Source organism: Geobacillus sp. C56-T3 (assembly GCF_000092445.1).
Taxonomy (GTDB): domain Bacteria; phylum Bacillota; class Bacilli; order Bacillales; family Anoxybacillaceae; genus Geobacillus; species Geobacillus thermoleovorans.
The window spans coordinates 618873-732677 of the sequence record NC_014206.1; the positions used below are offsets into that span (position 1 = coordinate 618873).

Sequence of the window (113805 nt, forward strand, 5' to 3'; positions counted from 1 at the left end):
GATTGCCGCAAGCGGCGCGGATATTAACGCCATGATGGAAGGAGCGGCCAAAGCGCGCGACGATTTCAGCTCCTCGGAGCTTGAGGAAAACGCCGCTTACCAATACGCCGCCATCCGCAACATTTTGTACAACAAAGGGAAAACGATCGAGCTGCTCGTCAACTACGAACCAGCGCTGCACTATTTCGCCGAATGGTGGAAGCAGCTGTTCGGCGAAAGCGAAGGGAAGGATCAAAAAGGCATTTACCCGGCTTCCGCTGATTTCTCGACCGATTTGCATTCGCTCGGCCAATACATTCAAGAAGGGCGCCGCGATTTGTTTGAAACAGTGTTGAAGCTGGAAGAACCGCGTCATGAGCTGATCATTGAAGCCGAAGAAAACGACCTTGACGGACTGAACTATTTGGCGGGAAAAACGGTTGATTTCGTCAACACAAAAGCGTTCGAAGGGACGCTGCTCGCCCATACGGACGGCGGCGTGCCGAACTTGGTCATCACGTTGCCGAAGCTCGATGAATATACGTTCGGCTACCTCGTCTACTTCTTTGAAAAAGCATGCGCTATGAGCGGCTACTTGCTCGGGGTGAATCCATTTGACCAACCGGGAGTGGAAGCATACAAAAAGAACATGTTCGCCCTCCTCGGCAAACCAGGCTATGAGCAGCTGAAGGAAGAACTGGAGAAACGGTTGAAATAACAACGTGTTCCATCGCCAAGCCGCTGTTTTCTCGGAGGAGATGACTCGCGGCTCGACCCGAGTCGCGCCCGAAACGGCGGACGGAACGACGGAAAAAGCGCCTCTTCCCTTTTGTGGGGGAAGAGGTGTTTTGTTATACATACCGGGTCGTTCGTCCGCACAACGCCCGGGCGAGGGTTTATTGCTCCCTGCCGTTTTTCGCCAAGCGTCTGAAGCTGCCGCGGACAAATAATCCCCGCCAAACGGGAAACGATAAAAGAAAGGAGGGATTGTGCATGATTGAAATGCCATCGCGTTTGGAAGGGAAACAATTTCAACTGTACCATTTGGAAGAGCAATTAAAACCAATGGGATATACAATCGGCGGCGGGTGGGACTACGATCACGGCTATTTCGACTACAAAATCGCCGATGACGCGGGCTACCAGTTTTTGCGCGTGCCGTTTCGGGCGGTCGACGGGCAGCTTGATTCGCACGGAACGACGGTGGAGCTTGGGCGGCCGTTTTTGCTTGCGCATAAATACCAACGGGGCATCGATGATTTCGCCGATGTCGGCAACATCAGCGCCTCATTCAATCAGTTTGCCGAGCCGCAAGACCCGGATGCGACCGTACCCGAGCGATACATTTCCGTCGGAAAGGCGCTTGTCCAAGAGCTGGAGCGCCGCCTGCTCGATTAAGGGGCAAGCACAAACAGGCGGTCGCTTTGTTGAATCGGGCGGTCCGGTGCAACGGAAATCGCTCCGTGATCTCCGTGGATGACGCCAAGCAGCGTCACGTTTTGCTTGAGCAGCTGCTGTTGAACGGCGGCGAATGGCTGGCCGATTTGCTGTTCGTCTGGCTCGAGAAGGCAGAGCGTCTGTCCGTCCAGGCGGTAAAGCGCCGTCTCCCACACGCTGGCGGCGCCCGGCGAGCGAAGGCTGGCAGCCATGGCGAAACTCGCCAGCAAGTTTGTCTGAATCACCTCATCCGCCCCGGCGCGGAAGGCGTTCTGGACGTTTCGGCCCGTTAGGATTTCCACGATGGCGTACACCGACGGGTTGAGGCTTTTGGCGGCAAGCAGCGTGACAATCGTATCTTTATCGGCTTCCGATTCCGCTTTATGCGGATCGGCGGTGATGAGCAAAAAACGCGCTTCTTGAATATTGGCCTTCTCCAGCACCGCATCGTCGCTTGCCGTTCCTTTAATGAAATGAACCGGCGCGTTCGGAAGCGGGTGGGACGGAACGGTGGCGTCGATGAGGACGAAACGCATGGAGGCGTCGTGCCGCGAGAGGCGAAAGAGCACCTCGCGCGCCCGCTCGTTCCAGCCGACGATCACCGCATGGCCGCGCCCTGTATACCGGAGCTGTCCGCTTGTAAAAGCGGTTTCCCGGGCGGCGGCCGCGGCGGAGACGGAAGCGAAATAAGCGGTGAGGATGCCGGTGCCAAGGACGATGAGCCCAATGGCCGCGAGTTTTCCAGCGACCGTTTTCGGGGCGATGTCGCCGTAGCCGATTGTCGCCGACGTCACGATCGCCCACCACACGCCGTCGAACACCGTGCGGAACGTCTCTGGTTCAATGAAGCGCATCAGCGCGCCAAACAGCACGATCAACGCGCTCGCCGAGACAAACAGGCGAAGCACGGGCGGCCAGCGCCAATACGATAACAGCACGTTTCTTGTTTTCATCGTCCACCCCTCTTTTGCTTTTGTCTTTTTTTAGTGTGAGCCGTTTTTGCATAAACATTCCTGTTTTTTCCCATACTAGGAAACGGAACATCACAGAAAGGGGACAGTGGTCATGGATATGAACCGTGTCAAACAAATCGTTTCTTCCCCTGCCGATATTCCGGTGTATTACAACGGCGTGTCGGTCTGGATTGACGGGTATGATGAAGAAAAACAGACGGCGACCGTCCATTTGCGCGACGGGCGGCTTCATGAGCGCCGGGATGTGCCGGTTTCGGAATTGACGGAAGAGCGGGAGTGAAAAGGGGAGGCCGGCTGACAGCGCGGGAGCCTTCTTGCGTTTCCCGAGCGCGCTTGGTTCGAGTAAAGGCGTTTTCCGGCATGAAGCGTCCGGGCGGCCCGCAAGAAAACGGTTGTTGTTCGCCGTCTGTTTCGTGAACAAGACGGCTTTTCAGACGACAATCAGAGGGAGTCGGTGCAAGGACGTAGACATCGGATGAAACGTTGATGGAGCGAAAGACGGGGAAATCCGCCGCTTGCCGAACGACATGTCGGGCAAGCGGCTTCGTTTTGTCAGACAGCGGATTGGCGGCGCGTCCGGGCAACGCGCACTGTCAACAGCAAGGCGCAGGCGAAAAAGAGAATATCATCGATTCCGTAGACGAGATGATACCCTCCAGCGGCAAACAGCGCGCTGCCGATCATTGGTCCGAACGCCATGCCCATATAGCGGAAAAAGTTGTACACGCCGATCGCTGTCGAGCGGTTCGCTTGAAAAACGTTCGTCAGTACGGTCATCTGCACTGGGAGCGAAAGGCCTAAAAACAAGCCGAACAAGGCGATGGCCAAAACAAGCAGCGAAAGCGATCGTTGGGCCGCGATCAAGAAAAAGAAAATGGACAGCACGGTCAAATACGATGCCGCCAAGCAGCACCGTCCTCCGTCCTTTCCGGTCGGTGAGCGGGCCATAGACGATTTGCATCATCGCCAGGAAGAAAGTGAAAATGGAAATCGTCAAGTTGATCAAAAACGAAGAAGTCGCAAACGCCTCCCGCACTTCTGGTAAAATAGGAGTGTAAATCGTTTGCGTAAACGGGCCGAGAAACGCGGCGAGCGACACAAGATAGACGACAAGCTGGCGTTTCATCCCTTTCCCCTTTCTTTGCCAGTCCATATGTTATGATTATACTCCTGCTTTTTTCGTTTTTGGAAACGAAATGCTTATCGAGAAAAGGTGGGGATGAGAATGGAATCATGGTTGATCCGCGATGCGACGATGGAAGATTTGCCGCACATTGTCCGCATTTATAATGAAACGATCCCAAGCCGGATGGTGACGGCGGACTTGGAGCCGGTGTCGGTCGAAAGCCGGCGGGCGTGGTTTGAGGCCCATGACCCGCACAATCGTCCGCTTTGGGTCGTCGAGGACGACGGCGTGGTTTGCGCCTGGCTCAGCTTTCAGTCGTTTTACGGCCGCCCGGCGTACCGCCATACGGCGGAGGTAAGCATTTATATCGCCGAAACGCACCGCGGCCGGGGGCTTGGGGCGAAGCTGCTCGAGCGGGCGGTCGAACGGGCGCCCGAACTTGGGATCAAGACGCTGCTCGGCTTTATTTTTGCGCATAATGAACCAAGTTTGCGGCTTTTCTCCCGCTTCGGATTTGAACGATGGGGATATTTTCCGCGCGTGGCGGAATTGGACGGCGTGGAACGCGATTTGGTCATTGTCGGCAAACGGCTTGTATAGAATGGCGTCCGATGGGGCACGGATAATCATGACAATGTCAAGGAAAGAGGGAGAATGATGAACGTCATGCCGATTCGGCTGTTTACGATCCAAGATGGGGAAGGATTTGTCGCTGACGCGTTTCAATGCCCGGTGACCGGCAATTTGATTTATAAATCGTCCGGCACGCCGTCTGTCATCGCGTACACCGATTTGACCGACGAACAAATCATGCGCCTTGAGAAATACGGATTTCGGCGGCTCGGCGAGTCGCCGGCGCGGATGGAAAGCGGCCCGGACGGCATTGAAGAGCTGCTGCCGAGGCAATGAGGGAGAAAGAAAACACACAAGATGAAAACGTTGAAGAAAAGGCCTGCCCGCTGGGGACAGGCTTTTTCTTTTCCCCAGAAGGCCGGCGAAACCCAACGGATTCGCTCGATCCGTTCGTGAGAAAGCTCAAGGGATGAAACTGCGGCGCTGCAAGGTTTTTTCAATTTGAAAAACATTGTTGCAAAGCCTGATATTCGTTCCATCACCGGCCGTTGATCATGTCAACCGGCGGATGAGCCAATAGAGCGCGGCGGCCGCCGCTAGGCCAAGCAGCGTATAAAGAACCGGACGGCCGGATCGTTCGAGCGGCGTTTTGTTCTCCAAAGCTGGCGGGTGATCGGTCTTGGCCGTCTTTTCCTTCGTCTGCGGCCGCGTTTCCGTCCCTGCCCCCTCCCTCTCTCCAGCGGCACGCTTGCCGTACATGCCCGCTCCGGTTCGTTTCGCCTCCTCGTACGCCTTGCGGACGCGCGCTTCGTATTTGTAATCGCCATAGTCATAAAAGTCTTCGACAAGTCCGGCTTTGGCGAGATCTTCTTGCAGCAGGCGCTTGCCGACCCACACCCAGGCGAGCAGCCGCTGGTATTTGTCAAACAGCGCGTCTCCGTCGGTCTCAAGCAAAATGTTCCCTTGATGCAAGCGGGAACATGTAAACCGGCTTGCTTCTTTCCCATACGGTTCGACTTGGATCGTGCTCTCCGGCGTATCAATGAACAAAAACCTCGTCGTGTATACATGGCCGTTGACGCGAAACTTCGCCGTATCGCCGTCAATGCACTCGACCAATTCAGCCGGGTAGGTGCGGCCAAGGCGCAACGTAGAACGATCTTCTTTCTTCCCCAGCGTATGGCCGTCCAGGTCGATTCGTTCTGGGGTGAGATGCCGCTTGCATCGTTCATTGCCGTTGTATGTTTGAATAAGCTGGACAAGCTCTTGTTTCGTTTTCGCCTGCTTCGCCAGCGCAGTCGGCTCATGGAGCAAATACACGCAGTCGCTGCCGCGGAAGTGCCCGCCCAACTCATCAAGCTCGCCAGGGTGGGCAAAAGCGGAAATCGGGAACATCAACAGGAAACAAAACAAGAATATGACCATTCGTTTCAAAAACGATCCCTCCACTCGAAAAACATTTCTTCCTCTTGAACAAGAACCGGATGTCCGCAATGGATGGGTTTCAGCACACGATCGCACATGTTATGCCGGTTTTTGCCGTTTTTCAGCGAAAAATCAAGCCAATATGGCCGTTATCGCGCTGTTAGGCGATTTGCGTTCGTTCACGATAAAGTTTATCAAAAAAGTGGAACTATGAGGAAACATCTCGTCAATCAAGGATGTTTGAGGGGGGAGAGGATGACATGTCCAACTTGCTTTTCGATGATCAACCGTTGGTCATTTTGCCGCAGCTCGCTTTGGCGATCGGGTTGAACGAAAGCATCGTTGTTCAGCAGCTGCATTATTGGCTCAAGAAAAGCGAAAACGTCCATGACGGCTATAAGTGGGTGTACAACACGTATGCAGACTGGCAGCGACAATTCCCGTTCTGGTCGGAAAGCACGGTCCGCCGGACGATTACCAAGCTCGAGAAAATGGGTATTATCGTTGCGGCGAATTTTAACCGTTCCAAGATCGATAAAACGAAATGGTATCGGATCGACTATGACAAACTGGCCGAAATAACGAAAGAAATGTCAGAAATGTCGGGCGGAGAACATGGGCAGGCGGCCGATGATGGCGTGATGACCGCGAATGGCGTTTCGATCGTTCCAGATGCGTTTTCATTTACTCAAGACGGGGCTTCGTTCGTTCACGATGAGGGGTTGACGACGCACGGCGGGGATTCGATTGTGCAAGATGGCGTCTCGGCCGTTCAAGGCGGCGCTTCCGTGGTTCATGGGGAGGTGTTGGCGTCTGGCACTTCGACCGCTCAAAACAAGGTTTTGGCTATGGAAGAGAGGGGATCGATGAGGCCGAGCAGCGTTTCGATGATTCAACAACATCCGATTTCAGCCGTTTGCGATGGTGTTTCGACCGGCCAAAATGAGCAGACGATGGGCGAAACAGTCCGTCCATTTGCGCAAAATGAACCGTCCAACTGGTCAAACTGGGCGGTCAAGGCGCTCAATTTGACGAGACCAATACCAGAGACAACAACAGAGATGACAGCAGAGATCAAAAAGGAAGACGAAGAAGACGCGCGCGTGCGCACATACAAGGAGATCGTTCGCTTCTGTGAGGAAAACGGGTTTGGCGTGATCGGCGATTATTTGCGGGAAAAGATCAATGCGTGGGTGGACGATGCGTCCGAGGAATTGGTGTTGGAAGCATTGAAAATCGCGGTGGAAAACGGCGCAAAACGGTGGGTGTACGTGGAAACGATTTTGCGCGACTGGACGGAGAAAGGGTACCGCACCGTGGACGAAGTGCGCGCCGCGCGGTTGGCGTTTCGGGAACAGCGGATGAAGCAGCGATCCGCCCCGCCTTCATCCGATGGCGGGAGAACGATGCGGAAACCGATCCGCACCGAAATCGTGCCGGATTGGCTGAACATGGATTACAGCCAGCCGGAAGACGACGACTTTGACGTTGAGCAGGCGCGCCGAGAGCTCGAGGAACGTCTGAAAAAATACAAAACCAACCTGGACGGATGAAGCCGAAGGGCGTAAGAGCCCGAGCAGTCTCATCTCATGACGGGACGTGAACCGAGCGATCTCCCGTGTGCCCCACGCTTTGAGGTTCAGTCAGGTCGTTCACTGGTGCTGGCGCCCCTTCACGTTTAGATGGTGGGAGGCTTCTTTTGGGAATTTGTTCACAGGGAGATGGCTCATCGCCATCTCCCAAAACGAAAATAAAAAACCCTTGCACAGCAAGGGTTTGGCAAATGGAGCATACCGGGCTCGAACCGGTGACCTTCGCGCTGCCAGCACGACGCTCTCCCAACTGAGCTAATGCCCCAAAAAAGGATATGGATGATCTATCCATGTCCCATTATATATATGGATGCGGACAATTGCAATCCTTTTTTGATCACCCGCTTTCAATATCAACGTGCACGACATCGTCAATGGAGCGGATGACGTAGTAAAGTTCGGCGGTCGAGCGCTTTTGGTCAATGACGGCTCTTAGTTTCAGCAAATGTTCATTCTCTTCCACATCTTTAATGCGCATCGTTTTAATATTGATGTCCTGTTGTTTTAAATGGTCGATGACCTTTGTAATGTTTTTGGCGTCCGCCACGGTGATTTGCAGCAGCACCTCTTTTTCGCGCAGCTGCTTCGGTCCGAAAAAATTGATCAAAAACGGAATGAGTTCCACACTGACAATGAGAAGCGCGACGCCGAACGCCGATTCCCAATAGAAGCCTGCGCCGACCGCCACGCCAATCCCTGCCGCCCCCCAAATGATCGCGGCGGTCGTCAGCCCGGTGATGCTGTCGTTGCCGCGGCGCAAAATGACGCCTGCTCCTAAAAAACCGACCCCGGACACAATTTGCGCCGCCAGTCGAAGCGGGTCCATTGTAATATGGTCTTTGAGCGGAAAGACGTACGCCGATTCGATCGAAACGATTGTAAGCAAGCAGCTGGAAATGGAAATGACAAGGCACGTTTTCAACCCGACCGGTTTTCGCTTCAATTCCCGTTCCAGCCCAATGATCAGCCCGAGAATGGCGGAAATCCCTAGTTTGAGGAACGGATCAAACATCATCGCTTCTCACCTCGTTCATGGTATAATGAAAGAAAACGCCTGATGACGCCTGTTTTCGCCCGGCGTGAAAACGGCGGCCAAGAACTGCGCTTGACCGAGACAAGGAGAGGAAAACGAATGAAGCCGCCAAGCACCATAAAGGCTTATGCTGCTCTATTCATCGGCGCGCTTGCCGTGTCAACATCGGCCATTTTCGTCAAATGGTCGCAGGCGCCGTCCGCGGTGATCGCCTTTTATCGACTCTTTTTGGCCGTCGCCATCATGACGCCGTTGTTCCTCCGGCATCGAAGCGAACTCCGAGGCATCTCTCGGCGCGATTGGCTGTTTTCGCTTTGTTCTGGGGTTTTGCTTGCCTTTCATTTTATCCTTTGGTTTGAATCGCTCGACTATACATCCGTCGCTAGTTCGGTCGTGCTTGTGACGCTGCAGCCGCTGTTTGCCTTCGCAGGCGGCGCGTTGTTTTTCCGCGAACGGTTGACCGTTGGCGCGGTCGGGAGCGCGGTGTTGGCCATTATCGGCAGCGTTCTCATCAGCTGGGGAGACTTCCGCGTCAGCGGTGAAGCGCTGTACGGCGATGGATTGGCGCTGCTTTCGTGCGCGTTTGTCACGGCGTATTGGCTGTTCGGCCAAGAGGTGCGCCAACGGTTGTCATTGATGACGTATACCTATATCGTCTATGGCATCAGCGCGGCGGTGTTGTGGCTGTACGCGATGCTGTTTCGCCTTTCGCTGACGGCGTATCAGCTGACGGATTGGCTTTGTTTTCTCGCTCTCGCCGTCATTCCAACGCTGCTCGGCCATTCGGTGATGAACTGGGCGGTCAAATGGGTCAGCGCCTCGACGGTGTCGATGGCGATTTTATTTGAACCGATCGGCGCTTCCGCCTTGGCCTACTGGCTGTTTGGCGAACCGATCCGTCCGTTTCAATGGATCGGCGGTATTTTTATTTTAACAGGAATCGCCCTGTATTTGTGGGAGAAAAGCGAAAAAGGTCCGCTAACGGTGCAAGAACAGAGCGGACCCTAACGTTCCAAAGATAAAGGAAGAGCGGCGGATCGGCAGACGGAATTCATCGAAGCTGCGGGCGAATTGGGACAAATAAGCGAAATCGACTTGCGTGATATCGGGAAGCAGGTAAGCGGATTTCGTCGCCCCCCGCTTTCGTTTTCGATTGAGCGCGGCGATGATGCCGTCTGCCGTCTGGATGCCGATGCCGTGCCCGTAAAACAAGCCATCGCCCAAGTAGATCGTGTTTTCCCCTTGCCATTGCGGCGTCAGCGGATCGAATTCCGGGTTTTTAAAATAGAGGCAATCTCCGGGGAGAAAGTGTTCATCTTTTTTTGTTTGAATGCCAAGATCCCGGTCGGTATGCCAGTCATACAGCAGCAAATCCGCAAACAGCCGGTTGAATGCCGCTGGATCGATTACGTCAAGCACGGCCTTGTAGAACACGATGACGATCGCGGTCGCGCATTCAAACGCGTATCGCTCGCTATGGACAAAAATGTCCTGAATCGCTTCGGAAGCCGTGACATCTGGACGAAGACGGAAGCCGCCGCGCTCGTCCCGCGTCCAGAAATCGCTGTTGCAGCGCGAAAAACGGAAAATGGCAAACCGCGCCCGGCTTTTCGCCAACTCGCCCGCCGCCCGAACAATGCGGTCGCGCAAGGCGATTTCAAATCGAAGCTGGTGTTTGTTTGCATACGTATACAACTTAGGCGAGGAAACAAGGGCATCTAAGATTCGTTGTTCGCTGGCCGGAAGCGAAAACGAACTCGAAACGTCAAAGTTGATTGGCGACAACACGCGAATCAAAGTGAAGAAGCCTCCTTGATGAAAGGATCATAACAACGATATAGATGCAAAACGGAAAAGTTCTCCACGTCCTTGACGAAAAAAGTCGCTTGCCTATTTCGACCGCCCGAGGCAAACCGCCGTCTTCTTCGCCGCACCTTGGCGTGGCGGAAGACGGAACGACTACCTGCTTCACAGACCCAGGCGTGGGGCTGGAAGCGGCGTTGTTCGGTCGCCAGGCAGTCGATCCAGTCGCTCTGCAAAAGCCGTCGATGTGAAAGCGTCCAATCGCATCTATATAGCGATGCCATAGAAAAAATGTATGCACTCGCGCCGGTGTTCATTCCCCTTTTTTAGGAAAAGAACGCTTTCCTGTGGGATGGAGAAGAGGGAACGGGGATGGATCAGCGCGTCCTAAAATTTTTTTAAAAAGGTATTGCTTTTTTCGAGTTAAGGTGGTATATTAGAAAACGTCGCTGATCGAAGAGGTTGTTTGACAGCGATGCGAAGCAAAAAAAGCAGTTGACATCGAAAAAGATGTTATGCTAACATAAAAGAGCTGTTTGAGAGAGACAAAACAGTCGAAAGCTTGTTCCTTGAAAACTGAACGAAACGAAGCGCGACGAAAAGCGGAGGTCCGGTATTTCGCCTAACAGCAGCCCGCGTCCTGCGGGCAACGGCGAAATATCGCCATCCTGGCGATCGCGACGGGCAAATGTTCTTCACCCGCAGGGGTGCTTGCACCCCGAGGGGGAAGGTTATTTGACCCCGAGCGGCGGCGGACCGAAGCTAGACAATTCGAAAAGCGGAGGCCGCTTTGGCCAAAGCAAAAGCCAATCAACTTTCTTTGGAGAGTTTGATCCTGGCTCAGGACGAACGCTGGCGGCGTGCCTAATACATGCAAGTCGAGCGGACCAAATCGGAGCTTGCTCTGGTTTGGTCAGCGGCGGACGGGTGAGTAACACGTGGGCAACCTGCCCGCAAGACCGGGATAACTCCGGGAAACCGGAGCTAATACCGGATAACACCGAAGACCGCATGGTCTTTGGTTGAAAGGCGGCCTTTGGCTGTCACTTGCGGATGGGCCCGCGGCGCATTAGCTAGTTGGTGAGGTAACGGCTCACCAAGGCGACGATGCGTAGCCGGCCTGAGAGGGTGACCGGCCACACTGGGACTGAGACACGGCCCAGACTCCTACGGGAGGCAGCAGTAGGGAATCTTCCGCAATGGGCGAAAGCCTGACGGAGCGACGCCGCGTGAGCGAAGAAGGCCTTCGGGTCGTAAAGCTCTGTTGTGAGGGACGAAGGGGCGCCGTTCGAAGAGGGCGGCGCGGTGACGGTACCTCACGAGGAAGCCCCGGCTAACTACGTGCCAGCAGCCGCGGTAATACGTAGGGGGCGAGCGTTGTCCGGAATTATTGGGCGTAAAGCGCGCGCAGGCGGTTCCTTAAGTCTGATGTGAAAGCCCACGGCTCAACCGTGGAGGGTCATTGGAAACTGGGGGACTTGAGTGCAGGAGAGGAGAGCGGAATTCCACGTGTAGCGGTGAAATGCGTAGAGATGTGGAGGAACACCAGTGGCGAAGGCGGCTCTCTGGCCTGCAACTGACGCTGAGGCGCGAAAGCGTGGGGAGCAAACAGGATTAGATACCCTGGTAGTCCACGCCGTAAACGATGAGTGCTAAGTGTTAGAGGGGTCACACCCTTTAGTGCTGCAGCTAACGCGATAAGCACTCCGCCTGGGGAGTACGGCCGCAAGGCTGAAACTCAAAGGAATTGACGGGGGCCCGCACAAGCGGTGGAGCATGTGGTTTAATTCGAAGCAACGCGAAGAACCTTACCAGGTCTTGACATCCCCTGACAACCCAAGAGATTGGGCGTTCCCCCTTCGGGGGGACAGGGTGACAGGTGGTGCATGGTTGTCGTCAGCTCGTGTCGTGAGATGTTGGGTTAAGTCCCGCAACGAGCGCAACCCTCGCCTCTAGTTGCCAGCATTCAGTTGGGCACTCTAGAGGGACTGCCGGCGACAAGTCGGAGGAAGGTGGGGATGACGTCAAATCATCATGCCCCTTATGACCTGGGCTACACACGTGCTACAATGGGCGGTACAAAGGGCTGCGAACCCGCGAGGGGGAGCGAATCCCAAAAAGCCGCTCTCAGTTCGGATTGCAGGCTGCAACTCGCCTGCATGAAGCCGGAATCGCTAGTAATCGCGGATCAGCATGCCGCGGTGAATACGTTCCCGGGCCTTGTACACACCGCCCGTCACACCACGAGAGCTTGCAACACCCGAAGTCGGTGAGGCAACCCGCAAGGGAGCCAGCCGCCGAAGGTGGGGCAAGTGATTGGGGTGAAGTCGTAACAAGGTAGCCGTACCGGAAGGTGCGGCTGGATCACCTCCTTTCTAAGGATGAAAAGCGGAGGCCGCCCGCTTATCGGCGAGGTGCGCTGGAGGGCCTGCGAGGAGGCTGTCGCCGCCGCAGCAGGACCGAAGCGTCGCGAGCCGATGGCGGCCGGAGCTAGACAATCCGAAAAGCGGAGGCCGTAATGGCCAACCTACCAATCCATCGCGCTTCTGTTTCGTTCAGTTTTGAAGGAATGAGCAATTCCTTCAGTTGCTTTGCGTCTGCGTCTACAAGTGAATTCAGAGAAGCTGGATTCCTCGACGCAAACCAGCGAAGAAGCGAATTCAAAGGAGCTACTTCGTTCCTTGAAAACTAGATAACCGATTAACATAAGGAAGAAGCCGAGAGCGCAATAGGTTAAGCTAGAAAGGGCGCACGGTGGATGCCTTGGCACTAGGAGCCGATGAAGGACGGGGCAAACGCCGAAACGCTTCGGGGAGCTGTAAGCAAGCGTTGATCCGGAGATGTCCGAATGGGGGAACCCACTGTCCGTAATGGGGCAGTATCCATGCCTGAATCCATAGGGCATGGAGGGCACACCCGGGGAACTGAAACATCTTAGTACCCGGAGGAGAAGAAAGCAACCGCGATTCCCTGAGTAGCGGCGAGCGAAACGGGAACAGCCCAAACCAAGAGGCGTGTCCTTTTGGGGTTGTAGGACCGCTCACGATGGGAGTGAGAAAGGGACGGGGTAGACGAACCGGTCTGGAACGGCCGGCCAGAGAAGGTGAGAGCCCTGTAGTCGAAACTTCGTTCCCTCCCGAGCGGATCCTGAGTACGGCGGGACACGAGGAATCCCGTCGGAAGCAGGGAGGACCATCTCCCAAGGCTAAATACTCCCTAGTGACCGATAGTGCACCAGTACCGTGAGGGAAAGGTGAAAAGCACCCCGGGAGGGGAGTGAAAGAGAACCTGAAACCGTGTGCCTACAAGTAGTCAGAGCCCGTTGATGGGTGATGGCGTGCCTTTTGTAGAATGAACCGGCGAGTGACGATGGCGTGCGAGGTTAAGCCGAAGAGGCGGAGCCGCAGCGAAAGCGAGTCTGAACAGGGCGTGTGAGTACGTCGTCGTCGACCCGAAACCAGGTGATCTACCCATGTCCAGGGTGAAGGCCGGGTAACACCGGCTGGAGGCCCGAACCCACGCACGTTGAAAAGTGCGGGGATGAGGTGTGGGTAGGGGTGAAATGCCAATCGAACTTGGAGATAGCTGGTTCTCCCCGAAATAGCTTTAGGGCTAGCCTCGGGTTTAGGAGTCTTGGAGGTAGAGCACTGATTGGGCTAGGGGCCCAAAACGGGTTACCGAACCCAGTCAAACTCCGAATGCCAATGACTTATGCCCGGGAGTCAGACCGCGAGTGATAAGATCCGTGGTCGAGAGGGGAACAGCCCAGACCGCCAGCTAAGGCCCCGAAGTGCACGTTCAGTGGAAAAGGATGTGGAGTTGCCGAGACAACCAGGATGTTGGCTTAGAAGCAGCCACCATTTAAAGAGTGCGTAATAGCTCACTGGTCGAGTGACTCTGCGCCGAAAATGTACCGGGGCTAAACGTGCCGCCGAAGCTGCGGGATGACCGTTGGTCATCGGTAGGGGAGCGTTCTAAGGGCAGAGAAGCCAGACCGGAAGGACTGGTGGAGCGCTTAGAAGTGAGAATGCCGGTATGAGTAGCGAAAACAGAGGTGAGAATCCTCTGCGCCGAAAGCCTAAGGGTTCCTGAGGAAGGTTCGTCCGCTCAGGGTTAGTCGGGACCTAAGCCGAGGCCGAAAGGCGTAGGTGATGGACAACAGGTGGAGATTCCTGTACCACCTTCTTCCCGTTTGAGCGATGGGGGGACGCAGGAGGATAGGGCGAGCAGGCGGCTGGAAGAGCCTGTCCAAGCCGTGAGGCTGATCCGCAGGCAAATCCGCGGATCATAAGGCCAAGCGGTGACGGCGACGGATGGATCCGGAAGTCCCCGATTTCACACTGCCAAGAAAAGCCTCTAGCGAGGGAAGAGGTGCCCGTACCGCAAACCGACACAGGTAGGCGAGGAGAGAATCCTAAGGCGCGCGGGAGAACTCTCGTTAAGGAACTCGGCAAAATGACCCCGTAACTTCGGGAGAAGGGGTGCTCTTTGGGGTGAAGAGCCCTGAAGAGCCGCAGTGAAAAGGCCCAAGCGACTGTTTATCAAAAACACAGGTCTCTGCGAAGCCGAAAGGCGACGTATAGGGGCTGACACCTGCCCGGTGCTGGAAGGTTAAGGGGAGCGCTTAGCGGAAGCGAAGGTGCGAACCGAAGCCCCAGTAAACGGCGGCCGTAACTATAACGGTCCTAAGGTAGCGAAATTCCTTGTCGGGTAAGTTCCGACCCGCACGAAAGGTGTAACGACTTGGGCGCTGTCTCAACGAGAGACCCGGTGAAATTATACTACCTGTGAAGATGCAGGTTACCCGCGACAGGACGGAAAGACCCCGTGGAGCTTTACTGCAGCCTGATATGGAATTTTGGTATCGCTTGTACAGGATAGGTGGGAGCCTGGGAAGCCGGAGCGCCAGCTTCGGTGGAGGCGGCGGTGGGATACCACCCTGGCGGTATTGAAATTCTAACCCGCACCCCTTAACGGGGTGGGAGACAGTGTCAGGTGGGCAGTTTGACTGGGGCGGTCGCCTCCCAAAAGGTAACGGAGGCGCCCAAAGGTTCCCTCAGAATGGTTGGAAATCATTCGGAGAGTGCAAAGGCACAAGGGAGCTTGACTGCGAGACGGACAGGTCGAGCAGGGACGAAAGTCGGGCTTAGTGATCCGGTGGTTCCGCATGGAAGGGCCATCGCTCAACGGATAAAAGCTACCCCGGGGATAACAGGCTGATCTCCCCCAAGAGTCCACATCGACGGGGAGGTTTGGCACCTCGATGTCGGCTCATCGCATCCTGGGGCTGTAGTCGGTCCCAAGGGTTGGGCTGTTCGCCCATTAAAGCGGTACGCGAGCTGGGTTCAGAACGTCGTGAGACAGTTCGGTCCCTATCCGTCGCGGGCGGAGGAAATTTGAGAGGAGCTGTCCTTAGTACGAGAGGACCGGGATGGACGCACCGCTGGTGTACCAGTTGTCCCGCCAGGGGCACCGCTGGGTAGCTATGTGCGGACGGGATAAGCGCTGAAAGCATCTAAGCGTGAAGCCCCCCTCAAGATGAGATTTCCCACCGCGTGAAGCGGGTAAGATCCCTCGAAGATGACGAGGTCGATAGGTCCGAGGTGGAAGCGTGGCGACACGTGGAGCTGACGGATACTAATCGATCGAGGGCTTGACCTAGTGAGAAAAGTGAAAGCGCCGCGATTAGCTCTCGAAGCCAAATGTTCTTCACCCGCTGGGGTGCTTGCACCCCGAGGGGGAAGGTTATTTGGCAGAAGAGAGCTAGGCGCTGGAACTGGACAGCAAGAAAAGTGGAGGCCGCCCGCTTATCGGCGAGGTGCGCTGGAGGGCCTGCGAGCGGGCTTAGCCCGCCGCAGCAGGACCGAAGCGTCGCGAGCCGATGGCGGCCGGAACTAGACAGCGAAAAGCGCAGGCGAGCGGCTTCTTCCGACGGTTATCTAGTTTTGAGGGAATGAAAAAACTCTTGACAGCTCAGCGCGAATCATTATAATAGTAAATGTCTAAAGAGATGTCATTTCGCAGCAGCTCAGTGACGAGCATTTGCATCATCGGATGAACTGCGAGTTGCCTTGACGCGTCCAGCTTCTTTGAATCGGCTGGCAGAGGAAGAGGCAGGACATCTTGTTGGGAGAATTGACCGTCGTTATGATTCCGCAGTAGCTCAGTGGTAGAGCAATCGGCTGTTAACCGATTGGTCGCAGGTTCGAATCCTGCCTGCGGAGCCATCGTGGAGAGCTGTCCGAGTGGTCGAAGGAGCACGATTGGAAATCGTGTAGGCGTGAATAGCGCCTCAAGGGTTCGAATCCCTTGCTCTCCGCCATTATCCATCAGCATGGCCCGTTGGTCAAGTGGTTAAGACACCGCCCTTTCACGGCGGTAACACGGGTTCGAATCCCGTACGGGTCACTTCTTTGTGGAGGATTAGCTCAGCTGGGAGAGCACTTGCCTTACAAGCAAGGGGTCGGCGGTTCGATCCCGTCATCCTCCACCATCTTAATATAAAAGCTGACTTGCTTTCTCATCATCGCGGGGTGGAGCAACGAGCCTTTGCTTCATCGAATCCGCTTCGAGTTGCCTCGACGCATCTGGCATCTTTGAATCAGCTTGTAGAGGAAGAGGCGACGAACAACAACGATAAGAGCATTGTGCAAATTAATTTACTTTCTTATCGTCGCGGGGTGGAGCAGTCCGGTAGCTCGTCGGGCTCATAACCCGAAGGTCGCAGGTTCAAATCCTGCCCCCGCAACCAAAATTGGTCCCGTAGTGTAGTGGTTAACATGCCTGCCTGTCACGCAGGAGATCGCGGGTTCGAGTCCCGTCGGGACCGCCATCTTTCCAAAAATGCATGATGCAACGAATCATGTGATCGGTGAAATACGGCTCGGCAGCTCGGTCGGTAGAGACGAGCATCCGTTTCATCGAATTCGCATCGAGTTGCCTCGACGCATCCAGCATCTTCGAATCCGCTGGCAGAGGAAGAGGCACAATGCAGCACAAGTAAAGTAGCGTAAAACTTAATATGGCTCGGTAGCTCAGTCGGTAGAGACGAGCATCCGCATCGTCGAATCTGCTGCGAGTTGTCCTGACGCACCCAGCATCTTCGAATTGGCTGGTAGAGGAAGGGACACAAAAGTCATCAACGAACAAGGGAAAAATAAGATACGGCTCGGTAGCTCAGTCGGTAGAGCAAAGGACTGAAAATCCTTGTGTCGGCGGTTCGATTCCGTCCCGAGCCACCATATAATTGATAGCAAGCTGACTTAGCTCTATTGGCAGAGACGAGCATCCGCTTCATCGAATCGGTTGCGAGTTGTCCCGACGCACCCAGCTTCTTCGAATTGGCTGGTAGAGGAAGGGACACAACAAATGAACAATGAGCCACGATTTATATCATAATTATGCCGACTTAGCTCAATTGGTAGAGCAACTGAATCGTAATCAGTAGGTTGCGGGTTCAAGTCCTGCAGTCGGCACCATTCCTTGGAGGGGTAGCGAAGTGGCTAAACGCGGCGGACTGTAAATCCGCTCCCTTTGGGTTCGGCGGTTCGAATCCGTCCCCCTCCACCATCTTAACAAAGGGGCATAGTTTAATGGTAGAACAGAGGTCTCCAAAACCTCCGGTGTGGGTTCGATTCCTACTGCCCCTGCCATTCCTATCATGATTATGGCGACTATGGCGAAGTGGTTAACGCACCAGATTGTGGCTCTGGCATGCGTGGGTTCGATTCCCACTAGTCGCCCTTCACTTACAGCGTTGGGGTATAGCCAAGCGGTAAGGCAACGGACTTTGACTCCGTGATGCGTTGGTTCGAATCCAGCTACCCCAGCCACGGATGCGGAAGTAGTTCAGTGGTAGAACACCACCTTGCCAAGGTGGGGGTCGCGGGTTCGAGTCCCGTCTTCCGCTCTCGATCAAGGCGGCATAGCCAAGTGGTAAGGCAGAGGTCTGCAAAACCTTTACCCCCGGTTCGAATCCGGGTGCCGCCTTCATATCTAATGAATAAAAAAGTGTTGACAGTTGAAAGATGATTTGGTAAATTGTTAATTGTCGCGCCGATGTGGCGGAATTGGCAGACGCGCACGACTCAAAATCGTGTGGGGTAGCCCCCCGTGTGGGTTCGACTCCCACCATCGGCATCCTTGGAATTCGATAGCCCACGATCTAAAATCGTGGAACCCTTGATACGACCGCGTTTGCGGTCGTTTTTCATTTTCTGGGAATTCCGAAAAAACGATAGAATCCGAAAAAATTTTGCACGAATTTTGCATTTCTACCATCTAGATCATCCATGATTTCGTCAATCATCATGTTTTTTTAGTACCCATGATGGATTTGACAAACTGGAGCTTTTCATAAAAGAGTGAAACGATTTTTTCGTAAATGCGACTAATGATAACAAAGGAGGAGGAGATTGGGCTGAAAAGATGGCTTGCTTTCATTGCCGCCGTGTGGAGTGTTTGGTTGGCAGGTTGTAGCGGGCAAACTGACCGCTATGCCATTGAAGGGTATGTCGTGAGAAAAGAAGGGGGGAGCATTTTGGTTGTCAGTTCTGATCCGCAAGATTTTCGTTCCACAGGCGGGCTTAAAGAGTTTTATAATGCCATCTTGGTTTCTAGTGCACCAGCGCGGGTGAACATTGGTCAAAAAGTTCAAGTTTGGATAGATGGGGGGATTGCTGAATCGTATCCAGGCCAAGGGAAGGCGGGCAAAGTATTGGTTGTGCCAAGCTCTCCGCGTGATGGCGCCAGCTTATCGGAGGAGGAGGCGATTCGCCAAGCGTTGAAACAAGAAGAGAGTCGGCTCGAGCATATGATTCCTGTGATTCGGGCTGTTCATTATGACAAACAAGCGGACACTTGGATGATTCAAATAAAAGACGCCCATGAACGAACGGAATTCGACGTTCGGATCAAAGATGAATAAAAGCGTTTTGCCGCATGCGAAGCAAAAGCTGTCCCCCTCTTCCCAGCACGGGGGGAGAGGGGGCAGCTTGTCGATGACGCGCCCAAACAATTCGTTGGATTCCGAAAACAAGTAATTACGAAGACAACGCCGAGACAAGCGGACGGTCCGGCAAGTAGAGCTGGGCGTTGTCGCTTTGGCCGGCCGCGATCCAGTCGCGCAAGCATTTGGCGAGCACCATGCTGTAGACGGCTCCGTTGTCTCCATAGGCATAGACGAAATAGCAGTTTGGATATTCGTCATACACGCATGACCGATTTCGCGCGAATGACCGCACCGGTTTTCGTATAAAAAATGGCCTGGTCTGTTTCGAGTTTTTTTCCGTCTTTAGCATGATCGGAATCATTTGGTTTATTCGTTGCGAAGGAGGAGAACCGCGCCCAACGCTTTTTCGGCTTCATGGCTGGAGCGGCAAATCAAAGGAGACGGGGTGTGTGGAGAAGTGGAAAATTTGTGTTTTTTGAAACATGAATCGGAATAAGACGTACATCATGTAGAGAGTTTTGCAGGAAGAATAAGAACGGCAAACGAAAGGGCTGACAAAAAATGTTGATGGATGAGATGTCGCCTGAAGACAAGCATGTTTCAAGCCAGACACATCCGGGAAGACGCTTGGCCTTCCCGGATGTGATGAGTGCCCCTGTGGATATCCTAAACATGGTTCAAACGCTGTCAAGTTGTTGTGTTGATTTGGGGGAATTTCTTTCGGACAGCCCCCGCGGTTCGTGTCTGGAAGGAATGTTTTTTCCATGTTGCGCTGCACAGCTCGCCCCTTGTCCATTTGTTCCCTTGTCGAGTTATTGCGCTTGCCGCAGGCTGGCGATGGATGCCTCATGTTCAATCGAGCGTTTGGAGAGGATGGCCAAAATGTGCTCGTGGCGTTCTTGGTTGACTTCGATCCTTTTGACAATTTGATCGATTTCCATGACCGCTTGTCGAATAGGAACGAGATCGTCTTTGGTCGCCATCTTTGCTTGAATTTCGTTTACATTGGATTGAAGTTCGTTCACTTTGAATTGGAGTTCATTCACTTTGGACCGGAGTTCAGCCAGTTCCTCTTTGGTCGCCATCTTCGCTTGAATTTCGTTTACGTTGGACTGGAGTCCGTTCACAGTGGAGCGAAGTTCAGCGAGTTCGTCTTTCGTGGCCATTTTCGCTTCGATGTCGTCCACTTTGGATCGGAGCTCGGCGAGTTCGTCTTTGGTGGCCATGTTGGCTTCAATGTTGTTTACTCTTGATTCGATGCTGTCTACTCTCGCCTCGATGCTGTTCACTCTCTCTTCGATGCTGCCCGCTCTCGCTTCGATCTTGTTCAGTTGATTTTTCATCTCGTTGACGTCGGATGTCAAGACGCCGACGCTCGAATGGAGTTGATCGAGCCGATCTAAAATTTGGGTAAGCAATGCTTCCATATGGATCATCCTTTCCAAGTGTGGATTGACGGTGATTCAAAACAGCTATTCATGGCTTTTGTTGCTTTCCTAACGCTGTCTGGACCTTGTTGGTGAAGGGTTTGCCAAAGGAGTTGATCATCCGTGGGCATGTGTGCAGCAGATTTGGGGACATCCAGCTTCCATTTTAGCATAAATCGTATGGGGGGAGACAAGGGATTTTTTGAAGAATTATGATGAAAAGGGGCGACAAGTTCTAGAGTGCTGGTGATTTAGCGCAAAATATGGCTGATTCCTGCTATCTTTCAATTCGAAAAACGCGGCCAATCGGCTTTCTTTTCTGATGAAATGCCATCGATTTGCAGGCCGTTCTCGTTTTTCACCATCCTTCTAGAGGGTGGGTGATTTGGTAAAAAAGACTATCGATTCGCATTCTTTCTCAATTAGAGAAACCCTTGCAAAACCGATTTTCTTTTTCTGTAAAAATGCGCCGCTTTGATCAGCGATTTTCATGCCAGGGTGGGGAGCAACGCTTGCTCATGAATGTTTTTTATTATTGTATTGACAAAGATATTCAATATCAACTATCATCTTAATTGATAAGGATTATCATTATTAAATATAGATTGAAGGGGGAATATGTAACGTGTTGCAGAAAAAATGGACCTCTCTTCTTGCCGTGCTGATGGCGCTGTTCGTGTTGCTTGTGCCGTTGGCTCAACCGGCTGCGCCTGTTGAGGCCGCATCCAAGACAAGGGTGTTTAAGACGGAGCTTGGCAAGCTGGTGATCAAAGGTACCCCGAAGCGGATTGTCACGTTAAGCATGGCGGGGACAGATGCCGTTGTCACGTTAGGCTTAAAGCCAGTGGGGTATACGATTTCCAATTCTGGAACGGTGCCTACATACTTGCGCAATAAACTAAAAGGGGTGCCAAGCGTTGGGGCACTTAGCGCCCCGAGTTTGGAGAGAATCGCAGCGCTCAAACCGGATTTGATCATTATCGACCATGAATTTGAGTTCCATAAAGCGATTATCCCTCAGCTGAAAAAGATTGCGCCAGTAGCGGGATTTCGTGCGAACAGCTACAAAGAAGCGATGAATCAGCTTCTTGTATTGGGAGACATCTTAGGGCGGAAGGCGAAGGCAAAATCGTTTGTGAATCAGTTTTATAAAGAATTGAAATCGCAGCAGGCAAAATTAAAAGATAAAAATCTTCGTGTATTGGGCTTTTTCGTAAATAAAGATGGCATTAATGTATGGCAGGACAACTCATTCTCCGGATCGATTTTTACGGCGCTTAAGGCTGATTATGCATTTAAGGAAAAAGGGGATGAATACTCCGACTTTAAAACAGTAAGTTTAGAAAGAATTTTAGAAATCGATCCAGACGTGCTGTTTGCCTATACGGATCCTGGGAAGAATGACCTGAAAAAAGTGAAAGCCAACCCGATTTGGTTCCAATTAAAAGCGGTGAAAAAGAAACGGGTGGTGGAAGTCAATCGCGATCTTTGGTCTCGCAGCCGGGGACCGTTGGCGGCGAAATTGATTGTAAAAGAAGCGGCATCCATATTAAAACGTTATCAGTAATAGGATGATGCCGGCGAGAGGATGTCATTTTTGACATACGGAAAAAAAGCCATATGGATCAGCGTCATTGCAGGATTGGGCATTGTTTTGTTGATGATCGTTTCTTTAGTCTCTGGTCCGTTTTTTGTGCCGATTCCAAAAGTGCTGGATGTCTTTTTGCATGATGATGGATCCAAAGCACGAACGGTTGTCTGGAATCTACGGTTTCCCCGTGCGCTTTTGGCGGTTTTGATTGGGGCGAATCTGGCGGTCGCTGGAGCGATGATGCAATGTTTAACGAAAAATCCAATGGCCGAGCCAAAAATCATGGGAGTGTCGGCCGGCGCTGCTGCGATGGTTGTTCTCATCGAGTATTTTTTCGCCGGCCTTCCCCTTCTTTTCTTTTCTCCCCTTGTCTTTTTGGGGGCGGCGGTTGGGGGAGCCCTCGTATATAGTTTGTCTCTGAAGAGAGGCGCCCTTTCCCCGGTTCGTTTGACCCTTGCCGGAGTGGCGGTCAGCGCATTTTTGCATGCGATCACCGTGGGAATTTTGGTCTTGCTTGGCCAGGATGCGGCCGCCGTATATGCATGGCTGGCCGGTGGGTTAAACGGCTTGACATGGCGCCATGTTTCGCTGATCGCTCCGTGGTCTCTTGCTGGCTTGCTCCTGTCCATCATGATCGCTTCGAAAATGGATCTGTTGGAGCTCGGCGATGATACAGCCAAAGGGCTTGGTGTTCATGTGGGGATTCTCAAAACTGTGATGGCAGTCATGATTATTATTTTGGCTGGAAGTGCGGTGTCCGTATCCGGGGTCATTGGGTTTATCGGCTTGATCATTCCGCACATCGTCCGAAAAATGGTCGGGGTGAATTATACGTATATCGTTCCGGTCAGCGCCTTGTGCGGAGGAATGTTGCTTTTGACGGCTGACTTGCTTGCACGCTTGGTGGCGCAGCCGATTGAACTTCCTGTCGGGGTGTTTACCGCCGCCATTGGTTGCCCATATTTTTTGTATTTGATTAGGAAGCAGGGCGAATGGAATGCGTAAGCGTGATGTGGGACTTGTGGCTGGGTTGGCATTGCTTCTTGTCATCATCGTGCCGCTCGGCGCTTGTTTCGGGGATGTGAAAATCCCTGTTTCGCAAGTATGGGAGGCATTTTTCAACCGAAAGTCTTCCCTGAATGGGGAAATCGTGTGGGAATATCGCTTGCCAAGGATATTGGCCGGGCTGTTTGTCGGCGCCAACCTCGCCGTATCCGGAGCGCTGTTGCAAGCCGTGACGCAAAACCCGCTTGCCGCTCCGAATGTCATTGGCATGACGGCTGGCGCCAGCTTATTTGCTGTGTTGGCGCTGCTGATCATTCCGCATTTTCCTGTCAGCGGCCTGCCGTTCGTCGCCTTTTTCGGGGCTCTCTTCGCCGGCCTTTGCGTGTATGCGTTTGCTTGGAAGAAAGGAATGGATAAGGGCCGGTTTGCCCTATCGGGGATTGCTTTTGATGCCTTGTTTCAGGCCGTCATTACAGGGATTTTGGTTTTTGCGACCAAAGGAATTGATGCCGCGGTCATTTGGTTGGCGGGGAGTTTATGGGGACGGACATGGGAACATGTTTTTCTCATCGCTCCTTGGTCAGTTGTTGGACTCGGACTCGCTTATCTTTGTTATCGCCGCATGAATGTCTTGCAGCTGCACGATGATGTGGCCGCAAGCTTGGGAATGCGTGTTCAGGCGGCGCGTTTCCTGATCTTCCTCATCGCGGTCGGCTTGTGTGGAAGCGCCGTAGCTGTATCGGGTCCGATCGGATTTGTGGGACTGGTCATCCCCCATCTTGCCCGTTTGTTGACAAGGGCCGATTATCAGCGGCTCATTCCGGTCAGCGCCTTATTAGGAGCGATTTTGATGATCAGCGCGGATACGGCAGGAAGAACCATCGCGGCGCCAATCGAAATTCCGGTCGGCATCTTAACGGCATTCATCGGTGCGCCGTATTTTCTCTTTCTGCTTCGACGAGCAAAATTATAATGAAAAGGGGATCGGTATGAGTTGGAAAACATGGATGGTTTCTAGTTTCGCAGTCGTCAGTTTAGCCATAGCGGGAGCGGCGGAGTCTGAAGCATATGCGTCGAAACCGGCCAAGCTTGCCATTGAAAGTGCACAGCCGGTGAATGCTTCAACTGTGAAAGAGTATATCGTAAAAGGAAAAGGGCTCAAGGGAGCGAAGATCAAAATTGTGATCACCGATGGAAAAGCATCTGTCACTCATGACACTGTTGTTCAAAAGAGCGGATCGTTTGAAGCGCCGGTCAACGTATCGACATTACGAGATGGGACTTTGACGGTGTCTGTCACGCAAATCATCAAGGGACAGAAGCATAGCCGCGTACAAAAAAAGATTATCAAGGATACGAAGGCGCCTTCCGTTCCGGTGATCACGAATAAAGGATGGATCAATGCCAAGCAGCAGAACGCTTATGCTGTCCAAGGAACAGCAGAACCCCATAGCGCTGTGCAAGTTTTGTTGAGCGATGGAAAGCAGCGCATCACCAAAACGGTGCGTGCAGACGGCAAAGGGAGATTCCGGGCGGTGATCGATGCAAGAAGATTGGCGGAAGGAGAGATTACGGTCTCCGCGGTTAGTGTGGATTCGGCAGGAAACCAAAGCGGCCAATCGAAGAAAGTGCTTCGGAAAGATGTGAGCATAGAGGCCCCTGAGCTGTTGAATGAAGGATATATCAACGCTTTCAACTATGAAGCTTATCCAGTAACGGGGACAGGAACGCCTGGAGAGAAAGTGGTGGTGGAGGCTGCTGATGGAAAAAAATCCGTCTCAGCGAGCGGGCTTGTGGATGAAGATGGGAATTATGAAGTGGAGATCAATACTTCTTCTCTGAAGGACGGGAAGATCACGATCCGTGTGAAAACGATCGATCAAGCGGGGAATGAAAGCCGGATGGCAAGTGTCGTCCTCATCAAATCGTTGTCTTCTCCGGCCAAGCCGTCTATTGACAATAAAGGATATGTGAACGCCAGTGCAGATGCAACTGCTTATGAGGTGACGGGCAAGGGAGAGCCAGGAGCGGAAGTGGAGGTCACTTTGTCCGATGGAACGAATGAAATCAGCACAGTCGGTACGGTGGAAGAAAACGGGAGATACCGTGTAGAAGCGGATATTTCCCCGTTAAGCGATGGACTGATTACCATTACAGCCGTTCAAACGAGCGTTACAGGCAATGTAAGCCCAGAGGCAACCGCGACGGTTTGGAAGGATACAGCTGTTGCCGCTCCATCATTGAACGCCCTGCCAGCTGTTACGAATCAAAATCAAGCGGCATATACGATCGCAGGAACGGCAGAAAGCAACGCATTGGTGCAAATCATCATTACGGATGGGCAAAAATCTCTCGTGGAATGGACGTCGGCGGACTCGAATGGGAATTTTTCGAAGACGATCGATCTGTCTGCATTCAACAATGGCCAGCTGATGATCATTGTGACACAAGAAGACAAAGCGCAAAACCATAGTGAAGCGACCACAGCGACGGTGACGAAAGGGCAATAAGAAGGAACCTGTCGGCCGAGCCTTTCTTTGAAGCGGGATGCTTCAAAGAGGGTTCGGCCGATTTTTTTATGAGTAGAAATGTTTCATAAGTATATGACATAATCGTTGTAACATGTGGGTCCCTTGGGGAATCGATGATTTGATTAACGATGATCATGCAATTGTTCGGGACCGTACACGACTTTTGGGCCGGGGAACAAAAAGCAAGGGGGATTTCCTATGGGAAACATCCAGCCAAGGCGGTTGGTGACGGCAAGCGGCCAACCGATTGTTATACGGACGGCATGGCCCGAGGATGCCGAGCGGATCGTTGCGTTTGTCAAGGCCGTGACCGCGGAAGCGCTTTACTTGCTTACGACGGAAGCGGAAGTGACGGTCACAGAAGAGCAACAACGCCAATGGCTGCAAAAAATGGCGGACGATCCTGGAAAGTTGGCGCTGTTGGCCGAGCATGACGGAGAGATGATCGGGTTTTTAGATTTTCATAATGGAAATAAGCGGTTTCGGCATGAGCGTGAAAAACGGCTTTCGAGGCCAGGGGATCGGCACGGCGTTGCTTGCAGCGCTCCTTGATTGGGCAAAAGAAAATCCTTTGATTGAAAAAGTTTGCCTCGAAGTCGTCGCTGACAACACGGACGCGATTCGATTGTATCAAAAGTTTGGATTTGTGGAAGAAGGCGTGAAGAAAAAAGCTGCAAAAATCGATGACGGGACGTATTGGGATTTGATTTTGATGGCCCGCTTTGTCAAGTAGGTTCGGCGGATGAGTGCGGGGAGATCGCTCGATGAGCATTTCCTTCCTTTCTATTGCGCCGGTTTGCGCTTCGGTGCGGCGGTCGGCGTGACAAGGAGGGAGAACGTGAGAGACAAGGGAATGAGGTTGTTGCCGCTTGGCGTCAGGCTCATGAAGCCGCAGCGGGAACAATACAAACGGATGGCGGCCTGCGAGAGAAAGGCCGCCATGTTGGTTTTGGTTGAAATGCCCAATCTTTTGTCATTTGGTCCCGATGTGCTGTTGTTTCTGCCGTTGCTTCTCCTAGAAGGCTTGTGATTTAAGGGGAAATGTTGCTCCCCAACAGCGTTTCTCAAATTGAAAAACCTTGCAACACCATAACTTTATCCCTTTCGACTTCTCGCAAATCGAGCGAATCCGTTGTTTTTCACCGGTCTTCTAGGAGGCGCGGCGCTTTTTTGAGTAAAAGAGGTGTTGGGGGCTGCTCGCAGAAAGGAGCGGCCGCTCCTGGCCGCGCGCCGCTACGAACGCTCGCTGAAGGCGATTTGAATGCCGATTAGGGCGAAGATGGCGCCTTTGAGCCAATGGATTCGCTTCGTGATGGCGGTGTTGGCCAAGAGCCAATGGCGCAGTTTTTCCGCGCCGATGCTCACCAAGGTGAAGACGGCGAGCGCTTGAGCGAGAAAGACGGCGCCAAGAAGCAACATCTGTTGCGGCACGCGGCCCGCTGACGGATCAACGAACTGCGGCAGGAGCGCCAAAAAGAAGAGCGACACTTTCGGGTTGAGCACGTTCATGACAATGCCTTTTTTGTACAGCGAGGCGTATGCCATTGGCTTCTGCCGCCCAAAGGCGAGACTGCTGTCTTTTTCGCGGAACGCCTGCCATGCCAAGTACAGCAAATACGCGGCGCCGGCGTACTTGACGATGGCAAACGCCAAGGCGGATTGGTAAATGACAGCCGAGACGCCAAGCGTGGCTGCGCTGATGTGGACAAGCAGGCCGGTGCACAGCCCGAGCGCGGTGGCGATGCCCGCCTGTTTGCCTTGGGACAGGCTTTGGGCGATGACGAACAAAATGTCTGGCCCCGGCGCTAACGTAAGCAAAACGGCGACGCCTAAAAACGAGAAGATCGTTCCGATTCCCATGAGGCATCCCTTCCTTCGGCATGATGACTCTATATGTTCGCCGCGGATCGTATTGATTCCTTTTTGTTTGAAAGGGAAAATGGACAAACGAAAAAGCCGCCCATGCCATTCAAAGCAGAGGCGGCATTTCCTATTCATGGGAAGCTTTTTTCTCCAAAAACGCCCGGCCATAGCGGCCATGGTCATGGAGCATGGCGTGCTCCACCTGGATGGTGGCGTGCTCGATTCCGTATTTTTCCTTCAACATTTCATTCACCGCCAAGATGACGCATAGCGGCTGGATGCGTTCGTTGACAAACACATGAGCCGACAGCGAGTAATGGTCGGTTGAGATGGCCCATAAGTGCATGTCGTGCACGTCTTCGACGCCTTCGATCTTTCGAATATCGGCGCGGATTTGTTCGAGGTCGAACCCATCTGGCACGGCTTCCATTAAGATGAGATACGATTCGCGCATAATTTTCGCCCCGCCTGTGAAAATGATGGCGGCGATCACTAAGCTGATGATCGGGTCGAACACCGTCCAGCCGGTGAAGTAAATGAGCAGCGCGGAAACGATGACGCCGATCGAGCTAATCAAGTCGCCGATGAAATGCCAAAGGGCGCTCTGAACGTTCAAATTGTCTTCCTCTTTCGTGCTCCGGCTTAAGACGATGGTCAACGTCAAGTTGACGACGAGGCCGATCGCTGCGATCCCGAGCATGAGGCGAAAGTTGATCGGTTCAGGATGGAGAAAACGCTGAATGCCTTCCCATAAAATCCACAGCGCAATGACGGCCAACGTCAGCCCGTTCAAAAACGATGTGATGATTTCAAACCGCAAAAAGCCGAACGTAAACCGACGGTTCGGCGGGCGCGTCGCCATGTAGAGGGCGACCATGCTTAAGCCAAGCGCCAATACATCGGATGCCATATGGGCCGAATCGGACAAGAGGGCGAGTGAGTTGGAAATCAGTCCGCCAATGATTTCGACGGCGGTGAAAAACATGGTCAACAAAAGCGTCACCCAGAGCGCTTTTTTCGATTCATTTTGCGTTTTGACGTGCGGGAGATGGTGAAAATCGTACAGTGTTGGAGCCATAATGCACCTCCATTATTTATAATAATTATCAACTTATATATATTATAATATAAAAATCCGCCTGTGTGCAAATGAAATTTCGACAGCCAGAAACAGCGGTTGTTGGAATTTGTCTAAAAATATAGACGAAGCATTCAAGGAATGAAGCCTTCTGTTGGCGAATAGGAATCAATGTTGTGTATGGCCATCATTTTGCTTCGGAAAGGATGCGATCCAGCTTGATTGCGGCGAATCCGACAGATTTAGAAGTGTATTTGTTTCATGAAGGCCGTTTGTATCAAAGTTATGAGCTGTTCGGCGCTCATGTCATCCGCGACGGCGGAGCGGTCGGCACTCGCTTTTGCGTGTGGGCGCCCCATGCGCGGGAAGTCCGTCTTGTCGGCAGTTTCAACGATTGGAATGGGGCGAATTCCCCCCTGACGAAGGTGAACGACGAAGGGGTATGGACGATCGTTGTTCCAGAAAACTTGGAAGGGCATCTCTATAAATATGAGATCATCACACCGGATGGCCGTGTTCTGTTGAAAGCCGACCCGTACGCCTTTTACTCCGAATTGCGCCCTCATACCGCCTCGATTGTCTACGATTTGAAAGGATACGAGTGGAATGATTCATCTTGGCAGCGGAAGAAACGGCGAAAGCGGATTTATGACCAACCGATGGTCATTTATGAACTTCATTTCGGTTCGTGGAAAAAGAAACCGGACGGCCGCTTTTATACGTACCGTGAGATGGCCGACGAACTCATTCCGTACGTGCTGGAGCGCGGATTTACGCACATTGAGCTGCTTCCGCTTGTCGAGCATCCGCTCGATCGTTCATGGGGATATCAAGGGACCGGCTATTATTCGGTGACAAGCCGCTATGGCACGCCGCACGATTTCATGTATTTCGTCGACCGCTGCCATCAAGCGGGGCTTGGCGTCATCATCGACTGGGTGCCGGGGCATTTTTGCAAGGACGCCCACGGGCTGTACATGTTTGACGGCGCACCGACGTATGAATACGCGAATGAAAAAGACCGAGAAAATTACGTCTGGGGGACGGCGAATTTTGACTTGGGCAAGCCGGAAGTGCGCAGTTTTCTGATCTCCAATGCGTTGTTTTGGCTGGAGTATTACCATGTGGACGGGTTTCGCGTCGATGCGGTCGCCAATATGCTTTATTGGCCGAACAACGACCGGCTCTATGAAAATCCGTATGCGGTCGAGTTTTTGCGCCAGTTGAATGAGGCGGTGTTTGCCTATGACCCGAACGTCTTGATGATCGCTGAAGATTCGACCGACTGGCCTCGGGTGACCGCGCCGACGTACGATGGCGGCCTTGGGTTTAACTACAAGTGGAACATGGGCTGGATGAACGACATGCTGAAGTATATGGAAACGCTGCCGCATGAGCGGAAATACGCCCATAACCAAGTCAGTTTTTCCCTCCCTCTAGAAATGTTGATTTATCAAGGCTTTTCGGCCCCTCAGGGGTGTCCAAAAAATATTTTTCGACAAAATCCCTTACATCCTTTTTCAGTTTTGTGGATATCTTACAGACCTAGGGTGCGCTTCGCGGCCACGGCTGGGGATATTTTCCTTCCGTGGGGAGAAGCGTATTCGATGCACCCTTTGGATCTCCGCGTCGCTGATGAGGACGAACCCTCCCATGTCTCCGGGCGTCTTCGCGCCAACATTCCCTCGTTCGGTCTCGTCATCAGGCGGAGGCCGGCCAAGCTCCTTTGGGGACTCAAGGTCGAATGGATAAAATCACGCCAGCTTCTCCGGTGTCATCCTGTTGTCCAACGATTCTTCCGTTCGCAGGGGGAGGCCTTAGGCCGCCCGTTGCACCTGGGACAAGACGTCCTGTTTCATTCGCTCCGCGTCAAAGGCTTGTTTCTTCGTACAAATCGCAAACAGCACATTCAACAGCTTCCGGCATAATGCGACGATGGACTGCTTTCCGGTCAGCGGATTGACGGGGCGGGTCGTGTAATACTCATGCAGCTCGCGAAACGCCTCGTTGTGCCGGATCAGCGGAATCATCGCCCGAAACAGCACCGATCGCAGCCGTTTCCGTCCCCGTTTGGAGATGTGCTTTTGCCCTTTGCGCTGGCCGGAGGAGTTCTCTTTGAGCGTCAGGCCCGCCAACTTCACCAATTGACGCGGGTCCCGATAGTGGGCGAAGCTGCCGATCTCCGCCAGCAGATCGATGATCGTGGCGTCTCCCAACCCGTCGACCGTTTTCAGCCATTGATACTCCATCGTCGTTTGAACCAACGCCTTCAACTCGGCGTCCAACGCGGCGATCTCAGCCTCCAATTGGCGGTATCGGCGGACGAGCGCGGCGATTTCAAACCGGGCCATCGTCGTCCCTTCCGTCACCCCAATCGAGTCCTTCGCGGCGTCGATCAACGCCTGAATTTTGGCCTTCTGCGGGCATTTCAGCCCTTCGCTTTGCCGGTACACCTCGATGAGCTCCTCGGCGGATCGGCTGGCCATATCGGCCGGAAGCGGCGTCCACTCCAGCACCGAAAGCGCCGTTTTCCCCAGGTCGCGAAACACCGTCCAAAACTCCGGAAAATACCGGTCGGTCCAGCGGACGATCGCGTTTTTCACCGCCGTCTGTTCCTTGCGGAGCTTCTCTTTGAGCGTGCTCCCGACGCGCAAATCGGCTTCGATCTCGTGCAGCAGCCGGGGGACGAGGAATCGTCCGTCTTTCGCCAGTCTGGCGATGACCAGGGCGTCTTTGGCGTCATGTTTCGTCGGCAGGTTGTCATCGAGTTCTTTCGACCGGCACACATGCGCCGGGTTGACCATGACCAACGGGATCCCGTGCTCCTCGAGGAAGTAGGCCAGGTTCAACCAGTAGTGCCCGGTCGGCTCCACCGCGACGATCACCTGCGGCTTTCCGAACGCTTGCATCGCCTCCTGAATCGCTTCATACAGCTGGCGAAAGCCCTCTTTCGACTGGAAGATCGGGAACGATTTGCGAAGCACACGCCCCCGGTCATCCACGAAGCAGGCGTAGTGGGTTCGTTTCGCGATATCGATGCCCACGACAAGCGTTTGTTCGGTGACTTGATCAATTTTATAGTTTTGTGTACAATTCATCTGAAGTCCTCCTTGGTATGGTGAGTGATGTGTTTGACACCCCTGCATCATACCAAGAGGGCTTTTTTTGATCAAGTCCCCGGAAAAGCTCCTAACGGGAATGCTCCTTTATGCGTATTCGGAAAATTTCATTTTGCCATTTTCCCATGATGAAGTTGTGCATGGCAAAAAATCGCTGCTCAATAAAATGCCTGGGTCGTACGAAGAGAAGTTCGCCCAGCTGCGCCTATTGTATGGCTACATGATGGCCCACCCTGGGAAAAAGCTGCTGTTTATGGGCAGTGAGTTTGCCCAGTTTGATGAATGGAAGTTTGAGGGAGAGCTCGACTGGGTGCTGTTCGATTTTGAATTGCACCGGAAAATGGACGAATATGTGAAGCAGCTGATCGCCTGCTATAAACGGTATAAGCCGTTTTACGAGCTTGATCATGATCCGAGGGGGTTTGAATGGATTGACGTTCATAATGCCGAGCAAAGCATTTTCTCGTTCGTCCGCCGGGGGAAAAAAGAAGGTGATGTGCTGGTCATTGTTTGTAATTTCACAAATCAGGCGTATGACGATTACAAAGTCGGCGTGCCGCTTTTGGCCCCGTACCGCGAAGTGCTGAACAGCGATGCAGCGGAGTTTGGCGGATCAGGGCATGTCAATTCGAAGCGGCTTTCCGCTTTCCATGAGCCGTTTCATGGAAAACCGTACCATGTGCGCATGACGATTCCGCCGTTTGGCATTTCCATTTTGCGGCCAGTGCAAAAACGAGGGGAGAGAAAGCAGAATGAAGAAGAAGTGCATCGCCATGTTATTGGCCGGCGGGCAAGGAAGCCGGCTTCGCTCGCTGACGAAAAACATCGCGAAACCAGCCGTGCCGTTTGGGGGGAAGTACCGGATCATTGATTTTACGTTGAGCAATTGCACGAACTCGGGCATTGACACAGTCGGGGTGTTGACCCAATATCAGCCGCTTCTTTTGCATTCGTACATCGGCATCGGAAGCGCATGGGATTTAGATCGAAGAAACGGGGGCGTCACCGTCCTTCCCCCTTACTCCGCCTCTTCCGGCGTCAAATGGTACGAGGGCACAGCGAACGCCATTTATCAAAATATGAATTATATTGAACAATACGACCCGGATTACGTTCTCGTGCTGTCTGGCGATCATATTTACAAGATGGATTACCAGCAGATGCTCGACTACCATATCGCCAAACAGGCGGATGCAACGATTTCCGTCATTGAAGTGCCGTGGGAAGAGGCGAGCCGATTCGGCATTATGAACACGAATGAAAACATGGAGATTGTCGAATTTGCCGAAAAGCCGGCCAATCCGAAAAGCAATTTGGCATCGATGGGCATTTACATTTTCAACTGGCCGTTATTGAGGGAGTATTTGCAAATCGACAACGCCGACCCGCATTCGTCGCACGACTTCGGCAAAGATGTGATTCCGCGGCTGCTTCGGGAGAACAAGCGGCTCGTGGCCTATCCGTTCAAAGGCTATTGGAAAGATGTCGGCACCGTCAAAAGCTTGTGGGAAGCCAACATGGATTTGCTCGATGAACACAATGAACTTGACTTGTTTGACCGCTCGTGGCGCATTTATTCGGTCAACCCGAACCAGCCGCCGCAATACATCGCTCCCGAGGCGGAAGTGAGCGATTCTCTCATCAATGAGGGATGCGTCGTGGAAGGAACGGTGGAGCGCTCGGTGCTGTTTCAAGGCGCCCGCATCGGCAAGGGAGCGGTTGTGAAAGAATCCGTCATTATGCCAGGGGCGACAGTTGGTGAAGGAGCGTATGTCGAGCGAGCGATCGTCACTCCGGAGATCGTCATCCCGCCGCATTCGACTGTGAGCCCGGGCGATGCTGATGATGACGTCGTGCTCGTAACGACCGAGTGGATCAAGCAACGGAATAAGGACACCGCAAGGAAGGATGGAGCACAATGAACAACAACATGATGTTGGGCGTCATCGACGCGACCACGTATATGGAGGCAATGGCGCCGCTTGTCGAGCAACGCTCAATCGCAGCGGTGCCGTTTGCCGGGCGGTATCGGCTCATTGATTTCGTGCTTTCAAGCATGGTCAACTCCGGCATTGAAAGCGTCGCGATTTTTCCGAAATACCAATATCGGTCGCTGATGGACCATTTAGGATCAGGGAAGAATTGGGATTTAAACCGAAAGCGGGACGGATTGTTTTTCTTCCCATCGCCGGACTTGTTGTTTTCCGGTGAGCGCCGGGTCGGGGCGTTTGCCCATTTTGAGCAGCATATCGACTATTTTTTGCGGAGCCGGCAAAAATATGCTGTCATCGCGAACAGCTATACGGTGTGCAACATCGATTTTGCCGCCGTCTTAAAGCGCCACATCGAAAATGGCTGCGATGTGACGCGAGTTTGCCATCGCGGCGAGCCGCTGGAGATGTACGTGTTGGAGACGTCTCTTCTGCTTGATTTGATCTCCGTCTACAAAGAACGCGGCTATCGAAGCATCGTCGATGTCGTCTGCGATGACTGCCATTCGCTGTCCATTTGCGACTATGAATACAGCGGGTATGCGGCCGTCATCGATTCGCTCGCCCGCTATTTTCAGGCAAGCATGGAGCTTCTTGACCGCAGCGTTTGGGAGCAGCTTTTTCTTCCATCGCGGCCGATTTATACGAAAGTGAAAGACGAGCCGCCGACGAAATACCGCCGGGAAGGGAATGTGAAGCGCTCGATGATCGCCAACGGCTGCGTCATTGAAGGAACGGTGGAAAACAGCGTCCTGTTTCGTTCCGTGAAAATCGGCAAAGGAGCCGTTGTGAAGAACAGCATCATTATGCAAAAATGCCAAATCGGCGATGGTTGTGTGCTTGATGGCGTCATCGTCGACAAAGACGCGAAAATCGAACCGGGGGTCGTTTTGCAAGGGACGGCGGAGCGGCCGTTTGTCGTTCGCAAAGGAACGGTGCAAGGGGAGGTCGTGAATCGATGAACGTGCTGTTTGCCGTATCAGAATGCGCCCCGTTTGCCAAATCGGGAGGATTGGCCGACGTCGCCGGCGCGCTGCCGAAAGAGCTGCGCCGGCTCGGCGTGGACGTCCGTGTTATGATGCCAAAGTATGAAACGATTGCTCTAAAGTGGAAAGAACGAATGGGCAAAGTGGCGGAGTTCGTCGTGCCAGTCGGGTGGCGCCGCCAGTATTGCGGCGTTGAGAAGCTCGAGCATGACGGGGTCGTCTATTACTTGATCGACAACGAATACTATTTCAAACGGCCGCAGCTGTACGGCCATGATGACGACGGCGAGCGGTTCGCTTATTTTTGCCGGGCGGTGCTGGACGCGCTTCCGGCGATTTCGTTTCAGCCCGACGTCATTCATTGCCATGACTGGCACACCGGCATGATTCCGTTTTTCTTGCGCGAGCAATACCGTCATGATCCGTTTTATGCGGATATCCGCACTATCTTTACGATTCACAACTTGCAGTTTCAAGGGCTGTTTCCGCGCGGGATTTTAGAGGATTTGTTGAATTTGGACGGACGGTATTTCACCGTCGACCATCTCGAGTTTTACGGAAGCGTCAGCTTTATGAAAGGGGCGCTTGTCGCCTCCGATTTGATTACGACGGTCAGCCCGACGTACAAAGAAGAGATTCAAACCGCCTATTACGGCGAGCGGCTTGACGGGCTGTTGCGGGCGCGGCGGGATGATTTGCTTGGCATTGTAAACGGCATTGACGACGAGTTTTACAACCCGGAAACCGATCCGTTTTTGGCGGCGACCTATAGCGTACATACGCGGGAAAGAAAAAAACTCAACAAGCGCGCCCTGCAGCGGCGGTTCGGTCTGCCAGAGCGGGATGATGCGCCCGTTGTCGCGATGGTGACGCGAATGACGGCGCAAAAAGGGCTCGATTTAGTCACGTGCGTCTTTCATGATCTGATGCAGGAAGAGATGCAGCTTGTTGTGCTTGGAACGGGGGATTGGCGGTTTGAACAGTTTTTCTCGCAAATGGCGGCGGCCTATCCGGACAAAGTCGGGGTGTACATCGGCTTTCATGAACCGCTCGCTCATCAAATTTATGCGGGCGCGGACTTGTTTTTAATGCCGTCGTTGTTTGAACCGTGCGGGCTGAGCCAAATGATCGCGCTTCGGTACGGGACGATTCCGATCGTTCGGGAAACGGGCGGGCTGAACGATACGGTGCAATCGTACAATGAATTCACAGGAGAAGGGAACGGGTTCAGCTTTACGAACTTTAACGCCCACGACATGTTGTACACGATCCGCCGGGCGCTGTCGTTTTACCGCCAGCCGTCGATCTGGGAGCGGCTCATGGAGCGGGCGATGCGCGGCGATTACAGCTGGCGCCGGTCGGCGAGGGAGTATCGAAAAGCGTACGAACAGCTGAACAAAAAGGGGGAAGACGCGCTTGTTCGCGGATAAAGAAACGTTTCAACGGGCGTTTGTGACGCGGGTCGAGGCGTTGTGCGGCAAACCGTTTGCGGAGTCGACGGCGCGCGATCATTATCATGTCCTTGGCCATATGGTGCGCGAACATATCAGCCGCCATTGGATCGCGACGAACGAGCGCTGCCGGGCGGAGCGGCGGAAGCAGGTGTACTATTTGTCGATCGAGTTTTTGCTCGGCCGTTTGCTCGGAAGCAACTTGTTAAACCTCGGCGTCCGCCCGATGGTCGAAGAGGGGCTTCGCGAGCTCGGCATCCGCCTCGAAGACGTCGAGGAATGCGAAGCGGACGCCGGGCTTGGCAACGGCGGGCTGGGGCGGCTCGCCGCCTGTTTTCTTGACTCGCTCGCCACATTGAATTTGCCGGGCCACGGCCACGGCATTCGCTATAAACACGGGCTGTTTGACCAAAAAATCGTTGACGGCTATCAAGTCGAGCTGCCGGAGCAATGGCTGCGAAACGGGAACGTTTGGGAAATCCGGAAAGAAGAGCTGGCGGTCGAAGTTCGCTTCTGGGGAAGGGTCGAGGTGTCGGAACAAAACGGCCGCCTTGTGTTCCGCCATGTCGACAGCGAAAACGTGATGGCTGTGCCGTACGATATGCCGGTCATCGGCTTCGGGACGAACACGGTCAACACGCTCCGGCTTTGGAGCGCCGAGCCGGCGAAAACGTTCCCGCTTCATAAAGATGTGATGCAATACAAGCGGGAGACGGAAGCCATTTCGGAGTTTTTGTACCCGGACGATACGCACGATGAAGGCAAACTGCTGCGGTTAAAGCAGCAGTATTTTCTCGCCGCCGCCAGCCTCGGCAGCATCACTCGCGCCCATCGCCGCCAGCACGGGAGCTTGCGCCGCCTCCATGAATATGTCGCCATTCATATCAACGACACGCACCCGGTGCTCGCGATTCCGGAGTTGATGCGCATTTTGCTCGATGAGGAAGGGATGAGCTGGGAAGAGGCTTGGCGCATTACGACCCATACGATCGCGTACACGAATCATACGACGCTGGCGGAAGCGTTGGAGAAATGGCCGATTCGTCTGTTTCAGCCGCTGTTGCCGCGCATTTATATGATCGTCGAGGAAATCAACGAACGGTTTTGCCGCGAGCTGTGGGAACGCTACCCCGGCGATTGGGGGCGGATTGAACAAATGGCCATCGTCGCCCACGGGATGGTGAAAATGGCGCACTTGGCCGTCGTGGCAAGCCATAGCGTCAACGGCGTGGCGAAACTGCATACGGACATATTGAAACAGCGGGAAATGCGCTTGTTTTACGAATGGGCGCCGCACAAGTTCAACAATAAAACGAACGGGGTGACGCACCGGCGCTGGCTGTTGAAAGCCAACCCTGAGCTGTCGGCGTTGATTACGGAAACGATTGGTCCGCGCTGGATCCGCGAGCCGGAAGCATTGATTGAGCTGAAGTCTTATGCTTCCGATCCGGCGTTTCAGCAGGCGTTGGCTGCGGTCAAACAGCAGCGGAAGGCGAGGCTCGCCGCCCGCATTTACGAAAAAACCGGGATTCTTGTTGACGAATCGTCCATTTTTGACGTGCAAGTGAAGCGGCTGCACGCTTATAAACGGCAGTTGTTGAACGTTTTGCACATTATGCATTTATACAATCGGCTGAAAGAAGACCCGTATGTTTCGATCCACCCGCGCACGTTCATTTTCGGAGCGAAAGCGTCGCCAGGCTATTACTACGCCAAGCGGATCATTAAGCTCATCCATTCCGTTGCCGACAAGGTGAACAACGACAACCAGGTAAATGAACAGCTGAAAGTCATTTTTTTGGAAAATTACCGCGTATCGCTCGCGGAAGAAATCATTCCGGCCGCCGATGTGAGCGAACAAATCTCAACAGCCAGCAAAGAAGCGTCCGGGACGGGCAACATGAAGTTTATGATGAACGGCGCTGTTACGCTTGGCACGCTGGATGGAGCGAACGTCGAAATCGCGGAAGCCGTCGGGGAGGAAAACATGTTTTTGTTCGGACTGACGGCCGAGGAAGTGCTCCGCTACTACGAACACGGAGGCTATCGGGCGCATGAGTATTACCATCATGACAAACGGATCAAGCAAGTTGTCGACCAGCTCATCAACGGCTTTTTCCCTGATGTCGGCGACTACTTTGAGCCGATTTACGACTCGCTGTTGGCGCAAAACGACGAATATTTTGTGCTGCGCGACTTTGCCGCCTACGCCGAGGCGCACGAGCGGGTTGAGGATGCTTACCGCGATCCGGCGCGCTGGTGGCGGATGAGCGCCGTCAACATCGCGCATTCCGGCCGTTTCGCCAGCGATCGGACCGTAGCGGAATACGCCGCCGAAATTTGGGGTCTTTTGCCGTCGGGGGAACGTTTCTCAACTTAGGAAAGGACGTTTTTGGGCTGCTTTTTCATTCAATCATCGTCCTTTTAGGGAATTTCGAGGGAGAAGGCATAAAAGCAAAAGGGCGTTCCGTTTGGCCGGAGCGCCCTTTCTCGCTTAGTCGTCGCCGTCGAGCCAGTCGCCGATGCCGCCGAGGATGCTGCCTTCGCCGACCGACCGTTCGCCGGCGCTCGGGGCGGCAGCGAGGACGCGGTCAGCGAGCCGGCTGAACGGAAGCGACTGCACCCACACTGCTCCCGGACCGGTGACGGTGGCCAAAAACAATCCTTCGCCGCCGAAGAAGGCGGTTTTGATGCTGCCGACATATTCAATATCGTAGTTGACGTCTTTCGTCATGGCGACAAGGCAGCCGGTGTCAATGCGAAGCGTTTCCCCGGGCTGCAAGTCGCGGCGGTGGATCGTTCCGCCGGCGTGCAAAAAGGCAAGCCCGTCACCTTCCAACTTTTGCATAATAAACCCTTCGCCGCCGAAAAAGCCAGCGCCGAGCTTGCGCTGAAACTCAATGCCGACGGAGACGCCTTTTGCCGCACACAAAAAGGAGTCTTTTTGGCAGATGAGCTTCCCGCCAAGTTCGCTCAAATCGACCGGGATGATTTTTCCCGGATACGGAGCGGCGAAGGCGACGCGGCGCTTGCCGCTTCCTTGGTTGGTAAACACGGTCATGAACAAGCTTTCGCCGGTGAGCAGCCGCTTCCCCGCGCCGACAAGGCGGCCAAGCAGCCCTTTTCCGGACGAGGAGCCGTCGCCAAATACGGTTTCCATGACGATGCCGTCATCCATCATCATCATCCCGCCCGCTTCCGCGACCACGCTTTCGTATGGGTCGAGCTCGATTTCGACAAACTGCATGTCATCGCCGTACAGCCGGTAATCGATCTCATGTGCGTTCATCATTTCGCCTCCATTCGGATCATATGACGTTCTGCTCTGTACTACGGAAAACGGTGTCGATCCGTTTCACGAAAAAGACCATCTTGCCGATGGCCTTTTTCATGGAGTCGTTTCCCCAAAATGCTGCTGGGACGGTCTTTCATCGTACCGGCGGTAGCTGTCTGTCGATGTATACGGGTCTTTTTCATACGCCGGCAAATCGCCGATGTTCGACATGATGCCTTCGTCATCCAATATGTTTTCCAGCAGCTCATGCTCCCGCGTCGGGTACACACGTACGTGTCTGCCATGCAAATCGACGGCCGCGAAATTTTCCAAGTCTTCGACATAGCCGACGTTCTCTTCCGACTCGGCATACACTTCGCTGTAGGAATCGACGTTTTTGCCAAGGTCGGAAGGGGTGTCGGATGTGCCGTAGCGGGCTACTTCCTGCCATGCATCTTCTGCGTCGTAAGCGACCGATTCCGTGCGGTCATCGAAATCGAATTTGCCAAACGGCGGCATGAGCACGCCCTCTTCAAGCGGGCGCTTTTGCGACACCGTTTGATCCGGGCTGTGCTCGCGGCAGTAGAGTGTTGTCGGCAGCGCCTCGAGCCGTTCGTATGGGATCGGCCGGCCGCATACGCGGCACGTTCCGTATGTGCCGTCGGCGATGGCGCCAAGCGCCCGTTCAATCTCGCGAAGTTCGCGCTCGGCATGCTCCTTTAGGGCGAGATCTTTTTCCCGCTCATACAGCTCTGTCGCCTCATCGGCCGGATGGTTGTCGTAGCTCGCCAGCTCACCGACCGCATCGTGGGCGTGGCTGCGGATCATGCCGAAATGGTCGTTTTGCTTCAGCCGGTCTTCCGTCTCCCGTTTCATGTCGAGCAGTCTTGAGCGGAGGGCGGCAAGCTGTTCGTTCGTCAGCATCAGTCGCAATCCCTTCCTTCGCAGTAGCGTCTATATGGTGTAGTATGGGCGAAAATCAAAAAAAAACACGGTCATGTTAACCGTGTTACAGCCAATGGGCAATGAGCAAGCCAGCGGCGAGCAAAAAGCCGAACTGTGTATTCGTTTGCGCCGTCGCCTTCATGGCCGGCATCATCTCGATCGGCTTGATTTTGCCGATAAATCCGCGCGTCGCGGCGATTGCTTTTGGAATGCTCAATAAAGCGAGCAGCGCCCAAAACGGCACGATCTGAAACGCCGCAAGCGCGGCCGTCCAAAGAAAGGCAACGGCGAACATGGCAGCGAGCAGGCGGATGGCCCAATCGCGGCCAATCAAAATGGCGAGCGTCTTTCGCCCTTTTTCACGGTCGCCGTCCAAGTCGCGAATATTGTTCGCCAGCAAAATGGCGCCGACCAAAATCGCGATCGGAATGGCGGTGAGCACGGCGCCGCCGCTGATATGGCCCGTTTGGATGAAAAATGAAATCAAAATGATGACAAAGCCCATAAAAAACCCAGCCGCCAGTTCGCCAAACGGCGTATAGGCGATCGGAACCGGCCCTCCGGTGTAAAAATAACCGGCCGCCATGCAAATCGTTCCGACAACGGCGAGCCACCAACTGCTTTCGGCGCAAATGTAGATGCCGATGAGCATAGCCAACCCAAGACAGCCAAACGCCAACGCCAGCACCGTTTTCGGCTTGAGGCCGTCTCGGACGATGGCGCCGCCGATGCCGACCGACTCCGGTGAATCGAGGCCGCGTTGATAATCGTAGTATTCGTTGAACATGTTCGTCGCCGCCTGAATCAACAAAGAGGCGATCATCATCGCGGCAAACAGCAGCCAATCGATCGATGTTTCGCCAAGCGCCAGCACCGTGCCGACGCATACGGGCACAAATGCCGCGGTCAGCGTATGCGGGCGCGTCAGCCGCCAAAAGACGCGCCAGTCGCGGCGCGCCGGCGGGCGATGGTCCATATGTGTGAATGATTGCATATTCATTCCCCTTAGATTCTGTGAAAATGTCATTCGTTTATGTCCAAAATAAGTGTAGGCAAACGTTGAAAGCATGTCAACCCTTCCCGATAGATAAATGATTTCCTATTATATTATAATGGGAAGTGGGGATGGAGGGGGAATTTTACGACAGAAAGCGTGAGGAACGTGGCGATTGGATTTCGACATCACCTGCAGCAACAATTGCATAGATTGGCGGTGAATGCAGGGCGGCCGTTTGTCAGCTGGACGGAACCGTGGGAGGGCGTTGATCCGGTTTCTTTTTTTATGCAAGGGCCGTCATGCGGCTTCCGCGAACGGTTTTTTTGGGCGGATCGAACCGGAGGCACGATATTGGTCGGCCTCGGCTCCGTTTATGCGATCGAAACGGAGAAGGCCGACAGCCGGTTTGATGACGTGGAAGCGGGCCGGCGCCGATGGGAGAAGGAAATGGAGCCATACGGCGCGGCCGATGCGCCGCCGTTATTGTTTGGCGGATTTTCGTTTGACCCCTATCGGCCGGGCACCGACATGTGGCGCGGCTTTCCGGCCGGGAAGCTCGTGGCGCCGGCCGCGCTTCTTGCCGTAAGAAACGGCAAAACGACGTTGACCGTCACCGTCCCAACGGACAAAAGAGGACGGGACTGGGAGCGGGTCGGGCGCTTGCTTGAGCGGATCAGCGACCCCATGGCCGCTCCAAAGCGGCTTCCGCGCCTTGTGTCAGACGAAGAAGAAGAGAAAGAACGATGGTTGGCGGCTGTTCGCGAAGCGATCGCCTCGATTCGGGCGGGGGCGTTGGACAAGGTGGTGCTCGCCCGCGCTCGGCGCCTGGCGTTTGCCAAAACGGTGGATGCCGCGGCCGTACTCCAGCGGCTTCGCGAGCAGCAGCCGTTTGCTTACATTTTTGCGTTTGAACAGGACGGCCGCTGTTTTATCGGGGCTTCCCCTGAGCAGCTTGTCCAAAAAGAAGGGAAAATGTGCCGGTCGGTTTGCCTCGCCGGATCGGTGCGCCGCGGGGCCGCTATGGAGGAAGACGAGCGGCTTGGCGCTTGGCTGCGGGCAGATCGAAAAAACAACGAAGAACATCAGTTTGTTGTGCAAATGATCGGCCGCTTGTTTTCTTCCGTCTGCGAGACGGTCGAGATGCCGCCCGCGCCGCAGCTGCTCAAGCTGCCGCACATCCAGCATTTATGCACTCCGGTTGTCGGCCGTGGCTGCCGCGAGCGCTCGGTGCTCCGCTTAGTGGAAATGATGCATCCGACACCCGCGCTCGGCGGAACGCCGCGCGATCGGGCGCTGGAGGTGATCCGCGCCCTTGAGCCGCTTGACCGCGGATGGTATGCAGCGCCGATCGGCTGGGTGGATGGCGAAGGCAATGGGGAATGGGCGGTCGCCATTCGCTCCGCCTTGCTCGTCGGGAAGGAAGCCGTGCTGTTTGCCGGCTGCGGCATTGTCGCCGATTCCGACCCAAACAGCGAATATGAAGAGACAAATGTGAAAATGGCTCCGATGTTATCGGCGTTGGGAGTGATGAACGATGGCTGATGCCTTGTCTGTTTATGTAGCGGCATTGGTGGACGGATTGGCGCAGGCCGGGGTGACGGAGGCGGTGATCAGCCCCGGTTCGCGCTCGACGCCGCTTGCGATGGCGATGGCGGCCCACCCTGGCCTTCGACTATATATGAATATCGATGAGCGGTCGGCCGCGTTTTTCGCCCTCGGCTTGGCGAAAGCGAAGCAGCGTCCGGTCGCGCTCGTATGCACGTCCGGAACGGCGGCGGCCAACTATGGGCCCGCGGTTGTCGAGGCATACTATTCGCGCGTGCCGCTCGTGGTGCTGACGGCCGACCGGCCGCATGAACTGCGCGATGTCGGGGCGCCGCAGGCGATTGATCAGCTGCACTTATACGGACGCTACGCCAAGTGGTTTGTGGACTTGGCGCTGCCGGAAGAGGCGGATGATATGCTGCGATACGCGCGGACGATGGCGGCAAGAGCCGTCCAAACGGCCGCCGGTGCACCGTGCGGGCCTGTGCATGTGAACGCCCCGTTTCGCGAGCCGCTTGTCCCGCATATCGATGAGGCGGTTTGGGAGCGGGTGCGGTCCGTTTCGAGAGCGCCGCAAGTGTGGAACGGCCGCCCAGCGCTGCCGCAAGAGAGCGTATCGGCGCTGTATGAGCAGCTATCGGCGGCGGAACGCGGGTTGATCGTCTGCGGGCCGCTCGATCGCCCTGGGTTTGCCGAGGCGGTCACCGAGTTGGCGCGGGCGCTTGATTTTCCGATTTTGGCCGATCCGCTTTCCCAGTTGCGCGCCGGTACGCATGACAAAACGTACGTGCTGGACAGCTATGACGCCATATTGCGGGAGGAAACCGCCGCTTCCAAGCTTGTTCCGGATGTGGTGCTTCGGTTCGGCGCCATGCCGGTGTCGAAGCCGCTCTTTTTATGGCTCAAGCGCCATCGCGCGATTCGTCAAATTGTTGTCGACGACGGCGGCTGGCGTGATCCGACGTTGTCCGCGGACAGCTTCGTTCAGAGTGATGAACTGATTCTTTGCCGCCAGCTTCTTGAATGGGCGAAACCGAAAGAAAACAAAAGCGCGTGGTCGGCGATATGGCGCGAGATGAACGCGATCGCCCGCGCGGCGCTTGAGCGCCATCTGCCGAAAGAAGAATGGTTTGAAGGGAAAGTGTTCACGGAGCTTGCCGATTTGCTTCCAGCCGGGGCGGCGCTGTTTGTCGGCAACAGCATGCCGATTCGCGATGCGGATACGTTTCTCTTTGCGACGGACAAGCCGCTTCGCGTTTTGGCCAACCGCGGCGCCAACGGCATTGACGGAGTCGTCTCGAGCGCCTTGGGCGCAAGCGTTGCCGCGAACCCGCTTGTGCTGGTGATCGGCGACTTGTCGTTTTACCACGATTTAAATGGCTTGTTGGCGGCGAAGATGCATTCGTTGTCAGCTACCATTGTGTTGTTGAACAACAACGGCGGCGGCATTTTCTCGTTTTTGCCGCAGGCGCGCCATAAAGGGGCGTTTGAAACGCTGTTTGGCACGCCGACGGATTTGTCGTTTGCCCACGCCGTCGAGATGTACGGCGGCCGCCATACGGTGCCGCACAATTGGGCGGAGTTCCGCCGCCATGTATCGGAATCGCTGTCGTCAGGCGGGCTTCATGTCATTGAAGTGCGCACGTCGCGCGCGGAAAATGTCCGAATGCATCGATTGTTGTGGAACGAGGTTGCCCGGGAAATCGCGAAATGTCTCGAATGAAGAGGATTGGCATGACCATGATGGTGAATGGGGTTTGTTACCATGTGGAACAATACGGAGAAGGAGAGCCGCTTCTGTTGCTTCACGGGTTTACGGGCAGCGCGGACACGTGGCGGCCGCTCGCCCCGTTTTGGCCGGACTTTCGTGTGATGGCCGTCGACTTGTTGGGCCATGGGCGGACCGAGGCGCCAAAGGACGCCCGACGGTATCGGATCGAACACGCGGTGGCTGACTTGGCGGCGCTCCTTGACGAATGGGGCGTCGAACAAGTGAACGTGCTCGGCTACTCGATGGGCGGCCGGCTCGCGTTGGCGTTCGCCGTTTGGCATCCGCACCGCGTTCGCCGCTTAGTGCTGGAAAGCAGTTCGCCCGGCTTGAAGATGGAGGAGGAGCGGCGCGCGCGGCGGGAAGCGGATGAGGCGTTGGCGCGAAAGATCGAAACAGAAGGCGTCCGTGCTTTTGTCGATGATTGGGAAAAAATCCCGCTGTTTGCCACTCAGCAGGCGCTTCCGGATTCGGTGCGGGCGGCGATTCGCCGCGAGCGGCTCCGCCATACGGCAACGGGGCTTGCCAACAGTTTGCGCGGGATGGGGACCGGCGTGCAGCCGTCGTTTTGGGAGCGGCTTGGCGAACTTGCCATGCCTGTGCTCCTTGTTTGCGGGGAGCACGATGAGAAGTTTTGCCGCATCGCTGCCCAAATGCACGAGCGGCTGCCCAACAGCGAACTTATCTGTGTAAAAGAAGCTGGACATGCAATTCACGTGGAACAGCCCGGCATTTTTGCTAAAATAGTAAGTGAATTCATGACAAAGGGGGAAGTGTAAATGCCGTTTGAATGGGTGAAGCAGTACGACTATGAGGACATTATTTACGAAACGTACAACGGCATCGCCAAAATTACGATCAACCGTCCGGAAGTACATAACGCGTTTCGGCCGAAAACGGTGAACGAGATGATCGATGCGTTTACGAAAGCGCGCGATGATTCGAATATCGGCGTCATCATTTTGACCGGCGCCGGCGGCAAGGCGTTTTGCTCGGGCGGGGACCAAAAAGTGCGCGGCCATGGCGGCTATGTCGGCGAGGATGAAATTCCGCGCCTCAATGTGCTTGATTTGCAGCGGCTCATCCGCGTCATTCCGAAGCCGGTTATTGCGATGGTGGCCGGCTACGCCATCGGCGGCGGGCATGTGCTTCATGTCGTATGCGATTTGACGATCGCCGCGGACAACGCCATCTTCGGCCAAACCGGGCCGAAAGTGGGAAGCTTTGACGGCGGCTATGGCGCCGGCTATTTGGCCCGCATCGTCGGCCATAAAAAGGCGCGGGAAATTTGGTATTTATGCCGTCAGTACACGGCGCAAGAAGCGCTCGAAATGGGGCTGGTCAACAAAGTCGTGCCGCTTGAGCAGCTTGAAGAAGAAACGGTCAAATGGGCGCAAGAAATTTTGGAAAAAAGCCCGACGGCCATTCGCTTCTTAAAAGCGGCGTTCAACGCCGACTCCGATGGCTTGGCCGGCATCCAGCAGCTCGCCGGCGACGCGACGCTTCTCTTCTACACGACCGAAGAGGCGAAGGAAGGCATGCGGGCGTTCAAAGAAAAACGGAAGCCGGACTTCAGCCAATTCCCACGCTTTCCGTGATGAGGAACGAAGAAGCAGCTTGATGGCGCGTCAAGCTGCTTTTTGTCGCTTTTCCAAAGGAGGAATCCTTGCGCTGGCCGTCGGCGGAGGAGGGGGCAAGAAAGGAGGAACGCTAGATGACAACGATGCCAAACTGGCTGAAGCAGCGGGCGTTTTTAACCCCGGAGCGAATCGCCGTGAGCGACGGGCGGCGGACAAAAACGTTTGCCGAATTGTATGAAGCGGCTGCCGTCTGGGCGCGGCGCCTCGCTCAAGCAGGCGTCAAGGAAGGAGATGTTGTCGCCTTGCTGATGAAAAATCGCATCGAGATGATCGAGATCATCCATGCGTTGTTTTTTCTCGGCGCCCGCGTCCTGCTGCAAAACGTGCGCCTGACGCCCTATGAGCTCGGCTGGCAGCTTGACGACAGCGGCGCGCGGCTTGTCATCGCCGATGAGGAGCTGGCCGGACGCCTTGACGGCGACGGACGCGTTCTGACTGTGGGGGCGGTTGCCGCGCTTCCGGAAGTGGACGTCTCCTTAAAAGAAACGTGCGATTTGGAGGCGGTCGCCACGATCATGTATACGTCCGGGACGACCGGCACTCCGAAAGGCGTCTTGCAAACGTACGGCAACCATTGGTGGAGCGCCGTCGGTTCGGCGCTCAATTTAGGCTTGCATGAGCGCGACTGCTGGCTGGCCGCCGTGCCGCTGTTTCATATCAGCGGCCTGTCGATCGCCATGCGCAGCGTCATTTACGGCATGCCGATGCGGCTGCAAACGTCATTCGATCCAAAGGAAGCGAACGAATGGATCATGCGCGGCGACGTGACAATCATGTCGGTCGTGGCTGCCATGCTTCAGCGGATGGTGGCCGAGCTCGGGGAAGCGCGCTACCCCGATACGTTCCGCTGCATGCTGCTAGGGGGCGGGCCGGCGCCGCGCCCGCTGCTTGAGGCGTGCAAAGAAAAGGGCATCCCGGTGTACCAGACATACGGGATGACGGAAACGGCGTCGCAAATCGCAACACTCGCGCCGGAATACAGTTTGACGAAGCTCGGTTCGGCCGGCAAGCCGCTTTTTCCGGCGGAGCTTTGCATCCTAAAAGACGAAAAGCCGGTTGCGCCGCATGAAGCGGGAGAAATTGTCGTCAAAGGGCCGAATGTGACAAAAGGATACTTGCATCGCCCGGAAGCGACGGCGCAAGCGATCCGCGGCGGCTGGTTTTTTACCGGCGATATCGGCTATGTTGATGAAGACGGATTTTTGTACGTCCTTGACCGCCGTTCTGACTTGATCATTTCCGGCGGCGAAAACGTCTATCCCGCTGAGGTGGAGGCGGTGCTGCTGTCGCATCCCGATGTGGAAGAAGCCGGGGTGACGGGCGTCGAGGATGAAACGTGGGGGCAAGTGCCGTATGCGTTCGTCCGCCTGAAACGCGGAGCGTCGCCAGACGAAGCGGCCCTTCGCGCGTTTTGCCGCGAGCGGCTGGCGAAATATAAAGTGCCGGCCCGCATTTACTTCGTCGACGAACTGCCGCGCAACGCCGCGCAAAAACTGCTGCGCCGCGAACTGAAAAGGCTCATTCCAAAAACGGAACAAACATTTTGATAGAAGTAGCAACATATGTTCGGAAGCAGAAAAGGCAGGACCTCGCCTAGGTCGAGGTTCCTGCCTTTTTGCCGCTGCCATTCCCGCGGCGTTCCGACCGGGAGGCATGGCGTTCGCCGAATCGAAGCCCTTGCTTTTAGACCGTTGCGATCCAGCTTCATCCATCCGCTTTGTCCCCTGTTGGAGGACGGCAGTCAAACGTCATCCCTTGCACGGCCGATTTTCATCGCGCAGATGGAAACATAGGGATGGCCATCCAACGTCGTTTTTTGCTCCACCTGGCGTTTGTTCCGAAATGGACGGCTCTCAAACGTCATCCATCCACCCGAGTTCAGCGGCCCGATGGGCGATGAGCCGTTCAATCTCAGGTGGGAGCTGATCAAACGAACCGAACTCATAATCCCACAAACGGGCGAAGGAGTCGATGCAAGCTGGGTATGTTCCTAAAGCGGCCCGCTTCATTTCCGTTTGCAGCGCTTGAATGAGGCTGGCGCGTTTGTCCATCGTCATCCCCCTCGAACGATGCAAGCGCCGCCCGGTCGGCCGGGCAGCGCCTTGTTGGTCTCGCATTATGCTTCATGGGCCGGAACAAACGTTTTGCAGTCTGTTTCCGTTGAATCAGACGCCATTTTTCCTGCATGGCTGACCACGTAAATGGCTTCAGCGCTGCAGCGATTCCCTTCTGCCCAATAACGGCAGTTGTGCACTTCGCAAAGAACATCTTTCGCCATGGTCATCCCCCTTGTCGTGATGAAATCGCCCGCGTCTATAGTTTGACGCATTTGCAGGCATTTTATCCATCTCTAACCGAGAAGACTCCCGCTTGGGATCAACGGAAGCAGGGGCAATCGACAGCTTCCATCATGGTTGTTCTCCCACGCCGCCCCAAATATATAAAGAAGGATTTCGTGCAGAAATGGCGTTTCCTTCTTTACCATCGTTGAAGCGGGGGCTCATCGCCCAAAAAAAATGATGAAAATATTTCTTGTTATAATTGACATAGAAAATCATTCTCAATTAAAATAAAAAAGAAAGAAGCGAGCAAAGGAGGCTTTCGTGATGGCATCACTGCTTGTTGTCGGAGCCGATCATTTAGGCCATATTACCGATAAATTGGAGCGTTCCGGATTCCGGGAAATCATTCATCTCAATGGACGAAAAGTGAATATGGTGAAACGCGACATTCCGGAGCATGTCGACGCCATATTGGTCATGATCGATTACGTGAACCATAATTTGGCGAAGAAAGTGAAAGAGAAGGCGAAAAGCAAAGACAAGCCTATTTATTTTGCGAAACGGTCATGGAGCTCGATAAACGCCGTGTTGGAGCAGCTGGGAAAACATGCATGAACAAACAGGAGGCGAGCCATGGTGCCTATCCATCACGAGACGTTGGATGTCTGGCCGTATGCGTTGCGCCGGTTTCTTCGCCGCGTCATTCAAGCGTATTGCGACACCGCCCCTTCGCTGCGGTCGCCGCTTTGCTTGCTCCGGTTGATTGATCAGCACCGTTCGCTCCTTCCTTTGTCGATGTTTCCGACGCCGTTGCATTACGGACTTGTGTTGGCCAAGGTGACGGATCATTTGCTGCAGTTTTTCGGTTCGATGGAAGAGGCGGCATGCAAGCCGCTGCTGCTGGCGGACGGCGGATTGGGCGAAGAAGCGGATCGGGAGTTGTACATCGTTTACCGCGACCGGGTTCGTGTGCTGCTGTGGTGTGAGGAAGAGGAAGCCATTCGGCGATGCAAAGAAACGGCGTCGTCCTTATGCCGGGAAGCGATCGGACGTTGTCCGAACGAACTGGAATGCTGCTTTTTATGGACGGGCGGACGCCGCATTGAGTGGATTCCGGCTTAAGGGAAGGAGAAGAGGCATGAAAAGCGTCTTTCTCGGGCGGAATGTGATGGAACGGATTCCGGCTTGAATGAAGGGGATCGCCGGCGTATAATGAAATAGGTTGAAAATGAAAATCGTTATTTTTAAATAAAATGGAGGAGCAAGCCATGAAACGCATGCCTTGGAAAGTCATGGCCACGTCGGCGGCGGCCTCGCTGCTTTTGGCGTCCGGCTGTTCCGCCGTCGGGGAGAAAGAGAACGGCCGTTCATCGGAAGCGCCGCACCTGCACGTGCCGGTGGCGGACGATCATTTTGATACGGCCGGCAATATGTTTGCCTATTCCGAATTTGAGCTGTCCGGAGAGCCGTTGGCGGAAGGGCTCGGGCTTGATTTGGACACCCTTGACGCGAGAAAGCCGGATGAGCCGACGAAATTTGACTATACGGCCGGCATCGAGTCATACGAGTATTCCGAAGAGGCGATGTACGAAGTGACGGAAAAGTCAGGGCTCGGGCTTCATCTCATCAACGGCCCGATCGCCAAGCAACGGGCCGAACAGCGGCATAAGCCAGCCGATGAAGCACTCGCCGACCGTTTTTATGAGCTTGCGGACAGCGTCGGCTATCCGCGCGAGGAAATTTTCCGCAACATGTTCCCGACCTTCATCGAGTACGCCGGCGGCGATCCGCATTATGCGCAAAAGGTTGACACGGACGTGTACGCGGAAAATGACGACGGTACATACGTTCCCGTCTATCAAGTCGATTTCCAATCGCTTCGTTGGGATCGCCGAAAAATGGACAAAGTGCTCACGCCATCGGCTTACGGCGGCGTCTTTTTGAAGCAAGCGCTTTGGGCCGGCGACTTTTTGGGGAATTTTCATCAAAAAGACAGCGATGAAGAGGTGGAGGCGAAAACGCCAAACGACGATCAAAGCGGGAAAGTCGCTCTTGGCGTCAGCTCCGCCGACGGGATGCAAGGGATGATTTTGACGGAACAAATATGGAACAAGCTGGCTTTTATCCGTGACCATTTATTTTATGATGCGAAGCAACAGGCGTTGACGAAGGCAGCCGGCAGCCGCTACAACCCAAGCGGGGGATTCGTCTATTTGCCGCACGCGGTGGAAGTGGCTGAAGGGGGAAGCGAGCTGGCGCCGGATGCGGCGAAGTTGGTCGTCAAAGATCCCCGCAGCTTGCTTGAGGACCAATGGCTCATGCTATGGCCGGCGGCGGAGTTTTTCGGCATGACCGACCAGCGGCCGGAAAACAAAAACCAAAACCCCGCGTTTTTGGCCGTGTTTGACGGAAAACCGTTCCCGAAAGCGGCAAAAGAAAATGTGGATGCCGATCCAGCCAACGACCGCGTGGCCGACGACCCGTATTCCGTCAACCGCGACGTGCTGCTGCAAGTGTTCCGCAACATCGATGCCATGCATTTCAATGAAAAAGCGGGCGCGTTTGTGACAGAACATGACGGGCGAACGCAAGGAAATCGGGTCGATACGTTCCAAGCCGGCTATACAATGGAAGCGCTCCGCATCTTCGAACGGGCGATTGACGGGATGCCGGTCGGCTATGCGAGCGGAGAGAGCGCCAAAGGGCTCGGCACGCCGGAAGGAAAGCGGGCGCTCGAGCTCATCCGCCGGCAAGCGGATTTTATCATGCACAACTTGATGCGAAAAGACGGGCTTGTCGCCAACGGCTATACGATCGGCCAAGGGCCGGATCAAGACGAGCCGACGCTTCTTGCCCAGCTTGGCGCGATCCGCGGGCTGACGGCGGCGTTTTTGGCGACGAAAGACGAAGCGTACCGCGATGCGGCGCGCCTTGTTTATGAGGCGATGGACCGCCATTTTTGGGATCAAAAATGGCACGTGTACCATACGGGAGAAAAAGAGGACAAGTACACCCCGTGGCTCGCCGGCGCGTTGTCGGGGGTGTTCCGCGTGGCGCTGCAAAACTTGAACAACGACCAAGCGGATGAGACGGCGAAACCCCTTGACCGCGAAACGATCATCTCCCGCTACGTCGACTTTTACGACCGGATCGTCGATGGCCCGACGCTTCAGGAAGGGATGCAGGCAAGCGAGTTTTGGGATACGGGAGATGTCTACATCAAAGGGAAAAAATTGGGCAACACCGACCGCGACCGTGTGCCGCAAGTGCAGGCGGCCGGCGGCCCATACGGCGTGGCGCCGGTGTTGCGGACGGTCAAGGTCAACGTTGGGTCCGGCAACAAATAACAGAAAGAAAGCGGCGAATACGATTGAGATTCGCCGCTTTTCTTTGTAAAATTGAGGATGGTTATCATTTTCGTGAAAAAACGGGGGAATATTGAAATGCGAAAATGGTGGTTCGCCGCGGCGATCGCCGCGCTGTTGGCCGGCTGTCAGGACGAAAAGGCAGGGCATGAGCAGCCAAAAGTGGTCAGACACGCCCCGGCGCACGGCGACAACATCGCCGTAAGCAGCGACGGGCGCTATGTCTACACCGCCAACATCGATGTGGATACAGTGACAATCATCAACGCGAAAACCAAAACGAAGGAAGCGGAAATCCCCGTCGGCCGCGAACCGCGCCAGCTGGCGCTCAGCCCGGATGGACGGACGCTGTATGTTTCCTGCATGTACGATGATGAAGTGGACGTCGTGTCGCTTGACAAGCGGAAAGTCGTCGACCGTTGGAAAACGGGGATCGAGCCGTTCGGTATCGTCACCAGTCCGGATGGGGCGGAAGTATATGTCGCCAACTACCGCTCGGGCACGGTCTCGGTGTTTGACGCCGAGAGCGGGAAGCGGACCAAAGACATCCAAGCGGGCGATCGGCCGCGGGCGCTGGCGCTGACAGCGGACGGAAGGAAGCTGTACGTGACGCAATATTTGGCGGCCAAAGTCACCGTGATTGACACAAAGAAACGGCGGGCGGTCAAGGAAATCGCCCTCGCCCCGTCGCCGGACAAAGCCGATCGAAAAAAAAGCCAAGGCATTCCGAACACGCTTGAGCAAATCGTCATCGCCCCGGACGGCAAAAAAGCGTATATTCCGCACTTATTGACCAACATCGATACGCCGATCCAATTTGAGGAAACGGTCTTTCCGGCCATCTCGGTCATTGATGCAACGAAAGACGCTGAGTTGCCGAACGAGCGGAAAGAGCTGTTTGCCGCGATCAATGTCACGGATGTTCATAACGAGACGATCATCGTCTCCAATCCGTACGATGTGGCGTTTTCCCCGGACGGCGGCAAAGCGTACGCGGTCATGTCCGGCAGCGAGGACCTCGTCGTCTTTGACTTGCGCCGCGGCGGCAAGGCGACGCAAATTTTGCGCCGCATCCACGGCAACAATCCGCGCGGGATCGCGATTTCGCCGGATGGGAAGACGCTTTACGTCCACAACGCCATGAGCCATGATTTGGCCGTGATCAAAACCGGAGGAAAAAGCCCATATGCGAAAGCGAAGCAGGAGAGCGGCACGATCCGCCTCATTGCGAAAGATTCGCTCTCCCCGCTCGTGCGTGAAGGAAAAACGATCTTTTACAGCGCCAACAGCGACGAGTTTGCCATCAACATCACAGGGAACAATTGGATGAGCTGCGCTTCGTGCCATAGCGACGGCGACATCAACGGCTTGACGCTCATGACGGCGAAAGGGCCGCGCAACGTGCCGAGCAATATTTTGGCGACGAAAACCGGGCTGTTTATGTGGGATGGGTCGCGCGACGATTTTACTGACTACATTCATACCGTGCAAGGCGAGATGGGCGGCATGACGGCGATCGACCCGTCCAAGCCGCTGCCGCCGAACGTCCAGCATATGTTTGACGCCATTCTCGCCTACTTGAACGACCCGCGTTCGTTCCCCGTGCCGAAAAGCCCGTATCGAAAGGCGGACGGCAGCTTGACGGCGGAAGCGAAGGAAGGGGAGCGCCTGTTTAACGGGAAAGGGAATTGCTTAAGCTGCCATGGGGGCGAGTATTTCACCGACAGCGTCAAGGCGGTCGGGCCGGACGGGAAATTGACGACTGCCAATACCGCCTACTTGCACGACATCGGCACGGCCAATCCGAAGGACCGCGCCTCCAAAGGCGACGCCCGCGCCCGGTTCACAAACCCGCGGACGCCCAAGCAGTGGGATACGCCGACGCTGCGCGGCGTATGGGCGACAGCCCCGTATTTGCATGACGGCAGCGCGAAAACGATCGAGGAAGCAATCCGGCGCCATCGGACGAAAGAAGTGCAAACATTGACGCCGGGAGAAATTGCGGCCATTGCGGCCTATGTCCGCTCGCTGCAATAGTGAGAGTGATGGGTGAGGAAAAGGGTGCTTTTCTTTCTGCAGGGCAGAAGGATAGCACCGTCATAAAGGAAGGTGTCCCACGCGTGTTGGGGACACCCTTTTTCCTTGTTATTTTGGCCGTACATAGCGCTTATCGTGCATAAACAAACGCCAGAAATAGACGAAGCCGGGAAACAAAATGAGAAAGCCCACGATGTAGGAGGCAAACAGCGCCCGGAATGTATCCGGATGGGTAAAGGCCGACTCGATCGTGACATCCGGATACACCATATAGGGCAGATGGGCTTTTCCATAGGCGTAACTAGCCAGAAAATATTGAATGACAATCGCGATGACCGCGAGCCGAGGCCTCCCTCTGACATGAGGGTGCCGAGAAGACGGCAGGGAGAGGGCGATGCCCGCGGCGGCGAACATCGCCACCGAACCGATCAGCCACGGCCAATACTCCATCATCCTGTCATACAGCCATTTGGCTTCGTAGCGCATCGTCAGCATCATGCCCCCCGCCATCAACAACGAGAGGGGCCCCGTGATCCAAGCGTCGCGCCGATACAGGCGGTAGGCTTCCCGGTCTCCTGCTTCAAGAGAGTAATCCGCCAATAAGAGAGAAGACAGAAACAGCGTGCTCGAAATCGCAAAGCCCATGAAGGAATGGGCATGGGGGCTTGTAAAGAAGCGCTCCAAATCGAGAGTCGGGACGCCCTTGCGGATGTCGATGAATTCTCCATGCGTAATGGGCAGCACGCTAATGAGCAAGGCCGGGATGATGATCCCGGTGATGCCGGAAATATAGGTGAGCGCTTTTTCATATTCTTTGGCGACGTGGGCAAACACGAGAAAGGCGCTGCGGATCGCGAGCAAGATCAAAATGATGCTGCCGGGGACAAGAAGCACCGTCCCAAGCAGGAAGGCGGCGCCGGGAAAAAAACTGAACAAGGCGACCACAATCGCGACGATAAAGACATTGGTCACCTCCCAGGTGGGCGATAAATAGCGGTTCGCAATCTTGGTGGCATTCGCTTTTTCGCGATGGATATAGACCATCGACCAAAAACCGGCGCCAAAGTCCATCGTCGCCATGACGGCATAAATGAAAATAAACCCCCATAGCACGGTAATGGCAATCAGCTCATTGGTCATGAATCGTTCTCCTTTCTAGACGGGCAGCGTGCCTTCATTGGGCGGTTTGCGCAGCTCGTCCGCCACCGGATGGCGGCGGAAATAATAGCGAAGCACGAGCACCACGGCGATGCTCAATAGGATGTAAATCGCCACAAACAAAGCAAACAAGACCGCTAAATTTCCTGTTTGCGTGACGGCTTCTTCCGTTTTCATCATCCGGTAAATGACCCATGGCTGCCTTCCGGTGCAGGCAAAAATCCAGCCGCATTCAATGCCGATCACGGCCAGCGGCCCGGCGGCGACAAAACTATATAGGAGCCAGCGCGGAAAGGCAGGCCGCTTCCGCCAGTTCTGCCAGACCAGCGCGGCCGCCGACAGGAACAGGAGAAGCACGCCGATGCCCACCATGGCGTTAAATAGCGTATGGACAAACAGCGGCGGCCACCATTCTTTCGGAAAATCGTTCAGCCCTTTGACGACGGTGTCGAAACGGTTGCCGGCCAAAAAGCTGAGCGCCCACGGAATTTCAATGGCCCACTTTACGGATTGCGTTTTTGCATCGGTAAATCCGCCGATGGCTAACGGGGCATGGGATTGGGTTTCAAACAGCCCTTCGGCCGCCGCTAGTTTTTCCGGCTGGTATTGATGAAGGAGTTGGGCCGATTCATGCCCGTTGATGGCGGTCAACAGCGAGAATACGCCGCCGACTGCCAACGAGAGCTTGAGCGCTTTTTGGTGAAAACGCCGCACTTGCTCGTTTTGGGAGGCGCGCAACAGCTGGTAAGCGGCGATTGATGCCAACACAAAGGCTCCGGTCATATAGGCGGACAGGACGACATGTCCGGCCGTGACGAAAAAGCTTGGATTGAAAAAGGCCGCCCATGGGTCGACATCCACGATTTCGCCGTTTTCGATCCGAAATCCCGCCGGCGTGCCTTCAAAAGCGTGCACGTTGGTAATTAAAATGGCGGAAGCGCTGGCGCCAAGCGCGACAAAAAACACGCTCACAATCCGCATCAACGGAGAGATGCGGTCAGCGGCGTACACATAAATGGACATAAACAACGCTTCAATAAAAAAGGCGTAAATTTCAATTTGAAACGGGAGGGACATCACTTTTCCGATCACTTCCATAAAGCCCGGCCATAGGAGCGACAACTGCACCCCGGCGATGGTGCCTGACGGAATGGCCACTCCAAGCAATACGGCCAACCCTTTCGTCCAGCGTTTCGCCATGACGGCATAATCATAATCTTTTGTCTTTTGGTATAAAAGTTCCGCCAGCAAAATCATGATCGGGATTCCGACTCCAAGTGTGGCGAAAATGATATGAAACGCCATCGTCGTCCCGAATAAGCTGCGGGCAATGATCACGTCATCCATTTCACAACATCCCTTTCTTTTTTCTTATGGTTTTCCATTTTTTCTTTGATTATTCCTTATTTTAGGGAAGGATGGTCTGGAAGGGAAACGAAACCGCCTGCCTCAATCGAAAGAGGCAGGCGGTTGTATTTCAATGAAGGGCTTTTTGCAGCACGCGGAGATTCTCGGCCATAAGGGCAAAGTAATCTTTGTGGGCTTTTCGATCTTCATCGGTCAGCGATTCCAAGTTATGCAGACGGAGCGGCTTGGCGCCGATTTCGTTCTGAATCACTTCCGCCGTTTTGGGATGAACATTTTGTTCGAAAATGACATAGCGGATGTGATGCTGTTTGGCTGTCTGGATGAGCTGAGTCAGCTCTTTTTGCGATGGTTCGTTGCTCGGAGAAAGCCCGGAAACGCTCAGCTGTTTGATTCCGTAGCGGTCTTCCCAATATCCGTAGGCTTGATGGGAAACGAGTATCTCTTTTCTAGGAGCTTTCTCCACTGTTGAACGGAATTGCCCGTCAAGGCGCTCGAGCTTCATCTTTAACGTTTCAAAGTTTTGCATAAACAGGTCTTTTTTTTCAGGTTTCAGTTCAATCAGCAAATCGCGGATGTTCTTGGCGATCGCAATGGATCGGATGGGGTCAAGCCATACGTGAGGATCTTTGTCTCCGTGTTCATGGCCATGTTCTTCCTCATGTCCCTCTCCGTGTTCGTCTTTGTGCCCTTCGCCATGCGCATGCTCCTGTTCATGGTTCGATTCAAGCAATTCGATGCCGTTTGTAGCCACGAGAAATCGGACGTGCTCATTTTGTAATGTTTCCTGCAGTTTTTCGGCGAACGGTTCCATCCCGTGGCCAATGTAAATGAAGGCGTCCGCATCGGCAATCTGCTGCACGGTTTTGGTTGTCGGTTCGAACGTATGGGCTTCAACTCCCGGCGGGTAAACGCTTTTGACGTTCACAGCGTCGCCGCCGATTTTTTTCGTAAAGTCTTCAAGCGGATAGACGGTTGTATAAATCGTTAGCTGATCGTTCGATGTTTGGCCCTCTTTTGTTTCTGGCTTCGATTGACAGCCGTATAGCAAGGCGCTCGTCGCCAAAAGGAAAGACAAAATGATGGACGTTGCTCTCATGTTGAACTCCTTTCTGGAATCAAGATGTCCGCATTTATTATATCGTAATCATTACGATTTGAAAATGGTGGATCACCGTTTAGGCCGAAGGAATCAATGAAGGAAACGGATTGGGCAACAGCGTCCAATCTTCCTTCATCTCCTCATCGGTCAGCAAGCATTGGTCCAGTGAGCGTTCGATGCGATCTGCGTTCATATGGATGCCAATCAACACGAGTTCGGTCAAGCGATCGCCGTAGGTGTCATCCCACTTTTCCTGCCATGCTTCCTCTTCTTGCAACAGCTGTTTTATGTCCTCTTCTGGATAGGAAGCCATCCATCGTCCCGCTGCTTGCATGGAGATGGATGTCCCTGCTTGCGATAGGAGAATGCACCAGTCGTTCCAAGACACGAGCCAAATAAATCCTTTCGCGCGAACCACTTCTGTGGGCCAGTTTTCAAGCCAATTCATCAAACGTTCCGGATGAAACGGCCGCTTTCTTCGATAAACAAAGGAAGAGATGCCGTATTGTTCAGTCTCGGGTGTGTGCTCTTCATTCAGCTCTTTGATCCAGCCGGCTGATTGGCTCGCTTTTTCAAAATCAAATAAGTGGGTGTTTAAAATGGAATCGAGCGGCACTTGGCCGAAAGTTGCCGGGATGATGACGGCTTCTGGATTCAGCTTTTGGAGCACTTTTTGCAGTTTTTGAACTTCCTCCGGCGAAACAAGATCGATTTTATTCACGACAATGACATTGGCGAACTCGATTTGTTCAATGAGCAAATCCGCAATTTCGCGGCTGTCCGTTTCATCGACGGCCTGTTGGCGGTCAAGCAAGGTTTCGCCCGAGGAAAAGTCCGTCCAAAAACGGTTGGCGTCGACAACCGTCACCATGGTGTCCAATCGGCATTTTCGGGATAGATCGATTCCAAGTTCCTCATCCAAATACGTAAACGTTTGCGCAACGGGAATGGGTTCGCTGATTCCGGAAGATTCAATGACAATATAGTCGATTTCCCCGTTTTCGACAAGCTGATCGACCGCTTTGATTAAATCCTCCCGCAAGGTGCAGCAAATACAGCCATTTTGAATTTGGATGAGCTTTTCTTCGGTGCGGAAAAAGCCGTTTTGCCGAACGAGTTCGGCATCAATATTGATTTCACTCATATCGTTGACAATGACGGCGATTTTTTTTCCTTCCCGATTGTGCAAAATATGATGAAGCAAAGTCGTTTTTCCTGATCCTAAGTAACCGCTTAATACAGTGACAGGAATTTTGTTCATCTATAGCCCCTCCATTTTGAAAATAGTAATCATTACGATTTAACACGATCCATCATACAAAAAAATAAAGCCCAAGGCAATAGTTTTTTAGTTATTTTTTCTTTTCAGATGATGGATCAGTTCAGGGACAGGGTCAAGCCCGCCCGGATGGAACGGGTGGCATTTCAAAATGCGCTTGACCGTCAGCCATCCCCCTTTTATGGCGCCAAAGCGCCGGATCGCTTCGATGCCATAGTTCGAGCAGGTCGGATAAAAGCGGCATGTCGGCGGCTTGAGCGGAGAAAGGAAGCGTTGATAAAAACGGATGCACCAAATCAGCCATTGGCCCATGTACAGTTCTCCTTTCTGTGATCATCATGATTACAATAGAACAAACCGTTCTTTTGTTCAAGCAAAACGACTGTCGTTCGCTCGGAATGGGGGCGCTCGCCCAGACCTTGCTTTTTGGGCATAGACGCCAAGCGAGAGGCAAAAAAGATGCGGGACGCCCCTCGTTTTGGTTATGATAAAGAAAGAGGATCAAAATAGCTAGGAGTGATTGACATGCCTTCACCGGTGGAAAGCTTTGAATTGGACCATTGCGCGGTCAAAGCGCCGTACGTTCGGCATTGCGGCGTTCACAAAGTCGGCAGCGACGGCGTCGTCAATAAGTTTGACATCCGTTTTTGCCAACCGAACAAAGAGGCGATGGATCCGGCCGCGATTCATACGCTCGAGCACCTGCTTGCGTATACGCTGCGCCGACATGCGGCCAAATATGATCATTTCGATATTATCGACATCTCGCCGATGGGCTGCCAAACCGGGTTTTATCTTGTCGTGAGCGGCTCGCCAACCGTGGACGAGATCATTGATTTGTTGGAAGAAGCCATGAAGGACGCGCTCGCCGCGACGGAAGTGCCAGCCGCGACCGAGCGGCAATGCGGCCAAGCGAAGCTGCATGATCTAGAGGCGGCCAAACAGCTGATGCGCTTTTGGCTTTCGCAAGAGAAAGAAGAGTTGAAAAAGGTGTTTGGTTGATGAACAAGCCGGCCCCGCGCCGCTACTGAGGCTGCTTCGGGCCCGCTTGTTGTTCGCCGCCGCGTTCATTCGGGAGCGGATCGACCGTATGCTTGTAGGCATACGCTTTGGAAGTCGTGACGACCGCCAGCGCAAGAACGACAGCGGCGATGATGAGGCAAACGATCAAGGTCCAGTACATCATGACGCCCGCCTTTTTTCTTTTTATTATACCATATCTGGCAGAGCTGGCGTTCATATTTCCGGTGAAATCGGGCAAGCTATCCATCGACACGTTTTCCATGTTTCATCTCTATTTCGCGCAGGAGACTCCCACTCAACGACCAAAGGGAGTAAGTGGGAGAGGAATGCGCGTTCCCCCTTTCTTTTGTGTATGATAGAATAAAGACGTGGAGAAAACCGTTCAATAAAGGCACTCCAATAACGGCTGCTCGATGTATGGAGTTGGTTGCAGGAAACGTTGCAACCGTAAAACATCGAGCGTAGGTCTGTCTGTTGTGTGTGGAAGCCAAGTACTGCCAACAGACACACCGAGAGAATCGGTAACGATGCAGGCATGACCTGCGTCGTTGGGTAGTCGTCAACCTGCCCCTGATGCAACCCCAAGTCAAGGAAGGAGGACGAAGTCCGCTCGCACTTCTGGGGAGTTGCAAGCCCCCACTTCAAGCGTTAGCTAAGTGGGGGTAGTTGACCAACAAGCCAGCTGGGTACAAGAACCATGAGGAGGAGTGAGAGGATGACAACTCGACTGATCGATCTTGTCAACAAGCAAATCGCCAACTGGACTGTGTTGTACGTGAAATTGCACAACTATCATTGGTATGTCACCGGGCCGCAGTTTTTCACGCTGCATGAAAAATTCGAAGAGCTGTACAACGAAGCCGCGACCCACATTGACGCACTGGCCGAGCGGCTGTTGGCCTTGGGTGGCAAGCCTGTGGCGACGATGAAAGACTGCCTCAAGCAGGCGTCCGTCAAAGAAGCAGCCGGGACGGAAACGGCGGAGCAAATGGTCGCTTCGATTGTCGGCGACTTTGAAACGATGATCGGCGAATTGAAAGAAGGCATGAAGCTGGCGGATGAAGTGAACGATGAAACGACGGGGGATATGCTGCTTGGCATTCATCGCAGCTTGGAAAAACACGTCTGGATGTTGAAATCGTTCTTAGGACGATAAGAAGAGGAGGCTGTCCTCAGGCCGGGGGACGGCCTTTTGCTTTGTCCTGTCTTTGTCGAAAAAGGGCGATTTTTTAGGGAATGCGCCGCGCCGCGTTCTCCCCTCCGGGCATACGATAGTTACGCGTATCCTATGTTCAAGGAGGGGGGGAGCGTGAACAAGCCGATCCCGATGGTTGCCGTGTCGCTGTTCGGTTCGTTTTTGTCGCTGTTTGTCGGCAGCGTGGACTCATTTGTCGTGATTTTGCTTGCTTTGGTCATTGTCGACTACCTTACCGGCATTGCCGCCAGCGCGGTCGAAGGCAAGCTGTCAAGTCAAGTCGGCTTTCGCGGCATCATCCGCAAACTGTTGATTTTCATTCTGGTGGCGGCGTCGCATCTCGTCGATTTGGCCATTGGATGGAACATGCATGTAATCCGCGATGCGATCATTTTTTTCTATATCGCCAATGAGTTTATCTCGATTGTGGAAAACGCCGGCCGGGCGGGCGTTCCGATCCCGTCCGTGCTGCGCAAGGCGATCGAGCTGTTGAAAGATGAAATAAAATAAGCATATTTTTCCCCGATTGCCCCACACTAAGCAAAAAGAGCAAAAGAAGGAGTGGACGAAGGTGGCAGACGAACGAAAAAAGACGTATTACGTCTCAATGGCGCACGGGGAAATTTCCCAGTTGAAAACGGCATCGCCGTGGGACTTTCAAATTGAGGCGACCGACGAGGAAATCGCACGCCTGCGCGAGTATTTTGACCAAAACTACTCCACCGACTGGCAGGCGTTTTGGCGCACCCATGTGCCGTACATCCAATACCACTATGATCGGGAAAACGATGCGTACGACCGGACGATTGTCGACATTTACAAAATGATTTATGAACTCGGCAACGACGAAGCGAAAGAGCACATCCGCTCGATGGGCATTCTCCCGGACGAAAAAGAACCGTAAACGCCGCGAGTCGAGCGGCGTTTTTCTGTATAATGGGGAGAGGAAAGGGGAGAGTCCGATGCATGAATTTCGCGATTATTACGGACATCGCGTTCGGCTGGCCTTTGCCGATCATCCGTTTTCCCCCTCCCCCGGGCATGTATGGGTCATTTGCCGCTATGGCGGGCGATGGCTGTTGACGGATCATCCGCGCCGCGGCCTTGAGTTCCCCGGCGGCAAGGTGGAAGAAGGGGAAACAGCGGCGGAAGCCGCGGCCCGCGAAGTGATGGAAGAAACGGGGGGAATCGTCGGCCGGCTCGAATACATCGGCCAATATAAAGTGGAGCCGGATATCGTGAAAAACATTTATTTTGCCGACATCGCTGCGCTCGTCGAGCTGGGGTCGTATTTGGAAACGAACGGCCCGGTGCTGCTTGAGGCGCTGCCGGATGACATCCGCACGGATGATCGGTTCAGCTATATCATGAAAGACGATGTCCTTTCGCTTTCGCTTGCCGAGTTGAAACAGCGCGGACTGATCAGCCGAGGGGAAAGAAGCGGAGAGCGGTGATGATTTTAGACGGCTTTTGTTGGTCATCCGGTTCCATGAAGGAAGAAGCCAAGGGGGTATGGGCGGATGCCGGCCCGACGTCAGGAATGAAAAGAGACGCCCGTCGATCGTTTACGAACGTCTCTTAACGGCGGCTGCCCCATTTTTTCTCGACGATGGCAACAAGTTGGTACATAACAGTCGACAACAAAGCGACAATGAGCAGGCTCATCAATACAAGCGTGAAGTTGAACACTTGGAAGCCGTAAATGATTAAATAGCCGAGCCCTTGTTTCGAGACGAGAAACTCGCCGGTGATGACGCCGACCCAAGCGAGGCCGACGTTCACTTTCAACGTCGAAATGATCGCCGGGAACGACGCCGGCAGCACCGCCTCTTTAAAGCATTGGCAGCGGGTGGCGCCGAACGTCCGCAATACTTTCAAATAGTTCGGATCCACCTCTTGGAACGCCGAATAGACGACGATCGTCGTGATAATGATGGAAATGACGACGCCCATGGCGATAATGGACGTAAATCCTGGTCCGAGAGCGACGATCAAAATCGGCCCGAGGGCGACTTTTGGCATGGCGTTGAAGACGACCAAATACGGATCGAGCGTTTTCGCTAAGCGCGGAAACCACCAAAGGACCGCGCCGATGAGCGCTCCGCCGACGGTGCCGATGAGAAACCCGAGCAACGTTTCAAACAATGTCGCCCATGTGTGGACAAACAGCGAATGATCGCTGAGTTTTTCGATAAACAGCCTGATGATGGCCGACGGTGAGCTGAACAAGAGCGGATCGACCCAATGAAAGCGGCTCGCCGCTTCCCAGACGGCGAAAAAGGCGACAAGCAGCGCCGCCTGCCAAAGGCGGATCACCCGCCGTTCTTTGCGCAACGCGGCGAGGTACTCACGGTGCAGCGACTGGATGCGGTCAGGAGCTTGATTCAAGGGCCTCCATCTCCTTCCAAATGGATTGAAAGAGCGCCGGAAACGATGGATGCTGGCGGGCGGCAAGCGGCGGGCGGCCGCGCAGTTCATCCGGGATGACAAACGTCCGCACAAGGCGGCCGGGGCGCGGCGAAAACAAGAAAATGCGATCGCTCATGGCGATGGCTTCTTCGATGTCATGGGTGACGAGCACCGCTGTTTTTTCGTATTGTTTTAACGTCTTCCAAACGAGTTCTTCCAGTTTCAGCTTTGTTTGTTGATCGAGGGCGGAAAACGGCTCATCGAGCAACAACAGTTTCGGATCGGTCGCCAACGTGCGCACAAGCGCCGCACGCTGGCGCATGCCGCCGGACAGCTGGCTCGGGTAATACGACTCGACGCCGGCTAGGCCGATCTCCGCCAGCAGAGCGAGCGCCCGTTCTTTGGTTTGAGCAGTTAGCGTTCTAGTCATTTTTAAGCCGAGAAGGATGTTTTCTTCGATCGTTTTCCATGGGAATAGGTAGTCTTGCTGAAGCATGTAGCCGACCGCACGCCGCGCCGTTTGGGCGTCCGATCCGCCCGGCCAGAGCGGTTCGCCTTCTATGAGCACCGCCCCTTCCGTTGGTTCAATCAGCCCAGCGATGATGGACAAAAGCGTCGTTTTGCCGCAGCCGCTTGGGCCGAGAAAGGAGACAAATTCTCCTTTCTCGACGGACAGCGACACATCATCGAGTGCAGTGACAGCGGTCGTTTTTGTCAAATACGTGTGCGAGAGGCGGTCGATGACAAGAAACATTTCGTTCACCCGCTTTCGTCACTTGTTCATCGCGCTTTTGGCAAACGACGAATCAACAAGCGTGTTCACGTCGATGCGCTTCGGCAGCTCGCCGGCTTCGGCCATAATGGTTTGCAAGTGGTTCCATTCTTCTTCATCCAAAATCGGATCGGTCGCGTAGGTCCCTTGGCTTTTGTACCGGTCGACGACTTTTTCGATCAAAGCCAAATCGGTGTCTTTGAAATACGGCTGAATAGCTTTCGCGATCTCGGCGGCGCTGTGCGATTCGACCCATTGCTGCGCTTTGTAGATCGCGCGCGTAAATTTTTCGATCACGTCTTTGTTTTCGTTCATGTAGCTTCGTTTCGCCATATATGACGTGTACGGCACGCGCCCGGATTCGGTGCCGAATGAAGCGACGATATAGCCTTTCCCTTCTTGTTCGAAAAGGCTTGCCGTCGGCTCAAACAGCTGGACGAAATCGCCCGTCCCGCTCGCAAAGGCGTTGGCGATATTGGCGAAATCAACGTTTTGGATCAGCTTCAAATCTTGATGCGGGTCAATGCCGTGTTTTTTCAGCACAAACTCGCCGACCATTTGCGGCATGCCGCCTTTCCGTTGGCCGAGGAACGTGCTTCCTTTCAACATCTCCCATGTAAAGTGGCCGATTTTTTTGCGCGAGACGAGAAACGTTCCGTCCGTCTGGGTCAGTTGGGCAAAGTTGATGACCGGGTCGTCCGTTCCTTGGCTGTAGACGTAAATCGACGTTTCCGAGCCGACAAGGGCGATGTCCGCGCCGCCCGAAAGAAGCGTCGTCATCGTTTTGTCGCCGCCCCATGTCGTCGTCAGTTCGACATCCAGCCCCTCTTCTTTAAAGAAGCCTTTTGCCAGGGCGACGTACTGCGGCGCGTAAAAAATCGAGTGCGTCACTTCGGCGAGCCGCACTTTTTTGAGCGGCTTTTCGCTTTGGCCCCCGTCATTCGTGCAGGCGGAAAGCGGCAAAAGCAGCAGAAGCGAGCATAACCATACGGCCCATTTTTTCATGTTCGTTAACCCCCTTGGTTCGCATGCGGTAAACCGTGGTTTCACCTTATCGTATGCACGCAGCAAAAATGTGTGAATGCCTAGAAAAAATGGGCGGTCGAACGAGAACGGGCGGCGGTCGGGACGCTCCTCGCGCTCCAGGGCTTTTTCAAGCTGACGCTCGGCCAAGGGGCGGCATGCAAGAGCGGCGAGGCAGTCGGACATCCCCACTTGCCCTAATGAAAGAAGGCGTTGGGGAATGATGACGGTTGGTTCGCATCATCTGTTTTCGCATAGGAAGGAGGCAGGCGTATGGACGGGGACATCATCGATCAATACCGGTTTCCGTCGCCGCATCCGGGAATCGATGTGTTCTTTGTCACCTATATGTCCCAAGGGCTGAAGGTGAAAGGATTTTTAGCGGCGCCGAAACAAAATAAGGTGTATGACGGCTTCTTGTATTTGCGCGGCGGGATTAAAAATGTGGGGCAGGTGCGAGTGCCGCGCCTTGTCCAATTCGCTTCGCAAGGGTTTGTCGTCTTCGCTCCGCTTTACCGCGGCAATGGGGGCGGAGAAGGAAACGAAGATTTCGCCGGCGACGACCGTTATGACGCGCTCGCTGGGTTTCATCTCCTTCGCCGCCATCCGCTCGTCCATCCCGGGCGCGTTCACATGTTCGGCTTCTCCCGCGGCGGGGCGATGGCGCTCCATGCCGCCCTAATGGCCGAGGGGGTCTGTTCGGTGGCGGTCTGGGGCGGGGTGGCGGATCTGGAGCTTACGTATTGGGAGCGGCCTGACTTGCGGCGAATGATGAAGCGCGTCATCGGCGGGACGCCGAACAAATGCCCGGAGCGCTACCGGCATCGAACCCCGCTTTATTATCTCGAGCGGCTCCAAGCCCCGGTGCTCATCATCCACGGCGGGCGCGATGAGAACGTATCGATTGAGCACGCCTATCGGCTTGAGCGGCGGCTGAAACAGCTCGGCAAGCGAGTGACCGCGTGGTACTTTCCCGCGTTCACCCACTATTTCCCGCCGCCAGCCAATCGCGAGACGGTGCAAAGGCTCACGGAATGGATGAAACAACAGCCGACAATGTGATACGATACAACTAGAGGGGCGGCTGCGCGCGCCGCTCGGGTGGCGGCGCGGCCGCCAACGAATCGATGGGGTGCCAAGGAGGTTGGAATCATATGGGCATGCCGATGGAGCTGCAGACGGTCATTGTGACAAAAGGAAAGGAACAGCGCGTTCAAGGAAATGTGTTTGTGTTGGAAAAAGAAGGATACCGCTTGTATCCGCTTGACGTGCCGCTTGAAGTGCGCCGGACGGTGCAAAGCGAAGCGAGCGGCGTCGCGGTCGTGAGAAAGCTCGAATGGGAAGGCAGCCGGACGACGGTGACGTATGAGCTCGTCAGCCTGTATTCGACGAATTGAATACGGCTGTCTACAGGGAGGGCCTGATCAGTACGGAACGGATCCATTTGGCACGGGCGCAAACGGAAAAACGGTTTGCGCTCTTTGTTTTGGTTGTTGCCGTCTATTTTCACTTGTGGCGTCAGGACGACTCAGACAAGCATAAAAAATAGTCTTTGCTTGAGGATTTCCTGTAGAATGGAAAGCGACGTTTCATAATACCTATAGAAAAAGTAGGGGGGAAGAGAAGGAGTTTGGTTGAGGAGAGAGAATATAATACGATGAATTCAATGTCGCAAGGAGGGGAAACGTGGCCAAACAGCGAATCGATCATGACCGGTTGTTCAAAGAGCTGCTGTCGACGTTTTTCGAAGAGTTTTTGCTTCTTTTCTTTCCCGACGTGTACGAGCACATTGACGTTCACCATCTCTCTTTCCTCTCCGAGGAACTGTTCACCGATGTGACGGCCGGAGAGAAGCACCGCGTCGACTTGTTGGTCGAAACAAAGGTAAAAGGGGAAGACGGGCTCGTCATTGTTCATGTCGAGCATCAAAGCTACACCCAGCGGACCTTCCCCGAGCGAATGTTCCTCTACTTCAGCCGCTTGTTTCAAAAATACCGCCGCCGCATTCTTCCGATTGCCATCTTCAGCTATGACGAACAATACGATGAACCTTCCTCATTGGTCATGCAGTTTCCGTTTTTGACCGTTCTCGACTTCCGCTTTCTGACGGTGGAGCTGCGCAAACAGCCGTGGCGGGCGTACATCCGCCATGCCAACCCTGTCGCCGCTGCTTTGCTAAGCAAAATGGGGTATAATGAAGATGAGAAAGTCGAAGTGAAAAAGGAATTTTTGCGCATGCTCGTCCGCCTCGAGCTGGATGAAGCGAAACAGCGGCTGTTGTTCGGTTTTTTCGAGACGTATTTGCGTCTATCCGAAGAGGAGGAAGCGAAACTGCGAAACGAGGTGAGCCAAATGGAAACGAAGGAAGCAAAGCGTGTGATGGAGCTCATCGTCTCATACGAACAGCGGGGGATGGAAAAGGGAATCCAAAAAGGAATCGAACTGGGGATAAAGCAAGGGATGAAGCAAGGGATGAAGCAAGGACGCCAACAAGGGATCGAGGAAGGGAAGCTCGACGTGGTGAAGAGAATGATGGCGAAAGGGTACGATGTCGACACGATCCACGAACTGACCGGGCTGCCGGTTGAGAAGATTGAAAGGGTGAAGGGGTAAGGCGGCTCTTCGCCGTCGAGCCTCACATTGTCGTCGACCTCCAATCGTGCGAAAACCCCGGGGGATCGACGACAATGGTTTTTGGCGGCTCAGACTTACAGCCATCGAGGTTGAAGGTTATTGACAGAATTTTTGAAACGTGGTATTCTGAAAACAGCGCTAGATCGAAATGCTTGATACAACAAGCATTTTTGGGGTTTTTATCGTACCTATGAGGGATTGAAACTGCTGTGATTGTGTTTGGCTATCCCGGTTGTGACAAGTTTTTATCGTACCTATGAGGGATTGAAATTGAAAAAGGCAGGAGCGCAAATTCCCCTTTTGGGTTTGCGCCCTGCCGTATGATTAAACATGGAAACTCTTTATTTGCAATCGTTCCGCTTTCGATGGGTCGGATCTGACCATCGCCAAAGCGATTTCGGGCTTGGGCGCCGAACCTAGTGCGCTGGTCACAGGCGCGCCGCCCATTGGGGTACACACTACCTCGGTGGGACGGGGTGATGACACACCCCTAAACGTGGGCGTTGTCCGAACCAGAAATAGATAAGGACGTGGGCGGCCCAAGAATGGGGCTGACATAAAAGCCCTTTTTGATGAAATTTCACCGAAGTATGTGAAAGAGACCGTCTCTGAAACCCTTGATTTTACCGGGTTTTTCGCGATGGCCTATTTTTCCATGTTACCTCAGATAGAAGCATTACCGCTCTTTTGGGTCAGCCCCGTATCAAAACTCCAGATTTTCCGCTGACGATAACTGATCCAGCCGCTGGTCAAAAAGCAGCAAACAGACAAATAAAACGAAAAGCGAATCCCGTAAACATCGGCTATAAAGCCCATCAATAAGGAGGAAATCCCGAACGTTACGGAACTAATGACTCCCTGCACGGCAAAAACATGAGGCAGAGCGTCCATCCGGGCATTTTTTTGCAAAATCGTCTGAAGGCAAATCACCTTCCATTGTTCGATGATCCCGTACAGGGCGGAATACAGAAGCGCCAGGGCACCGTGCGTCGTTGTGCCAAATAACAGTGTGACAATAGCGATACAAAACGGGCCAAACAATACAAAAAATTGCTGATTTTTTTCAACCGATTGACTAAACGTAACGCTTAACAATCCCCCTATCACCATGCCGCCAAAGAAAACAGAGTTAATATATCCCCACCATTCCTCTCCTACATGTAATTGTTCTTTCACATACATATAAAGGATGGCCGAAATCCAGACGCCATTTCCGATTCCTTCAAAAAATGACATGAAGCTAATCGATTTCGCGTGCACATTTCTCCACGTGTATTCCCATCCCAGACGGATCGAAAGGAGAAAGTTCTTTAGGCCTTTGTCTTGGACCGTATTCTTCTTTGTATGTTCTTGTATAGGCAACAGAAACATGAGAATGCTTGAAACGATATAGAACAATAAAGTGATATTGATTAAAAGGAACGGCGATCCCGCACTGACAATCAAACTCCCGATCGGCCATGCGCTAAATTTGATGAATTGGTCTAACGTGTTTACAAAACTGTTGGCTTTCAAGATTTCCTCCTCGGAAACGATAAACGGAACGAGGGAGTTTTTAATCGGATTCGTGATCCCGTCTAAAAAAGCGATCAATGATACAAAAACATAAACGATCGCAGTGTAATGTTCCGCACCCCAGTGCAAAAACAGCGAGAGAAAAAGCAGCAGAAATGTTTTACACATTTGTCCGTAGGACAATAACGTTTTTAGTTTATAGTTTTCGAAAAATATCGGTGCGACGATTCCGCTAATAAATAACGACAATGTAACGAAAAAAGGGACTAATGCGGCAGCCATGGCTTTCGATGTCAAATGATATAGGTAAGAGACAACGGAGACAATGTAGAACACATCTCCGAAATTCGCGAAAGATTGTCCGATCCAAAGGAAGTGAAATGATTTCTTTTTCATGACCTCAATCCTCTCTTTGATCATCGAAACGATTGGTAATGGAATCGTAAACACGAACCAAAAGCCAGCTCTTCAGTTTTTGATAAAACGCGCTCTTTGTCGCGCCCCCAAGCAAGGGGGCGAAGGAAAGCGGATGGATTTTCAACAATTTCCTAAAGGCGAATGGATATACTGAAGCAATGGAAGCCTCCCCCCTTATTCTTGTGCAGAGTCTATTTTTATTCCCACAACTTCCCTTGTTTGTCGAGGATTTGTTCGGCATCGGAATGAAAAAATCCTCCCGATTTTCGTGGGAAGGAGGCGAAATGGGAGGCCCAAAGCAACGGAAAGAAATAAAAAACAGCCGGACAGGGAATACCCTGTCCGGCCGGGTTCTTGTTACACGAGCGGTCCGCCGAGTTTTTCGATGGACGGATCGATGTGGGCGAATTTTTGGAAGTTGGCGCGGAATTTTTGCGCCAGCTCTTTTGCTTTTTGTTCGTATGCTTGTTTGTCGGCCCATGTGTTTTGCGGCTGCAGGACGTCATCCGGCACGCCGGGGACGTGGGTTGGGATGGCGAGGCCGAAAATCGGGTCTTGCACCGTTTCGACGTTGTCCAGCTCCCCTTCGACGGCGGCTTGCACCATCGCCCGGGTGTAGGCGAGCTTCATGCGGCTGCCGACGCCGTACGGCCCCCCTGTCCAGCCGGTGTTGACCAAAAAGACGCGAACGTTGTGTTCGGCGATTTTTTGCCCGAGCATTTCCGCGTATTCGACGGCCGGGCGCGGCAAGAACGGTGCGCCAAAGCACGTTGAGAACGTTGCTTCCGGTTCGGTGACGCCGCGTTCGGTGCCGGCGAGTTTGCTTGTGTAGCCGCTTAAGAAATGGTACATCGCTTGTTCGCGCGTCAGCTTGCTGATCGGCGGCAGGACGCCGAACGCATCAGCCGTCAAAAACACGATCGTGGACGGATGGCCGGCGACGCTAGGGTCGATGATGTTTTGGATCGCCTGAAGCGGGTAGGCGGCGCGCGTGTTTTCCGTCAGCGTGCCGTCGTCGTAATTCGGCACCCGCGTCGCGTCATCGAGGACGACGTTTTCGAGCACCGCGCCGAAGCCGATGGCGTCAAAAATTTGCGGCTCTTTCTCGCGCGATAGGTTGATGCATTTCGCATAGCAGCCGCCTTCGATGTTGAAAATGCCGCGGCTTGACCAGCCGTGTTCATCATCGCCGATCAAGCGGCGGTTCGGGTCGGTCGAGAGCGTCGTTTTTCCCGTTCCCGACAAGCCGAAAAAGAGGGCGACGTCCCCTTCCTGGCCGACGTTGGCCGAGCAGTGCATCGGCAGGATGCCTTGTTCCGGCAGCAAATAGTTCATCACCGAGAAAATCGATTTTTTCATTTCGCCGGCATACTCGGTGCCGCCGATCAACACGGTGCGCCGTTCAAACGAGATGATGATGAACGCTTCCGAGCGCGTGCCGTCGACTTTCGGGTCGGCTTTAAAGTTCGGCGCGCAAATGACGGTGAATTGCGGCTCATGCGCAGCGAGCTCTTCGGCGTTCGGCCGAATGAACAGCTGATGGACGAACAAGTTGTGCCAGGCGAATTCGTTGACGACTTGAATCGGCAGCCGGTATTTCGGATCGGCGCCGGCAAAGCCTTTAAACACGAACAGTTCATCTTTCTTCATTAAATAGTCGAGCACTTTGTCGTACAGTTTATCAAACGTCTCCGGAGACATCGGCTGGTTGACCGCTCCCCAGTCGATCGTTTGCTTCGTTGACGGTTCTTCGACGATGTATTTGTCTTTCGGCGACCGCCCTGTGTACTTGCCGGTTGTCACCGCGACGGCTCCGGTGTGCGTCAGCCGTCCTTCGTTCCGTTGCAGGACTTTCTCGACGAGCTCGGCGACGGACAGTTGATGATGCACGTACGGTTTTTGCAGCAATACATCAAGCTTATTCGTCATGTTTGCGATCCCCATATTCAAAACCTGCCTTCTTTTTGAAATCACTCTTGAAAATAGTATAACACATTTTTATTAATAGTCCATACTAATTGTGTGGGTTTTTCAAACTTTATTTTGCCCAATGTGTCGATTTCCTTGAGGAAAGAATTTTCGCGGCTGGAAATGATAAAAAATGAATTTTGATAGTTGACTTTGCCGATTCCATTGCGATAAGATAAGTCATTGAACGGATACTCTTATCCCGAGCCGGTGGAGGGACAGGCCCGATGAAGCCCAGCAACCGTCACAACTGTACATGTGTGAAATGGTGCTAACCTGTGGCAAGGCGCAGTCCTTGAACGATAAGAGTGAAAGGAAGCAATACGATTGCCATGACCTTTCCTCAGCCGTTACAGGAAAGGTTTTTTATATTGCGAAGGGAAAAAGGGAAATGAGTTCCGTGTCGCCACATTATGCCAAGAGGAGGAAACAAACCGAATGTCAGCCAAACGCCGCTTGTTTACTTCAGAGTCTGTGACGGAAGGACATCCGGATAAAATTTGCGACCAAATTTCTGACGCCATTTTGGATGCCATTTTGGAAAAAGATCCGAACGCCCGCGTCGCCTGCGAAACGAGCGTCACGACCGGGCTGGTGCTCGTGAGCGGGGAAATCACGACATCAACATACGTGGACATTCCGCGCATCGTCCGCGATACGGTCCGGGAGATCGGCTACACGCGCGCCAAATACGGATTTGACGCCGATACGTGCGCGGTGCTGACGTCGATTGACGAACAATCGCCGGACATTGCGATGGGGGTGGACCGGGCGCTTGAGGCGCGCGAAGGTCAGATGACTGACGAGGAAATTGAAGCGATTGGCGCCGGCGACCAAGGATTGATGTTTGGGTTCGCCTGCAATGAGACGGAAGAATTGATGCCGCTGCCGATTTCGCTTGCGCACCGCTTGGCGCGCCGATTGGCGGAAGTGCGCAAAACGGACGTCTTGCCGTACTTGCGGCCGGACGGGAAAACGCAAGTGACGATCGAATACGATGAAAACGGCAAACCGGTGCGCGTCGATACGATCGTCGTTTCCGCGCAGCACCATCCGGAAATTACGCAAGAGCAAATCCAGCGCGACATTAAAGAACAGGTCATCAAGCCGGTCGTGCCCGCGGAGCTGCTTGATGAGAACACGAAATATTTCATCAACCCGACAGGACGGTTTGTCATCGGCGGTCCGCAAGGGGATGCCGGGTTGACGGGGCGCAAAATCATCGTCGATACGTACGGCGGCTACGCCCGCCACGGCGGTGGCGCGTTCTCGGGCAAAGATCCGACGAAAGTCGACCGCTCGGCGGCGTATGCGGCCCGCTATGTCGCGAAAAACATCGTCGCGGCAGGACTGGCCGACAAATGCGAAGTGCAGCTTGCCTACGCGATCGGCGTCGCCCGCCCAGTTTCGATTTCGATCGATACGTTCGGCACCGGCAAAGTGTCGGAAGACATTTTGATTGAGGTCGTGCGCAACAACTTCGATCTCCGCCCGGCGGGCATCATCAAAATGCTCGACCTTCGCCGCCCGATTTACAAACAGACGGCTGCTTACGGCCATTTTGGGCGTACGGACATCGACCTGCCGTGGGAGCGCACCGACAAAGCCGCCTTGTTGAAAGAACAAGCGCTGGCGTTGGCGGACAAGTGATGAAAGAAAAAGAGCTGCCTGATCACGGCAGCTCTTTTTTGTTGGCGCACGATGTCCGCTGTTGCTGCAGCGCTTTGTAATACTGCCCTTTCTCGACATATTCGCGGCGTATGCGCTCCATTTCGCGGATGTCGTCTTCCGTCAGTTCGCGGACGACTTTCGCCGGCCGGCCGAGGGCGAGCGTGTTGGGCGGAATTTTTTTGCCCGGCGGCACTAAACTGCCGGCGCCGATAAACGCGCCTTCCCCGATTTCCGCGCGGTCCAAAATGATCGAGCCCATGCCGATGAGCGCGTTTTTGCGAACGATGGCGCTGTGCAAAATGACTTGATGGCCGACTGTTACACCGTCTTCAATGATAAGCGGATTGTTTGGACTTTGATGCAAAATTGAGTTATCTTGAATATTGACCCGGTTGCCAATCACCGTTGGCGCTACATCGCCGCGAATGACGGTATTGAACCAAATGCTCGTCTCTTCGCCGATCACGACATCGCCGGTGATCGTCACATAGTCGGCGATAAAGGCGGAGGCGGCAATTTGCGGCGTTTTGCCTTTGTATGGGTAAATCATGGGCGTTCGTTCCTTTCTGCTGCAAAATCGATCGTTCACCATGTATTGTACAACGCTGCGTCCAAATCGCCAACGAAAGCGAGCGCGCCTGATCGGGATTGGTGAAAAACGTTTCGTTTCGCCCGATGAGTGGTTGGGATCGGGAAAGAAGATCCGATTTCACAAAGCTTCTCAACGTGAGAAGAACCGTTGTTGAGCGGCTTTTTCATTCCATCGCCAACCCTTTTATGGTTTGCCCCGGCCGCATTGATGGCAATACTGGAAGACGAGATCGCAGGCTGTTCAGACGCGAAACGATTTTGGTTGCCGATAAGATGGAAATGCTAGGAGACGAGACCATGGTGTTTGCACCTGAGGTGAGCCGATTGAACATTCCGAAAAACCCCATCGCCTTGATGAAAATGGTGTATCGTGACGTGCTTCCGCTTGTCCACCGCGAGCTTGCCTATTGGCGGCGCCAGGCCGAGCGCATTCCCGACCCGGAATTGCGGCGCCAGGCGCTCGCGAGCATCGCTTCGAAAACGTTCCATTGCGAAGGCGGCTCCATTTTGGCGCTCTTGGCCGGAGAAAACATGGAGGATTGCATCCGCTTTATCGTTGCTTACCAGACGATCAGCGATTATTTGGATAATTTGTGCGACCGCAGCACCTCGCTCGATCCGCTCGACTTTCGCGCCTTGCACGATTCGATGCCTGACGCTTTGACGATCGGCGCGGAGCCGTCGAACTATTACCGCCATCGCCGCGAACAGGAAGACGGCGGCTATTTGCCGGCGCTCGTCCGCACGTGCCAAAAGGTGCTCGAGACGGTGCGCCATTATGAGACGATCGCCCCATTTTTGCATGAATTGGCCGGATATTATTGCGACTTGCAAGTGCATAAACATGTCGAAGCGAGCGAGCGGGTGCCGCGGCTGGAGAAATGGTTCGCGCAATACAAAGACGCCTTGCCGCCGATGGAATGGTATGAGTTTTCCGCCTGCTCCGGTTCGACGCTCGGCATTTTCTGCCTCGTCGCCTATGCGTTTGGCGAATCGCTGCCGCCGGAGATGGCGAGACAAGTGCGCGACGGTTATTTTCCGTACATTCAAGGGTTGCACATTTTGCTCGACTATTTGATCGATCAGGAGGAAGACCGGGACGGCGGCGATTTAAACTTTTGCTTTTACTATCCGAATGAAACGGTGATGCTTGAGCGGCTTTGCCATTTCATCGAAGAGGCCGACCGCCATGTCGGCGCCCTTCCGCACGGCGAGTTTCACCGCCTTATTCACCGAGGGCTTCTTGGGTTGTATTTGTCGGATGCCAAGGTGAAAAAGCAGCGCGGGCTGCGCCGGCTGGCGCGCCGGCTCGTCCGCGCCGGCGGGGCGGCGTCGCAGTTTTTCTATTGGAACGGAAAAGCATACCGCTTTTGGCAGGAGCGGCAAAAACGGCTGTCCTTTTCATAAGGGCGGCCGTTTGCTTGTATTGGCAAAAGGGGCGGGATCCAATCGATTCAGGCGCCCTTATCCGCCCGGGTTTCGAGCGCGAGCAAAAACGGCGGGTTGTTTTGCCGATTGATGAATTCGTATTTCAAGACATGGACGCGCCGTTGATCAAGAGAGCGGACGTAATCAAGGAGCGCGTCGCGTTCGCGCTTTCCTTCCGGATGGCCGTGGTAGACGACAAGAACGATGACGCCGCCCGGCTTCATGACGGAAAGCAACTGGCGGACCGCTTCGATCGTCGATTCCGGCTGGGTGACGATTTGCTTATTGCCGCCCGGCAAATAGCCGAGGTTGAACACCGCGCCGGCGATGCGCCCGTGTACATCGGCGGGAAGCGCCTCAAGCAGTTCACTATGGCTTCGCTCGAACAACGTCGCCCGCCCGCATAGCCCATGTTCCGCGAGGCGGGCGGAAGCGGCGGTGATGGCCTCAGGCTGAATGTCAAAGCCGAACACATGGCCTGTCTCCCCGACGCGTTCGGCCAAATACACGGTGTCGTGCCCGTTGCCGACGGTCGCGTCGACGGCGATGTCGCCTTCGTTGACCGCTTGATCAAGCAAAAAGCGGGCAAACGGCAAAATGTTCATCAAAGCCATCGGTTGGCCCCTCCTTGTGATCGTTTCATCGTTTACGTTGCCAGGCGTGTCGCTGCGCCAAAGATGCCGGATGCCATCGTTTTTCCCTAAAAGACTGGTGATTTAGTGAAAAGTCGCGGAAAACGGACTTTCTTCTCAAATGGGGAAGTCCTGTAACATCAACGCTTCTCTTTCAGCCGAAAACAGCGGGTTCGGCGAAATCGGTCGTTTTTCACCAGTCCTCTAAAGCCTCGCCATCCTCTACGCCGGCGTGACAGAAAACCTTGAGCTGACCGACATCGGCCTGATTGAGCTGAACGAAGATCCCCACGTCGGCATTGTAACAAAAACTTCATGGAAAATCGACCGCTGCCAATCATTGGCGTGATACGGCCGGCCTATGCGGCGCATAGTAAACATGAGGGAATATCACGAAACGAGGTGAGCGCATGGCGACAAGACAATCCGTTGAGGAATTTTTGCAACGGTGTGAAGATGTGATCCGCTACGCGAAAGAGCAATATACAGAAGCGCAAAAGCAGGAGCATTACAACATCACCGAATACACCAACGCCCAGCAGATGCTCGAGCAGACGGTCATCGATTTGGCGCACTTGGCGCGAAGCTGCAACGCCCAGCAGCGCGAGCAGCTGCATCGGATGAGGCTCCAACTGGAGCAATTGCAAAACGACATGATTTTGCTTGACCGCTGAAACGAGGAGGAACACGACATGAAGCGACGCTTGAAACAAACGAATCCGGAACAAAAAACACCTAGCGGCCAAAACAATAACGATCTTGAGCTTGGTCAAGACTTTGACCCGGTGAAGCTGGCGAAAAAGCAATACGAGGAAACGGGCGGCCAACCGATCCGCTCCAAGCAGCGGAACGGGTGACGACAAGCCAAAGGGGCGGAAGCCGCTCCGTCTTGTTCTTCTTTTCGCGCAGGAGCCCCGCTTCAAAAGCCATTGTTTCCGTGGGGAGTTAGTTTGGCAAAAAAGTGGCGGACGCATTGGAACGCTCCGCCTTTTTGATTGCATTTTTTCCTGTTTTCCCCTACAATTATTTCGGAACTCAAAATAAAAGCCAGAAAAGGATGATGACCGATGCCCCGCGCTCTTTGGTGGCTGCTTGTCGGCATGGCGCTCAATGTGACAGGGGCGTCGTTTCTATGGCCGCTAAACACGATCTATTTGCACGAACAGCTCGGCCAGCCGCTCGCTGTCGCTGGTGTCGTGCTCATGCTCAACGCTGGGGGAAGCGTCATCGGCAGCTTGGCCGGCGGCTTTTTGTTTGACCGGATCGGCGGTTTTCGCGTTTTGTTGGCCGGGGCGGTGTTGACGATGGCCGCGCTTGCCGGCTTAAGCGTTTGGCACGGTTGGCCGCATTATGCGGTGTTTTTGGCGTTTGTCGGCGTTGGCAGCGGCGTCGTCTTTCCGGCGGCGTCGGCGTACGCTGGGGCGATTTGGCCGGAAGGGGGGCGGCGGGCGTTCAACGCCTTGTATGTCGCGCAAAACATCGGCGTCGCCGTCGGTTCGGCGCTTGGCGGGCTTGTTGCTTCATATTCGTTCTCGCTCGTTTTTTTCGCCAACCTTTTGTTGTATGCCGCGTTTTTGTTTACGGTTGTGGCTGGGCTGCGCCGCGTTCCGCTGCCGCCGCGGCGGAAAAAAGAGCGGGAGGGCCGGACGGGGGACGAGGCGTCCCGGGCACACATCCGCGCCCTCGTCCTTCTTTGCGCCGGCTATGGACTGTGTTGGTTGAGCTATGTCCAATGGTCGACGACGATCGCCGCCTATACGCGCGAGCTCGGGATACCGGTCGGGCAGTACAGCTTGCTTTGGACGATCAACGGCGCGTTGATCGTCTTGGCCCAGCCGCTGTTGTCAGCGGTCATCCGCCGCTTCATGCCGACGTTGAAGCGGCAAATCGTGATCGGTTTTCTTATTTTCGCCGTTTCGTTTGCCATGCTGTTGGGGGCGCATTCGTTTGCAGAGTTTGCCGCGTCCATGATTGTGCTCACGATCGCCGAGATGATCGTCTGGCCGGCGATTCCGGCCGCGGTGAACGAATGGGCGCCGCCGGGGAAGGCCGGGTTGTACCAAGGAATCGTCAACGGAACGGCCACGGCCGGACGGATGATCGGACCGGTCATCGGCGGCTCGGTCGCCGATCTGTTTGGAATGAAGCTGCTCATCATGATGTTAGCATTGTTTGCCTTATTGGCGGTGCTGGCCGCGCTTTTGCATGATCGTCGGCTGTCGAAGCGGACGGAGAACGCGGATGAAAAAACCGCGGCTTCCGTATAGATTTCGGCTTGCAATTGATCGACAAATTTTTTAAAATAATAATAAATTTGTCATTCTGTCCACTCATCGGTCGATTCATGCGCGAATAAGGCGAATAACGGTGAAGAGGAATAGTAGCGGGCCCGACGGACGGCAGAGAGTTGACGGATGGTGCGAGTCAACCGAAGTCGGCCCGTGAACTCGCCTCGGAGTTGCCGGCGCGAACGGTCATCGACAGCGCCGGCCGTCCATCCGCGTTAAGGAAGAAAGCGGGTGCGCCGTTTGGCGCGCCAAAAAGGGTGGTACCGCGGGAAGCGCGCCTCTCGTCCCTTTGCGTGGGGATGGGGGGTTTTTTTGTACATATTTTCGTCAATGATGCAAGTAGAACTTGATAGGAGGAGTGCTGCGATGAGCTTCAACCACCGCGAAATTGAACAAAAATGGCAGGACTATTGGGAGAAAAACAAAACGTTCCGCACGCCCGATGATGATGACAAGCCGAAGTTTTACGTTCTCGACATGTTCCCGTATCCATCCGGCGCCGGCTTGCACGTCGGCCATCCGGAAGGATATACGGCGACCGATATTTTGGCGCGCATGAAGCGGATGCAAGGGTACAACGTCCTTCACCCGATGGGCTGGGACGCGTTCGGGCTGCCGGCTGAGCAATATGCGCTCGATACCGGCAACGACCCGGCGGAGTTTACGCAAAAAAACATCGACAATTTCCGCCGGCAAATCAAGTCGCTTGGCTTTTCGTACGACTGGGACCGGGAGATCAATACGACCGACCCGAACTATTACAAATGGACGCAATGGATTTTCTTGAAGCTGTACGAAAAAGGGCTCGCCTACATGGATGAAGTGCCGGTCAACTGGTGCCCGGCGCTCGGCACGGTGCTGGCGAACGAAGAGGTGATCAACGGCCGGAGCGAGCGCGGCGGGCATCCGGTCATCCGCAAGCCGATGCGGCAATGGATGCTGAAAATCACCGCCTACGCCGACCGCCTGCTTGAAGATTTGGAAGAGCTCGACTGGCCGGAAAGCATTAAAGAGATGCAGCGCAACTGGATTGGCCGTTCGGAAGGAGCGGAAATCGAGTTTGCCGTCGACGGCCATGACGAAACATTCACCGTGTTCACGACGCGTCCGGATACGCTGTTTGGCGCGACGTACACCGTCTTGGCGCCGGAGCATCCGCTCGTTGAAAAAATCACGACGCCGGAGCAAAAGCCAGCCGTTGACGCCTACTTAAAGGAAATTCAAAGCAAAAGCGACCTTGAGCGCACCGATTTGGCGAAAGAAAAAACGGGCGTGTTCACCGGCGCATACGCCATTCACCCGGTCACCGGCGCTCGGCTTCCGATTTGGATCGCCGACTACGTCTTGATGAGCTACGGCACCGGAGCGATCATGGCCGTGCCGGCGCACGATGAGCGCGACTACGAGTTTGCGAAAAAATTCCACTTGCCGATGAAAGAAGTCGTCGCCGGTGGGAATATCGAAAAGGAAGCGTACACCGGAGATGGCGAGCATATCAACTCCGAGTTTTTGAACGGCTTGAACAAGCAGGAAGCGATCGACAAAATGATCGCCTGGCTTGAGGAGCACGGCAAAGGGCGGAAAAAAGTGTCGTACCGGCTGCGCGACTGGCTGTTCAGCCGCCAGCGCTACTGGGGCGAGCCGATTCCGATCATCCATTGGGAAGACGGCACGATGACGCCGGTGCCGGAAGAGGAATTGCCGCTTGTGTTGCCGAAAACGGATGAAATCCGTCCGTCGGGAACGGGCGAGTCGCCGCTGGCCAACATCGAAGAATGGGTCAATGTTGTCGACCCGAAAACCGGGAAAAAAGGGCGGCGCGAAACGAACACGATGCCGCAATGGGCCGGAAGCTGCTGGTATTATTTGCGCTACATCGACCCGCACAACGACAAGCAGCTCGCCGATCCGGAAAAGCTGAAAAAGTGGCTGCCGGTCGATGTCTACATCGGCGGGGCGGAGCACGCGGTCCTGCATTTGCTTTATGCTCGCTTCTGGCATAAGTTTCTTTATGACCTTGGCATCGTGCCGACGAAAGAACCGTTCCAAAAGCTGTTCAACCAAGGGATGATTTTAGGCGAAAACAACGAAAAAATGAGCAAATCAAAAGGCAACGTCGTCAACCCGGACGACATCATCGAAAGCCATGGGGCCGACACCTTGCGGCTGTATGAAATGTTCATGGGGCCGCTTGAGGCGTCGATCGCTTGGTCGACGAAAGGGCTTGACGGGGCGCGGCGCTTCCTCGACCGCGTCTGGAGACTCTTTGTCACCGAGAATGGCGAACTGAACCCGAACATTGTCGACGAACCGGCGAACGATACGCTCGAGCGCATCTATCACCAAACGGTGAAAAAAGTGACGGAAGACTATGAAGCGCTCCGCTTTAACACCGCCATTTCGCAGCTTATGGTGTTCATCAACGAAGCGTACAAAGCGGAGCAAATGAAAAAAGAATACATGGAAGGCTTCGTCAAGCTCTTGTCGCCGGTCTGCCCGCACATCGGCGAGGAGCTGTGGCAAAAGCTTGGCCACACGGACACGATCGCCTATGAACCGTGGCCGACGTATGATGAAACGAAGCTTGTCGAGGACGTCGTGGAAATCGTCGTGCAAATCAACGGCAAAGTGCGGTCGCGTTTGCACGTGCCAGTTGACTTGCCAAAAGAAGCGCTCGAGGAGCGGGCGCTCGCCGATGAAAAAATCAAAGAGCAGCTTGAGGGCAAAACGGTGCGCAAAGTGATCGCCGTCCCCGGCAAGCTCGTCAATATCGTCGCCAACTAATGATGAGGGCGGGCTTCGGCCCGCTCCCTATCCACCAACGAAAGGGGTCGATCTGCCATGGAAGAGATCAAGGAAATCACGCCGGCTGAAGTGAAAGAAAAACTCGAACGCGGCGAAAAGCTGAACATTGTCGATGTGCGCGAAGACGAGGAAGTCGCCCTCGGCATGATCCCCGGCGCGAAGCATATCAAAATGGGTGACATCCCCGATCGGCTTGAGGAATTCGACCGCAACGAAGAATATATTTTCGTCTGCCGCTCCGGGCGGCGGAGCGAAAACGTTTGCCGCTACTTGCAAGAGCTCGGCTATCGCGTCCGCAACATGACGGGCGGCATGCTCGAGTGGGAAGGCGAAACGGTGCCGAAGCGATAAGCGCTTCCGGCTCAAAGAACAGGGCATGGCGGCGGGCCGTCATCCAAGTGATCCCGTTTTTGTCGAGACCAAAACGACGGAACGTGTCAGCGGATGGGAAATGGATCCATCCGAACGGCCCCGTTCAGTCAAGAGGCAGAGGAATGGCTGGCTGCCGCGGGCCTTTTCATGCGTCGGCGGCTTGCGCTTCCCCGGTCCGCTTGCGGGGTAGGAGAGAAAAAGCGTCCCAGCTTTTTGGGGCGCTTTTTCCATTTTGTTTTAGTACCAAAGTGTGATGCAAGAAAAAAAGGAAAGGATATAATTTTCGGTAAAATCAGACACTTGTTCGAAGGAGGAGCTCTCTGTTGAAACTCGGCGACCGCTTGAAATTCGCCCGCTTGATGAAAGGCCTGACCCAAGAAGAAACGGCTGAAGGCATTATTTCGGTTTCTTATTTATCGAAAATTGAGAATAACCAAGTCATACCGAGCCAAGAGGTGCTCGAATGGCTGTTTCGGCGGCTGGACATCCGGCCGGGTGGAAACGAAACAATGCCTTCATGGTTCGAATGGGTGATGTCGTGGTATAAGGCGATGACGAACCGTGATGTGCCTGCCGCGCGGGAAATGTATGAAACGGTCAAAGAACGATGCGAGCAGTCTGGAGATGCCGAAGCCATGATTTATTTTCAGCTGATGCGAATCCGGTATTTGCTGCTTCTTGGCGACAAAAAGGGGGCGGAAACGGCGGCGCAAAGCGTGCGGGACTGGTATGGGTCGTTGAGTGATGACATGCGCTATTATTATTGGAAGTTTTTTGGGCTTTTATATTATTGTCAAGAAAAATATGACGATGCCTTGCATTGCTGTAAAAAGGCAGAAGAGTTGTTGAAGGGAGAATGGAAAACGAGCGGGGAGGAGGCCGATTTGGCTTACTTGTCGGCGCTTGCATGCAGCCGTCTGTGGAAATGGTTCCAATGCCTTCATTACGCCGAGCGAGCGCTGACGCTCAGCCAGGCGGAATACGACTTGCGGCGGAGCGCCGAATGCCATGTGCTGCTGGCGATTTGCTACCGGCGCTGCGGGGAGATCGACAAAGCGGTCGACCATTGTCTGCTGGCCCAAAAGGCGGCGAGGATGGTGGATGATCGACGGCTTCTTGGGATTGTGGAACACAATCTCGGCCACTTGAAAGGAATGAAACGTCAATACCGCGAGGCGGTGCAACATTACGAGAACAGTTTGATCTATAAAGAGGACGCCCCGCTGGATGCTCGGCTCATCACGCTTTTGTCGCTCGTGCGCGTGCATTGCGATGCCAAGCATTATCGCAAAGCGTCGATGGCTGTCGAGGAAGGGTGGAAACAGCTCGAACAAGCCCCTAACGGCGCGTCCGAGCATTATGAGTATTATTTGCATTTTTCCATTTACCGGCTGCTTTTGAGCGAAGAAGATGAACCGTTGGAGCGGCTGCTCAAACAGGAGGCGATTCCATACTTTCAAAAAAAGAAGGAGTATGATGACGCTTCTTTGTATGCCGAATATTTGGCGGATTGTTATATGCGGAGGCGCCAATACAAGCAGGCGGCCCAATATTATCAGCTAAGCTGCTCCCTCTTGCGGACGCAAACCGGCGTTTGAAAGGAGGTGAAGCTCGTGAAAAAGCGGGTCGTTGTGATCGTCGCTCTCGCCATCCTTGGCCTCGCTTCGGCCCTTGGCCAAGGCATCGGGGTGAAAGAGGCGGCAAAAGATGAGCATCCACCGCCGACCGTGATCGCCCGATAAAAGAAGCGGCCGGATTGGCGCTTTGCCTGTCTGTGTTGATCTTCTTCGAACCGATCCGTCTCCTGTTTTCGCCACGGTGCGAAAGCGGGGGATGAGTCGGTTTTTTTGTTTCGTCCGTCAAAGCACGTCCTGTGGAAATCCGTCGGCTCAAGCGAAAAAGATCAATCGTTTTTTCCGCTTGGCAGCTTCGCTGTCGGTCGTGTTTCACTTTGGCCGTTTTGTCGCAGGCGGAAAGCCGCAAAGAGGGAAAAACGGAAAATAGGCTGCCGGATCAGGCCGCATGTCGCCCGATCATTTTCCCAATACCCAATCAAAATATATTGTAATAAAATTTTTATTAGAATAAATAATTCGAAAATATAAGAAAGGGGTAAAGGGAATGAACAAACGGGCGATGCTTGGCGCGATTGGGTTGGCGTTTGGATTGATGGCTTGGCCGCTCGGTGCTTCAGCGAAGGAAAGATCAATGGTGTGGAACGAACAGTGGAAGACGCCATCGTTCGTTTCTGGTCCGCTGTTAAAAGGCGAGGATGCTCCGGAAGAATTGGTTTACCGTTATCTTGATCAAGAGAAGAATACGTTCCAGCTTGGTGGACAAGCCCGCGAACGGCTGAGCTTGATTGGCAAACAAACGGATGAACTCGGCCATACGGTCATGCGTTTTGAACAGCGCTATCACGGCATCCCAGTGTATGGCGCCGTGCTCGTTGCCCATGTCAACGATGGCGAATTGTCCTCTTTGTCGGGCGCGCTTATTCCGAATTTGGACAAACGAACGTTGAAAACAGAAGCCGCTATTTCCGTTCAACAAGCGGAAATGATCGCGAAACAAGATGTGGCTGATGCGGTGACGAAAGAACGGCCGGCGGCCGAAGAGGGAAAACCAACGCGGCTTGTCATCTATCCGGATGGGGAGACCCCGCGCCTCGCCTATGAAGTCAATGTCCGCTTTTTAACCCCTGTCCCAGGCAACTGGATCTACATGATCGATGCCGCGGACGGAAAAGTGTTGAACAAATGGAACCAAATGGACGAGGCGAAGCCGGGCGGCGGGCAGCCGGTCGCCGGCGCGTCGACGGTCGGTGTGGGCCGCGGTGTGTTGGGGGATCAGAAATATATCAATACGACGTATTCCTCGTATTACGGCTACTACTATTTGCAAGACAATACGCGCGGCAGCGGCATTTTTACGTATGACGGACGAAACCGCACCGTTTTGCCCGGCAGCTTGTGGGCCGATGGCGACAACCAATTTTTCGCCAGCTATGACGCGGCGGCCGTGGACGCCCATTATTACGCCGGCGTCGTGTATGATTACTACAAAAATGTGCACGGCCGGCTGAGCTATGACGGCAGCAACGCCGCCATCCGTTCGACCGTCCATTATGGCCGTGGCTACAACAACGCGTTTTGGAACGGTTCGCAAATGGTGTACGGCGATGGCGACGGACAGACGTTTTTGCCGTTTTCCGGCGGCATTGACGTCGTTGGGCATGAGTTGACCCATGCGGTGACGGATTATACGGCCGGGCTTGTTTACCAAAACGAATCCGGCGCCATCAATGAAGCGATGTCCGATATTTTCGGCACGCTCGTGGAGTTCTACGCCAACCGCAACCCGGACTGGGAGATCGGCGAAGACATTTACACGCCTGGGATCGCCGGCGATGCGCTCCGCTCGATGTCCGACCCGGCGAAATACGGCGATCCGGATCATTATTCCAAACGGTACACCGGCACGCAAGACAACGGCGGCGTCCATACAAACAGCGGCATCATCAATAAAGCGGCGTACTTGCTCAGCCAAGGCGGCGTCCATTACGGCGTGAGCGTCACCGGCATCGGCCGCGACAAAATGGGGAAAATTTTCTACCGGGCGCTTGTCTACTATTTGACGCCGACGTCGAACTTCAGCCAGCTGCGCGCCGCCTGCGTGCAAGCGGCCGCTGATTTGTACGGGTCGACAAGCCAAGAAGTCAACTCGGTGAAACAGGCGTTCAATGCGGTTGGAGTGTATTAAGACGAATGAAGTTTCTGACGTCACGCGTCCCGCTATTCGGGGGCGCGTGACGCCTTTTGTGGGCAGGATTTTCCCTAAATGCGTGGAAAAGGAAAAAGAAAACGGGGGAATGGCGATGTACAAAGTGAAAGTGTTTGATAAAGAGCATGAAAAAGATTTGGAAGCGGCGGTCAATGATTTTTTAGCCCGATTGAAAGACGGACAGTTGATCGATGTCAAGTACAGCGTGGCGGCGATGGAATCGGAAGGCGAGCAAATCTACTGTTTTTCCGCCATGGTCATTTACCGGACTTGACACTTCACACGGCTCCAGACTGCGGGATTCTTTGGGCCGTTTTCGTGCTGATCCCCCCAAAGCGGGCGACGCTTTTTTCGTTGCGGCATTTCCATTTCAGGCGGCGAAATTTTGCGATCGCCCGCCTTGAAGACGGGCGTTGTCGGAATGTCAGCGAACGCCCCGGAGCACCCGAGGGGCATGAGGACGGCGGTCAATTCGTTGCTGTCTGCCCCGCGGAGCCGCTCGCCCCGTTTTTTTCCGCCAATGCATAGCGGGCGGCGTTCACGCCGGCGAGCCGCCCGGTGACAAGGGCGGCGGTGATGTTGTAGCCGCCCGTGTAGCCGTGAATGTCCAAAATTTCCCCGCAAAAGTAAAGGCCGGCCATGCATTTGGAGGCCATTGTTTTCGGCTCAATTTCTTTGACCGACACGCCGCCGCCGGTGACGAATGCTTTCTCAAGCGGCAGCGTGCCGTGGACGTAAAAGGTAAACTGTTTGCACTGTCGGACAAACGCCCGCAGCGCCTCATGGCCGACCGTGCCGGCAGAGGCGTGCGGGTCGATGCCGGCCCGCTCGAGCAAAAAGACGGCGTACCGCTCGGGAAGCACCGTTTTGGCGATCGTTTTCATCGCCTTTTTCGGCTCCTCTTTGCACAGCTTGGCGAAATGTTGAAACAGCTCTTCCTGCGTCACGTCCGGAAGCGCGTCGATGCTCATTTCGACCGCGCCGTCCGCCGCTTTTTTCAACGCCTTAACGACAAACTGGCTGCAGCGGAGAGCAGCTGGGCCGGAAATGCCGAAGTGCGTAAACAGCATATCCATCCGGTGGGTGATGATCGGCTTGCCGTTCGGCTTTAAGACGCTTAACGCGACGTCGCGCAGCGACAAGCCTTGCAGCGTCCGCTCTTTGATGAACGGCTCATGCGAGACGATCGGAACTTCGGTTGGAAACAATTCGGTCACCGTGTGGCCCGCTTTTTCCGCCCACGGATAGCCGTCGCCCGTTGAGCCGGTTTGCGGCACCGATTTGCCGCCGACGGCGACGACAACCGCACGGGCGTGGATCGTCTCCCCGCTTTTCAGCGTGACACCGACTGTTTTTCCTTGTTCATACAACACCTCCGCCACTGGCGATTCAAGCCGAACATCGACGCCAAGGCGCGACAATTCGCGAACAAGCGCGTCGACGACCGACTGGGCGCTGTCGCTTTTGGGAAACATGCGGCCGTGGTCTTCCTCCTTGAGCGGCACGCCGAGCCGCTCAAAAAAGCGGATAATGTCTTCATTGTTAAATACGGAAAAGGCGCTGTATAAAAAGCGGCCGTTGCCGGGAATATGGCGGACAATTTCATCCACCGGCAGCCGATTCGTCACGTTGCAGCGTCCGCCGCCGGAGATGGCGAGCTTGCGCCCGAGCTTCGTTCCTTTTTCCAACAAGAGCACCTTCGCCCCTTCTTCGCCGGCGCCGATGGCCGCCATGAGCCCGGACGGACCGCCGCCGATGATGATGACGTCGTATCCCATGTTCATTCCACCCTTTCTTTCTGCGCGTGGCCGATATTTTTCGTTCCATTGACAACTATGGTAAAATAGATACGTTGTCATTTTCAACGTCCATGGCTAGGGAAGGGGTCATATGTCAACATCGAAACTGCTGCGCGGCACGTTTATTTTAACGGCTGGCGTGATGATTTCTCGCCTTCTTGGTTTATTTTACGTCATCCCGTTTTACCATCTTGTCGGCGAGCGCGGCGGGGCGCTGTACGGATACGGCTATGTGCCGTACCAAATTTTTTTGAGCTTGGCGACCGGCGGGCTGCCGGTGGCGGTGTCAAAGTTTGTGTCGAAATACAACGCGCTTGGGGAATACGGCGTCGGCTATCGGCTCTTTCGCTCCGGCCTTGTCTTGATGATCGCAAGCGGCATCGCCTCATGGCTCATTTTGTACGCCCTGGCGCCCATCTTGGCGCCGCACGTCATCGATGCGAAAACGAACGTCAACTCGGTCGACGACGTCACGGCCGTCATCCGCGCGGTCAGCTTTGCGCTCCTCATCGTGCCGGTGATGAGCTTGATCCGCGGATTTTTCCAAGGACATGAGTCGATGGGCCCGACGGCGCTGTCGCAAGTCGTCGAACAAATCGCGCGCATCGCGTTTTTGCTTGGGGCGTGCTACGTCATTTTGCGCCTGATGGACGGCTCGATCGTCTCCGCTGTGAGCGCGGCGACGTTTGCCGCGTTTGTCGGGGCGGCGGCGGGGCTTTTGGTGTTGCTTGTCTATTGGTGGAAGCGGCGTCCGTATTTGCAGTCGCTGCTTGCGCGCGACCGCGGCGAAGCGGACGTGTCGCTTTTGGCGATGTATAAAGAGCTGCTTCTTTCTTCGATTCCGTTTGTGTTTGTCGGCTTGTCGATGTCGCTGTACCAGCTCGTCGATCAGTTTACGTTCAATCACGCGATGGCGGCGGCGGGCCGCGGGAACATCTCGGAGCACGCGTATTCCGTGTTCAACATGTGGGCGCAAAAGCTCGTCATCATACCCGTGACGCTCGCGACCTCGTTCAGCTTGGCGCTCATTCCGACGATTACGAAAGCGTATGTCGCGCAAGACCGGAAAGCGCTGCGGCAATATTTGAACCAGACGTTTCAAGTGCTCATGTTTTTAACGCTCCCGGCGGTGATTGGCATGGCGGTGCTTGCAGGGCCGGTGTACAGCTCGTTTTACAGCTATGATCCGCTTGGTGAACAAGTGTTGCGCTGGTATGCGCCGGCGGCGATTTTGTACGCTTTGTTTTCTGTGACGGCGGCGATCATGCAAGGCATCAACGAGCAGCGGTTTACGGTCGTCAGTTTGACAGCCGGCTTGCTTGTGAAGCTTTTGCTCAACACGCCGCTCATTATGAAATGGTCGGCCGTCGGGGCCATTGTGGCCACGATGGCGGGCTATTTCGTCTCTGTGGCGTTCAACTTATGGGTCATTCAGCGCCGCACGCGCTACCGCTATCGGTTTGTCGCCCGCCGGACGGCGTTTATGGCCATCCTGACGGCGGCGATGTCAGCGGCGGTTATGGGGGTCGAGGCGCTGGCGTCCCGATGGATCGATTACCGCGCCGGCACCGCTGAATCGGTGGGCGCTGTTTCCATCGGCGCAGCGGTCGGGGCGGCCGTCTACTTGTTTCTCAGCATCCGCTCCGGGTTGTTTTCGGCGCTGTTTGGCGACCGGTTTGCGTTTTGGCGCCGGAAAGAGAAAAAGGCGGTATCGTAGACGAGGGTGTATGGGGGGATCGGCCGTTGACCGGACGGCCGTTTCCTAGGAGGCTGGTGATTTAGTACAAAATGCTGCTAGTTCCAGCTATTTCTCAATTAGAAAAACCTTGCGAAATCAGCCTTCTTTTTTTGGCGAAATGCCGCTGATTTGCTCGTGACAGCCGTTTTTCACCGGCCTTCTAGAAGCGGATCGTTTAGGCCGGGAGCCCGGCGGACGGCGCTTCTTGCGAACATCGCGGCGCCCGAACGAAAGGGTTCGACGACGGCTGTTTTTCGCCCTCCCCCATGCCGTTCGGCTTGCGGCAAAAAAAGAAGAAGGCGGTCGTCCCCGCCTTCTTTCTCCATTTCGCTTACGACAGGCCGAGCCGGCGTTCGATGCGATCGAGGCGGCTTTCCACCCGGTCGAGCCGGCGGTCGAGCCGTTCGACGGCCCGCTCAAGCCGTTCGATGCGCCGCGCCCAGTTGGCGAATGGCCCGCCTGGGTATCCGGGCCAAAATTGGCTGGCTGGCGGCTGTTGACGGTAATCATCCAACGTTGGGACATAATAGTAATATTCATTCATCGGCAAATCCCCCTTCTTGATGTTTCCTTCACAGTGTATGGGGGGAAGGCGGAAGCGGACTAGATGAACGCCTAATGAAGGCCATATTTTTAGGAGGGAGATTTGTGGAGCTGCGCATTGACAAGCTGCTCGCCCATATGGGGTATGGGACGAGGAAGGAAGTGAAAAAGCTGCTCAAGTCCGGAGCGGTGAAAGTGGACGGCGCGCCGGTCCGTGATGCGAAAACGAAAGTGCGGCCGGATGAGCAAATCGTGACCGTTTGGGGAGAAACGGTCGAGTACAAGCCATTCATTTACTTGATGATGAATAAGCCTTCGGGGGTCGTTTCCGCGACGGAAGATGCCGTGGAAGAGACGGTCGTCGATTTTCTTGAAGAAGAAGACCGGGCATTTTCCCCGTTTCCGGTCGGGCGGCTTGACAAAGATACGGAAGGGCTGCTGCTCTTGACGAATGACGGCCAGCTCGCCCATCAGCTGTTGTCGCCGAAAAAACACGTGCCGAAAACGTATTTTGCCGTCGTGGACGGGGAAGTGACGGAAGCAGATGTCGCGGCGTTTCAGCGCGGCGTCGTCCTTGATGACGGCTATGAAACAAAGCCGGCCAAGCTCGTTGTGTTGAAATCCGGCCTTCGTTCCGATGTCGAGGTGACGATCACCGAAGGGAAGTTCCATCAAGTGAAGCGGATGTTCCAAGCGGTCGGCAAGCGGGTCGTCTATTTAAAACGAATTCAAATGGGGCCGCTCGCCCTTGACCCGGATTTGGCCGTCGGCGAGTATCGGGAATTGACGGACGAAGAGGTGGACATGTTGAAGCAATACCGGCCAGAGACGGACGAAAAAAAAGGAACCTGACGCGGTTCCTTTTTTATGGAAAAATAGTGGATGTTCATCTGTGGAAAAATGGTTTGCGTTCATCTCTCATCTTGCCTACCCTATTGGCACCGGGTTTACGAAGAGATGCGCACTTTTTTGTTTGTGGTCGTCCATTTGCCCTTGCTTGGGCTGCGAACGAGATCGTTGTACATAAGCACGTTTAAGTCGCGCTGGATCGTTCGTGGGGTGGTGCCGAACTCATCAACAAGCTCTTGGGTCGTAACCGTTCCTTTTTCGCTAATGTACATATACACGGACTTGATGCGGGTAAGCATCCGATGTGTTGAAGGTTTCAAAAGACCACTCCCTATCTTAGCATCATTCGCATGGCACAACCGACCGCTAGCAGATGAGAGATGTCTTTGTCTGTTTACTACCATTGTACACGAAATGAGAGGGAAAATGCTACCCGGTTGCCTCTATTCACGAAAAATTTCAACATTTTGTCATGAAACGGAAATCGATTTGCAACGAATGAAACATTTTGACTTCCTGTTTTTGATATGATACGTTGGCAACAAAGGGTGTTGAATAAGGAAAGGAAGAATGGCGTTGAACATCGACTGGATGAACGAAGCGAAGAAACGAAAAGACGATCTTGTCCGCGACGTGCAAGCGCTTGTCCGCATTCCGAGCGTCCGCGATGATCAGCAGGCGCAGCCGGGCGCGCCGTTTGGGCCCAAGGTGGCCGAGGCGCTTGAGCATATGCTTCGCCGCGGCCGGGAGGAAGGGTTTCGCGTCAAAAATGTGGACGGGTTTGCCGGGCATATCGAAATGGGGCATGGGGAGAAACTTGTCGGCGTGCTCGGCCATATCGACGTCGTGCCGCCTGGGGACGGCTGGACGATGGATCCGTTTGCCGCTGAGGTGCGCGATGGCCGCCTTTACGGGCGCGGCGCGATCGATGACAAAGGGCCGACCGTCGCGGCGTTTTACGCGATGAAAATCATCCGTGACCTCGGGCTGCCGCTTGGCAAGCGGGTGCGGCTTATCATCGGGGGCGATGAGGAAAGCGACTGGCGGTGTGTGGAGCACTATTTTCGTCATGAAGAAATGCCGGATGTCGGATTTGCGCCGGATGCTGATTTTCCGATCATTCATGCCGAAAAAGGAATCATTGACGCCGATTTGGCATACCGCCCGCTTGAATCGGCGGAGGCGGAAGGGCTCGCGCTTGCCTCATTTCGAGCTGGGCGCCGCTACAATATGGTGCCGGATGCGGCCGAAGCGGTGGTGGAAGGAGCGGGACGGACGGAGGAGCTGCTTGGCCTCTATGAACAGTTTTGCCGGGAGCGCGGCGTAAAGGGGAGCATCAGGCAAAGCGAAGGGGCCGTCGTCTTTCAATTGGAAGGGGTGTCCGCTCATGGCGCTGAGCCGGAGCGCGGCAAAAACGCCGGCGTCTATTTGGCGCAGTTTTTGGCGTCGCTTCCGCTCGATGGCCGAAGCCGGCCGTTCATTCAGTTTGTGGCCTCCGCCTTTTTCGGCGATGCCCGCGGCCGGCGGCTTGGCCTTGCGTATCGCGACGAACAAAGCGGCGACTTGACCGTCAACGTCGGGGTGCTGTCGTATGACCGGCAGCATGGCGGAACGATTGGGCTGAACATCCGCTATCCGGTGACGGCCGACGGCGAGGCGATCCGCCGGACGCTCGCTGGCGCCGCGGCTGAACATGGATTCGCGCTCAGCCGGTTCAGCGATACGAAGCCGCATTATATCGACCCGAGCCACGAGCTTGTCCGCACGCTTCAGCGCGTCTACGAAGAGCAGACGGGCGAGCCGGCCCAGCTTTTGGCCATCGGCGGCGGCACATACGCCCGCGCCTTGACCGCCGGGGTGGCGTTTGGCGCGTTGTTTCCGGGCCGTCCGGATGTCGCCCACCAGAAAGATGAGTATATCGAAATCGACGATTTGGTGAAAGCGACCGCCATTTACGCGCAGGCGATTTACGAGCTGGCGAAATAAACGGTGGTCCGCCGCCCCGGCGAAAAAGAGAGCGGGGCGGGCGTTGTTTGAACGAAAGGGGGGACGGGATGGAAGCGGCGTTCAAACGTGAGGCGGCGGTGCGAAAACAGGTGTTTCCGCTCTTTTATTTTCTCATCTTTTTTGCTTTTGGCGCCTTGTTTCCGCTTTTGTCCGTCTATTTGCAGGAAGAGGCGCGCCTTTCGGGGGCGGCGATCGGCTGGATCATGTCGCTTCCCCCGATCGTGACGATGGCGGCCCAGCCGCTTTGGGGCACGGCGGCCGATTATACGCGCAAACCGGTCGAACTGTTGACGCTGGCGCTCGGGGTGACAGCGCTGTTTGGGCTTCTTTATTCGCTGGCCGGAAGCTACCGGGTGTTCGTCGCCTTGACCGTGCTGCTTTCGGCGATGCAAAGCGCCATCGTTCCACTCTCCGACAGCATCGCTCTTCATCATGTGCGCCGCTCGGGCGGAAACTACGGGGCGATTCGGCTTTGGGGATCGATCGGGTTTGCCGCGGCCGTGTTGGTTGTCGGATGGCTGTCCGATCATGTCGCGTTTGCGGTCATTTTTTACGCCTTTTCGCTGGCGCTGCTGGCCGCGTTGGTTTTGGCCGCCCGCCTGCCGCGCTACCCGATGGCGGCGCCGGGGGCGTTGACGCTTCGGGATGTGCGCCGGCTGCTGTCCGTCCGCTCGTTTCAGCTCCTGCTTGTCGCAACATTTTTGCTGTTTGGTCCGATTTTGGCCAATAACTCGTATTTCGGGCTGCTCATTCATGAGTTGGGCGGGACGTTAACTGGCATCGGCCTCGCCTTTTTGTTTGCCGCCGGCAGCGAGGCGCCGTTTATGAAAGCAGCGGATCGGCTCATCGGCCGTTTCGGCATGGTGCGGCTTCTTCTATTGGCTGCGCTCATCTCCGCGGTTCGCTGGCTGTCGTACGCGGTCGACCCGCCTCTTTGGTTTGTGTATGTAACGACGGTCGTCCAAGGCTGCTCGGTCGGGCTGGCGATCCCGACGGCGCTTCAATATGCGCGCCGCTTGGCGCCGGAGCGGGTGCAGGCGACGGCCGTGGCGTTATACTCAGCGGTCGGCAATGGCCTTGGCGCGTGGTTTTGCACGTTGGTGGGCGGATATTTGTTTGAGCGTTGGCAAATCGGCGCTGTCTACTTGTTTTTTAGCATCTGCACGATCGTGGGTGTGCTCGTGCTCCTTTTGCTCGCAAAACGAGAACGAACGGCAGGTGAAGAGAAGTGAAACGAAGCCATTATTTTATCGCTGTTCCGCTGACGTCTGAAGCGAAACAAGCCATTGCCCGATTTTCGGGGGATGCGGCGTCGTCGCTGCCGTTTCGCACATGGGTGCATGAAGAGGACTATCATATCACCCTCGCGTTTTTAGGCGATGTGCCGCCGAAAAAAATGGCGCCGCTGTGCGAAGCGATGGCCGCCGTCGCCGCCAAAAGCGCCCCGTTTTCCCTCGCGCTTGCCGGGCTTGGGACGTTCGGAGAGCGGACGGCGCCTCGCGTTTTTTGGCAAGGAGTCGAAACGGAAGAAGCGTTGAATGGATTGCGGCGCGACGTGTATGAAGCGTGCATGAAGCTTGGGTTTTCCTTGGACCGGCGGCCGTTTGCCCCGCATATTACGATCGCCCGCAAATGGCAGGGAGCCGAACCGTTTCGCCCGGATCGCCTCCGTTCGCTTGCCGCGGCCAAGGCGGTGTTTTCGGTGCCTGAGATCGTGCTGTATCGGACGAATATGGAACGGACGCCGAAGTACGAAGCGATCGCCGTGTTCCCGTTGCTTGGCGCGCCGATGAATGGCCGGAAATAGCAGGTGAAACAATGGGTCAGCTCGTTAAACTCATGGATTGCATTTCCCGCTACGAAACCGATGTGTACTATTATGTGCCGGAATTCATCCGGCTGAAGCAACGGCAATGGGAGCAGGCAAAAGCGCGGTGGCAAGCCGAACGAACGGCTGAGGCCAGCGGATGGCTTGAAACGGGCGAGACGTGGGATGTTTGGCTTGACAAACCGTCATGGTGGGAACGGCTGACGAAACGATGGCGCCGCCGTGCCGCGCTTACGGAAGAAGAGACGTTTTCTCTTGCGCCGATGGCTCGTCCGGCGGCTACTCTGGAGGAATTGAAACAGCAGTTTTTGGATGAGTTGTTCGAGTTGCAGCTGAAATGGGCGAGTTCCACGATGATGTACGTTTCCTCCCTCGATGAGGCCGTGTATGGCGATGAGACGTTGAAATATTTTTTGCAGCGGTTTCCGGATACGCATTTATGCTTTTACCGGCCGGTGGCGATGGTCGGCAAGGCGCCGGTGGAGCTGGAGACGATGATGTTGACGCCATCCGCGCTCTGGTGCATTGCCTTCGTCGAAGGAAGGCCGGACAACATCGTCATGGCGTCAACCGGCCGGTTTTGGGTGGAACAGGCCGGAACGAACGAAACGAGGCTGGTCAACCCGGTCGTGTCGCTGCGGCGGACGGAGCAGATCGTTTCGGAGATTTTTTGCAAACATGGGGTCGATTGGCCGATCCATCTCGTGCTGTTAAACCGCTCCGGCTACATTGACAGCGGCGGTCTTTTTCCGTTTATCCGCTATATTGATAAGCGAAATTATGACGAGTGGTTTTCCCGCCTGCGCCGCTCAGCTCTCCCGCTTCGGCACGGGCAGCTGAAAGCGGCTGAGGCGCTGCTTCGCCATTGCGCCAGCTTTTACGACCGCCGGCAAGACGAGAATATGAACAGCGAGGAAGGGCAACAATAGAAACATCTGTGCATCGATAGGGCGACCGGCCGATGATTTGGCACCGCCCTTTTTCTTTTACGTATGATGGTATTAACCGGAGAAAAAAGGGGTGAACGCACATGCTTCACATCAGCCGAACGTTTGCCGCCTATTTGGACGAGATGGATCAAATCGTTGTGCTTGCGCCGAAATCGCTCGGCTTTGATGGAATGGCGCCGTTTACGCTCGTGGCGCCGAGCGGCGAGGAGATTCCGCTGTCCGTGCAGCACGTCGAGGATGTTGGGGAGACGGTGAAATATGTGTGCCGGTTTGCATCCGCATTCGAGTTTGGAGCGACATACTGGGTGCGTTCTTGCCGCGGGGAGGAGACCGATGTTCAAATCGGCGCCGTTGTGCGTACTCCTGCATTTGATGATCGGTTTTTCTATGATGGGCCGTTAGGAGCGGAGTATTTCAAAGAACAGGCGGTATTTCGCGTCTGGGCGCCGACTGCCACCGCGGTCAGCGTCAAGCTTGTTCATCCGCATCTCGGCGAGATCCGCTGCGTGCCGCTTGAGCGCGGCGAGCGCGGCGTATGGTCAGCCGCCGTCCCCGGCGATTGGGAGCGAGCGCGTTACACATATATCGCCTGCATCAACCGCGTATGGCGCGAGGCGGTGGACCCGTATGCGACTGCTGTTTCGATCAATGGCGAGTTCGGCGTCGTGATCGACTGGGAGAAAACGAAGCTGGCGCCGCCCTCTTCGCCGCTTCCGCCGCTCTGTTCGCCGACGGATGCCATCATTTATGAACTGAGCATCCGCGACTTTACGAGCCACCCGGACAGCGGCGCCGTCCATAAAGGGAAGTATCTCGGGCTGGCTGAAACGAACACAAGCGGGCCGAACGGGACGGCCACCGGGCTTTCGTATGTCAAAGAGCTGGGCGTCACCCATGTGCAGCTCATGCCGTTTACCGATTTTGCCGGGGTTGATGAGCGCGACCCACAAGCGGCTTACAACTGGGGATACAATCCCCTTCATCTATACGCGCCGGAGGGGAGTTATGCGACCGATCCAGCGGACCCATACGCGCGCATCATCGAGTTGAAACAGGCGATCTGCACGTTGCATGAAAGCGGATTGCGCGTCGTGATGGATGCGGTCTACAACCATGTCTACGACCGGGAGCAATCGCCGCTTGAGAAGCTCGTTCCCGGCTATTACTTCCGCTACGACGCCTATGGCCAACCGGCCAACGGCACCGGCGTCGGCAACGACATCGCTTCGGAGCGGCGGATGGCGCGCCGCTGGATCGTCGATTCGGTTGTATTTTGGGCGAAAGAATATGGCATTGACGGGTTTCGCTTTGATTTGATGGGCGTGCACGATATCGAGACGATGAAAGCGGTGCGCGATGCCCTCGACGCCATCGATCCGTCGATCCTTGTGTATGGGGAAGGTTGGGACTTGCCGACGCCCCTTCCTCCGGAACAAAAGGCGACGATGGCCAACGCCAAGCAGCTGCCGCGCTTCGCTTATTTCAATGACCGGTTTCGCGATGCGGTGAAAGGGAGCACCTTTCATTTGCCGGACCGTGGGTTCGCCCTCGGCAACCCAGGCGGGCGAGAACAGGTGAAGCTCGCCATTGCCGGGAGCTTGCGAGCGCTCGGCGGGCTGTTTTGCCACCCGCGTCAGTCGATCAATTACGTCGAATGCCATGACAACCATACGTTTTGGGATAAGATGGAGGCGGCCAACCATGATGAGCCGGAATGGCTCCGGCGGAAGCGGCAAAAGCTGGCGACGGCGATCGTTCTGTTGGCGCAAGGCATTCCGTTTTTGCACAGCGGCCAAGAGTTTTATCGGACGAAAGGCGGCGATGGGAACAGCTACCGATCGCCGGATGCGGTCAATCAGCTGGATTGGGAGCGGAAAAGCCGCTATGAAGACGACGTCCGCTACGTTCAAGGATTGATCGCTCTTCGCCGCGCGCATGGCGCGTTCCGCCTCGCGACGGAAGCGGAAGTGCTGCGTCATTTCACGTTTCTTGAGCCGCTGCCGCCGTCGGTCATCGCTTACCGATTGCATGATGTCGCCGTCTATGGGCCTTGGGAGGACATCATCGTCGTGCATCATAACGAGGAGAAAGAGACCGCCATTGCGCTCCCCGACGAGCGCGAGTGGGCGGTTGTATGCGACGGACAGCGATGCGGGACAACGCCCTTTGGCCAAGCGCGCGGCATGCTTCGGCTCGACGGCGTCGGCACATGGGTGCTCGTCCAGCCTGCAGGGTGACCGCTCAGACGGCGCGCCGGAATCGTCTCAAGGTTTGCAGAGGAGCGGTGGTTATCGATCTGATGAAACATGCCGCCGTTGAGACGAAACGGGAAAGGGCGGCCGACCGGAGTGGGAGCCGCGGGGCGCTTCCGCTTTGGCAGTTTTAAGCAAGGCGTTTGCCGAGAAAAATGTTTGCATGCCGGAGCGGTATTTCAGTATAATACAAGTAAAATGGACGGAAGAAGGACGCGGCCTGGCCGTCCTTTTTATTTGGGCGCGAGAAGCAAACGGAGACGTTTCTATTTTTAAGTCGCAGGTGAACACGCTTGGAACAGTTACTAGGTAAGGAGTGGGAGATCACTCCCGCTGGCGGCGCTACAGGGGATGCGTATTTTGCGGAATATGAAGGAAAGAAATTGTTTTTAAAGCGGAATTCTTCTCCGTTTCTTGCTGTATTGTCGGCCGAGGGCATCGTCCCGAAGCTTGTATGGACGAAGCGGCTCGAAAACGGCGATGTGTTTACGGCCCAGCAATGGCTGAACGGCCGGGAGCTGAAGCCGTGGGAGATGGGAAGCGAGCAAGTGGCGGCGCTGCTAAGGAAAATCCATCGTTCAAAAGAGCTGGTGACGATGCTGAAGCGGCTCGGCAAATCTCCGCTGCGCGCAAAGAAAATGCTCGCTCTCCTCGCTGAGCAACAGCGGCGCCATCCGGCCGGTGGTTCTGTCGTCTGTCAGGCGCTTGACTGGCTTGAACAGCATGTTTCGTCATTGCCGGATGGCGAATATGTTGTCTGCCACTGTGACATCAATCATAACAATTGGCTGCTGGCCGACGATGGCACGTTGTACTTGGTCGATTGGGACGGAGCGATGATCGCTGATCCGGCGATCGACATCGGCATGCTGCTTCATCTGTACATTCCGCGCGTCGAATGGGAAGCATGGCTCGACCGATATGGATGGGCATGGAGCGAGGAGCTTGGCCTCCGCCTAAAGTGGTATACGATCGCTCATACGTTGCACTCGCTGTTTTGGCCGAAAGGGAAGGACGGCGAAAAAGAAAAGAAGCAGTCGCTTCGGTTATTGGAACGGGTCATCACGGAGCACTGATAACGTCCTGTGCGCCGCTTCTGTCGAAATGGGTGAAACACAGGCGGCACTTTCCGGCGCTCGACCGGCGGCCGCCGTTGTCCTGATCATATCAGTGTTTGGCCGAAGAAGACGTTGTGGCAGCGTGAAAGCGCAGGGGAAGGTCAAGACAGCTCGTTTAACCAATCAGCGAGCTGGCCTTGGTGGGCGGAAATGTGGGCGTTTAAGTCAGCGCTGTATTTCCCGCCTTGGCCATAAGCGTAAATATGGGGGAGAATTTGCTTGACTTGGCTGTTCACCTCATCGTTGGCGAGCAGCGATTTGGCGAGCCGTTCAATTTGTTCGCATTCGGAAACCGTTCCGCAACAATCGAGCTGATGTTCGGATAAAATGTCGCGAAGTACGGTCAATTGATGGTTATGGTCGAGCGGCATGCTGGTCACCATCCTTTCGCCAGGCTGTACGGTTTTATGATGCCCGGATCGAGCCGAGTGTATGCCCGGGCGTTTTTTCGCGTTTGCTTCTTTGGCGCGAGTGTGGTATCGTCAAACCAACAAACGGAAACAAGGCTGAGGTGTCAATATGCGTTTGCGCAACAAACCGTGGGCGAAAGACAAAATCGCCGCGTATCCGCAATACGTCATTCCCGATCCCGAAACAAAGCGCGGGCGATGGCGCGAGCTGTTCGGCTGTGATCGGCCGATCCATGTCGAGATCGGGACGGGGAAAGGCAAATTTATCACGGAAATGGCCAAACTTCATCCGGATGTCAATTTCATCGGCATCGAGCTGTACCCGAGCGTGCTCGTGTCCGCGCTTGACAAACTGATCGAAAGCGGGCTCGCGAACGTCAAGCTGCTGAACGCCAATGCGAAAGATCTGACCGCGTTTTTTGCCGACGGGGAAGTGTCGCGCATTTATTTGAACTTTTCCGACCCATGGCCGAAAAAGCGGCACGAAAAGCGGCGGCTGACGTATCGGGACTTTTTGGCGCTCTATGACCGCATTTTGGCGGAAGACGGAGACATCCATTTGAAAACGGACAATCAATCGTTTTTCGAATACTCGCTTGTCAGTTTGTCGCAATATGGGTTTGTGCTCGCATCGGTCCAGCTCGACTTGCATCAAAGCGGCATGACGGACAATGTCATGACAGAGTATGAGGAAAAATTTTCCGTCAAAGGAAACCGCATTTACCGATGCGAGGCGGTGCGCCCGCCGCGGCGGTCGTCATAGGCCCGAACCGATTGGTCGGGTCTTTTTCTATTTCCGATTGATGGAGAAAATGGTACACTAGTGGAGGGGGGAGAGAGGAAATGGAACAGTTGCGAATTGGACAAGTCACATTGACATGGCTGCAAGGCGGCGTCACCCATCTTGACGGCGGGGCGATGTTTGGCGTCGTGCCGAAACCGCTTTGGTCGAAAAAATATCCGCCGAACGACAACAATCAAATCGAGCTGCGCACCGATCCGATTTTGGTGGAAGCCTATGGAAAACGGCTGCTCATTGAATCCGGCATCGGCAACGGCAAGCTGACCGACAAGCAAAAGCGCAACTTCGGCGTCACGGAAGAATCAGCGATTGATGAATCGCTTGCTGGGCTTGGGCTGACGCGGCGCGACATCGACATCGTCATCATGACCCATTTGCATTTTGACCATGCGTGCGGATTGACCGTTTGGGAAGACGGACGGCTCGTGCCGGCGTTTCCGCGCGCGGCGATCATCACCTCGGATGTCGAGTGGGAGGAAATGCGAAACCCGAACATCCGATCGCGCAATACGTATTGGAAAGAAAATTGGGAGCCGATCGCGGATCAAGTCGTTCCGTTTACAAAGGAAACGGAAGTCGTTCCTGGCATCCGCCTCGTCCATACCGGCGGGCATAGCGCCGGGCATGCGATCGTGCTCATCGAATCAGACGGGGAGATGGCCATTCATCTTGGCGATTTGCTTGGCACGCACGCCCATCAAAACGTCCTTTGGGTGATGGCGTACGACGATTACCCCATGGATTCGATTTTTGCCAAACAGCGATGGCTCCCGTACGGCGTAAAGCAAAATGCGTGGTTTACCTTCTACCATGATGCCTACTATCGGGCTGTGAAATGGCAGGAAGACGGGACGATGGCCGCCGCCGTGAAGCGGGAGCGGCCGCTATGACAGCGGCTTGGCGTCCACGATGGCTCCCGTGTAGGCGTTGATGAAAAACTCGTCATCCCCGTCGTCGCGGCAGACGCCGCCGCGGTATACGGTGTACGCCAGGCCGTTTTTCTCATACCGCTCCGGGGCGGATTGAATCCAGGAACCGCGGATGGCGCGCGGACCGCCAAGCGCGGCTTTCGCCAGCGCCAGCGCTTGTTCCGGAGAAAGAAGCGCCGGTTTGGAAGCGGAGCGGATCGCATAGATGGCGGCCGCGCCGACGGCGGCGCCAACGAGCCATTTTTTCCAAGCCATCAAATATTCCCTCCTTGCTTCTGTCGCTATCGTTTAGTATAGCCGATTTTGACGGAACATGTAAGGAGAACAAAGCGAACCCGAATCGAGTCGAGAACAGGAAGGAAGACCGATGATGAAGGAAGAAACGCTGCGATTGTTTCAAACGTTGACCGAGCTTCCGGGAGCGCCGGGCTATGAGCACCCGGTGCGGCAATTCATGCGCCAAGAGCTCGCGAAATACGCCGATGACATTGTGCAAGACCGCCTCGGGAGCCTTTTTGGCGTCAAACGCGGTGATGAGGCGGGCCCGACGGTGATGGTCGCCGGCCATATGGATGAAGTCGGGTTTATGGTGACGGCGATCACCGACAATGGCATGATTCGGTTTCAGCCGCTCGGCGGCTGGTGGGATCAAGTGCTGCTCTCCCAGCGCGTGCAGATTATCACGGACGGAGGGCCGGTCATCGGCGTGATCGGGTCGATTCCGCCGCATTTGCTTGATGAGGAGCAGCGCAAGAAACCAATGGAGATGAAAAACATGTTGATTGACATCGGAGCGGAAAGCCGTGAAGATGCCGAACGAGTCGGCGTCCGCCCCGGTCAGCCGATCGTGCCGGTCAGCCCGTTCACGGTGTTGGCCAACGGAAAAACCGTGATGGCAAAAGCGTGGGACAATCGGTTTGGCTGCGGGTTGGCGATCGAGTTGTTAAAAGAGCTGAACGGCGAAACAGTGCCGAACGTCTTGTACGCTGGGGCGACCGTGCAGGAAGAAGTTGGGCTGCGGGGGGCGCAGACGGCGGCGGCGATGATCAACCCGGATATCTTTTTCGCCTTGGAAGCAAGCCCGGCCAACGACATGTCCGGCGACAAGCAGGCGTTCGGCCATATCGGCAAAGGGGCGCTCATCCGCTTGTACGACCGGACGATGATTACGCACCGGGGCATGCGCGAGTTTGTGCTCGACACCGCGGAAACGATTGGCGTCCCGTATCAGTTTTTCATTTCCCCAGGCGGCGGAACCGACGCCGGGCGGGTCCATATCGCCAACCGCGGCGTGCCGTCGGCCGTGATCGGCATTTGCGCCCGCTATATTCATACGCATGCGTCGATCATTCATGTCGACGATTACGCGGCGGCCAAACAGCTCATCGTTGAGCTCGTCAAACGGTGCGACCGGACGACGGTCGAGACGATTCGCCAAAACAGCTGAGGAGAAGCGAGCGCTTCTCCTTTTCCATGACAAGGAGGGCACTGGATGAAAACCGTTGCGGTTGGAACGAACAACGAAGCGAAAATCGCCGCCGTTCGGGCGGTGCTTTCGGAAAAGGAATACCGCATTGTATCGCTTGAGGTGCCATCAGGCGTTTCCGCGCAGCCGCTGTCCGATGAAGAGACGCGGCTTGGCGCCATCCGGCGCGCCAAACGGGCGCTCGAAGCGGCCGAGGCGGACATCGGCATCGGATTGGAAGGCGGCGTGACGAAGATCGATGGGCAATGGTGGCTGTGCAACTGGGGGGCGCTCGCTGACCGAAACGGAGTGGTGGTGGCCGCCGCCGGCGCCCGCCTCACCCTCCCGCCGGACGTCGGGGCCGGCATCGAGGCGGGGCGCGAGCTCGGCGACGTGATGGAAGCGTACACCGGGAGGAGGAACGTTCGGCGGAAAGAAGGTGCGGTCGGCGTGTTGACGAACGGGCGCGTTGACCGATCGGCGATGTTTTCCCACATCGTCGAGCTTTTGGCCGGTCAATATGAATGGCTTTGTCAAAACGGGTCGTTCCATGTATGATAAATAACGAACGGTCATGCCGATGATGGCGGCCGGCTGAATGAGCGGGCCGCGTTCCACCAAGGAGCTGGATCGAGCGGCCGGCAAAGCGAGGGGCGGCACCAAACGGTGAAAACGCCGCGCGGGCATGGCCTGGCATTTTCAACGCCGGATGCGCCTTTGGCCAAGCCCCGGCCGAAAGAGGGAAACGGAAGGCACGGGCGCCGGCAAAACAAGGAGGAACACGAATGAATAGCCGGCAAATGTATGAGAAGATTAAAGAGCGTCTCGTCGCCCACCGGCACTGGACGTTTCGCTTTGATCCCAAGCAAGACGCAATGCGCGTGGAAGACCGCCGCACGAAAAAAGGCGTGACGATCTCGCTTCCTGGCGTGATCGCCAAATGGCACGAACAAAAAGACGAGGCGGTGCGCGAAGTCGTTTATTATGTGGAGCAAACGTTGAAAACGATGGAGGAAGACGCGGCGCTTTCCGGCAACGAGCGAAACATTTATCCCGTCATTCGCTCGGCGTCGTTTCCGACGGAGACGAAAGAAGGCATTCCGTTGCTGTTTGATGATCATACAGCCGAAACGCGCATTTACTATGCGCTCGACCTAGGCAAAACGTATCGCTTGATTGATGAGCGCATGCTGGAGAAAGACAAATGGAGCCGCGAGCGGGTGAAGGAAATCGCCCGTTTCAACGTCAGGTCGCTGCCGACGCCGGTGAAAGAGGACCGGGTGGCGGACAACGTGTTTTATTTTTTGAACACAAATGACGGCTATGATGCGAGCCGCATTTTAAACGAATCGTTTTTGGCCGACATGCGGGCGCGCGTGGAAGGAACGATGGCCGTCGCTGTTCCGCATCAAGATGTGCTCATCATCGCTGATGTGCGCAACGACATCGGTTATGACGTGCTCGCGCAAATGACGATGAGCTTTTTTGCCGGCGGCCGCGTGCCGATCACGGCGCTGTCGTTTTTATACGAAAATGGGAAACTTGAACCGATTTTCATTTTAGGAAAAAAACGGAGAACGTAACGGCAAGGAGGAATGAAGCGATGAACGTGTTTTACAACCGAGAAGGGGTCGGCGACGTGTTGCTCGTGTCGCTGAAACCGGCGGCGGATGAGGAACGGACGTTTGTCAGACAAGGCGATGTCGTCCGCATCATGTCCGAACGGACGGGCGAGACGGTCGGCTATAACATTTTTTCCGCGTCTTCATACTATCCGTTTTCCGGCAACGGTCCGCTGGAAGTGAATGAGGAGCTTGTCGGCGTCATCAACGACATCTTGGCGAAAAACGGTTTTGACGAACCGATCGAAGCTGACTTGTCGCCGAAGTTTGTCGTCGGATATGTGAAAGAGAAAACGAAGCATCCGAACGCCGATAAATTGAGCGTCTGCCAAGTCGATGTCGGCGGTGAGGTGCTGCAAATCGTCTGCGGAGCGCCGAACGTCGCCGAAGGGCAAAAAGTCGTCGTCGCCAAAATCGGCGCCGTGATGCCAAACGGCCTCGTCATTCAAGAAAGCGAGCTGCGCGGCGTCCGGTCATCCGGCATGATTTGTTCGGCCCGCGAGCTTGGGCTGCCAAACGCCCCGCAGGAGAAAGGCATTTTGGTGCTGTCCGATGAGTATGAGGTCGGCCAGCCGTTCGTTTTTTGACGTTCCGACGGGCGGTGCAGACGGATTCCGACTGTTGTTTCGCCACTGGAACGACGCCAGTGGCATTTTTTCCGACAATGAAGGCAAAGAAAGAGTGACGTGATGGATGAAATTTTGGAAACGATGGCTTCGTTTTCTCACGAGCGACGAGGAAGAGGAAGGGAACGAACAGCGAGCGAATTCCCCTCTGTCGGCCGACACGCCCGAACGCGGCGCGGTGAATGTCATTTACCAATATCCGCAAGGCCGCTTCCGCTTTCCGTTGATTCCGGATGACCAGCCGGGTGAAAATCGGGAAAGGCCGAGGCGGGCGAAAAGCGAGGCATCCCGGCCGCTGCCGAGTCGGCGCTCGTCGGCTGGCGTTTCAAGGGAAATAGCGGAAAAACGGCCGTTCCGCCCGTCCGATGTGCCATCCCCGGTTTTTGGATATGATCGGAATCGGGGGAAACAGCGGCAACGAGCGGATGAACCCGAGCTGACCGCGGGGGGCATGGAGAATCGGAGCGATGAGGCGGTTCGGGAAGAGGCCCTCCGCGGCGAAGCGACACGGCGAGACGCGCGAGAGGGCACGGAAAGCCGGGCGGCTGAACCGCCAAAAGAAGAGGCGCCTTTGGCCAAGGGGGCAGAGGAATGGAACGAAGACGCGAGCGGAGCGATGCCCGCGGCTGTTATGGAAACGGAAGGAAAACATGAGCTGGCGCCGGCGGCAGGGCAGGAAGAACGTGATGCCGAGGCGGATGAAAAGAAAGGGCAGGAGCTGGACGAACGAGGCAACGAACGCGCGCCGCACGCAACAGACGGCGGCTTGGAGAGCGAAGGACGAGGGGTGCCGTCACAGATGAGGAATGGCGACGGAGGGCGCGCTTCTTCGACAGAACAGCGGGAGAAGACCCCAGATCGCGAAATCCGTCACTCGGCGGCGTCCGCGGGCCGGAAGGAGGCTTCCCGCCCCGAACGAACGCGCATCCCGTATAATGTGATCATGTTAAAGCAAGATTGGCGCAAACTCGAAGAAAAGGCGGCGAATCGATCGAACGGCTGCGTACTGCCGCCATTGGCGCTTCTTGAACCGCCCGAGAAAGCGGCCGAACGCGACGAGCAGTGGCTTCGCGACCAATGCCAGCGTTTGGACCGGACGTTTGCGAGCTTCCATATCGGCGCCAAAGTCGTTGGGGCGACGCAAGGACCGACGGTGACGCGGTTTGAAGTGCAGCCGGATTTAGGAGTGAAAGTGAGCAAGATTACGAGTTTAATCGATGATATCAAACTCAGTCTGGCGGCGAAAGATATTCGCATCGAGGCGCCGATCCCGGGAAAACGGACGATTGGCATTGAAGTGCCGAACCGAACGAGCCGTCCGGTGCGCCTGCGGGAAATTTTAGAAAGCGAAGCGTTCCGTAAAAGCCCATCGCCGCTTACCGTGGCGCTTGGGCTTGACATTAGCGGTGCGCCGGTCGTGACTGACATCCGAAAAATGCCGCATGGGCTGATCGCCGGGGCGACCGGGTCGGGAAAAAGCGTATGCATGAACGCGATGCTTATCAGCATGTTGTATAAAGCAGCGCCGCACGAAGTGAAATGGCTGCTCATTGATCCAAAAATGGTCGAACTGGCGCCGTACAACGGGCTGCCGCATTTGCTCAGCCCGGTGATCACCGAGGCGAAGGCGGCGGCGGGGGCGCTCAAGTGGGCGGTCGGCGAAATGGAACGGCGGTATGAACAGTTTGTCCACGCCGGCGTGCGCGATATTGAAAAGTATAACGCCCATCTTCGCGAACGCGGAAGCAGCGAGCCGCCGCTGCCGTACATCGTCATCGTCATTGATGAGCTCGCCGACCTGATGATGGCCGCCCCAGCCGATGTCGAAGAATCGATTTGCCGGCTGGCGCAAAAGGCGCGGGCGTGCGGCATCCATTTGTTGATCGCGACGCAGCGGCCGTCGGTCGATGTTCTAACCGGGTTGATCAAGGCGAACATTCCGACGCGCATCGCGTTTTCCGTCTCCTCCCAAGTCGATTCGCGCACCATTTTAGATGTGAATGGGGCTGAGCGGCTGCTTGGGCGCGGCGATATGCTGTTTTTGGAAAATGGTTCGGCCAAGCCGGTGCGGCTGCAAGGCTGCTTTATTTCTGATGAGGAAATCGAGCGGGTGGCAGCGCACGTGAAAGAGAAACAAGGCCCATCCTATCTGTTTGATCCGGACGATTTTCGGCAAACGGCGTCGATGGGCGGCGAGGATGACGAACTGTTCGAGGAAGCGTGCCGGTTTGTCATCGCCCAAGGAGGGGCGTCGACATCGAGCCTGCAGCGTCATTTCCGCATCGGCTACAACCGCGCCGCCCGGTTGATCGAGATGATGGAGGAACGAGGGTTGATTTCGGAGGCGCGCGGCAGCAAACCGCGCGATGTGTTGATGAGCGAGGACGAGTGGGAGCGCTGGCGCGAGCAGAACAGCTGAGGGCGGGCGGCCTCCTTTGGGCGGGCGGTAGTGTTTTGCCTCCTTGCGTGCTATAATGAGGAAATGAAATGGATGGTGCACCGCAATGAGAGAAATGGCAAAACGAGATGGATATCATATACTGTCTTACAGAGAGACGATGGTTGGAGGGCTTAACGATGACAGCTTACCATTTTGTAGGCATTAAAGGCACGGGGATGAGCGCGCTCGCGCAAGTGCTTCATGACCTTGGCTATACGGTGCAAGGGTCGGATGTAGAGAAATGGTTTTTCACGCAAAAGGCGCTTGAAGAGCGGGGAATCCCGGTGCTGCCTTTTTCGAAAGACAATATTCGCCCAGGTTATACGGTCATTGCCGGCAACGCATTTCCGGATACGCATGAGGAAATCGAGGCAGCCCGTCAGCTTGGTGTGCCTGTCATTCGTTACCATCGCTTTTTAGGCCAGCTGGCAGGCAAGTTTACGAGCATCGCGGTGACCGGTTCGCATGGAAAGACGACGACGACGGGGTTGCTTGCCCATGTGATGCAAGGAGCCCATCCAACGTCCTATTTGATCGGAGACGGCACGGGAAAAGGAGAGCCAGGGAGCAAATACTTTGTGTTTGAAGCGTGCGAATACCGCCGGCACTTCCTTTCCTACTTTCCAGATTATGCGATCATGACAAATATTGACTTTGATCACCCAGATTATTTTGCCAATGTCGACGATGTGTTTTCCGCTTTCCAGCAAATGGCGAATCAAGTGAAAAAAGCGATCGTCGCCTGCGGGGATGATCCGTATTTGCCGAACATTCAGGCGAAAGTGCCGATTTTGTTTTATGGATTCGGCGAAGAAAACGATTTTCAGGCGCGCAATATCGTCAAGACGACGGAAGGGATGGCGTTTGATGTGTTCGTGCGCAACACATTTTTCGCTTCGTTTGCCATTCCGCGCTTCGGCACTCATAACGTATTGAATGCTCTCGCCGTGATCGCCCTCTGCCACTACGAAGGGGTGGATGCGGGCACAATCGCCAAGCGGCTGCAAACGTTCCAAGGCGTGAAGCGCCGCTTCAGTGAAAAAACGGTCGGGCGCCAAGTGCTGATCGATGATTACGCGCATCATCCACGCGAAATTACGGCGACATTGGAGGCGGCAAGGCAAAAATATCCGGGGCGCGAAGTGGTGGCGATTTTTCAGCCGCATACGTATACACGGACGCAGACGTTTTTGCGCGAGTTTGCCGAAAGTTTGCTGCAAGCGGACCACGTGTATTTGTGCGACATTTTCGGCTCGGCGCGCGAACATGAGGGCAAGCTGACGATCCGTGATTTGCAGGCGCAAATTCCGCGTTCCCAGCTGCTTGAGGAACAAAACGTAGCCGTGTTGAAGCAGCATCAAGACGCGGTGTTGGTGTTCATGGGCGCCGGCGACATTCAAAAGTTTCAACAAGCGTACGAACGGGCCGTTCTTTCCGCCTGACGGCCGACAGGGAACGGGCTGTGATGAAGATGGCCCGTTTTTCCTGTTTCAAAAAGGAAGCCGTCTTTTCTATGTCGAAGTTTGAAAGCGGGAAAAGATGGGTACAAAGGGAATGAAACGTTCGAATGGGCAAGGAGGGAATCGGGTGGAATGGCTTTTGTATGGAAGCGTGGCGCTCATCGCGCTTGCTTTTTTGCTGCTTGTCGTTTACATAGCCAAGACGCTCATCGTTTTGCAGGAAACGCTGCGCCGGCTGACAGCGGCGATCGACCATGCCGATGAGCAAGTGCAAACGGTGGCGAAAGAAGTTCGTGAACTTCTCCATACGGCTAACGGCATTGCCAGCGATGTGCAAAAAAAAGCAGAAACGCTAAATGGCGCAATCGAAGCGGTCGGAGAGATCGGCGGCACGATCCGTTCGCTCAACCGCGCGCTTCGGCAGGCGGCTGCCGGTTTGTCGGCGCGGGCGGGCCTGGAGCAAGGAAAATGGGTGAAGGCCTTGCGCTGGACAAATGTTTTGCTCGATTTACGGGAAAAATGGAGAAAAAAACAATCGTTAAAGGAGGGTGTATCGAATGGCGAAAAATAACGGTGGATTTTTGCTTGGCGCGCTGGTCGGCGGCATCGCCGGCGCGGCTGCTGCGTTGTTTTTGACGAGCGAAAAAGGGCGGAAATGGCTGGCCGAGTGGAGCAACGATGAAACGTGGGAGCCGGTGAAAACAACGGCTGTCGAATGGTTGGAAACGGCGAAAGAGAAAACGAAGGAAATCGCCAGCTTCATTCCGTTGAAATCCTCGACGGCGCCAGCTGGCGGGGAAAACGATGGAGAGGAAGCCAAGGAGGCGACGATTCCGATTCCGCCATCCGCCGGGCCAGCCGACCGGGAAACGCTGCAAAAGCTGCTTGAGGAAGCCGAGGCGGCGCTTGATGACGCCGAGCAAAACATCACATCGCGAAAAGAAGCGGAGTGAGAGATGGGAATGGAGAAGCTGGAGACGATCGAACAGTTTGACCGCGTCATGAAGGAAACGGAGCGTTTTTTGTTCGTCAAGCATAGCCTCACCTGCCCGATCAGCCAGGCGGCGTTTGGCGAATGCGAGAAGTTCGCCGCTGATCACCCGGAGCTCGCGGTGTACTGCTTGTACGTTCAGGAAGCGCGTCCGCTGTCCAACTACATCGCCGAGGCGACCGGGGTGAAACACGAGTCGCCGCAAGTGCTGCTGTTTGAAAACGGCCGCGTCGTCTGGCATGCGTCCCATTGGGCCATTACGTATGGCGCGCTCTCGGAGCATGTCGGCGCTTGACCGTCCGCCTTTACTGCGGGCGGTTTTTTGCACACTTTTTGCTTTATCGCTTAAAAGCGTTTAATCAAAAAAGCATTTTTTTCGTGACAACGATAGCTCCATCGATTATAATAAACACTAATTAAACGACTTCGCTCTCCAAGACGGGGGCGCCGCTTGCCGGCAAGCGGCGAAAACAATGCACTACACTTGGCGAAAGGATGAGAAAAGCATGAGCAATGAGAGATTAGACGAACTGCGGGCGCGAGTCGATGAGATCAACTTGCAGCTGTTGAAACTGATCAATGAACGGGGACGGCTCGTTCAGGAGATCGGAAAAATTAAAGAAGCGCAAGGGACGCACCGCTACGACCCGGTGCGCGAACGGAAAATGTTGGATCTCATTTCCGAGCATAACGATGGGCCGTTTGAAACGTCGACGCTGCAGCACATTTTCAAGGAAATTTTTAAAGCAGCGCTCGAGCTGCAGGAAGACGACCACCGCAAGGCGCTCCTTGTCTCGCGGAAAAAGCATCCGGAAAACACGATTGTTGAAGTGAAAGGCGAGCGAATCGGCGACGGCAATCAATATTTCGTCATGGGCCCGTGCGCTGTGGAAAGCTATGAACAAGTCGCTGCGGTGGCGGAGGCCGTGAAAAAACAAGGGATCAAGCTGCTGCGCGGCGGCGCCTACAAACCGCGCACGTCGCCGTACGATTTCCAAGGGCTCGGCGTGGAAGGACTGAAAATTTTGAAACGGATCGCCGATGAGTTTGATTTGGCGGTCATCAGTGAAATCGTCACGCCGGCGGACATTGAAATCGCCTTGGACTATATTGACGTCATCCAAATCGGCGCGCGCAACATGCAAAACTTTGAGCTGCTTAAGGCAGCCGGCCAAGTGAATAAGCCGATTTTGCTGAAGCGCGGCTTGGCGGCGACGATCGAAGAATTCATCAACGCCGCTGAGTACATCATGTCGCAAGGAAACGGGCAGATCATTTTGTGCGAGCGCGGCATCCGTACGTACGAGCGGGCGACGCGCAACACGCTCGACATTTCAGCTGTGCCGATTTTGAAGAAAGAAACGCACTTGCCGGTGTTCGTCGATGTCACCCACTCAACGGGGCGGCGCGATCTGCTCATCCCGTGCGCCAAAGCGGCCTTGGCGATCGGCGCCGACGGCGTCATGGCCGAAGTGCATCCGGACCCGGCCGTCGCCTTGTCCGATTCCGCCCAGCAAATGGACATCGCCCAATTCAACGAGTTTATGGAAGAAGTGCGCGCGTTCCAACGTCAGTTCGTTCGGGCGTAAGAGAGCGAGGCCGGCAAAAAAGCAAGGTGCGACATTTCCACATGAAAAGACGTCCCATCGTGTTGGGGACGTCTTCTGTTTTGGGTGCGGATGGAAGCCGATTGCCGAAAGAAGACAGTGAAATGACGGCTTCTCTTTCATGCCGATGGCCGATTTCGGATAAACTACTCGTGAACGGTTTGTGAACAAACCGGCAAAATGGTTGCGATTTCGTTGCGAGTTGGCGATAATGTATCGTATGATAGTTGTACATACATTCGGATTTTGACCGGTTATCGGATCGAGCGAAAAGGAGTGAAACAACATGACGGTAACGATTTATGATGTGGCGCGGGAGGCGAACGTCTCGATGGCGACCGTCTCGCGCGTCGTCAATGGCAACCCGAACGTCAAACCGTCGACGAGGAAAAAAGTGCTTGAGGCCATCGAGCGGCTCGGCTACCGCCCGAACGCCGTGGCGCGGGGGCTCGCCAGCAAAAAAACGACGACGGTCGGAGTGATCATCCCGGATATTTCGAGCATTTTCTTCGCCGAACTGGCGCGCGGCATTGAGGATATCGCCACAATGTACAAGTACAACATCATTTTGAGCAACTCCGACCAAAACAAAGAAAAAGAGCTGCATTTGCTCAACACGATGCTCGCCAAGCAAGTGGACGGCCTGTTGTTTATGGGCGGGACGATCACCGAAGAGCACGTCGCCGAATTTCAAAAATCGTCGGTGCCGATCGTGCTGGCGGCCACCATCGGGCCGGAGGAGATTCCCTCGGTCAACATCGACTACGAGCAGGCGGCGTTTGAAGCCGTGACGTATTTGCTGGAAAAAGGAAACCGCCGCATTGTCTATGTGACCGGTCCGACTGACGACCCGATCAACCAGCGGAAGTTGGCTGGCTACCGGCGCGCGCTTGAGGAACACGGCGCGCCGTATGAGGAAGAGCTCGTCATTGAGGGCGACAACTCGTACGACTCCGGCTTGGAGGCGTATGAGAAAATGACGGAGCTTGCCGAACGGCCGACGGCAGTGTTTGCCGGCACGGACGAAATGGCGCTCGGCATCATCCACAGCGCCCAAGACCACGGGGTGCGCGTGCCGGATGAACTGGAAGTCGTCGGTTTTGACAACACGCGATTGGCGACGATGGTGCGGCCGCGGCTGACGACCGTCGTGCAGCCGATGTACGACATCGGGGCGGTGGCGATGCGGCTCTTGACGAAGTATATGAACAAAGAGCCAGTGGACCACCATATCGTTGTCTTGCCGCACCGGCTTGAAGTGCGGGAGTCGACGAAATGAAAAAAGCTGGCCTCAACATGGGGGCCAGCTTCTTGCTTGCTTTGCTCCATTTCTTTTTTGACGGCTGCAATCGCCTTGCAGTCGGCCCGTTTTTCGGTGAAAACGGAAGTTGACTAGGAAAACAGGACGTAGAAATCCGTTGTTTTCTGTAAATGGAGAAAAAAATCAAGTCCCCGCCCGGCGTTGACTGCGGATGAAATACAACGCCTTTTCCACCGTCTGGGCATTTTTTTCGCTGATCTCCGCTTTGCGCGGGATCGGGGGATACAAGTCATCCGGGTCGTCCCACTCAAGCGGAAGCGCGACGGGTGAAAGCGGTTGCCAACGTTCGCGCCACTCATCCGGCAACGGGCCGGACACATCGGCTTGTCCCGTCATCTCGAGCCAAAGGAGCGCCCATGCCCGCGGCACGACGCGCCAGATGTCATAGCCGCCGCCGCCGACGGCGATCCAGCGTCCGCCGCAATATTCATGCGCGATTTCGTGCGCGAGCTTCGGAATGGCGCGGTACGTTTTCATCGTCACCGACAAATGGGTGAGCGGATCGTAATAGTGGGCGTCGACGCCGTTTTGCGTCACGATGACATCCGGGCGGAAAAAGTCGGCGATTTCCCGAAGCGCGGTCGTATAGGCGGCGATCCATGATTCGTCTTCCGTGAACGCATCAACGGGAATGTTGAACGAATAGCCGTAGCCCGCGCCTAAGCCGCGCTCGTTGACATTTCCGGTCCCTGGGAACAAATAGCGCCCCGTTTCATGAATGGAAAACGTGCAAACGTTCGGATCGTCGTAAAACGCCCATTGCACCCCGTCGCCGTGGTGGGCGTCCGTGTCGACGTACAACACGCGCAGTCCGTATTTCTCCCGGATGTATTGAATGGCGACCGCGCTGTCGTTGTAGACGCAAAAGCCGGACGCTTTGCCGCGGAAGCCGTGGTGCAGACCGCCGCCAAGGTTGAGCGCATGCTCGGCCGCTCCGGAAAGAACCGCGTCGACGGCGGTGAGGGTGCTGCCGACCAAAAGAGCGCTCGCTTCGTGCATGTTGGGGAAAATCGGCGTATCCTCGGTGCCAAGGCCGTAGTTTTGCGCCGCCGCTTCCGACAGCTCGCCGCGCCCGGCCGCTTTCACCGCCTCGATGTAGGAGCGGTCGTGAATGAGCGCGAGCTCGTCATCGGTCGCCATGCGCGGGGCGACGATCTGGCGGTCTTCGAGCGCGCCGAGCGTGCAAAGCAAGTCGTATGTCATTTTGACCCGCAGCTGGTTGAACGGATGGTCGTCATGAAATTTGTACTGAAGAAATTGCTCGCTATAGACGAATGCGCAGTTTCGGCTCATGACGTAACCCCCGGCAAGTTCGGCCATAGCACGTGATAGCCGGCGTTTTGTAAATCGCGGATCAATGGAAGCGGATTCATCGTCTGCACGCGGAAAACTAAAATTTTCTCATTCGGATCCGGAGCTGGATACACCAAGACGCTGGCGATGTTCACATGGCGCTCGCTGATGATGGCCGCCGCTTTGCTTAACATGCCGGCCTCGTTCGGCACTTTGATCTCGATTTGCGACCCCGGCTGGTGAACGCCGGTCAATTCAATGAACGTGCGGAGCAAATCCGTTTGCGTGATGATGCCGACGAGTTTCCCGTGATTGACGATCGGCAGGCAGCCGATTCGGTGTTCGTAAAAGAGCGCCGCCACCTCCTCGACGAAATCGAGCGGATGGCCGACGATGAGGTCGGTTTTCATCACGTCCCCGACCGGTTTCTCCAAGTCTTCCCACTGTTCGTGAAGGCGGAAAATGGATGGGCTCGCTTCGCGCAAATCTTGGCTCGTCACAAGCCCCACAAGACGTCCTTCCCCGTCGACGACCGGCA

General features: G+C 55.0%; 104 protein-coding genes, 16 tRNA genes, 2 rRNA genes, 3 pseudogenes, 1 riboswitch and 1 other annotated feature (2 of these 127 running past the window's edge). Of the genes and pseudogenes, 88 read left to right on the forward strand and 37 right to left on the reverse strand.

The features are described from left to right. Both GC56T3_RS03195 and GC56T3_RS03200 read left to right on the forward strand, forming a co-directional pair. On the forward strand, positions 1 to 697 hold the 3' portion of the coding sequence (locus GC56T3_RS03195) for a glucose-6-phosphate isomerase (protein ID WP_011232395.1). It extends 653 nt beyond the left edge of the window; the window shows 697 of its 1350 coding nt (coding positions 654-1350); its start codon lies off the left edge, out of view; the stop codon is at positions 695 to 697. 275 nt (positions 698 to 972) lie between these two features. Further along, complete coding sequence (locus GC56T3_RS03200; protein ID WP_013144366.1) at positions 973 to 1377, forward strand: YugN-like family protein; 405 nt, start codon at positions 973 to 975, stop codon at positions 1375 to 1377. Here the strand turns inward: GC56T3_RS03200 and GC56T3_RS03205 are convergent. Continuing rightward, positions 1374 to 2369 carry a TrkA family potassium uptake protein gene (locus GC56T3_RS03205; RefSeq protein WP_013144367.1) on the reverse strand — a complete coding sequence of 332 codons (996 nt, stop codon included), beginning with the start codon at positions 2367 to 2369 and terminating at the stop codon, positions 1374 to 1376. The two genes, GC56T3_RS03200 and GC56T3_RS03205, sit on opposite strands and share 4 nt — an antisense overlap. A gap of 112 nt (positions 2370 to 2481) precedes the next feature. Between GC56T3_RS03205 and GC56T3_RS03210 the strand changes: the two genes are divergently transcribed. Beyond that, entirely contained in the window at positions 2482 to 2670 is a 189-nt protein-coding gene (locus tag GC56T3_RS03210) for an H-type small acid-soluble spore protein (RefSeq protein WP_013144368.1), read from the forward strand. 272 nt (positions 2671 to 2942) lie between these two features. Here the strand turns inward: GC56T3_RS03210 and GC56T3_RS20120 are convergent, their stop codons facing one another. Together GC56T3_RS20120 and GC56T3_RS20125 are read right to left on the reverse strand one after the other, a co-directional pair. Then, complete coding sequence (locus GC56T3_RS20120) at positions 2943 to 3296, reverse strand: MFS transporter (RefSeq protein WP_041468200.1); 354 nt, start codon at positions 3294 to 3296, stop codon at positions 2943 to 2945. 43 nt (positions 3297 to 3339) lie between these two features. Then, positions 3340 to 3543: pseudogene (locus GC56T3_RS20125) on the reverse strand (hypothetical protein); the annotation flags it as partial. 72 nt (positions 3544 to 3615) lie between these two features. Here GC56T3_RS20125 and GC56T3_RS03220 point away from each other — a divergent pair. Next, positions 3616 to 4116, forward strand: coding sequence for a GNAT family N-acetyltransferase (locus tag GC56T3_RS03220; RefSeq protein ID WP_013144369.1), 501 nt, complete (start codon positions 3616 to 3618; stop codon positions 4114 to 4116). 57 nt (positions 4117 to 4173) lie between these two features. After that, entirely contained in the window at positions 4174 to 4425 is a 252-nt protein-coding gene (locus GC56T3_RS03225) for a hypothetical protein (protein ID WP_013144370.1), read from the forward strand. 216 nt (positions 4426 to 4641) lie between these two features. On the opposite strand, the gene GC56T3_RS03230 is transcribed toward GC56T3_RS03225, so the two are convergent. Further along, positions 4642 to 5523: a thermonuclease family protein gene (locus GC56T3_RS03230; RefSeq protein WP_013144372.1), complete on the reverse strand. Its 882-nt coding sequence runs from the start codon at positions 5521 to 5523 to the stop codon at positions 4642 to 4644. A gap of 251 nt (positions 5524 to 5774) precedes the next feature. On the opposite strand from GC56T3_RS03230, the gene GC56T3_RS03235 reads away from it, so the two are divergent. Next, on the forward strand, positions 5775 to 7067 hold the full coding sequence (locus GC56T3_RS03235) for a DnaD domain-containing protein (protein WP_013144373.1): 1293 nt from the start codon (positions 5775 to 5777) through the stop codon (positions 7065 to 7067). Between the two features lie 231 nt (positions 7068 to 7298). On the opposite strand, the gene GC56T3_RS03240 is transcribed toward GC56T3_RS03235, so the two are convergent. Then, positions 7299 to 7371, reverse strand: a tRNA-Ala gene (locus GC56T3_RS03240). Between the two features lie 72 nt (positions 7372 to 7443). Further along, a complete protein-coding gene (locus GC56T3_RS03245) occupies positions 7444 to 8121 on the reverse strand; it encodes an MgtC/SapB family protein (protein ID WP_011232387.1) in 678 nt (225 codons plus the stop codon). A gap of 117 nt (positions 8122 to 8238) precedes the next feature. Between GC56T3_RS03245 and GC56T3_RS03250 the strand changes: the two genes are divergently transcribed. After that, entirely contained in the window at positions 8239 to 9147 is a 909-nt protein-coding gene (locus tag GC56T3_RS03250) for a DMT family transporter (RefSeq protein WP_013144374.1), read from the forward strand. On the opposite strand, the gene GC56T3_RS03255 is transcribed toward GC56T3_RS03250, so the two are convergent. Continuing rightward, positions 9118 to 9936, reverse strand: coding sequence for a protein-glutamine gamma-glutamyltransferase (locus GC56T3_RS03255; protein WP_013144375.1), 819 nt, complete (start codon positions 9934 to 9936; stop codon positions 9118 to 9120). The genes GC56T3_RS03250 and GC56T3_RS03255 overlap by 30 nt on opposite strands. A gap of 89 nt (positions 9937 to 10025) precedes the next feature. On the opposite strand from GC56T3_RS03255, the gene GC56T3_RS03260 reads away from it, so the two are divergent. From GC56T3_RS03260 to GC56T3_RS03355, 19 genes are all read left to right on the forward strand, one after another. Then, positions 10026 to 10193 (forward strand): hypothetical protein, encoded by a 168-nt coding sequence (locus GC56T3_RS03260; protein WP_227456686.1) that lies wholly within the window; start codon positions 10026 to 10028, stop codon positions 10191 to 10193. Positions 10194 to 10759: 566 nt separating this feature from the next. Then, positions 10760 to 12317: ribosomal RNA gene (locus tag GC56T3_RS03265) — 16S ribosomal RNA — on the forward strand. Between the two features lie 356 nt (positions 12318 to 12673). Further along, positions 12674 to 15603 (forward strand): 23S ribosomal RNA (locus GC56T3_RS03270). Together the 16S and 23S rRNA genes with 15 tRNA genes alongside form the textbook arrangement of a ribosomal RNA operon. A 491-nt stretch (positions 15604 to 16094) precedes the next feature. Then, positions 16095 to 16169: transfer RNA gene (locus tag GC56T3_RS03280), tRNA-Asn, on the forward strand. Positions 16170 to 16173: 4 nt separating this feature from the next. After that, a tRNA-Ser gene (locus GC56T3_RS03285) sits at positions 16174 to 16264 on the forward strand. Positions 16265 to 16278: 14 nt separating this feature from the next. Beyond that, positions 16279 to 16350 (forward strand) — tRNA-Glu (locus GC56T3_RS03290). A 9-nt stretch (positions 16351 to 16359) separates the two neighbouring features. After that, a tRNA-Val gene (locus tag GC56T3_RS03295) sits at positions 16360 to 16435 on the forward strand. A 181-nt stretch (positions 16436 to 16616) separates the two neighbouring features. Further along, positions 16617 to 16693 (forward strand) — tRNA-Met (locus GC56T3_RS03300). Between the two features lie 5 nt (positions 16694 to 16698). Continuing rightward, positions 16699 to 16774: transfer RNA gene (locus GC56T3_RS03305), tRNA-Asp, on the forward strand. Positions 16775 to 17107: 333 nt separating this feature from the next. Continuing rightward, positions 17108 to 17183 (forward strand) — tRNA-Phe (locus tag GC56T3_RS03310). 161 nt (positions 17184 to 17344) lie between these two features. Further along, positions 17345 to 17420 (forward strand) — tRNA-Thr (locus GC56T3_RS03315). 6 nt (positions 17421 to 17426) lie between these two features. Beyond that, positions 17427 to 17511, forward strand: a tRNA-Tyr gene (locus tag GC56T3_RS03320). 9 nt (positions 17512 to 17520) lie between these two features. Continuing rightward, positions 17521 to 17594 (forward strand) — tRNA-Trp (locus tag GC56T3_RS03325). 17 nt (positions 17595 to 17611) lie between these two features. After that, a tRNA-His gene (locus GC56T3_RS03330) sits at positions 17612 to 17684 on the forward strand. Between the two features lie 15 nt (positions 17685 to 17699). Then, positions 17700 to 17774 (forward strand) — tRNA-Gln (locus tag GC56T3_RS03335). Positions 17775 to 17779: 5 nt separating this feature from the next. Next, positions 17780 to 17851, forward strand: a tRNA-Gly gene (locus GC56T3_RS03340). A 9-nt stretch (positions 17852 to 17860) separates the two neighbouring features. Next, positions 17861 to 17931: transfer RNA gene (locus GC56T3_RS03345), tRNA-Cys, on the forward strand. A gap of 65 nt (positions 17932 to 17996) precedes the next feature. Continuing rightward, positions 17997 to 18081: transfer RNA gene (locus GC56T3_RS03350), tRNA-Leu, on the forward strand. A 253-nt stretch (positions 18082 to 18334) separates the two neighbouring features. Further along, positions 18335 to 18868 carry a YobA family protein gene (locus GC56T3_RS03355; RefSeq protein WP_227456722.1) on the forward strand — a complete coding sequence of 178 codons (534 nt, stop codon included), beginning with the start codon at positions 18335 to 18337 and terminating at the stop codon, positions 18866 to 18868. A gap of 115 nt (positions 18869 to 18983) precedes the next feature. Here GC56T3_RS03355 and GC56T3_RS19560 read toward each other — a convergent pair. Together GC56T3_RS19560 and GC56T3_RS03365 are read right to left on the reverse strand one after the other, a co-directional pair. Then, positions 18984 to 19154 (reverse strand): annotated as a pseudogene (locus tag GC56T3_RS19560) (FAD-binding oxidoreductase); the annotation flags it as partial. 550 nt (positions 19155 to 19704) lie between these two features. Further along, complete coding sequence (locus GC56T3_RS03365) at positions 19705 to 20319, reverse strand: hypothetical protein (protein WP_013144378.1); 615 nt, start codon at positions 20317 to 20319, stop codon at positions 19705 to 19707. A 625-nt stretch (positions 20320 to 20944) separates the two neighbouring features. On the opposite strand from GC56T3_RS03365, the gene GC56T3_RS03370 reads away from it, so the two are divergent. The 7 genes from GC56T3_RS03370 (at position 20945) to GC56T3_RS03395 (ending at position 26476) form a co-directional block, all read left to right on the forward strand. Then, entirely contained in the window at positions 20945 to 21886 is a 942-nt protein-coding gene (locus tag GC56T3_RS03370) for an ABC transporter substrate-binding protein (RefSeq protein WP_013144379.1), read from the forward strand. 21 nt (positions 21887 to 21907) lie between these two features. Beyond that, on the forward strand, positions 21908 to 22915 hold the full coding sequence (locus GC56T3_RS03375; protein ID WP_041468205.1) for an iron ABC transporter permease: 1008 nt from the start codon (positions 21908 to 21910) through the stop codon (positions 22913 to 22915). After that, positions 22908 to 23888 carry an iron ABC transporter permease gene (locus GC56T3_RS03380; protein WP_013144381.1) on the forward strand — a complete coding sequence of 327 codons (981 nt, stop codon included), beginning with the start codon at positions 22908 to 22910 and terminating at the stop codon, positions 23886 to 23888. The genes GC56T3_RS03375 and GC56T3_RS03380 overlap by 8 nt, the downstream gene beginning before the upstream one ends. A gap of 16 nt (positions 23889 to 23904) precedes the next feature. Next, entirely contained in the window at positions 23905 to 25425 is a 1521-nt protein-coding gene (locus tag GC56T3_RS03385; RefSeq protein ID WP_193568252.1) for an Ig-like domain-containing protein, read from the forward strand. A 219-nt stretch (positions 25426 to 25644) separates the two neighbouring features. Continuing rightward, entirely contained in the window at positions 25645 to 25998 is a 354-nt protein-coding gene (locus GC56T3_RS03390) for a GNAT family N-acetyltransferase (protein WP_227456687.1), read from the forward strand. Next, positions 25979 to 26179, forward strand: coding sequence for a GNAT family N-acetyltransferase (locus GC56T3_RS19870; protein WP_255347857.1), 201 nt, complete (start codon positions 25979 to 25981; stop codon positions 26177 to 26179). The genes GC56T3_RS03390 and GC56T3_RS19870 overlap by 20 nt, the downstream gene beginning before the upstream one ends. A gap of 9 nt (positions 26180 to 26188) precedes the next feature. Next, positions 26189 to 26476, forward strand: a complete 288-nt coding sequence (locus tag GC56T3_RS03395) for a hypothetical protein (RefSeq protein WP_013144383.1) — start codon at positions 26189 to 26191, stop codon at positions 26474 to 26476. A 203-nt stretch (positions 26477 to 26679) separates the two neighbouring features. On the opposite strand, the gene GC56T3_RS03400 is transcribed toward GC56T3_RS03395, so the two are convergent. Continuing rightward, a complete protein-coding gene (locus GC56T3_RS03400; protein WP_013144384.1) occupies positions 26680 to 27306 on the reverse strand; it encodes a LysE family translocator in 627 nt (208 codons plus the stop codon). Between the two features lie 130 nt (positions 27307 to 27436). Beyond that, entirely contained in the window at positions 27437 to 28387 is a 951-nt protein-coding gene (locus GC56T3_RS03405) for a cation diffusion facilitator family transporter (RefSeq protein WP_013144385.1), read from the reverse strand. A 206-nt stretch (positions 28388 to 28593) separates the two neighbouring features. Here GC56T3_RS03405 and glgB point away from each other — a divergent pair, with 206 nt between their 5' ends. Then, a complete protein-coding gene (glgB, locus tag GC56T3_RS03410) occupies positions 28594 to 30315 on the forward strand; it encodes a 1,4-alpha-glucan branching enzyme (RefSeq protein WP_304411976.1) in 1722 nt (573 codons plus the stop codon). Here glgB and GC56T3_RS03415 read toward each other — a convergent pair. Beyond that, positions 30205 to 31485 (reverse strand): IS110 family transposase, encoded by a 1281-nt coding sequence (locus GC56T3_RS03415; RefSeq protein WP_041468208.1) that lies wholly within the window; start codon positions 31483 to 31485, stop codon positions 30205 to 30207. The genes glgB and GC56T3_RS03415 overlap by 111 nt on opposite strands. Before the next feature lie 91 nt (positions 31486 to 31576). On the opposite strand from GC56T3_RS03415, the pseudogene GC56T3_RS18315 reads away from it, so the two are divergent. The 5 genes and pseudogenes from GC56T3_RS18315 to GC56T3_RS03440 all read left to right on the forward strand — a co-directional run. Continuing rightward, positions 31577 to 32377 (forward strand): annotated as a pseudogene (locus GC56T3_RS18315) (alpha amylase C-terminal domain-containing protein); the annotation flags it as partial. After that, a complete protein-coding gene (locus GC56T3_RS03425; protein WP_013144386.1) occupies positions 32259 to 33428 on the forward strand; it encodes a glucose-1-phosphate adenylyltransferase in 1170 nt (389 codons plus the stop codon). The pseudogene GC56T3_RS18315 and the gene GC56T3_RS03425, both read left to right, overlap by 119 nt. Next, positions 33425 to 34459: a sugar phosphate nucleotidyltransferase gene (locus GC56T3_RS03430; RefSeq protein ID WP_013144387.1), complete on the forward strand. Its 1035-nt coding sequence runs from the start codon at positions 33425 to 33427 to the stop codon at positions 34457 to 34459. Before GC56T3_RS03425 ends, GC56T3_RS03430 begins: the two co-directional genes overlap by 4 nt. After that, complete coding sequence (gene glgA / locus GC56T3_RS03435) at positions 34456 to 35913, forward strand: glycogen synthase GlgA (protein WP_013144388.1); 1458 nt, start codon at positions 34456 to 34458, stop codon at positions 35911 to 35913. The genes GC56T3_RS03430 and glgA overlap by 4 nt, the downstream gene beginning before the upstream one ends. Continuing rightward, positions 35900 to 38314 carry a glycogen/starch/alpha-glucan phosphorylase gene (locus GC56T3_RS03440; protein ID WP_013144389.1) on the forward strand — a complete coding sequence of 805 codons (2415 nt, stop codon included), beginning with the start codon at positions 35900 to 35902 and terminating at the stop codon, positions 38312 to 38314. Before glgA ends, GC56T3_RS03440 begins: the two co-directional genes overlap by 14 nt. Before the next feature lie 114 nt (positions 38315 to 38428). On the opposite strand, the gene GC56T3_RS03445 is transcribed toward GC56T3_RS03440, so the two are convergent. The 3 genes from GC56T3_RS03445 to GC56T3_RS03455 all read right to left on the reverse strand — a co-directional run bounded on the left by GC56T3_RS03445 (position 38429) and on the right by GC56T3_RS03455 (position 41147). Then, positions 38429 to 39223, reverse strand: coding sequence for a TIGR00266 family protein (locus GC56T3_RS03445; protein WP_013144390.1), 795 nt, complete (start codon positions 39221 to 39223; stop codon positions 38429 to 38431). Between the two features lie 99 nt (positions 39224 to 39322). After that, the gene (locus tag GC56T3_RS03450; protein ID WP_013144391.1) at positions 39323 to 40132 is read right to left on the reverse strand and encodes a yteA family sporulation protein; all 810 of its coding nucleotides are present in this window, start codon (positions 40130 to 40132) and stop codon (positions 39323 to 39325) included. An 85-nt stretch (positions 40133 to 40217) separates the two neighbouring features. Beyond that, positions 40218 to 41147: a 1,4-dihydroxy-2-naphthoate polyprenyltransferase gene (locus tag GC56T3_RS03455; protein WP_015731614.1), complete on the reverse strand. Its 930-nt coding sequence runs from the start codon at positions 41145 to 41147 to the stop codon at positions 40218 to 40220. A gap of 168 nt (positions 41148 to 41315) precedes the next feature. On the opposite strand from GC56T3_RS03455, the gene GC56T3_RS03460 reads away from it, so the two are divergent. The 5 genes from GC56T3_RS03460 (at position 41316) to GC56T3_RS03480 (ending at position 47650) form a co-directional block, all read left to right on the forward strand. Beyond that, positions 41316 to 42692, forward strand: a complete 1377-nt coding sequence (locus GC56T3_RS03460; RefSeq protein WP_013144393.1) for an isochorismate synthase MenF — start codon at positions 41316 to 41318, stop codon at positions 42690 to 42692. Next, complete coding sequence (menD, locus tag GC56T3_RS03465) at positions 42685 to 44418, forward strand: 2-succinyl-5-enolpyruvyl-6-hydroxy-3-cyclohexene-1-carboxylic-acid synthase (protein ID WP_013144394.1); 1734 nt, start codon at positions 42685 to 42687, stop codon at positions 44416 to 44418. The genes GC56T3_RS03460 and menD overlap by 8 nt, the downstream gene beginning before the upstream one ends. Positions 44419 to 44429: 11 nt before the next feature. Further along, a complete protein-coding gene (gene menH / locus GC56T3_RS03470; protein WP_013144395.1) occupies positions 44430 to 45242 on the forward strand; it encodes a 2-succinyl-6-hydroxy-2,4-cyclohexadiene-1-carboxylate synthase in 813 nt (270 codons plus the stop codon). Then, entirely contained in the window at positions 45243 to 46061 is an 819-nt protein-coding gene (gene menB / locus GC56T3_RS03475; protein ID WP_011232345.1) for a 1,4-dihydroxy-2-naphthoyl-CoA synthase, read from the forward strand. Between the two features lie 116 nt (positions 46062 to 46177). Continuing rightward, the gene (locus GC56T3_RS03480) at positions 46178 to 47650 is read left to right on the forward strand and encodes an o-succinylbenzoate--CoA ligase (RefSeq protein WP_013144396.1); all 1473 of its coding nucleotides are present in this window, start codon (positions 46178 to 46180) and stop codon (positions 47648 to 47650) included. 306 nt (positions 47651 to 47956) lie between these two features. Here the strand turns inward: GC56T3_RS03480 and GC56T3_RS03485 are convergent, their stop codons facing one another. Together GC56T3_RS03485 and GC56T3_RS18320 are read right to left on the reverse strand one after the other, a co-directional pair. Next, positions 47957 to 48154 (reverse strand): hypothetical protein, encoded by a 198-nt coding sequence (locus tag GC56T3_RS03485; protein WP_011232343.1) that lies wholly within the window; start codon positions 48152 to 48154, stop codon positions 47957 to 47959. Between the two features lie 65 nt (positions 48155 to 48219). Next, positions 48220 to 48381, reverse strand: coding sequence for a DUF1540 domain-containing protein (locus GC56T3_RS18320; protein WP_013144397.1), 162 nt, complete (start codon positions 48379 to 48381; stop codon positions 48220 to 48222). A gap of 328 nt (positions 48382 to 48709) precedes the next feature. On the opposite strand from GC56T3_RS18320, the gene GC56T3_RS03490 reads away from it, so the two are divergent. The 4 genes from GC56T3_RS03490 (at position 48710) to GC56T3_RS03505 (ending at position 53787) form a co-directional block, all read left to right on the forward strand. Next, a complete protein-coding gene (locus GC56T3_RS03490) occupies positions 48710 to 49000 on the forward strand; it encodes a DUF2325 domain-containing protein (RefSeq protein ID WP_013144398.1) in 291 nt (96 codons plus the stop codon). 18 nt (positions 49001 to 49018) lie between these two features. Further along, positions 49019 to 49507, forward strand: coding sequence for a hypothetical protein (locus GC56T3_RS03495; protein ID WP_013144399.1), 489 nt, complete (start codon positions 49019 to 49021; stop codon positions 49505 to 49507). A gap of 146 nt (positions 49508 to 49653) precedes the next feature. Continuing rightward, the gene (locus tag GC56T3_RS03500; protein ID WP_013144400.1) at positions 49654 to 51732 is read left to right on the forward strand and encodes a hypothetical protein; all 2079 of its coding nucleotides are present in this window, start codon (positions 49654 to 49656) and stop codon (positions 51730 to 51732) included. 96 nt (positions 51733 to 51828) lie between these two features. Next, positions 51829 to 53787, forward strand: coding sequence for a beta-propeller fold lactonase family protein (locus GC56T3_RS03505; protein ID WP_013144401.1), 1959 nt, complete (start codon positions 51829 to 51831; stop codon positions 53785 to 53787). A gap of 108 nt (positions 53788 to 53895) precedes the next feature. Here GC56T3_RS03505 and GC56T3_RS03510 read toward each other — a convergent pair whose 3' ends face one another. The 5 genes from GC56T3_RS03510 to yidD form a co-directional block, all read right to left on the reverse strand. Then, on the reverse strand, positions 53896 to 54927 hold the full coding sequence (locus GC56T3_RS03510; protein WP_013144402.1) for a cytochrome d ubiquinol oxidase subunit II: 1032 nt from the start codon (positions 54925 to 54927) through the stop codon (positions 53896 to 53898). A gap of 15 nt (positions 54928 to 54942) precedes the next feature. Further along, positions 54943 to 56292: a cytochrome ubiquinol oxidase subunit I gene (locus tag GC56T3_RS03515; RefSeq protein ID WP_013144403.1), complete on the reverse strand. Its 1350-nt coding sequence runs from the start codon at positions 56290 to 56292 to the stop codon at positions 54943 to 54945. Between the two features lie 130 nt (positions 56293 to 56422). Beyond that, positions 56423 to 57409, reverse strand: coding sequence for a metal ABC transporter substrate-binding protein (locus GC56T3_RS03520; RefSeq protein ID WP_013144404.1), 987 nt, complete (start codon positions 57407 to 57409; stop codon positions 56423 to 56425). A gap of 79 nt (positions 57410 to 57488) precedes the next feature. Next, positions 57489 to 58673: a GTP-binding protein gene (locus GC56T3_RS03525; RefSeq protein WP_013144405.1), complete on the reverse strand. Its 1185-nt coding sequence runs from the start codon at positions 58671 to 58673 to the stop codon at positions 57489 to 57491. Between the two features lie 87 nt (positions 58674 to 58760). Next, positions 58761 to 59003, reverse strand: a complete 243-nt coding sequence (yidD, locus tag GC56T3_RS03530; RefSeq protein WP_013144406.1) for a membrane protein insertion efficiency factor YidD — start codon at positions 59001 to 59003, stop codon at positions 58761 to 58763. A gap of 213 nt (positions 59004 to 59216) precedes the next feature. On the opposite strand from yidD, the gene GC56T3_RS03535 reads away from it, so the two are divergent. Beyond that, positions 59217 to 59693: an S-ribosylhomocysteine lyase gene (locus GC56T3_RS03535; RefSeq protein WP_011232335.1), complete on the forward strand. Its 477-nt coding sequence runs from the start codon at positions 59217 to 59219 to the stop codon at positions 59691 to 59693. A 22-nt stretch (positions 59694 to 59715) separates the two neighbouring features. Here the strand turns inward: GC56T3_RS03535 and ytzI are convergent, their stop codons facing one another. Further along, positions 59716 to 59877, reverse strand: coding sequence for a YtzI protein (gene ytzI / locus GC56T3_RS18325; RefSeq protein WP_080706505.1), 162 nt, complete (start codon positions 59875 to 59877; stop codon positions 59716 to 59718). A 552-nt stretch (positions 59878 to 60429) separates the two neighbouring features. On the opposite strand from ytzI, the gene GC56T3_RS03540 reads away from it, so the two are divergent. The 4 genes from GC56T3_RS03540 (at position 60430) to ytkD (ending at position 62363) form a co-directional block, all read left to right on the forward strand. Continuing rightward, positions 60430 to 60870: a Dps family protein gene (locus GC56T3_RS03540; protein WP_013144408.1), complete on the forward strand. Its 441-nt coding sequence runs from the start codon at positions 60430 to 60432 to the stop codon at positions 60868 to 60870. Between the two features lie 153 nt (positions 60871 to 61023). Further along, the gene (locus GC56T3_RS03545) at positions 61024 to 61419 is read left to right on the forward strand and encodes a holin family protein (protein ID WP_011232332.1); all 396 of its coding nucleotides are present in this window, start codon (positions 61024 to 61026) and stop codon (positions 61417 to 61419) included. A 61-nt stretch (positions 61420 to 61480) separates the two neighbouring features. Further along, positions 61481 to 61813 carry a hypothetical protein gene (locus tag GC56T3_RS03550; protein WP_013144409.1) on the forward strand — a complete coding sequence of 111 codons (333 nt, stop codon included), beginning with the start codon at positions 61481 to 61483 and terminating at the stop codon, positions 61811 to 61813. A 58-nt stretch (positions 61814 to 61871) separates the two neighbouring features. Further along, positions 61872 to 62363, forward strand: a complete 492-nt coding sequence (ytkD, locus tag GC56T3_RS03555; protein WP_013144410.1) for an RNA deprotection pyrophosphohydrolase — start codon at positions 61872 to 61874, stop codon at positions 62361 to 62363. 124 nt (positions 62364 to 62487) lie between these two features. On the opposite strand, the gene GC56T3_RS03560 is transcribed toward ytkD, so the two are convergent. The 3 genes from GC56T3_RS03560 to GC56T3_RS03570 are packed head-to-tail and all read right to left on the reverse strand — an operon-like array spanning position 62488 to position 65095. Continuing rightward, on the reverse strand, positions 62488 to 63297 hold the full coding sequence (locus GC56T3_RS03560) for an ABC transporter permease (RefSeq protein WP_013144412.1): 810 nt from the start codon (positions 63295 to 63297) through the stop codon (positions 62488 to 62490). Beyond that, positions 63281 to 64072, reverse strand: a complete 792-nt coding sequence (locus tag GC56T3_RS03565; RefSeq protein WP_013144413.1) for an ABC transporter ATP-binding protein — start codon at positions 64070 to 64072, stop codon at positions 63281 to 63283. The genes GC56T3_RS03560 and GC56T3_RS03565 overlap by 17 nt, the downstream gene beginning before the upstream one ends. An 18-nt stretch (positions 64073 to 64090) precedes the next feature. Continuing rightward, positions 64091 to 65095 (reverse strand): ABC transporter substrate-binding protein, encoded by a 1005-nt coding sequence (locus tag GC56T3_RS03570; protein WP_041468211.1) that lies wholly within the window; start codon positions 65093 to 65095, stop codon positions 64091 to 64093. A 291-nt stretch (positions 65096 to 65386) separates the two neighbouring features. On the opposite strand from GC56T3_RS03570, the gene GC56T3_RS03575 reads away from it, so the two are divergent. The 3 genes from GC56T3_RS03575 (at position 65387) to GC56T3_RS03585 (ending at position 67726) form a co-directional block, all read left to right on the forward strand. After that, the gene (locus GC56T3_RS03575; RefSeq protein WP_013144415.1) at positions 65387 to 66175 is read left to right on the forward strand and encodes a S9 family peptidase; all 789 of its coding nucleotides are present in this window, start codon (positions 65387 to 65389) and stop codon (positions 66173 to 66175) included. A 92-nt stretch (positions 66176 to 66267) separates the two neighbouring features. After that, on the forward strand, positions 66268 to 66510 hold the full coding sequence (locus tag GC56T3_RS03580) for a DUF2584 domain-containing protein (protein ID WP_013144416.1): 243 nt from the start codon (positions 66268 to 66270) through the stop codon (positions 66508 to 66510). 289 nt (positions 66511 to 66799) lie between these two features. Further along, a complete protein-coding gene (locus GC56T3_RS03585; protein WP_013144417.1) occupies positions 66800 to 67726 on the forward strand; it encodes an Rpn family recombination-promoting nuclease/putative transposase in 927 nt (308 codons plus the stop codon). Positions 67727 to 68410: 684 nt separating this feature from the next. Here GC56T3_RS03585 and GC56T3_RS03590 read toward each other — a convergent pair. Together GC56T3_RS03590 and pckA are read right to left on the reverse strand one after the other, a co-directional pair. Beyond that, positions 68411 to 69658 (reverse strand): MFS transporter, encoded by a 1248-nt coding sequence (locus tag GC56T3_RS03590; RefSeq protein WP_013144418.1) that lies wholly within the window; start codon positions 69656 to 69658, stop codon positions 68411 to 68413. 378 nt (positions 69659 to 70036) lie between these two features. Continuing rightward, a complete protein-coding gene (gene pckA, locus GC56T3_RS03595) occupies positions 70037 to 71623 on the reverse strand; it encodes a phosphoenolpyruvate carboxykinase (ATP) (protein WP_013144419.1) in 1587 nt (528 codons plus the stop codon). A 218-nt stretch (positions 71624 to 71841) separates the two neighbouring features. Continuing rightward, a riboswitch (SAM riboswitch) is annotated at positions 71842 to 71956 on the forward strand. A 129-nt stretch (positions 71957 to 72085) separates the two neighbouring features. Between pckA and metK the strand changes: the two genes are divergently transcribed. Then, positions 72086 to 73297, forward strand: coding sequence for a methionine adenosyltransferase (metK, locus tag GC56T3_RS03600; RefSeq protein WP_013144420.1), 1212 nt, complete (start codon positions 72086 to 72088; stop codon positions 73295 to 73297). Positions 73298 to 73319: 22 nt separating this feature from the next. Here the strand turns inward: metK and GC56T3_RS03605 are convergent, their stop codons facing one another. Further along, a complete protein-coding gene (locus GC56T3_RS03605; RefSeq protein ID WP_013144421.1) occupies positions 73320 to 73868 on the reverse strand; it encodes a gamma carbonic anhydrase family protein in 549 nt (182 codons plus the stop codon). A 338-nt stretch (positions 73869 to 74206) separates the two neighbouring features. Here GC56T3_RS03605 and GC56T3_RS03610 point away from each other — a divergent pair, with 338 nt between their 5' ends. After that, positions 74207 to 75316 (forward strand): tetraprenyl-beta-curcumene synthase family protein, encoded by a 1110-nt coding sequence (locus GC56T3_RS03610; RefSeq protein WP_013144422.1) that lies wholly within the window; start codon positions 74207 to 74209, stop codon positions 75314 to 75316. 47 nt (positions 75317 to 75363) lie between these two features. Here the strand turns inward: GC56T3_RS03610 and GC56T3_RS03615 are convergent, their stop codons facing one another. Then, positions 75364 to 75951 (reverse strand): class I SAM-dependent methyltransferase, encoded by a 588-nt coding sequence (locus tag GC56T3_RS03615; RefSeq protein WP_013144423.1) that lies wholly within the window; start codon positions 75949 to 75951, stop codon positions 75364 to 75366. A 428-nt stretch (positions 75952 to 76379) separates the two neighbouring features. Between GC56T3_RS03615 and GC56T3_RS03620 the strand changes: the two genes are divergently transcribed. From GC56T3_RS03620 to GC56T3_RS03660, 9 genes are all read left to right on the forward strand, one after another. Further along, the gene (locus GC56T3_RS03620; RefSeq protein ID WP_011232317.1) at positions 76380 to 76643 is read left to right on the forward strand and encodes a YtzC family protein; all 264 of its coding nucleotides are present in this window, start codon (positions 76380 to 76382) and stop codon (positions 76641 to 76643) included. Between the two features lie 18 nt (positions 76644 to 76661). Next, on the forward strand, positions 76662 to 76826 hold the full coding sequence (locus GC56T3_RS03625) for a hypothetical protein (protein ID WP_013144424.1): 165 nt from the start codon (positions 76662 to 76664) through the stop codon (positions 76824 to 76826). Positions 76827 to 77036: 210 nt separating this feature from the next. Continuing rightward, positions 77037 to 78236 (forward strand): MFS transporter, encoded by a 1200-nt coding sequence (locus GC56T3_RS03630; protein WP_013144425.1) that lies wholly within the window; start codon positions 77037 to 77039, stop codon positions 78234 to 78236. 91 nt (positions 78237 to 78327) lie between these two features. Beyond that, positions 78328 to 78549 (forward strand) — a binding site (T-box leader). Positions 78550 to 78623: 74 nt separating this feature from the next. Beyond that, positions 78624 to 81041 carry a leucine--tRNA ligase gene (gene leuS, locus GC56T3_RS03635; protein ID WP_013144426.1) on the forward strand — a complete coding sequence of 806 codons (2418 nt, stop codon included), beginning with the start codon at positions 78624 to 78626 and terminating at the stop codon, positions 81039 to 81041. A gap of 57 nt (positions 81042 to 81098) precedes the next feature. Further along, positions 81099 to 81413 (forward strand): rhodanese-like domain-containing protein, encoded by a 315-nt coding sequence (locus GC56T3_RS03640; protein ID WP_013144427.1) that lies wholly within the window; start codon positions 81099 to 81101, stop codon positions 81411 to 81413. A 344-nt stretch (positions 81414 to 81757) separates the two neighbouring features. After that, a complete protein-coding gene (locus GC56T3_RS03650) occupies positions 81758 to 83032 on the forward strand; it encodes a helix-turn-helix transcriptional regulator (RefSeq protein WP_013144428.1) in 1275 nt (424 codons plus the stop codon). 15 nt (positions 83033 to 83047) lie between these two features. Then, positions 83048 to 83176, forward strand: coding sequence for a hypothetical protein (locus GC56T3_RS20130; RefSeq protein ID WP_013144429.1), 129 nt, complete (start codon positions 83048 to 83050; stop codon positions 83174 to 83176). 379 nt (positions 83177 to 83555) lie between these two features. Beyond that, entirely contained in the window at positions 83556 to 85196 is a 1641-nt protein-coding gene (locus GC56T3_RS03655) for a M4 family metallopeptidase (RefSeq protein WP_013144430.1), read from the forward strand. 115 nt (positions 85197 to 85311) lie between these two features. Continuing rightward, positions 85312 to 85491, forward strand: a complete 180-nt coding sequence (locus GC56T3_RS03660) for a sporulation protein Cse60 (RefSeq protein ID WP_008880941.1) — start codon at positions 85312 to 85314, stop codon at positions 85489 to 85491. A gap of 193 nt (positions 85492 to 85684) precedes the next feature. Here GC56T3_RS03660 and GC56T3_RS03665 read toward each other — a convergent pair whose 3' ends face one another. Beyond that, positions 85685 to 86995 (reverse strand): NAD(P)/FAD-dependent oxidoreductase, encoded by a 1311-nt coding sequence (locus tag GC56T3_RS03665; RefSeq protein WP_013144432.1) that lies wholly within the window; start codon positions 86993 to 86995, stop codon positions 85685 to 85687. 112 nt (positions 86996 to 87107) lie between these two features. Here GC56T3_RS03665 and GC56T3_RS03670 point away from each other — a divergent pair, with 112 nt between their 5' ends. After that, positions 87108 to 88733: a polysaccharide biosynthesis protein gene (locus GC56T3_RS03670; RefSeq protein WP_013144433.1), complete on the forward strand. Its 1626-nt coding sequence runs from the start codon at positions 87108 to 87110 to the stop codon at positions 88731 to 88733. 352 nt (positions 88734 to 89085) lie between these two features. Here GC56T3_RS03670 and GC56T3_RS03675 read toward each other — a convergent pair whose 3' ends face one another. Then, positions 89086 to 89298, reverse strand: a complete 213-nt coding sequence (locus GC56T3_RS03675) for a hypothetical protein (protein WP_011232307.1) — start codon at positions 89296 to 89298, stop codon at positions 89086 to 89088. Positions 89299 to 89402: 104 nt separating this feature from the next. Here GC56T3_RS03675 and GC56T3_RS03680 point away from each other — a divergent pair, with 104 nt between their 5' ends. Beyond that, positions 89403 to 90149 carry a pseudouridine synthase gene (locus tag GC56T3_RS03680; protein WP_013144434.1) on the forward strand — a complete coding sequence of 249 codons (747 nt, stop codon included), beginning with the start codon at positions 89403 to 89405 and terminating at the stop codon, positions 90147 to 90149. A gap of 95 nt (positions 90150 to 90244) precedes the next feature. On the opposite strand, the gene GC56T3_RS03685 is transcribed toward GC56T3_RS03680, so the two are convergent. After that, a complete protein-coding gene (locus GC56T3_RS03685; protein WP_008880936.1) occupies positions 90245 to 90466 on the reverse strand; it encodes a DeoR family transcriptional regulator in 222 nt (73 codons plus the stop codon). 250 nt (positions 90467 to 90716) lie between these two features. Here GC56T3_RS03685 and pepV point away from each other — a divergent pair, with 250 nt between their 5' ends. From pepV to GC56T3_RS03715, 6 genes are all read left to right on the forward strand, one after another. Next, positions 90717 to 92132, forward strand: a complete 1416-nt coding sequence (gene pepV / locus GC56T3_RS03690; protein ID WP_013144435.1) for a dipeptidase PepV — start codon at positions 90717 to 90719, stop codon at positions 92130 to 92132. Positions 92133 to 92200: 68 nt separating this feature from the next. Continuing rightward, a complete protein-coding gene (gene malA / locus GC56T3_RS03695; RefSeq protein ID WP_013144436.1) occupies positions 92201 to 93385 on the forward strand; it encodes a maltose permease in 1185 nt (394 codons plus the stop codon). Next, a complete protein-coding gene (thpR, locus tag GC56T3_RS03700; RefSeq protein WP_013144437.1) occupies positions 93382 to 93960 on the forward strand; it encodes an RNA 2',3'-cyclic phosphodiesterase in 579 nt (192 codons plus the stop codon). The genes malA and thpR overlap by 4 nt, the downstream gene beginning before the upstream one ends. A gap of 11 nt (positions 93961 to 93971) precedes the next feature. Then, entirely contained in the window at positions 93972 to 94910 is a 939-nt protein-coding gene (locus tag GC56T3_RS03705; protein ID WP_013144438.1) for a hypothetical protein, read from the forward strand. 101 nt (positions 94911 to 95011) lie between these two features. Further along, positions 95012 to 97168 (forward strand): type I pullulanase, encoded by a 2157-nt coding sequence (pulA, locus tag GC56T3_RS03710; RefSeq protein WP_013144439.1) that lies wholly within the window; start codon positions 95012 to 95014, stop codon positions 97166 to 97168. Between the two features lie 308 nt (positions 97169 to 97476). Next, on the forward strand, positions 97477 to 98259 hold the full coding sequence (locus GC56T3_RS03715; protein WP_013144440.1) for a phosphotransferase family protein: 783 nt from the start codon (positions 97477 to 97479) through the stop codon (positions 98257 to 98259). A 143-nt stretch (positions 98260 to 98402) separates the two neighbouring features. On the opposite strand, the gene GC56T3_RS03720 is transcribed toward GC56T3_RS03715, so the two are convergent. Continuing rightward, on the reverse strand, positions 98403 to 98672 hold the full coding sequence (locus tag GC56T3_RS03720) for a YtzH-like family protein (RefSeq protein ID WP_013144441.1): 270 nt from the start codon (positions 98670 to 98672) through the stop codon (positions 98403 to 98405). 148 nt (positions 98673 to 98820) lie between these two features. Here GC56T3_RS03720 and trmB point away from each other — a divergent pair, with 148 nt between their 5' ends. Further along, entirely contained in the window at positions 98821 to 99474 is a 654-nt protein-coding gene (trmB, locus tag GC56T3_RS03725; RefSeq protein ID WP_013144442.1) for a tRNA (guanosine(46)-N7)-methyltransferase TrmB, read from the forward strand. An 80-nt stretch (positions 99475 to 99554) separates the two neighbouring features. Beyond that, positions 99555 to 100403 carry an MBL fold metallo-hydrolase gene (locus tag GC56T3_RS03730; protein ID WP_013144443.1) on the forward strand — a complete coding sequence of 283 codons (849 nt, stop codon included), beginning with the start codon at positions 99555 to 99557 and terminating at the stop codon, positions 100401 to 100403. On the opposite strand, the gene GC56T3_RS03735 is transcribed toward GC56T3_RS03730, so the two are convergent. Beyond that, positions 100398 to 100697: a PepSY domain-containing protein gene (locus tag GC56T3_RS03735; RefSeq protein WP_013144444.1), complete on the reverse strand. Its 300-nt coding sequence runs from the start codon at positions 100695 to 100697 to the stop codon at positions 100398 to 100400. The genes GC56T3_RS03730 and GC56T3_RS03735 overlap by 6 nt on opposite strands. A gap of 115 nt (positions 100698 to 100812) precedes the next feature. Here GC56T3_RS03735 and GC56T3_RS03740 point away from each other — a divergent pair, with 115 nt between their 5' ends. The 11 genes from GC56T3_RS03740 to ccpA all read left to right on the forward strand — a co-directional run bounded on the left by GC56T3_RS03740 (position 100813) and on the right by ccpA (position 111932). Then, positions 100813 to 101889 carry a M42 family metallopeptidase gene (locus GC56T3_RS03740; RefSeq protein WP_041468216.1) on the forward strand — a complete coding sequence of 359 codons (1077 nt, stop codon included), beginning with the start codon at positions 100813 to 100815 and terminating at the stop codon, positions 101887 to 101889. 45 nt (positions 101890 to 101934) lie between these two features. Then, positions 101935 to 102465: a DUF84 family protein gene (locus GC56T3_RS03745; protein WP_013144446.1), complete on the forward strand. Its 531-nt coding sequence runs from the start codon at positions 101935 to 101937 to the stop codon at positions 102463 to 102465. Between the two features lie 227 nt (positions 102466 to 102692). Further along, the gene (locus GC56T3_RS03755; RefSeq protein ID WP_013144447.1) at positions 102693 to 103490 is read left to right on the forward strand and encodes a DUF1444 domain-containing protein; all 798 of its coding nucleotides are present in this window, start codon (positions 102693 to 102695) and stop codon (positions 103488 to 103490) included. Positions 103491 to 103510: 20 nt separating this feature from the next. Continuing rightward, entirely contained in the window at positions 103511 to 104116 is a 606-nt protein-coding gene (gene ytpR / locus GC56T3_RS03760) for a YtpR family tRNA-binding protein (protein WP_013144448.1), read from the forward strand. Between the two features lie 106 nt (positions 104117 to 104222). After that, a complete protein-coding gene (locus tag GC56T3_RS03765) occupies positions 104223 to 106574 on the forward strand; it encodes a DNA translocase FtsK (protein ID WP_013144449.1) in 2352 nt (783 codons plus the stop codon). A 158-nt stretch (positions 106575 to 106732) separates the two neighbouring features. Then, positions 106733 to 108037 carry a UDP-N-acetylmuramate--L-alanine ligase gene (gene murC / locus GC56T3_RS03770; protein ID WP_011232289.1) on the forward strand — a complete coding sequence of 435 codons (1305 nt, stop codon included), beginning with the start codon at positions 106733 to 106735 and terminating at the stop codon, positions 108035 to 108037. Between the two features lie 145 nt (positions 108038 to 108182). Further along, positions 108183 to 108626, forward strand: coding sequence for a DUF948 domain-containing protein (locus GC56T3_RS03775; protein ID WP_013144450.1), 444 nt, complete (start codon positions 108183 to 108185; stop codon positions 108624 to 108626). Further along, entirely contained in the window at positions 108613 to 109008 is a 396-nt protein-coding gene (locus GC56T3_RS03780; protein ID WP_013144451.1) for a hypothetical protein, read from the forward strand. Before GC56T3_RS03775 ends, GC56T3_RS03780 begins: the two co-directional genes overlap by 14 nt. 3 nt (positions 109009 to 109011) lie before the next feature. Then, positions 109012 to 109341, forward strand: a complete 330-nt coding sequence (gene ytxJ / locus GC56T3_RS03785; RefSeq protein ID WP_013144452.1) for a bacillithiol system redox-active protein YtxJ — start codon at positions 109012 to 109014, stop codon at positions 109339 to 109341. Positions 109342 to 109552: 211 nt separating this feature from the next. Continuing rightward, positions 109553 to 110635, forward strand: a complete 1083-nt coding sequence (locus tag GC56T3_RS03790; RefSeq protein WP_013144453.1) for a bifunctional 3-deoxy-7-phosphoheptulonate synthase/chorismate mutase — start codon at positions 109553 to 109555, stop codon at positions 110633 to 110635. 304 nt (positions 110636 to 110939) lie between these two features. Further along, entirely contained in the window at positions 110940 to 111932 is a 993-nt protein-coding gene (gene ccpA, locus GC56T3_RS03795; RefSeq protein WP_013144454.1) for a catabolite control protein A, read from the forward strand. 165 nt (positions 111933 to 112097) lie between these two features. Here ccpA and GC56T3_RS03800 read toward each other — a convergent pair whose 3' ends face one another. Together GC56T3_RS03800 and GC56T3_RS03805 are read right to left on the reverse strand one after the other, a co-directional pair. Further along, positions 112098 to 113267 (reverse strand): acetoin utilization protein AcuC, encoded by a 1170-nt coding sequence (locus GC56T3_RS03800; RefSeq protein WP_011232283.1) that lies wholly within the window; start codon positions 113265 to 113267, stop codon positions 112098 to 112100. Further along, on the reverse strand, positions 113264 to 113805 hold the 3' portion of the coding sequence (locus GC56T3_RS03805; protein WP_013144456.1) for an acetoin utilization AcuB family protein. It continues 103 nt past the right edge of the window; the window shows 542 of its 645 coding nt (coding positions 104-645); its start codon lies beyond the right edge, outside the window; its stop codon occupies positions 113264 to 113266. Before GC56T3_RS03805 ends, GC56T3_RS03800 begins: the two co-directional genes overlap by 4 nt.

Bases quoted from the DNA above. Each gene is read 5' to 3' on its own strand.
- GC56T3_RS03200 (WP_013144366.1), top strand. From the start codon at position 973: ATGATTGAAATGCCATCGCGTTTGGAAGGGAAACAATTTCAACTGTAC.
- GC56T3_RS03205 (WP_013144367.1), bottom strand. From the start codon at position 2,369: ATGAAAACAAGAAACGTGCTGTTATCGTATTGGCGCTGGCCGCCCGTG.
- GC56T3_RS03210 (WP_013144368.1), top strand. From the start codon at position 2,482: ATGGATATGAACCGTGTCAAACAAATCGTTTCTTCCCCTGCCGATATT.
- GC56T3_RS03220 (WP_013144369.1), top strand. From the start codon at position 3,616: ATGGAATCATGGTTGATCCGCGATGCGACGATGGAAGATTTGCCGCAC.
- GC56T3_RS03225 (WP_013144370.1), top strand. From the start codon at position 4,174: ATGAACGTCATGCCGATTCGGCTGTTTACGATCCAAGATGGGGAAGGA.
- GC56T3_RS03235 (WP_013144373.1), top strand. From the start codon at position 5,775: ATGTCCAACTTGCTTTTCGATGATCAACCGTTGGTCATTTTGCCGCAG.
- GC56T3_RS03245 (WP_011232387.1), bottom strand. From the start codon at position 8,121: ATGATGTTTGATCCGTTCCTCAAACTAGGGATTTCCGCCATTCTCGGG.
- GC56T3_RS03250 (WP_013144374.1), top strand. From the start codon at position 8,239: ATGAAGCCGCCAAGCACCATAAAGGCTTATGCTGCTCTATTCATCGGC.
- GC56T3_RS03355 (WP_227456722.1), top strand. From the start codon at position 18,335: ATGATAACAAAGGAGGAGGAGATTGGGCTGAAAAGATGGCTTGCTTTC.
- GC56T3_RS03365 (WP_013144378.1), bottom strand. From the start codon at position 20,319: ATGGAAGCATTGCTTACCCAAATTTTAGATCGGCTCGATCAACTCCAT.
- GC56T3_RS03375 (WP_041468205.1), top strand. From the start codon at position 21,908: ATGTCATTTTTGACATACGGAAAAAAAGCCATATGGATCAGCGTCATT.
- GC56T3_RS03380 (WP_013144381.1), top strand. From the start codon at position 22,908: ATGCGTAAGCGTGATGTGGGACTTGTGGCTGGGTTGGCATTGCTTCTT.
- GC56T3_RS03385 (WP_193568252.1), top strand. From the start codon at position 23,905: ATGAGTTGGAAAACATGGATGGTTTCTAGTTTCGCAGTCGTCAGTTTA.
- GC56T3_RS03390 (WP_227456687.1), top strand. From the start codon at position 25,645: ATGGGAAACATCCAGCCAAGGCGGTTGGTGACGGCAAGCGGCCAACCG.
- GC56T3_RS03395 (WP_013144383.1), top strand. From the start codon at position 26,189: ATGAGTGCGGGGAGATCGCTCGATGAGCATTTCCTTCCTTTCTATTGC.
- GC56T3_RS03400 (WP_013144384.1), bottom strand. From the start codon at position 27,306: ATGGGAATCGGAACGATCTTCTCGTTTTTAGGCGTCGCCGTTTTGCTT.
- GC56T3_RS03405 (WP_013144385.1), bottom strand. From the start codon at position 28,387: ATGGCTCCAACACTGTACGATTTTCACCATCTCCCGCACGTCAAAACG.
- glgB (WP_304411976.1), top strand. From the start codon at position 28,594: ATGCGATCCAGCTTGATTGCGGCGAATCCGACAGATTTAGAAGTGTAT.
- GC56T3_RS03415 (WP_041468208.1), bottom strand. From the start codon at position 31,485: ATGAATTGTACACAAAACTATAAAATTGATCAAGTCACCGAACAAACG.
- GC56T3_RS03425 (WP_013144386.1), top strand. From the start codon at position 32,259: ATGAAGAAGAAGTGCATCGCCATGTTATTGGCCGGCGGGCAAGGAAGC.
- GC56T3_RS03430 (WP_013144387.1), top strand. From the start codon at position 33,425: ATGAACAACAACATGATGTTGGGCGTCATCGACGCGACCACGTATATG.
- glgA (WP_013144388.1), top strand. From the start codon at position 34,456: ATGAACGTGCTGTTTGCCGTATCAGAATGCGCCCCGTTTGCCAAATCG.
- GC56T3_RS03445 (WP_013144390.1), bottom strand. From the start codon at position 39,223: ATGAACGCACATGAGATCGATTACCGGCTGTACGGCGATGACATGCAG.
- GC56T3_RS03450 (WP_013144391.1), bottom strand. From the start codon at position 40,132: ATGCTGACGAACGAACAGCTTGCCGCCCTCCGCTCAAGACTGCTCGAC.
- GC56T3_RS03455 (WP_015731614.1), bottom strand. From the start codon at position 41,147: ATGCAATCATTCACACATATGGACCATCGCCCGCCGGCGCGCCGCGAC.
- menD (WP_013144394.1), top strand. From the start codon at position 42,685: ATGGCTGATGCCTTGTCTGTTTATGTAGCGGCATTGGTGGACGGATTG.
- menH (WP_013144395.1), top strand. From the start codon at position 44,430: ATGACCATGATGGTGAATGGGGTTTGTTACCATGTGGAACAATACGGA.
- menB (WP_011232345.1), top strand. From the start codon at position 45,243: ATGCCGTTTGAATGGGTGAAGCAGTACGACTATGAGGACATTATTTAC.
- GC56T3_RS03480 (WP_013144396.1), top strand. From the start codon at position 46,178: ATGACAACGATGCCAAACTGGCTGAAGCAGCGGGCGTTTTTAACCCCG.
- GC56T3_RS03485 (WP_011232343.1), bottom strand. From the start codon at position 48,154: ATGGACAAACGCGCCAGCCTCATTCAAGCGCTGCAAACGGAAATGAAG.
- GC56T3_RS18320 (WP_013144397.1), bottom strand. From the start codon at position 48,381: ATGGCGAAAGATGTTCTTTGCGAAGTGCACAACTGCCGTTATTGGGCA.
- GC56T3_RS03490 (WP_013144398.1), top strand. From the start codon at position 48,710: ATGGCATCACTGCTTGTTGTCGGAGCCGATCATTTAGGCCATATTACC.
- GC56T3_RS03495 (WP_013144399.1), top strand. From the start codon at position 49,019: ATGGTGCCTATCCATCACGAGACGTTGGATGTCTGGCCGTATGCGTTG.
- GC56T3_RS03500 (WP_013144400.1), top strand. From the start codon at position 49,654: ATGAAACGCATGCCTTGGAAAGTCATGGCCACGTCGGCGGCGGCCTCG.
- GC56T3_RS03505 (WP_013144401.1), top strand. From the start codon at position 51,829: ATGCGAAAATGGTGGTTCGCCGCGGCGATCGCCGCGCTGTTGGCCGGC.
- GC56T3_RS03510 (WP_013144402.1), bottom strand. From the start codon at position 54,927: ATGACCAATGAGCTGATTGCCATTACCGTGCTATGGGGGTTTATTTTC.
- GC56T3_RS03515 (WP_013144403.1), bottom strand. From the start codon at position 56,292: ATGGATGACGTGATCATTGCCCGCAGCTTATTCGGGACGACGATGGCG.
- GC56T3_RS03520 (WP_013144404.1), bottom strand. From the start codon at position 57,409: ATGAGAGCAACGTCCATCATTTTGTCTTTCCTTTTGGCGACGAGCGCC.
- GC56T3_RS03525 (WP_013144405.1), bottom strand. From the start codon at position 58,673: ATGAACAAAATTCCTGTCACTGTATTAAGCGGTTACTTAGGATCAGGA.
- yidD (WP_013144406.1), bottom strand. From the start codon at position 59,003: ATGGGCCAATGGCTGATTTGGTGCATCCGTTTTTATCAACGCTTCCTT.
- GC56T3_RS03535 (WP_011232335.1), top strand. From the start codon at position 59,217: ATGCCTTCACCGGTGGAAAGCTTTGAATTGGACCATTGCGCGGTCAAA.
- ytzI (WP_080706505.1), bottom strand. From the start codon at position 59,877: ATGATGTACTGGACCTTGATCGTTTGCCTCATCATCGCCGCTGTCGTT.
- GC56T3_RS03540 (WP_013144408.1), top strand. From the start codon at position 60,430: ATGACAACTCGACTGATCGATCTTGTCAACAAGCAAATCGCCAACTGG.
- ytkD (WP_013144410.1), top strand. From the start codon at position 61,872: ATGCATGAATTTCGCGATTATTACGGACATCGCGTTCGGCTGGCCTTT.
- GC56T3_RS03565 (WP_013144413.1), bottom strand. From the start codon at position 64,072: ATGTTTCTTGTCATCGACCGCCTCTCGCACACGTATTTGACAAAAACG.
- GC56T3_RS03570 (WP_041468211.1), bottom strand. From the start codon at position 65,095: ATGAAAAAATGGGCCGTATGGTTATGCTCGCTTCTGCTGCTTTTGCCG.
- GC56T3_RS03575 (WP_013144415.1), top strand. From the start codon at position 65,387: ATGGACGGGGACATCATCGATCAATACCGGTTTCCGTCGCCGCATCCG.
- GC56T3_RS03580 (WP_013144416.1), top strand. From the start codon at position 66,268: ATGGGCATGCCGATGGAGCTGCAGACGGTCATTGTGACAAAAGGAAAG.
- GC56T3_RS03590 (WP_013144418.1), bottom strand. From the start codon at position 69,658: ATGAAAAAGAAATCATTTCACTTCCTTTGGATCGGACAATCTTTCGCG.
- pckA (WP_013144419.1), bottom strand. From the start codon at position 71,623: ATGGGGATCGCAAACATGACGAATAAGCTTGATGTATTGCTGCAAAAA.
- metK (WP_013144420.1), top strand. From the start codon at position 72,086: ATGTCAGCCAAACGCCGCTTGTTTACTTCAGAGTCTGTGACGGAAGGA.
- GC56T3_RS03605 (WP_013144421.1), bottom strand. From the start codon at position 73,868: ATGATTTACCCATACAAAGGCAAAACGCCGCAAATTGCCGCCTCCGCC.
- GC56T3_RS03610 (WP_013144422.1), top strand. From the start codon at position 74,207: ATGGTGTTTGCACCTGAGGTGAGCCGATTGAACATTCCGAAAAACCCC.
- GC56T3_RS03615 (WP_013144423.1), bottom strand. From the start codon at position 75,951: ATGGCTTTGATGAACATTTTGCCGTTTGCCCGCTTTTTGCTTGATCAA.
- GC56T3_RS03620 (WP_011232317.1), top strand. From the start codon at position 76,380: ATGGCGACAAGACAATCCGTTGAGGAATTTTTGCAACGGTGTGAAGAT.
- GC56T3_RS03625 (WP_013144424.1), top strand. From the start codon at position 76,662: ATGAAGCGACGCTTGAAACAAACGAATCCGGAACAAAAAACACCTAGC.
- GC56T3_RS03630 (WP_013144425.1), top strand. From the start codon at position 77,037: ATGCCCCGCGCTCTTTGGTGGCTGCTTGTCGGCATGGCGCTCAATGTG.
- leuS (WP_013144426.1), top strand. From the start codon at position 78,624: ATGAGCTTCAACCACCGCGAAATTGAACAAAAATGGCAGGACTATTGG.
- GC56T3_RS03640 (WP_013144427.1), top strand. From the start codon at position 81,099: ATGGAAGAGATCAAGGAAATCACGCCGGCTGAAGTGAAAGAAAAACTC.
- GC56T3_RS03655 (WP_013144430.1), top strand. From the start codon at position 83,556: ATGAACAAACGGGCGATGCTTGGCGCGATTGGGTTGGCGTTTGGATTG.
- GC56T3_RS03660 (WP_008880941.1), top strand. From the start codon at position 85,312: ATGTACAAAGTGAAAGTGTTTGATAAAGAGCATGAAAAAGATTTGGAA.
- GC56T3_RS03665 (WP_013144432.1), bottom strand. From the start codon at position 86,995: ATGGGATACGACGTCATCATCATCGGCGGCGGTCCGTCCGGGCTCATG.
- GC56T3_RS03670 (WP_013144433.1), top strand. From the start codon at position 87,108: ATGTCAACATCGAAACTGCTGCGCGGCACGTTTATTTTAACGGCTGGC.
- GC56T3_RS03675 (WP_011232307.1), bottom strand. From the start codon at position 89,298: ATGAATGAATATTACTATTATGTCCCAACGTTGGATGATTACCGTCAA.
- pepV (WP_013144435.1), top strand. From the start codon at position 90,717: ATGGCGTTGAACATCGACTGGATGAACGAAGCGAAGAAACGAAAAGAC.
- malA (WP_013144436.1), top strand. From the start codon at position 92,201: ATGGAAGCGGCGTTCAAACGTGAGGCGGCGGTGCGAAAACAGGTGTTT.
- GC56T3_RS03705 (WP_013144438.1), top strand. From the start codon at position 93,972: ATGGGTCAGCTCGTTAAACTCATGGATTGCATTTCCCGCTACGAAACC.
- pulA (WP_013144439.1), top strand. From the start codon at position 95,012: ATGCTTCACATCAGCCGAACGTTTGCCGCCTATTTGGACGAGATGGAT.
- GC56T3_RS03720 (WP_013144441.1), bottom strand. From the start codon at position 98,672: ATGCCGCTCGACCATAACCATCAATTGACCGTACTTCGCGACATTTTA.
- trmB (WP_013144442.1), top strand. From the start codon at position 98,821: ATGCGTTTGCGCAACAAACCGTGGGCGAAAGACAAAATCGCCGCGTAT.
- GC56T3_RS03730 (WP_013144443.1), top strand. From the start codon at position 99,555: ATGGAACAGTTGCGAATTGGACAAGTCACATTGACATGGCTGCAAGGC.
- GC56T3_RS03735 (WP_013144444.1), bottom strand. From the start codon at position 100,697: ATGGCTTGGAAAAAATGGCTCGTTGGCGCCGCCGTCGGCGCGGCCGCC.
- GC56T3_RS03740 (WP_041468216.1), top strand. From the start codon at position 100,813: ATGAAGGAAGAAACGCTGCGATTGTTTCAAACGTTGACCGAGCTTCCG.
- GC56T3_RS03745 (WP_013144446.1), top strand. From the start codon at position 101,935: ATGAAAACCGTTGCGGTTGGAACGAACAACGAAGCGAAAATCGCCGCC.
- GC56T3_RS03755 (WP_013144447.1), top strand. From the start codon at position 102,693: ATGAATAGCCGGCAAATGTATGAGAAGATTAAAGAGCGTCTCGTCGCC.
- ytpR (WP_013144448.1), top strand. From the start codon at position 103,511: ATGAACGTGTTTTACAACCGAGAAGGGGTCGGCGACGTGTTGCTCGTG.
- GC56T3_RS03765 (WP_013144449.1), top strand. From the start codon at position 104,223: ATGAAATTTTGGAAACGATGGCTTCGTTTTCTCACGAGCGACGAGGAA.
- murC (WP_011232289.1), top strand. From the start codon at position 106,733: ATGACAGCTTACCATTTTGTAGGCATTAAAGGCACGGGGATGAGCGCG.
- GC56T3_RS03780 (WP_013144451.1), top strand. From the start codon at position 108,613: ATGGCGAAAAATAACGGTGGATTTTTGCTTGGCGCGCTGGTCGGCGGC.
- ytxJ (WP_013144452.1), top strand. From the start codon at position 109,012: ATGGGAATGGAGAAGCTGGAGACGATCGAACAGTTTGACCGCGTCATG.
- GC56T3_RS03790 (WP_013144453.1), top strand. From the start codon at position 109,553: ATGAGCAATGAGAGATTAGACGAACTGCGGGCGCGAGTCGATGAGATC.
- ccpA (WP_013144454.1), top strand. From the start codon at position 110,940: ATGACGGTAACGATTTATGATGTGGCGCGGGAGGCGAACGTCTCGATG.
- GC56T3_RS03800 (WP_011232283.1), bottom strand. From the start codon at position 113,267: ATGAGCCGAAACTGCGCATTCGTCTATAGCGAGCAATTTCTTCAGTAC.